The organism is Novosphingobium sp. HNCC26DJ243 (assembly GCF_057180545.1).
In genome coordinates this window covers 171,750-284,283 of sequence record NZ_JBXUGN010000004.1, presented here as the reverse complement: position 1 = coordinate 284,283, position 112,534 = coordinate 171,750, and the positions used below count along the sequence as shown (strand labels likewise).

At 65.3% G+C, this 112,534-nt stretch carries 107 protein-coding genes (2 of these 107 only partly in view); 55 read left to right on the top strand and 52 right to left on the bottom strand.

Annotation, left to right across the window (positions count from 1 at the left end):
• Nucleotides 1-278: the beginning of an enoyl-CoA hydratase-related protein gene (locus tag AC2A04_RS13865; RefSeq protein ID WP_484212941.1), read on the bottom strand. The gene continues 484 nt to the left of window position 1, outside the view; only the first 278 of its 762 coding nucleotides appear in the window; its start codon is at nt 276-278; its stop codon lies beyond the left edge, outside the window.
• 55 nt (nt 279-333) lie between these two features.
• Nucleotides 334-741, bottom strand: coding sequence for a nuclear transport factor 2 family protein (locus AC2A04_RS13860; protein ID WP_484212940.1), 408 nt, complete (start codon nt 739-741; stop codon nt 334-336).
• Between the two features lie 109 nt (nt 742-850).
• On the opposite strand from AC2A04_RS13860, the gene AC2A04_RS13855 reads away from it, so the two are divergent.
• The 5 genes from AC2A04_RS13855 (at nt 851) to AC2A04_RS13835 (ending at nt 4,048) form a co-directional block, all read left to right on the top strand.
• Nucleotides 851-1,858, top strand: coding sequence for an NADP-dependent oxidoreductase (locus AC2A04_RS13855; protein WP_484212939.1), 1,008 nt, complete (start codon nt 851-853; stop codon nt 1,856-1,858).
• Between the two features lie 13 nt (nt 1,859-1,871).
• Nucleotides 1,872-2,609: a glucose 1-dehydrogenase gene (locus tag AC2A04_RS13850; RefSeq protein WP_484212938.1), complete on the top strand. Its 738-nt coding sequence runs from the start codon at nt 1,872-1,874 to the stop codon at nt 2,607-2,609.
• Entirely contained in the window at nt 2,606-3,136 is a 531-nt protein-coding gene (locus AC2A04_RS13845) for a VOC family protein (protein WP_484212937.1), read from the top strand. The genes AC2A04_RS13850 and AC2A04_RS13845 overlap by 4 nt, the downstream gene beginning before the upstream one ends.
• Before the next feature lie 13 nt (nt 3,137-3,149).
• Complete coding sequence (locus AC2A04_RS13840; RefSeq protein ID WP_484212936.1) at nt 3,150-3,500, top strand: Rieske (2Fe-2S) protein; 351 nt, start codon at nt 3,150-3,152, stop codon at nt 3,498-3,500.
• A 119-nt stretch (nt 3,501-3,619) separates the two neighbouring features.
• On the top strand, nt 3,620-4,048 hold the full coding sequence (locus AC2A04_RS13835; protein WP_484212935.1) for a nuclear transport factor 2 family protein: 429 nt from the start codon (nt 3,620-3,622) through the stop codon (nt 4,046-4,048).
• An 11-nt stretch (nt 4,049-4,059) separates the two neighbouring features.
• On the opposite strand, the gene AC2A04_RS13830 is transcribed toward AC2A04_RS13835, so the two are convergent.
• The gene (locus tag AC2A04_RS13830) at nt 4,060-5,019 is read right to left on the bottom strand and encodes an NAD(P)/FAD-dependent oxidoreductase (protein ID WP_484212934.1); all 960 of its coding nucleotides are present in this window, start codon (nt 5,017-5,019) and stop codon (nt 4,060-4,062) included.
• Nucleotides 5,020-5,359: 340 nt separating this feature from the next.
• Between AC2A04_RS13830 and AC2A04_RS13825 the strand changes: the two genes are divergently transcribed.
• A complete protein-coding gene (locus AC2A04_RS13825; protein WP_484212933.1) occupies nt 5,360-7,663 on the top strand; it encodes a TonB-dependent receptor in 2,304 nt (767 codons plus the stop codon).
• A gap of 73 nt (nt 7,664-7,736) precedes the next feature.
• Here the strand turns inward: AC2A04_RS13825 and AC2A04_RS13820 are convergent, their stop codons facing one another.
• The 4 genes from AC2A04_RS13820 to AC2A04_RS13805 are packed head-to-tail and all read right to left on the bottom strand — an operon-like array spanning nt 7,737 to nt 10,564.
• Nucleotides 7,737-8,519 (bottom strand): enoyl-CoA hydratase/isomerase family protein, encoded by a 783-nt coding sequence (locus tag AC2A04_RS13820; protein ID WP_484212932.1) that lies wholly within the window; start codon nt 8,517-8,519, stop codon nt 7,737-7,739.
• Nucleotides 8,516-9,601, bottom strand: coding sequence for a phosphotransferase family protein (locus AC2A04_RS13815; RefSeq protein WP_484212931.1), 1,086 nt, complete (start codon nt 9,599-9,601; stop codon nt 8,516-8,518). The genes AC2A04_RS13820 and AC2A04_RS13815 overlap by 4 nt, the downstream gene beginning before the upstream one ends.
• A complete protein-coding gene (locus AC2A04_RS13810; protein ID WP_484212930.1) occupies nt 9,598-9,774 on the bottom strand; it encodes a hypothetical protein in 177 nt (58 codons plus the stop codon). The genes AC2A04_RS13815 and AC2A04_RS13810 overlap by 4 nt, the downstream gene beginning before the upstream one ends.
• A gap of 22 nt (nt 9,775-9,796) precedes the next feature.
• Nucleotides 9,797-10,564 (bottom strand): SDR family NAD(P)-dependent oxidoreductase, encoded by a 768-nt coding sequence (locus AC2A04_RS13805; protein ID WP_484213010.1) that lies wholly within the window; start codon nt 10,562-10,564, stop codon nt 9,797-9,799.
• 261 nt (nt 10,565-10,825) lie between these two features.
• Between AC2A04_RS13805 and AC2A04_RS13800 the strand changes: the two genes are divergently transcribed.
• Nucleotides 10,826-12,022 (top strand): acyl-CoA dehydrogenase family protein, encoded by a 1,197-nt coding sequence (locus tag AC2A04_RS13800; RefSeq protein WP_484212929.1) that lies wholly within the window; start codon nt 10,826-10,828, stop codon nt 12,020-12,022.
• A 2-nt stretch (nt 12,023-12,024) separates the two neighbouring features.
• Nucleotides 12,025-13,137 (top strand): acyl-CoA dehydrogenase family protein, encoded by a 1,113-nt coding sequence (locus AC2A04_RS13795; protein ID WP_484212928.1) that lies wholly within the window; start codon nt 12,025-12,027, stop codon nt 13,135-13,137.
• A 16-nt stretch (nt 13,138-13,153) separates the two neighbouring features.
• On the opposite strand, the gene AC2A04_RS13790 is transcribed toward AC2A04_RS13795, so the two are convergent.
• Together AC2A04_RS13790 and AC2A04_RS13785 are read right to left on the bottom strand one after the other, a co-directional pair.
• On the bottom strand, nt 13,154-14,176 hold the full coding sequence (locus tag AC2A04_RS13790) for a Rieske 2Fe-2S domain-containing protein (RefSeq protein ID WP_484212927.1): 1,023 nt from the start codon (nt 14,174-14,176) through the stop codon (nt 13,154-13,156).
• Nucleotides 14,177-14,187: 11 nt separating this feature from the next.
• Nucleotides 14,188-15,369 (bottom strand): cytochrome P450, encoded by a 1,182-nt coding sequence (locus AC2A04_RS13785; protein ID WP_484212926.1) that lies wholly within the window; start codon nt 15,367-15,369, stop codon nt 14,188-14,190.
• Between the two features lie 218 nt (nt 15,370-15,587).
• Between AC2A04_RS13785 and AC2A04_RS13780 the strand changes: the two genes are divergently transcribed.
• Together AC2A04_RS13780 and AC2A04_RS13775 are read left to right on the top strand one after the other, a co-directional pair.
• Nucleotides 15,588-16,598 (top strand): NADP-dependent oxidoreductase, encoded by a 1,011-nt coding sequence (locus tag AC2A04_RS13780; protein WP_484213009.1) that lies wholly within the window; start codon nt 15,588-15,590, stop codon nt 16,596-16,598.
• Nucleotides 16,598-17,389 (top strand): ThuA domain-containing protein, encoded by a 792-nt coding sequence (locus tag AC2A04_RS13775; RefSeq protein ID WP_484212925.1) that lies wholly within the window; start codon nt 16,598-16,600, stop codon nt 17,387-17,389. Before AC2A04_RS13780 ends, AC2A04_RS13775 begins: the two co-directional genes overlap by 1 nt.
• A gap of 100 nt (nt 17,390-17,489) precedes the next feature.
• Here the strand turns inward: AC2A04_RS13775 and AC2A04_RS13770 are convergent, their stop codons facing one another.
• Together AC2A04_RS13770 and AC2A04_RS13765 are read right to left on the bottom strand one after the other, a co-directional pair.
• Nucleotides 17,490-18,254, bottom strand: a complete 765-nt coding sequence (locus AC2A04_RS13770) for an SDR family NAD(P)-dependent oxidoreductase (RefSeq protein ID WP_484212924.1) — start codon at nt 18,252-18,254, stop codon at nt 17,490-17,492.
• A gap of 129 nt (nt 18,255-18,383) precedes the next feature.
• The gene (locus AC2A04_RS13765; RefSeq protein ID WP_484212923.1) at nt 18,384-20,720 is read right to left on the bottom strand and encodes a TonB-dependent receptor; all 2,337 of its coding nucleotides are present in this window, start codon (nt 20,718-20,720) and stop codon (nt 18,384-18,386) included.
• A gap of 156 nt (nt 20,721-20,876) precedes the next feature.
• Here AC2A04_RS13765 and AC2A04_RS13760 point away from each other — a divergent pair, with 156 nt between their 5' ends.
• Nucleotides 20,877-21,905 carry an NADP-dependent oxidoreductase gene (locus AC2A04_RS13760; RefSeq protein WP_484212922.1) on the top strand — a complete coding sequence of 343 codons (1,029 nt, stop codon included), beginning with the start codon at nt 20,877-20,879 and terminating at the stop codon, nt 21,903-21,905.
• Nucleotides 21,902-22,618, top strand: a complete 717-nt coding sequence (locus AC2A04_RS13755; RefSeq protein WP_484212921.1) for an SDR family NAD(P)-dependent oxidoreductase — start codon at nt 21,902-21,904, stop codon at nt 22,616-22,618. Before AC2A04_RS13760 ends, AC2A04_RS13755 begins: the two co-directional genes overlap by 4 nt.
• A 21-nt stretch (nt 22,619-22,639) precedes the next feature.
• Here the strand turns inward: AC2A04_RS13755 and AC2A04_RS13750 are convergent, their stop codons facing one another.
• Together AC2A04_RS13750 and AC2A04_RS13745 are read right to left on the bottom strand one after the other, a co-directional pair.
• A complete protein-coding gene (locus AC2A04_RS13750; RefSeq protein WP_484212920.1) occupies nt 22,640-23,611 on the bottom strand; it encodes an acyl-CoA dehydrogenase family protein in 972 nt (323 codons plus the stop codon).
• Nucleotides 23,608-24,759: an acyl-CoA dehydrogenase family protein gene (locus tag AC2A04_RS13745; protein ID WP_484212919.1), complete on the bottom strand. Its 1,152-nt coding sequence runs from the start codon at nt 24,757-24,759 to the stop codon at nt 23,608-23,610. Before AC2A04_RS13745 ends, AC2A04_RS13750 begins: the two co-directional genes overlap by 4 nt.
• A 161-nt stretch (nt 24,760-24,920) precedes the next feature.
• Between AC2A04_RS13745 and AC2A04_RS13740 the strand changes: the two genes are divergently transcribed.
• Entirely contained in the window at nt 24,921-25,835 is a 915-nt protein-coding gene (locus AC2A04_RS13740; RefSeq protein ID WP_484212918.1) for a helix-turn-helix domain-containing protein, read from the top strand.
• A gap of 9 nt (nt 25,836-25,844) precedes the next feature.
• Here the strand turns inward: AC2A04_RS13740 and AC2A04_RS13735 are convergent, their stop codons facing one another.
• The 5 genes from AC2A04_RS13735 to AC2A04_RS13715 form a co-directional block, all read right to left on the bottom strand.
• On the bottom strand, nt 25,845-27,041 hold the full coding sequence (locus AC2A04_RS13735) for an aromatic ring-hydroxylating oxygenase subunit alpha (protein ID WP_484212917.1): 1,197 nt from the start codon (nt 27,039-27,041) through the stop codon (nt 25,845-25,847).
• A gap of 11 nt (nt 27,042-27,052) precedes the next feature.
• Complete coding sequence (locus AC2A04_RS13730) at nt 27,053-28,474, bottom strand: aromatic ring-hydroxylating oxygenase subunit alpha (RefSeq protein ID WP_484212916.1); 1,422 nt, start codon at nt 28,472-28,474, stop codon at nt 27,053-27,055.
• Nucleotides 28,475-28,603: 129 nt separating this feature from the next.
• Nucleotides 28,604-28,948 (bottom strand): GFA family protein, encoded by a 345-nt coding sequence (locus tag AC2A04_RS13725; protein WP_484212915.1) that lies wholly within the window; start codon nt 28,946-28,948, stop codon nt 28,604-28,606.
• A 62-nt stretch (nt 28,949-29,010) separates the two neighbouring features.
• On the bottom strand, nt 29,011-29,538 hold the full coding sequence (locus AC2A04_RS13720; RefSeq protein ID WP_484212914.1) for a VOC family protein: 528 nt from the start codon (nt 29,536-29,538) through the stop codon (nt 29,011-29,013).
• Nucleotides 29,539-29,577: 39 nt separating this feature from the next.
• A complete protein-coding gene (locus AC2A04_RS13715) occupies nt 29,578-30,339 on the bottom strand; it encodes an SDR family NAD(P)-dependent oxidoreductase (protein WP_484212913.1) in 762 nt (253 codons plus the stop codon).
• 163 nt (nt 30,340-30,502) lie between these two features.
• Here AC2A04_RS13715 and AC2A04_RS13710 point away from each other — a divergent pair, with 163 nt between their 5' ends.
• A complete protein-coding gene (locus AC2A04_RS13710) occupies nt 30,503-31,309 on the top strand; it encodes an SDR family oxidoreductase (RefSeq protein WP_484212912.1) in 807 nt (268 codons plus the stop codon).
• A 16-nt stretch (nt 31,310-31,325) separates the two neighbouring features.
• Here the strand turns inward: AC2A04_RS13710 and AC2A04_RS13705 are convergent, their stop codons facing one another.
• Nucleotides 31,326-31,502, bottom strand: a complete 177-nt coding sequence (locus tag AC2A04_RS13705) for a hypothetical protein (RefSeq protein ID WP_484212911.1) — start codon at nt 31,500-31,502, stop codon at nt 31,326-31,328.
• Nucleotides 31,503-31,590: 88 nt separating this feature from the next.
• A complete protein-coding gene (locus tag AC2A04_RS13700) occupies nt 31,591-33,213 on the bottom strand; it encodes an AMP-binding protein (RefSeq protein WP_484212910.1) in 1,623 nt (540 codons plus the stop codon).
• A gap of 156 nt (nt 33,214-33,369) precedes the next feature.
• Here AC2A04_RS13700 and AC2A04_RS13695 point away from each other — a divergent pair, with 156 nt between their 5' ends.
• From AC2A04_RS13695 to AC2A04_RS13680, 4 genes are all read left to right on the top strand, one after another.
• Nucleotides 33,370-34,548 (top strand): aromatic ring-hydroxylating oxygenase subunit alpha, encoded by a 1,179-nt coding sequence (locus tag AC2A04_RS13695; RefSeq protein WP_484212909.1) that lies wholly within the window; start codon nt 33,370-33,372, stop codon nt 34,546-34,548.
• A gap of 28 nt (nt 34,549-34,576) precedes the next feature.
• The gene (locus AC2A04_RS13690; RefSeq protein WP_484212908.1) at nt 34,577-35,368 is read left to right on the top strand and encodes a sugar phosphate isomerase/epimerase family protein; all 792 of its coding nucleotides are present in this window, start codon (nt 34,577-34,579) and stop codon (nt 35,366-35,368) included.
• Nucleotides 35,365-35,727: an EthD domain-containing protein gene (locus AC2A04_RS13685; protein WP_484212907.1), complete on the top strand. Its 363-nt coding sequence runs from the start codon at nt 35,365-35,367 to the stop codon at nt 35,725-35,727. Before AC2A04_RS13690 ends, AC2A04_RS13685 begins: the two co-directional genes overlap by 4 nt.
• A gap of 286 nt (nt 35,728-36,013) precedes the next feature.
• Nucleotides 36,014-36,664 (top strand): tetratricopeptide repeat protein, encoded by a 651-nt coding sequence (locus AC2A04_RS13680; protein ID WP_484212906.1) that lies wholly within the window; start codon nt 36,014-36,016, stop codon nt 36,662-36,664.
• A 112-nt stretch (nt 36,665-36,776) separates the two neighbouring features.
• On the opposite strand, the gene AC2A04_RS13675 is transcribed toward AC2A04_RS13680, so the two are convergent.
• Entirely contained in the window at nt 36,777-37,211 is a 435-nt protein-coding gene (locus AC2A04_RS13675) for a nuclear transport factor 2 family protein (protein ID WP_484212905.1), read from the bottom strand.
• Nucleotides 37,212-37,225: 14 nt separating this feature from the next.
• Entirely contained in the window at nt 37,226-37,912 is a 687-nt protein-coding gene (locus tag AC2A04_RS13670; protein WP_484212904.1) for an SDR family NAD(P)-dependent oxidoreductase, read from the bottom strand.
• 216 nt (nt 37,913-38,128) lie between these two features.
• Between AC2A04_RS13670 and AC2A04_RS13665 the strand changes: the two genes are divergently transcribed.
• Nucleotides 38,129-38,470 carry a hypothetical protein gene (locus tag AC2A04_RS13665; RefSeq protein WP_484212903.1) on the top strand — a complete coding sequence of 114 codons (342 nt, stop codon included), beginning with the start codon at nt 38,129-38,131 and terminating at the stop codon, nt 38,468-38,470.
• 9 nt (nt 38,471-38,479) lie between these two features.
• Here AC2A04_RS13665 and AC2A04_RS13660 read toward each other — a convergent pair whose 3' ends face one another.
• The gene (locus AC2A04_RS13660) at nt 38,480-39,148 is read right to left on the bottom strand and encodes a TetR/AcrR family transcriptional regulator (protein ID WP_484212902.1); all 669 of its coding nucleotides are present in this window, start codon (nt 39,146-39,148) and stop codon (nt 38,480-38,482) included.
• A 187-nt stretch (nt 39,149-39,335) separates the two neighbouring features.
• Between AC2A04_RS13660 and AC2A04_RS13655 the strand changes: the two genes are divergently transcribed.
• The 10 genes from AC2A04_RS13655 (at nt 39,336) to AC2A04_RS13610 (ending at nt 50,085) form a co-directional block, all read left to right on the top strand.
• Nucleotides 39,336-41,660 carry a TonB-dependent receptor gene (locus tag AC2A04_RS13655; protein WP_484212901.1) on the top strand — a complete coding sequence of 775 codons (2,325 nt, stop codon included), beginning with the start codon at nt 39,336-39,338 and terminating at the stop codon, nt 41,658-41,660.
• 70 nt (nt 41,661-41,730) lie between these two features.
• Nucleotides 41,731-42,777, top strand: a complete 1,047-nt coding sequence (locus AC2A04_RS13650; RefSeq protein ID WP_484212900.1) for a nuclear transport factor 2 family protein — start codon at nt 41,731-41,733, stop codon at nt 42,775-42,777.
• Nucleotides 42,778-42,788: 11 nt separating this feature from the next.
• Nucleotides 42,789-43,550 carry an SDR family oxidoreductase gene (locus AC2A04_RS13645; RefSeq protein WP_484212899.1) on the top strand — a complete coding sequence of 254 codons (762 nt, stop codon included), beginning with the start codon at nt 42,789-42,791 and terminating at the stop codon, nt 43,548-43,550.
• Between the two features lie 112 nt (nt 43,551-43,662).
• Entirely contained in the window at nt 43,663-44,862 is a 1,200-nt protein-coding gene (locus tag AC2A04_RS13640) for a cytochrome P450 (protein WP_484212898.1), read from the top strand.
• An 85-nt stretch (nt 44,863-44,947) separates the two neighbouring features.
• A complete protein-coding gene (locus tag AC2A04_RS13635; RefSeq protein WP_484212897.1) occupies nt 44,948-46,369 on the top strand; it encodes an aromatic ring-hydroxylating oxygenase subunit alpha in 1,422 nt (473 codons plus the stop codon).
• A 2-nt stretch (nt 46,370-46,371) separates the two neighbouring features.
• Complete coding sequence (locus AC2A04_RS13630; RefSeq protein WP_484212896.1) at nt 46,372-46,890, top strand: nuclear transport factor 2 family protein; 519 nt, start codon at nt 46,372-46,374, stop codon at nt 46,888-46,890.
• Nucleotides 46,891-46,913: 23 nt separating this feature from the next.
• Nucleotides 46,914-48,227: an aromatic ring-hydroxylating oxygenase subunit alpha gene (locus AC2A04_RS13625; protein ID WP_484212895.1), complete on the top strand. Its 1,314-nt coding sequence runs from the start codon at nt 46,914-46,916 to the stop codon at nt 48,225-48,227.
• Nucleotides 48,224-48,775 (top strand): VOC family protein, encoded by a 552-nt coding sequence (locus AC2A04_RS13620; RefSeq protein WP_484212894.1) that lies wholly within the window; start codon nt 48,224-48,226, stop codon nt 48,773-48,775. The genes AC2A04_RS13625 and AC2A04_RS13620 overlap by 4 nt, the downstream gene beginning before the upstream one ends.
• Nucleotides 48,776-48,842: 67 nt before the next feature.
• A complete protein-coding gene (locus AC2A04_RS13615; RefSeq protein WP_484212893.1) occupies nt 48,843-49,277 on the top strand; it encodes a nuclear transport factor 2 family protein in 435 nt (144 codons plus the stop codon).
• 31 nt (nt 49,278-49,308) lie between these two features.
• Nucleotides 49,309-50,085 (top strand): SDR family NAD(P)-dependent oxidoreductase, encoded by a 777-nt coding sequence (locus AC2A04_RS13610; protein ID WP_484212892.1) that lies wholly within the window; start codon nt 49,309-49,311, stop codon nt 50,083-50,085.
• A gap of 112 nt (nt 50,086-50,197) precedes the next feature.
• On the opposite strand, the gene ybaK is transcribed toward AC2A04_RS13610, so the two are convergent.
• The 4 genes from ybaK to AC2A04_RS13590 form a co-directional block, all read right to left on the bottom strand.
• Nucleotides 50,198-50,671, bottom strand: coding sequence for a Cys-tRNA(Pro) deacylase (gene ybaK, locus AC2A04_RS13605; RefSeq protein WP_484212891.1), 474 nt, complete (start codon nt 50,669-50,671; stop codon nt 50,198-50,200).
• 84 nt (nt 50,672-50,755) lie between these two features.
• Nucleotides 50,756-51,535, bottom strand: coding sequence for an SDR family oxidoreductase (locus AC2A04_RS13600; RefSeq protein ID WP_484212890.1), 780 nt, complete (start codon nt 51,533-51,535; stop codon nt 50,756-50,758).
• Nucleotides 51,532-52,347, bottom strand: a complete 816-nt coding sequence (locus AC2A04_RS13595) for an SDR family NAD(P)-dependent oxidoreductase (protein ID WP_484212889.1) — start codon at nt 52,345-52,347, stop codon at nt 51,532-51,534. The genes AC2A04_RS13600 and AC2A04_RS13595 overlap by 4 nt, the downstream gene beginning before the upstream one ends.
• A 5-nt stretch (nt 52,348-52,352) precedes the next feature.
• Entirely contained in the window at nt 52,353-53,135 is a 783-nt protein-coding gene (locus AC2A04_RS13590) for an SDR family NAD(P)-dependent oxidoreductase (RefSeq protein ID WP_484212888.1), read from the bottom strand.
• Nucleotides 53,136-53,315: 180 nt separating this feature from the next.
• Here AC2A04_RS13590 and AC2A04_RS13585 point away from each other — a divergent pair, with 180 nt between their 5' ends.
• Together AC2A04_RS13585 and AC2A04_RS13580 are read left to right on the top strand one after the other, a co-directional pair.
• Nucleotides 53,316-54,716, top strand: a complete 1,401-nt coding sequence (locus tag AC2A04_RS13585; protein ID WP_484212887.1) for an aromatic ring-hydroxylating oxygenase subunit alpha — start codon at nt 53,316-53,318, stop codon at nt 54,714-54,716.
• On the top strand, nt 54,713-55,489 hold the full coding sequence (locus AC2A04_RS13580; protein ID WP_484212886.1) for a ThuA domain-containing protein: 777 nt from the start codon (nt 54,713-54,715) through the stop codon (nt 55,487-55,489). Before AC2A04_RS13585 ends, AC2A04_RS13580 begins: the two co-directional genes overlap by 4 nt.
• A gap of 761 nt (nt 55,490-56,250) precedes the next feature.
• On the opposite strand, the gene AC2A04_RS13575 is transcribed toward AC2A04_RS13580, so the two are convergent.
• A complete protein-coding gene (locus AC2A04_RS13575) occupies nt 56,251-57,522 on the bottom strand; it encodes a DUF3422 domain-containing protein (RefSeq protein WP_484212885.1) in 1,272 nt (423 codons plus the stop codon).
• 153 nt (nt 57,523-57,675) lie between these two features.
• Between AC2A04_RS13575 and AC2A04_RS13570 the strand changes: the two genes are divergently transcribed.
• The 3 genes from AC2A04_RS13570 (at nt 57,676) to AC2A04_RS13560 (ending at nt 61,282) form a co-directional block, all read left to right on the top strand.
• Entirely contained in the window at nt 57,676-58,278 is a 603-nt protein-coding gene (locus AC2A04_RS13570) for a c-type cytochrome (protein ID WP_484212884.1), read from the top strand.
• A gap of 188 nt (nt 58,279-58,466) precedes the next feature.
• Nucleotides 58,467-60,002, top strand: coding sequence for a malonate--CoA ligase (locus AC2A04_RS13565; RefSeq protein WP_484212883.1), 1,536 nt, complete (start codon nt 58,467-58,469; stop codon nt 60,000-60,002).
• 53 nt (nt 60,003-60,055) lie between these two features.
• Nucleotides 60,056-61,282, top strand: a complete 1,227-nt coding sequence (locus tag AC2A04_RS13560; protein ID WP_484212882.1) for an SLC13 family permease — start codon at nt 60,056-60,058, stop codon at nt 61,280-61,282.
• Here the strand turns inward: AC2A04_RS13560 and AC2A04_RS13555 are convergent.
• From AC2A04_RS13555 to AC2A04_RS13545, 3 genes are all read right to left on the bottom strand, one after another.
• Nucleotides 61,279-62,391, bottom strand: a complete 1,113-nt coding sequence (locus AC2A04_RS13555; RefSeq protein WP_484212881.1) for a helix-turn-helix transcriptional regulator — start codon at nt 62,389-62,391, stop codon at nt 61,279-61,281. The two genes, AC2A04_RS13560 and AC2A04_RS13555, sit on opposite strands and share 4 nt — an antisense overlap.
• A 63-nt stretch (nt 62,392-62,454) precedes the next feature.
• Complete coding sequence (locus tag AC2A04_RS13550; RefSeq protein ID WP_484212880.1) at nt 62,455-65,226, bottom strand: DUF3857 domain-containing protein; 2,772 nt, start codon at nt 65,224-65,226, stop codon at nt 62,455-62,457.
• A gap of 154 nt (nt 65,227-65,380) precedes the next feature.
• Complete coding sequence (locus AC2A04_RS13545) at nt 65,381-65,614, bottom strand: hypothetical protein (RefSeq protein ID WP_484212879.1); 234 nt, start codon at nt 65,612-65,614, stop codon at nt 65,381-65,383.
• Nucleotides 65,615-65,822: 208 nt separating this feature from the next.
• Here AC2A04_RS13545 and AC2A04_RS13540 point away from each other — a divergent pair, with 208 nt between their 5' ends.
• Nucleotides 65,823-67,520, top strand: a complete 1,698-nt coding sequence (locus tag AC2A04_RS13540; protein WP_484212878.1) for a putative bifunctional diguanylate cyclase/phosphodiesterase — start codon at nt 65,823-65,825, stop codon at nt 67,518-67,520.
• Nucleotides 67,521-67,529: 9 nt separating this feature from the next.
• On the opposite strand, the gene AC2A04_RS13535 is transcribed toward AC2A04_RS13540, so the two are convergent.
• Nucleotides 67,530-68,282, bottom strand: a complete 753-nt coding sequence (locus tag AC2A04_RS13535; RefSeq protein ID WP_484212877.1) for a 3'(2'),5'-bisphosphate nucleotidase CysQ — start codon at nt 68,280-68,282, stop codon at nt 67,530-67,532.
• Between the two features lie 111 nt (nt 68,283-68,393).
• Complete coding sequence (locus AC2A04_RS13530) at nt 68,394-69,074, bottom strand: SDR family NAD(P)-dependent oxidoreductase (protein WP_484212876.1); 681 nt, start codon at nt 69,072-69,074, stop codon at nt 68,394-68,396.
• Nucleotides 69,075-69,222: 148 nt separating this feature from the next.
• Between AC2A04_RS13530 and AC2A04_RS13525 the strand changes: the two genes are divergently transcribed.
• The 4 genes from AC2A04_RS13525 to AC2A04_RS13510 all read left to right on the top strand — a co-directional run bounded on the left by AC2A04_RS13525 (nt 69,223) and on the right by AC2A04_RS13510 (nt 73,978).
• Nucleotides 69,223-70,134, top strand: a complete 912-nt coding sequence (locus tag AC2A04_RS13525; RefSeq protein ID WP_484212875.1) for an SDR family NAD(P)-dependent oxidoreductase — start codon at nt 69,223-69,225, stop codon at nt 70,132-70,134.
• Nucleotides 70,135-70,237: 103 nt separating this feature from the next.
• Nucleotides 70,238-71,440 (top strand): AAA family ATPase, encoded by a 1,203-nt coding sequence (locus AC2A04_RS13520; RefSeq protein ID WP_484212874.1) that lies wholly within the window; start codon nt 70,238-70,240, stop codon nt 71,438-71,440.
• 62 nt (nt 71,441-71,502) lie between these two features.
• The gene (locus tag AC2A04_RS13515) at nt 71,503-72,579 is read left to right on the top strand and encodes a ParB/RepB/Spo0J family partition protein (RefSeq protein WP_484212873.1); all 1,077 of its coding nucleotides are present in this window, start codon (nt 71,503-71,505) and stop codon (nt 72,577-72,579) included.
• Nucleotides 72,580-72,751: 172 nt separating this feature from the next.
• Entirely contained in the window at nt 72,752-73,978 is a 1,227-nt protein-coding gene (locus tag AC2A04_RS13510) for a replication initiator protein A (protein WP_484212872.1), read from the top strand.
• 582 nt (nt 73,979-74,560) lie between these two features.
• Here AC2A04_RS13510 and AC2A04_RS13505 read toward each other — a convergent pair.
• Nucleotides 74,561-75,577 carry a hypothetical protein gene (locus AC2A04_RS13505; protein ID WP_484212871.1) on the bottom strand — a complete coding sequence of 339 codons (1,017 nt, stop codon included), beginning with the start codon at nt 75,575-75,577 and terminating at the stop codon, nt 74,561-74,563.
• A gap of 393 nt (nt 75,578-75,970) precedes the next feature.
• On the opposite strand from AC2A04_RS13505, the gene AC2A04_RS13500 reads away from it, so the two are divergent.
• Both AC2A04_RS13500 and AC2A04_RS13495 read left to right on the top strand, forming a co-directional pair.
• Nucleotides 75,971-78,217, top strand: a complete 2,247-nt coding sequence (locus AC2A04_RS13500; protein ID WP_484212870.1) for a TonB-dependent receptor — start codon at nt 75,971-75,973, stop codon at nt 78,215-78,217.
• 201 nt (nt 78,218-78,418) lie between these two features.
• Nucleotides 78,419-79,936 (top strand): sensor histidine kinase, encoded by a 1,518-nt coding sequence (locus AC2A04_RS13495; RefSeq protein WP_484212869.1) that lies wholly within the window; start codon nt 78,419-78,421, stop codon nt 79,934-79,936.
• Nucleotides 79,937-79,940: 4 nt separating this feature from the next.
• Here the strand turns inward: AC2A04_RS13495 and AC2A04_RS13490 are convergent, their stop codons facing one another.
• On the bottom strand, nt 79,941-80,816 hold the full coding sequence (locus tag AC2A04_RS13490; protein ID WP_484212868.1) for an MBL fold metallo-hydrolase: 876 nt from the start codon (nt 80,814-80,816) through the stop codon (nt 79,941-79,943).
• A gap of 91 nt (nt 80,817-80,907) precedes the next feature.
• On the opposite strand from AC2A04_RS13490, the gene AC2A04_RS13485 reads away from it, so the two are divergent.
• From AC2A04_RS13485 to AC2A04_RS13465, 5 genes are all read left to right on the top strand, one after another.
• Nucleotides 80,908-81,438, top strand: coding sequence for a rhodanese family protein (locus AC2A04_RS13485; RefSeq protein WP_484212867.1), 531 nt, complete (start codon nt 80,908-80,910; stop codon nt 81,436-81,438).
• A 3-nt stretch (nt 81,439-81,441) separates the two neighbouring features.
• Nucleotides 81,442-82,230 carry a sulfite exporter TauE/SafE family protein gene (locus AC2A04_RS13480; protein WP_484212866.1) on the top strand — a complete coding sequence of 263 codons (789 nt, stop codon included), beginning with the start codon at nt 81,442-81,444 and terminating at the stop codon, nt 82,228-82,230.
• Nucleotides 82,231-82,304: 74 nt separating this feature from the next.
• Nucleotides 82,305-82,472 carry a hypothetical protein gene (locus AC2A04_RS13475; protein WP_484212865.1) on the top strand — a complete coding sequence of 56 codons (168 nt, stop codon included), beginning with the start codon at nt 82,305-82,307 and terminating at the stop codon, nt 82,470-82,472.
• A 256-nt stretch (nt 82,473-82,728) separates the two neighbouring features.
• Complete coding sequence (locus tag AC2A04_RS13470; protein WP_484212864.1) at nt 82,729-84,945, top strand: TonB-dependent receptor; 2,217 nt, start codon at nt 82,729-82,731, stop codon at nt 84,943-84,945.
• 207 nt (nt 84,946-85,152) lie between these two features.
• Nucleotides 85,153-85,659 carry a hypothetical protein gene (locus AC2A04_RS13465; RefSeq protein ID WP_484212863.1) on the top strand — a complete coding sequence of 169 codons (507 nt, stop codon included), beginning with the start codon at nt 85,153-85,155 and terminating at the stop codon, nt 85,657-85,659.
• A gap of 132 nt (nt 85,660-85,791) precedes the next feature.
• Here the strand turns inward: AC2A04_RS13465 and AC2A04_RS13460 are convergent, their stop codons facing one another.
• From AC2A04_RS13460 to AC2A04_RS13430, 7 genes are read right to left on the bottom strand one after another with little or no spacing between them, the layout of a single operon-like run.
• A complete protein-coding gene (locus tag AC2A04_RS13460) occupies nt 85,792-86,322 on the bottom strand; it encodes a VOC family protein (RefSeq protein ID WP_484212862.1) in 531 nt (176 codons plus the stop codon).
• Nucleotides 86,319-87,761, bottom strand: a complete 1,443-nt coding sequence (locus AC2A04_RS13455; protein WP_484212861.1) for a dihydrolipoamide acetyltransferase family protein — start codon at nt 87,759-87,761, stop codon at nt 86,319-86,321. Before AC2A04_RS13455 ends, AC2A04_RS13460 begins: the two co-directional genes overlap by 4 nt.
• Nucleotides 87,762-87,772: 11 nt before the next feature.
• Nucleotides 87,773-88,786 (bottom strand): alpha-ketoacid dehydrogenase subunit beta, encoded by a 1,014-nt coding sequence (locus AC2A04_RS13450; protein ID WP_484212860.1) that lies wholly within the window; start codon nt 88,784-88,786, stop codon nt 87,773-87,775.
• Between the two features lie 16 nt (nt 88,787-88,802).
• Nucleotides 88,803-89,777, bottom strand: coding sequence for a thiamine pyrophosphate-dependent dehydrogenase E1 component subunit alpha (locus tag AC2A04_RS13445; RefSeq protein WP_484212859.1), 975 nt, complete (start codon nt 89,775-89,777; stop codon nt 88,803-88,805).
• Between the two features lie 13 nt (nt 89,778-89,790).
• Complete coding sequence (locus AC2A04_RS13440; RefSeq protein WP_484212858.1) at nt 89,791-91,005, bottom strand: acyl-CoA dehydrogenase family protein; 1,215 nt, start codon at nt 91,003-91,005, stop codon at nt 89,791-89,793.
• An 8-nt stretch (nt 91,006-91,013) separates the two neighbouring features.
• Nucleotides 91,014-92,168 carry a thiolase family protein gene (locus tag AC2A04_RS13435; protein WP_484212857.1) on the bottom strand — a complete coding sequence of 385 codons (1,155 nt, stop codon included), beginning with the start codon at nt 92,166-92,168 and terminating at the stop codon, nt 91,014-91,016.
• Nucleotides 92,165-92,584 carry a Zn-ribbon domain-containing OB-fold protein gene (locus tag AC2A04_RS13430; protein WP_484212856.1) on the bottom strand — a complete coding sequence of 140 codons (420 nt, stop codon included), beginning with the start codon at nt 92,582-92,584 and terminating at the stop codon, nt 92,165-92,167. Before AC2A04_RS13430 ends, AC2A04_RS13435 begins: the two co-directional genes overlap by 4 nt.
• Nucleotides 92,585-92,717: 133 nt before the next feature.
• On the opposite strand from AC2A04_RS13430, the gene AC2A04_RS13425 reads away from it, so the two are divergent.
• Nucleotides 92,718-93,494 carry an esterase/lipase family protein gene (locus tag AC2A04_RS13425; protein WP_484212855.1) on the top strand — a complete coding sequence of 259 codons (777 nt, stop codon included), beginning with the start codon at nt 92,718-92,720 and terminating at the stop codon, nt 93,492-93,494.
• Between the two features lie 130 nt (nt 93,495-93,624).
• On the opposite strand, the gene AC2A04_RS13420 is transcribed toward AC2A04_RS13425, so the two are convergent.
• The 5 genes from AC2A04_RS13420 to AC2A04_RS13400 all read right to left on the bottom strand — a co-directional run bounded on the left by AC2A04_RS13420 (nt 93,625) and on the right by AC2A04_RS13400 (nt 97,966).
• Nucleotides 93,625-94,971, bottom strand: a complete 1,347-nt coding sequence (locus AC2A04_RS13420; protein WP_484212854.1) for an aldehyde dehydrogenase family protein — start codon at nt 94,969-94,971, stop codon at nt 93,625-93,627.
• A gap of 151 nt (nt 94,972-95,122) precedes the next feature.
• The gene (locus AC2A04_RS13415) at nt 95,123-95,701 is read right to left on the bottom strand and encodes an N-acetyltransferase family protein (RefSeq protein WP_484212853.1); all 579 of its coding nucleotides are present in this window, start codon (nt 95,699-95,701) and stop codon (nt 95,123-95,125) included.
• Entirely contained in the window at nt 95,701-96,783 is a 1,083-nt protein-coding gene (locus AC2A04_RS13410; protein WP_484212852.1) for an alpha/beta fold hydrolase, read from the bottom strand. The genes AC2A04_RS13415 and AC2A04_RS13410 overlap by 1 nt, the downstream gene beginning before the upstream one ends.
• The gene (locus tag AC2A04_RS13405) at nt 96,780-97,145 is read right to left on the bottom strand and encodes a hypothetical protein (protein WP_484212851.1); all 366 of its coding nucleotides are present in this window, start codon (nt 97,143-97,145) and stop codon (nt 96,780-96,782) included. The genes AC2A04_RS13410 and AC2A04_RS13405 overlap by 4 nt, the downstream gene beginning before the upstream one ends.
• A 26-nt stretch (nt 97,146-97,171) precedes the next feature.
• The gene (locus AC2A04_RS13400; RefSeq protein ID WP_484212850.1) at nt 97,172-97,966 is read right to left on the bottom strand and encodes a helix-turn-helix transcriptional regulator; all 795 of its coding nucleotides are present in this window, start codon (nt 97,964-97,966) and stop codon (nt 97,172-97,174) included.
• A gap of 115 nt (nt 97,967-98,081) precedes the next feature.
• On the opposite strand from AC2A04_RS13400, the gene AC2A04_RS13395 reads away from it, so the two are divergent.
• On the top strand, nt 98,082-99,182 hold the full coding sequence (locus tag AC2A04_RS13395; protein WP_484212849.1) for an acyl-CoA dehydrogenase family protein: 1,101 nt from the start codon (nt 98,082-98,084) through the stop codon (nt 99,180-99,182).
• Between the two features lie 40 nt (nt 99,183-99,222).
• Here the strand turns inward: AC2A04_RS13395 and AC2A04_RS13390 are convergent, their stop codons facing one another.
• Nucleotides 99,223-100,662: a methyl-accepting chemotaxis protein gene (locus AC2A04_RS13390; RefSeq protein WP_484212848.1), complete on the bottom strand. Its 1,440-nt coding sequence runs from the start codon at nt 100,660-100,662 to the stop codon at nt 99,223-99,225.
• A gap of 290 nt (nt 100,663-100,952) precedes the next feature.
• Here AC2A04_RS13390 and adh point away from each other — a divergent pair, with 290 nt between their 5' ends.
• The 5 genes from adh to AC2A04_RS13365 all read left to right on the top strand — a co-directional run bounded on the left by adh (nt 100,953) and on the right by AC2A04_RS13365 (nt 106,784).
• The gene (gene adh / locus AC2A04_RS13385) at nt 100,953-102,473 is read left to right on the top strand and encodes an aldehyde dehydrogenase (protein ID WP_484212847.1); all 1,521 of its coding nucleotides are present in this window, start codon (nt 100,953-100,955) and stop codon (nt 102,471-102,473) included.
• A 145-nt stretch (nt 102,474-102,618) separates the two neighbouring features.
• A complete protein-coding gene (locus AC2A04_RS13380) occupies nt 102,619-102,927 on the top strand; it encodes an EthD family reductase (protein ID WP_484212846.1) in 309 nt (102 codons plus the stop codon).
• Nucleotides 102,924-103,349, top strand: coding sequence for a DUF779 domain-containing protein (locus tag AC2A04_RS13375; protein ID WP_484212845.1), 426 nt, complete (start codon nt 102,924-102,926; stop codon nt 103,347-103,349). The genes AC2A04_RS13380 and AC2A04_RS13375 overlap by 4 nt, the downstream gene beginning before the upstream one ends.
• Before the next feature lie 58 nt (nt 103,350-103,407).
• The gene (locus AC2A04_RS13370; protein WP_484212844.1) at nt 103,408-104,574 is read left to right on the top strand and encodes an FIST N-terminal domain-containing protein; all 1,167 of its coding nucleotides are present in this window, start codon (nt 103,408-103,410) and stop codon (nt 104,572-104,574) included.
• Nucleotides 104,571-106,784 carry a hybrid sensor histidine kinase/response regulator gene (locus AC2A04_RS13365; protein WP_484212843.1) on the top strand — a complete coding sequence of 738 codons (2,214 nt, stop codon included), beginning with the start codon at nt 104,571-104,573 and terminating at the stop codon, nt 106,782-106,784. Before AC2A04_RS13370 ends, AC2A04_RS13365 begins: the two co-directional genes overlap by 4 nt.
• On the opposite strand, the gene AC2A04_RS13360 is transcribed toward AC2A04_RS13365, so the two are convergent.
• The 4 genes from AC2A04_RS13360 to pedF form a co-directional block, all read right to left on the bottom strand.
• Nucleotides 106,781-107,431, bottom strand: a complete 651-nt coding sequence (locus tag AC2A04_RS13360; protein ID WP_484212842.1) for a response regulator — start codon at nt 107,429-107,431, stop codon at nt 106,781-106,783. The two genes, AC2A04_RS13365 and AC2A04_RS13360, sit on opposite strands and share 4 nt — an antisense overlap.
• Nucleotides 107,432-107,558: 127 nt before the next feature.
• Nucleotides 107,559-109,301, bottom strand: coding sequence for a methanol/ethanol family PQQ-dependent dehydrogenase (locus AC2A04_RS13355; protein WP_484212841.1), 1,743 nt, complete (start codon nt 109,299-109,301; stop codon nt 107,559-107,561).
• Nucleotides 109,302-109,572: 271 nt separating this feature from the next.
• Complete coding sequence (locus tag AC2A04_RS13350) at nt 109,573-110,448, bottom strand: substrate-binding periplasmic protein (RefSeq protein ID WP_484212840.1); 876 nt, start codon at nt 110,446-110,448, stop codon at nt 109,573-109,575.
• Complete coding sequence (gene pedF, locus AC2A04_RS13345) at nt 110,445-110,888, bottom strand: cytochrome c-550 PedF (protein ID WP_484212839.1); 444 nt, start codon at nt 110,886-110,888, stop codon at nt 110,445-110,447. Before pedF ends, AC2A04_RS13350 begins: the two co-directional genes overlap by 4 nt.
• A gap of 151 nt (nt 110,889-111,039) precedes the next feature.
• Here pedF and AC2A04_RS13340 point away from each other — a divergent pair, with 151 nt between their 5' ends.
• Both AC2A04_RS13340 and AC2A04_RS13335 read left to right on the top strand, forming a co-directional pair.
• The gene (locus tag AC2A04_RS13340) at nt 111,040-112,047 is read left to right on the top strand and encodes a PQQ-dependent catabolism-associated beta-propeller protein (RefSeq protein ID WP_484212838.1); all 1,008 of its coding nucleotides are present in this window, start codon (nt 111,040-111,042) and stop codon (nt 112,045-112,047) included.
• A 230-nt stretch (nt 112,048-112,277) separates the two neighbouring features.
• On the top strand, nt 112,278-112,534 hold the start of the coding sequence (locus AC2A04_RS13335; RefSeq protein WP_484212837.1) for a porin. It continues 1,144 nt past the right edge of the window; the window shows 257 of its 1,401 coding nt (coding positions 1-257); the start codon lies at nt 112,278-112,280; its stop codon lies beyond the right edge, outside the window.

Sequence of the window (112,534 nt, the reverse complement as noted above, 5' to 3'; positions counted from 1 at the left end):
TGCGCGCGGTTGATCGCCTGCTGGTTGGCCGCACGCCATGCGGCATCGTCCTTGTTTGCGAGCAGTTCGGCAATGTCGGCCCCGGCGCAGAATGCGCCGCCATGGGCCGAGCGCACCACGAGCAGCCGCAGCGAGGGGTCGGCGGCGGCTTGCTCCAGCAACGAGGGCACCGCCTGCCACATCGCGAGCGTGAAGGCGTTGCGCTTGTCGGCGCGGTCGATCAGCAGGTGCGCGATCTTCCCGTCGCCGGCACCGTCCTTTTCCAGTCGCAGGGTCATAGCCACGGCCTCCTGCCCCTCCCTTTGCGGGGGCAAGGGGCCGATGGCAAGCGGCTCAGGCGCTCTGCTTCGCCTTGGCCTGCGCAGCCGCGCAGAAGATCGCGGGATCATAGTAGAACGGCTTGATCTCGCAGCACTTGCCATCGCGGAAGCGGAACATCTCGCACAGTTCGGCGGGCGGCAGCGAAGGATCGGCGAAGCGGAATGAGAGGATCGTTACGGCATGGTCCTTGCCCGCGGTCGTCTCCACCCGGTCGAGCCCGACGACGTCCACCATGCCCATGACCTTGCTGTAGAGATCGCGCAGCGCGTGCCTGCCACGATAGACACCTTCCATCGGCAGTCCGGGCGCTTCGCTTACGAAGAAGTCGTCGGTCAGCATTTCGGCGGCCTTGTCCCAATCACCCATGCCGGTGGTGGCATAGAGATCGTCGACGAACTGGATCATCTGTTCGGGAGTCATCGCGTAAAGTCCTCTCGTGTTTGCGGCAGGATCACCCAAGCGGGGCGGATGCGGAACCTAGCGATATAACTAGCGCTTGTGCCGGCTCGCTGCGCGCTAAGAGTGCAGCATGGAAACCACCCGCCAGATCACGCTCGTCCGCCGCCCCGTCGGCATCCCCCAGCCCCAGGACTTCGAGCTGGTGGAAGTGCCGCGCCCCGTGCCCGGCCCCGGTGAAATCCTCGTGCGGATGCGCGTCGGGTCATGCGATCCGGCGATCCGCGGTTTTCTCGACGATCGGCCCAGCTACCTGCCGCCGGTGGCGCTCGGCGCGCCGATCAATGGCATGTCGCTGGGCGAAGTGGTCGAATCGAACAATCCCGATTGGCCGGTCGGCACGCTGCTGCGCACTTTCGCGGTCTGGTCGGAATATTACGTGGTGGGAGCCGATGCGCTGGGCATCGAGAAGGTGGAGCAGGCCCCCGGCGTGCCGCTGCAGCACTACATGGGCGCGCTGGGGCCGGTGGGCCTCACCGCATGGGTCGGCCTGTTCGAGATCGGCAAGGCAAAGGCGGGTGACACCGTGCTGGTCAGCGCGGCAGCCGGTGCAACGGGCAGCACCGTCGTGCAGCTCGCCAAGGCCGCGGGCTGCCGCGTGATCGGTCTTGCCGGCGGGCCGGACAAGGCGCGGATCGTGAAGGATCTCGGCGCGGACATCGCCATCGACTACAAGGCCGTGGGCGATCTGGGCGCGGCGATCTCTGCCGCCGCACCCGACGGCATCGACGTCTATTTCGACAATGTCGGCGGCGAGACGCTCGACGCGGTGTTGCCGCTGATGCGTCTCCATGGCCGCATCGCGGTCTGCGGCATGATCGCGCAGTACAACGATGCCGACAATCCGCACGGCAACCGCAACATCTGGCAACTGGTGGTCAACCGCCTGACCATGCGCGGCTTCATCACCTACGATCATCCCGAAGTTCTGGGCGAGGCGCAGGCCATGCTCGACCGGCTGTTTGCCGAAGGCAAGCTCAAGCCGCTGGAGAACGTGCGCGATGGGCTCGAACGCCTGCCCGAAGCCTTCATCGAACTGATGAGCGGCAAGACCACGGGAAAGACGCTGGTTCTGATCTGAGAAGGATACCGCAATGGGAGTGCTGCAAGGCAAGGTCGCATTCGTGACCGGAGGCGCCTCCGGTCTGGGCGAGGCCATCGCGCGCGCCTATGCCGCCGAGGGCGCAAGCGTCGTCATCGCCGATATCGATGAAACAGGCGGCGCGGCGCTGGCGGCCGAACTTGGCGCACGGTTCGTCACGCTCGACGTGACGCAGGAAGCCTCGTGGGCCGCAGCGCTCGCACCCTTCGAGCGCATCGACGTGCTCGTCAACAACGCCGGGATCACCACGCTGGGCTCGATCGAGGAGATCACGCTCGACCAGTTCCGCCACGAACTCGACATCGATGTGCTCGGCGTGTTCATGGGCACGCAGGCCGCGCTGCCGAAGATGAAGGCGCACGGCGGATCGATCATCAACATGTCCTCGCTCTCGGGCGTGAAGGCCTCGTCTAACCTCGTTGCCTACAACGCGGCCAAGGCGGCGGTGACGCTGATGACCAAGTCGTGCGCACTCCATTTTGCCGAGAAAGGCTATGGCATCCGCTGCAATTCGATCCACCCGGGCGCGATCCACACCCCGATCATCGACAAGGTGCTGGCCCAATCGGACGATCCGGACGCGCTCTACCAGAGCTTCGTCAACGTCCATCCGGTCAAGCGCCTCGGCCGGCCCGAGGAAATCGCAGCCATGGCGGTGTTCCTCGCAAGCGATGCCAGCGCCTTTGCCACCGGCGCCGAATTCCGCGTGGACGGCGGCGCCTCGGTATGACCGCGCTGCCGATCCGGCAGGTGGCGTTCTTCGTCGAAGACGTGCGTAATGCCGCGCGCGCCCATCACGCCGCTTTCGGATCGGGACCATTCTTCGTGGCAGATAACATTCCGCTTGCCCGCGCGGTCCATCGCGGTGTGGCGCGCGAACTCGATCACTCGTCCGCCTATGGCCAGTGGGGCGAGGTGATGATCGAATTCGTCCAGCAGAACAATCCAGGCCCCTCACCCTTTCGCGACATCTACCCCGAAGGATCGGGCCGCTGGGGCATGCACCACGCGGCCGTGTTCGTGGACGATGTCGATACCGAACTTGCGCGTCTGGCCACGCTGGGCGCGCCCTGTGCATTGCGCGCGGAAATGACCGACGGTTTCGTCTTTGCCTTTGCCGACACGACCGCGACGCTGGGGCTGATGACCGAACTCTATGCGCCGGTGCCCGTGCTGGTTGATTTCTACGCGATGGTGGCGCAGGCGGCGCAAGATTGGCGCGGCAGCGACCCGATCAACACGATCCGATTCTCTTGAGGACACGACGCACGTGAGCGAGACCTGGCATTCCCTGATCCCCGAATCCGAATTTCCCGCAGCGGGCAAGCTCGCCACGCGCATCGGTGGCTGGCACGTGCTGGTGGGACAAACCGACGAAGGCCTGTTCGCGGTCAACGATCGCTGCACGCACCAGGCCGCGCTGCTTTCGACCGGGCGCATCCGGCGCGGCGCGGTGATGTGCCCGCTGCACGGCGCGCGCTTCGAAATGGCCACGGGCCGCTGCATCGGCGGGGCCTACAAGGACCTGCGCCAGTTTCCGGTGCGGGTCGAGGGCGGCACGATCGAGGTCTGCATACCCGACGAACAGCCCGGCATGGATGAACTGCCCGTCGTGGTCTGAACGGGCAGGCGCAGGCGCGCGTCCAGTACAGACCCGCACCCTCACCTATCCCACAGGTTCGGGATGGATCGGGCCGGGTTAGTCTCGCTCCAAAGCAACGATAACCCGGAGAGACTCCCATGCCCTTCACCGGCCCTGCCGAAGATCGCCTCGCCATCCGCGAACTGCTCGAGACCTATGCCGACGCGGTGACCCGCGTCGATGCCGATGACTGGGCCGCGACCTGGGCCGAGGATGCCGAATGGTCGCTGCCCGATTATCCCGAGATCGGCACCACGCGCGGCCGCGCGGCGATCAAGGCGATGTGGGTCGAGGCGATGAAGCACTATCCCGGCATCATGTTCGAGGCCTGGCCCGGTTCGATCGAGGTGACCGGCGATAGCGCAACGATGCGCAGCTACACCGCCGAGGTCTACGACCAGAACGGCACGACCATGCGCGACCGCGGCGTCTACGAGGACACTTGCGTCAAGGTTGACGGCAAATGGCTGTTCAGCAGCCGCACCTTCCGCAACATTCACCGCCAGCACGCGCCCAAGGGCTGCTGAGGCTCCTGACCCTAGGCCGGGACGCGCGGCTTCTGCACCTCGCGCAGGTGCGGGCGGCGCGTGGCCAGGTCGTTGCGGATCGCAGTGGCGGCAACCGCTGCCTCCCCCATGGCGTGGCTGATCTGGTCTAGCCCACGCGTGACGTCGCCTGCTGCATAGAGGCCCGGCACGCTGGTGCGCTGGTGTGCATCGACCGCAAGGCAGCCTTCGTCGTTGCATTTGGCGCCGAGCGATAGCGCCAGTTCCGAACGGATGTCCGATCCGAGCGCGGGATAGACCGTCTCGAATTCAAGCTCGCCCTCGCCCGATGGCACGACGATGCGCTCTTCGCGCAGGCGCAGTGGCGCGCAGGGACCATCGACGATGGCAATCCCGGCAGCTTTCGCCTGTTCGCGCTGCCCCGCCGACAGATCGTGCGCCCCATCGCAGGCGATCAGCGTCACGTCGTCGCTGTAGGAGCGCAGGAACATCGCTTCGCCAAGGCCCCGTTCGCCCGTGCCGATCACCCCGATGCGCCTGTCGGTCACCTCGTACCCGTCGCAAACCGGGCAATATCGCAAGAGCCCCCGCTTGAGTGCCTCGTCGTGGAGGTCGGGTGCAATCGGCGGGCGATGGTTGACCACGCCGGTCGTCAACAGGACCGTGCGCGCGGTCCATGATTGCGTACCGGCACTGGCGAGAAACCAGCCTGCATCGGCTTCAAGCGTTTCGATCGTGGCATGATCCACGCTGATGCCGAACTCGCCCGCCTGCCGCCGCATCAGAGCGAGCAGTTCGGTGCCCGCAATGCCGCCTGGATATCCTGCATGGTTGTGGGTGCGCGGGATCATTGCTGCGCGGCTTTGCCCGGCGTCGACAACCGCCACGACAAGGTGGAAACGCGCGAGATATATCGCCGCTGTCAGCCCCGCAGGGCCAGCCCCGATCACGAGGCAATCGAGGGCCGAGTTGGCTGGCGCGTGATCATTCATGGCACCCCAAACGCCGGAGCGCCCGATGGTTCCACGCGCCGGGCCGATCGGCGCCCAACAATCGGGCATCTTCCTGTCACTTGTTGCAGTTCAATGCGACCCTACCAAATTATACAACCGGCAACGGGAGAGTAACGTCCGGGCAACAACTGGCCTGGATCGAAGCGAATCAGGATCATTCGATCGCAGTGAATGCCAGTTTTCTGGAACTCGTGCCGAAATCGATTGCGATTATCGGCATGCCTTTCTGTGTCTGATCTTGCCGAACTCCCGGATGTTGCACGTGCCGAGCCTGCTCCGCCTTGAGCAATTGCAGGCGTCATTGCTGAGAGGGGTAACCATGACGATCGTTCATCGCGCCAACCGGGCGCCTGCCGCCAGATCCGGGCGCTCCACACTGAAAGCCGCAGCCCTTGCCGCGACGATGCTCGCCAGCGGGCAGGCATTTGCCGCCGAAGCCGACGAGCAACCCGTCCCCTCGCAGGGCATCGAGGAAATCACCGTCACCGCGCGCAAGCGCGTCGAAGACGTGCAGAGCGTGCCGCTGGCGGTCTCGGCGATCAGCGGAACCGCGCTCGAAGCACGCTTCGTTCCCGATGTGCGCGCCGTCGCCAAGTACATCCCGAACGTCCAGTTGGGCCAGGTCCAGTATTCGGGCGCGACACTCTCGGCCTCGATCCGCGGCATCAGCTTTGCCGATATCGAACGCTCTTTCGAGCCCGCCGTCGCCACCTCGATCGACGGGATTTTCCTTGCCTCGAACACCGGTGCGCTGGTCGACATGTTCGACGTGGAATCGATCGAAGTGCTGCGCGGGCCGCAGGGCACGCTGTTCGGCCGCAATACCGTGGGCGGCATCATCAACGTCAAGCGCTCGCGCCCTACCGGCGAACTGGGCGCGAAGATGGCGGTCACGCTCGGCTCGTACAACCGCAACGACTATCGCGCGGTGTTCAATGCGCCGATCGTGCAGGACGTGCTTGCCGCCAAGATCGGCGTGTTTTCGATCAACAGCCACAGCTTCACCTACAACGCCGCCACCGGCGAGGATGAACCCGGCCTCGACCGCCTCGACATCCAGGCCACTGTGCTGTTCACGCCCAGCCCCGAATTCGAGGCGCTGGTCACTTACGAGCACCTGCGCGACCGTTCACACTATCCCAACCCTGTAAACCAATCGATTCCGGGCGAACTCGCTTGCGACGTGGGGCTTTGCTACAGCGCGCACAAGGCCGAATACGAAGGCAGCAACTTCCGCGCCTCGTTCGGCGGACTGCCGTTCTACGCGCCGCTCGATGCCGACAACGTGACTGCGAACCTGCAGTACAAGGCCGACAACTTCACGATCGCCTCGGTCACCGGCTACATGAAGAACAAGGACTCGCTCGACATCGACAACATCGGTGATGCGATCGCGCCCAATACGCCGTTCTTCCACCCCGTGCGCTATCTCCACGGCAACCAGTTCAGCCAGGAACTGCGCATCGATACCGATTTTGGCGGCATGTTCGACATGGTCGCAGGCCTCTACTACTTCAAGTCGAGCTACGAGCTTGACCGGCAGGACGTGTTCATCGCCGACGGCACGCGCAATCCGCTGGCTCTGGTCGATACGTTCAACGCCGGCCAGACGGTCAAATCCTATGCCGCCTTTGCCGAAACCTACTGGAAGGTGACGCCGACCACGCGCATCACCGTTGGCGGCCGCTATACGCACGAAACCAAGGACTTCCACGTTACCAAGCCGGCGCCCTACACGACGCCCGCCTATTCTTGCCCCGATCCGCAGGCGACCTACGCGCCTTGCGCCAATCCGCACCTGTCGTTCAACCGCTTCACCCCGCGCGTGTCGATCGACCAGACGCTGGCCGAAGACATCATGCTCTATGCCTCATGGTCGCGCGGGTTCCGCTCGGGCGGGTGGAACGGCCGTCCCGGCTCGCTCCCCCAGACGATCGGGCCGTACAATCCCGAAACCGTCGACAGCTATGAAGCGGGCCTGCGCACCAAGTTCTGGGACAATCGCGCGATCTTCAACGTGACCGTGTTCCAGACCGAGTACAAGGACAAGCAGGAAGACCAGATCCGCACCAACCCGCTGAACCCCGCATCGACGATCACCTTCGTCGAGAACGCAGGCAAGGCGCGGTTCCAGGGCGTGGAACTGGAAATGCAGCTGCGCCCCGTGCCCGAACTCAACCTGTTCGGCTCGGCCGGCTACCTCAAGGCCCGCTACCTCGAATTCCTCGACCAGGCCGGCAACGACATCAGCGCGACCAAGCAACTGCGCTACGCACCCGACTGGAACGCCAGCATCGGCGGTGACTACACCTTCGAAACGGGCGGCGGGAACAAGCTCGTGATCGGTTCGAACGTCAAGTACGTCGGCGATTACGCCACCGAATCCGCCAAGGACTACTCGGGCCTGCGCCGCGAAGTGATCCCGGCGCATACCTCGGTCGATGGTTCCATCACCTGGACCGGGCAGATGAGCGGGTTGAAGGAGTACAAGATCTCCGCCTTCATCAACGACGCGTTCCACGCCGGTGGCCGCATCGTCCGCTCGAGCTATGCAGGGCCGTTCTGGTTCAGCGACCGCATCCCCAACCGCACCTGGGGCGTGGAGCTGCAGGTCGAATTCTGATCCGAACCCGAAACCTGCAGGAATGCAAGCGCCCGCCCCTTTGCAAAAAGGGGGCGGGCGTTCGCGTTAACGATCACACCGACCGGAAATCCGGTTTGCGGCGTGCCATGAAAGCCGCAACGCCTTCGCGCCCCTCGGCGCTGTCGGCGCGTGCCGAAATCGATGCGGCCTCGCTGTCGAGTTGCGTGGCAAGCGGAGCCAGTTGCGCCTCGGCCAGCAGTCGGCGTGCCGCACCCAGCGCCGCGGCCGGCCCGGAGGCAAGCCGACCGGCAAGCTTTGCGCCTTCTTCCGCCAGTTGCTCGGCCGCGACCACGCGCGTGACCAGGCCGATCTCGCGCGCTTCGGCGGCTGCCACGCGGCGGTTGGTCAGGATCATGTCCTGCGCCACGCGCATGCCGACAAGGCGCGGCAACAGCCAGGTCATCCCGCCATCCGGGGTCAATCCGATTGCAGTATAGGCGGCCGTAAAGTGTGCGGCGTCGCTGGCAATGACGATATCGGCCGCAATCGCGAGACTGAGACCCACGCCAGCCGCCGGACCGTTGACCAGCGCCACCAGCGGCTTGTCCATCCGTGCAAGCACCAGGACCGACTCATGCGCCTTGTCGGCCAAGGTCCTGATGAAGGTTCCTGCTTCGTTGTCTGCGGCGGCGAAAGCGCCCACGTCACCACCCACGCAGAACATGCGCCCCGCTCCGGTCAACACCACGCAGCGCACCGCTTTGTCGCTGGCAGCGGCCTCCACGGCGGCGAACAGATCCTGCGCCATTGCCATATCGAGGGCATTGCCCTGCTCGGGCCGGTTCAGCGTAAGCGTCAGGACGCCGTTGTCGAGACTTGTAGCAACCGTGCTCATCGGGCCTTCTCCATGGCTTCGCGCGCCAGCGCGGCAAGACGCGGCAGCGCCTCGGCGCGTTCCCTGGCCTGGGCATTGCTTGCCGTCCCGCGCAGGACGCGGCCCTTGATGCCGTGGAAGATCGCGGCAAGGCGGAAGAAATTGAACGCGAGGTAGAAGTCCCAGTCCTCGATCAGCGTCCGCCCCGTCCGTGCGCAATAAGCCGCGATGTAGTCCGCCTCGGTCGGCAGGCCGAGCGGCACAGGGTCCGCCCCGCCCAGCCCCGCCACGATGTCGCCCGGCATGCGGTACATCATCGCGTGATAGGCAAAGTCGGCCAGCGGATGGCCGAGCGTCGATAGCTCCCAGTCTAGCACGGCCAGAACACGCGCCTCGGTGGGATGGAAGATCATGTTGTCGCAGCGGAAATCACCATGGACGATCGTCGTCTCGTCGCCCTCGGGGATGGCGGTCGGCAGCCATTCGACCAGCGCGTCCATGTCGGGGAGGCGACCGGCCAGCTCGTCTTCGAGATACTGCTTCGACCAGCGCCCGATCTGGCGGGCGAAATAGTTGCCGGGACGGCCATAGTCGCCAAGGCCTGCGGCTTCGTGATCGACTGAATGCAGCGCCGCGATCACGCGGTTCATCTCGTCGAAGTAGGCAGCGCGCTCGGCCTTTGGCACTTCGGAGAACGAAGCATCCCAGAAGATCCGGCCCTCGACCATGTCCATCACGTAGAACGCGCTACCGATCACGCTCTCGTCCTCGCACACGCCGAAGATTCGCGCCACGGGTACGCCCGTGCCGGAAAGCGCCTGCTGGACGCGCGCCTCGCGCAGCACGTCATGCGCACCCTTGAGCAGCGGCCCCGGCGGCTTGCGGCGCAGCACATAGCGCGCGTCCGGCGTGGTCAGCTTGTACGTCGGGTTGGACTGTCCGCCGTTGAACTGTTCGACCGTCAGCGGCCCGGCAAATCCTTCGACATTGGCGGCCAGCCAGCGCTCGAGCGCGGCCTCGTCGAATGCCACCCGGACCTTGCCTGCGCCCTTGTTCGCCTCGGCGTGGTTGCCCGCGGTGTTGCTCCCGGCTGTCGTGTTCACTTCGTCCTGCTCCAGTCGCGCTTTATCGTCCTGGCAATGCTCAACTTGCACAACGCGACCTTCCCTTTGATGCTGCGCTCGAAAGCGGTGAGGCCAGTCTCGTCGAGCACACTGGCGCAGCCGTCAATTAACAGTTGCGCCAGCTTGAGATCGATCAGGGGTTGGGTCGGCAAGACGCCATTGCCAACCTGCCCCCTACTTGGGCGCCATGCGGATCGCGCCGTCGAGGCGGATCACTTCGGCGTTGAGCATCGGGTTGGTGACGATCGCTTCGACCATCATGGCATATTCCGAAGGCTTGCCCAGACGGCTCGGGAACGGCACCTGCTTGCCCAGCGAATCCTGCGCCTCCTGCGGCAGTGAACCCAGCAGGGGGGTCCAGAAAATGCCCGGCGCGATCGTGTTCACGCGGATGCCGTAGCGGGCAAATTCGCGCGCGATGGGCAGCGCCATGCCGACGACGCCGCCCTTGGACGCGGCATAGGCGGGCTGGCCGATCTGGCCTTCGAACGCGGCCACGGACGCGGTGTTGACGATCACCCCGCGCTCGCCGTCCTCGTTCAGCGGCTCTGCATCATGGATGCGGCTGGCGAATTTCGAGAGCACGTTGAACGTGCCGAGAAGGTTGATGTTGATGATCTTCGCAAAGTCGGCCAGCGGCAGCGGGCTGCCATCGCGGTTCAGCACCTTGGCCGGCGGGCCGATCCCGGCGCAGTTCACCAGGATGCGCGCCTTGCCGTTGACCGCCTCAGCCTCGGCAATCGCGCCGGTCACCGCGTCCTCGTCGGTTACGTTCACGGCGGCAAAGCGCCCGCCGATTTCCGCCGCCTTGGCATGGCCAAGCTCGGCGTTGAGGTCGAACAGGGTCACTTTCGCGCCGCGCGCCGCCAGCATCTCTGCCGTTGCCGCGCCAAGGCCCGAAGCGCCGCCGGTCACGATTGCGGCAAGTCCGTTGATGTCCATATCTACTGTCTCCGTGGGAATGAGTTCAGGCCGTGAGCGCGCGGTTTCGCTGGTGGTCGAATTGCCCTTGTACATCCGGCAGGACCGCATGTCGCGTCCGGAAACACGCATCAGCAGCCGAGAAAAGATCTCCATGTGGAAATTGCAAGGGGTACGAAGGATGCCGCTGCCCAAGCCGGGTCGAGATATGTATGGAGAAGGCAGAGAGGTTGCCACCGAAACTACCAGGCGGTGGCGAACGAAGCTGGAAAGGCTCATGGGATGGATCTGAGTTTCTCGCCCGAGGAAGAGGGCTTTCGCCAGGAAGTGCGCGCATTCCTGAACAACCGCCTGCCTGCGCGGCTGTCCGAGAAAGTGCGCACCGGCAAGCGCCTGACCAAGGCCGACCACGAGGAATGGCACGCGATCCTCAATGAACGGGGCTGGTTCGCCAATCACTGGCCCGTCGAATATGGCGGCCCCGGCTGGAGCGTCGCGCAGAGTGCCATCTTCCAGGAAGAAATCGCCAAGGCCCATGCCCCGCGCATCATACCCTTCGGCGTGTCGATGCTCGGCCCCGTGCTGATCAAGTTCGGCTCGGACGAACAGAAACGGCACTGGCTGCCGCGCATCGTCGATGGCAGCGACTGGTGGTGCCAGGGCTATTCCGAACCCGGTGCAGGCTCGGATCTTGCCAGCCTGAAGTGCGCTGCGGTGCGCGACGGCGATCACTATGTCGTGAACGGCCAGAAGACCTGGACCACGCTCGGCCAGCACGCCAACATGATCTTCTGCCTCGTGCGCACCTCGACCGAGGGCAAGAAGCAGGACGGCATCTCGTTCCTGCTGATCGACATGAAGACCCCCGGCGTCGAGGTCCGCCCGATCACCCTGCTCGATGGCGAGAAGGAAGTGAACGAAGTGTTCTTCACCGACGTCCGCGTGCCCGTGGCCAACCTTGTCGGCGAGGAGAACAAGGGCTGGACTTATGCCAAGTACCTGCTGACCTACGAGCGCACCAACATCGCCGGCGTCGGCTCGGCGATGGAGGGCCTGCGCGAACTCAAGCAGATTGCGCAGGATCAGACCAAGGGCGGCCGGCCGCTGGCCGAGGACCCGCTGTTCGCCGCGCGCATCGCAAGGCTCGAAATCGATCTCGAAAACATGAAGACCACCAACCTGCGCGTGCTCGCCGCCGCCGGCAAGGGCGCGGCGCCGGTTGCCGAAAGCTCGATGCTCAAGATTCGCGGCACCGAAATCGCGCAGGAAATCTCCAGCCTCACCCGCCGCGCGCTTGGCCCCTATGCCCAGCCTTTCGTCAGTGAAGCGCTCGATGCGGCGTGGAATGGCGAGCCGGTCGGCCCCGACTACGCCGCGCCGGTTGCCGCGGAATATTTCAACCAGCGCAAGCTGACGATCTTCGGCGGATCCAACGAGGTCCAGCGCGAAATCATCACCAAGGCGATCCTGGAGCTCTGATCATGGACTTTACCCATCCCGAAGATCGCCAGATGCTGGCGGACACGCTTACGCGCTATCTCGCCCAGCGCTACCCGATCGACCAGCGCCACGCGGCCAGCGCCTCGGACGAAGGCTGGTCGGCGCAGCAGTGGCAGTCGCTGGCCGAACTCGGCATCATCGCGGCGCTGTTCACCGAGGAGCAGGGCGGCTTCGGCGGCACCGGCTTCGACATCGGCGTGGTCTTCGAACAGCTCGGCGGAGCGCTGGTTATCGAACCCTTCCTCGGCACGCTGATGGCTGGCGTGGCGCTGGCCGATGCGGGCAATCAGGAAGCCGTGATCGAGGAGGTCATCGCCGGCGCCCGGATCGTGGCCTTTGCCGCAGAGGAGGCGCACAGCCGCTACGATCCTCGCGCAATCGCCAGCACTGCCACCCCTGCTGGCGACGGCTGGGCGCTGACCGGCAGCAAGGCCGTCGTCCACCAGCTCGGCGCTGCGGACACCATCGTGGTGACGGCGCGCGTCGCCGGATCTGACGCCGTTTCGCTGTTCCTTGTCGATGCCCTTGCGCCCGGCGTTTCACGCCGCACTTATCCGCTGATCGACGGCGGGCACGGCGGCGAACTTGCGCTCGAATCGGCCCCGGCCACGCTGCTGGCCCGCGACGCTTCTGCCATCGTCGAACGCGCGAACGCGGCGGGCATCGTTGCGCTGTGCTGGGAAGCTGTCGGGATCATGGACCGGCTCAAGGCGCAGACGCTCGAATACTTGCGCACGCGCAAGCAGTTCGGCGTGCCCATCGGCAAGTTTCAGGCGCTGCAGCACCGCATGGCCACCGTCGCGCTCGAGATCGAACAGGCGCGTTCCTCGGCGATCAACGCTGCTGCCGCGCTCGAAAGCGATCGCCTGTCGCGCGAACGCGCTGTCTCGGCCGCCAAGTTCACGATCGGCCGCGTCGGGACGATCACCGCCGAGGAAGCAATCCAGATGCACGGCGGCATCGGCATGACCTGGGAACTGCCGCTCTCGCACTATGCCAAGCGGCTGACCATGATCGGCCACCAGCTTGGCGACGAGGATCACCACCTCGAACGCTTCATTGCGCTGGGCAAGGAGAGCGCCCTGACGGACTGAGGATCCTCGCGCGCCGTCAGCCCGCGGCTTCGGCCTTGAGCCGGGCCTCGAGCTTGCGGCGCACGCGGACGCCGCCAGCGTCGATGCCGAGCGACAGCGGCCGGGCGTCCCAGAAGTCCTGCCCCTCGAGATTCTCGTAAGCCGCCTTGATGATCGGCTTGTCCTCCTCGTCGAAGGCCTGGGCGAACAGACCGCGCAGGAAATTGTCGACCTCGGTCGATTCCAGTTCGTGATAGCGAGTCGTCGCCCAGAAATAGTGCGTCGTGGTCGGGCTGGCGGGCGTGAGGATATGGGCCTGGTGCGCGAGCAGACCGCCTGTGCGCTCTTCGCCGGCCGGGCAGGCCCCGATCTCGAGGTGCATCGATCCCGGCGCGTTCCAGCGCATGTCGAGCCAGTGGTCGGTCACCATCTCGGGCGGATAGATACCGACCGTGTGCGGCGGTGCCTTGACTCCCGGCATCCACCAGTTCGAACGCAGCGTCTCGCCCTCGTCCTTGATCGTGTGCTTGCCGGTGAAGATCACGCCGTTGCCGGCAAAGCTGCCCTTGTGGACGAACTCGATGTGGCTGAGGTCCATCAGGTTGTCGATGCCGAACTCGTAGGGCGCCTCAAGCAGCGTGTAGCCGCGAACCACCCGGGTGTAGGCATTGTCCTCGATCATCGAGAAATCGGGAATGGTGCCGGTATCGGCTTTGTCCGCCGCACCGCCCCACAGCCACATGATCCCGTGCCTCTCCTCGACGTGCCAGGCATCGACACGTGCGGCTGCGGGGATCGTCTCGGAAAAGGGATTGCGCACGCACTTGCCCGATCCGTCATAGGCAAGGCCGTGATAAGGGCACACGATCGCATCGCCGCTCTTCTCGCCGAGGCTGAGCGGGGCAAAGCGGTGGGGGCAGCGGTCCGCCAGCGCGGCGACGCCCGTCGCGGTGCGGTAGAGCACGATCTGGCGGTCGAACAGCCGGCGGCCCAGCAGGCCCTCGCCCAGCTCGTCCGACCAGCCGGCCATGTACCAGACGTTTTTCAGGAATCGTGCCATCGTGTAAGTCCTCAGCCTTCGAGAAGTTCGACCGGCAGCGATGCCAGTGCGTGCAAGGTATTGTTCAGTCGCTGCACCGGGGCGCCAGCCAGCCGGATCTCGCGCACGCGCGGGATCATCGCCATGAGCACCGCCTCGGCCTCCATGCGCGCCACCATCTGGCCCAGGCACTGGTGAATGCCGAAGCCAAAGCCGACGTGCCCGCTGGCCGAACGGGAGATGTCGAACTGCGTCGCGCGCTCCCAATGGCGCGGATCGCGGTTCGCGGCGGCGAGGAACAGGATCACTTTCGATCCTTCCGGAATCGTCCCGCCTTCCACCACAACCTCGCGCGAAGTCGTGCGGAAGAAGGTCTGCACCGTACCGCCCCAGCGCAGGCTTTCCTCGAAGGCCTTCTTCGCCAGCGCCGGGTCGGCGCGCAGCGTGGCCCATTGTTCGGGATGATCGGCAAAGGCGCGGACCATGTTGCCGATGCCGTTGACGGTCGTGTCGATGCCTGCCGTCAGGAACGAGCGCACCAGCCGCCCCGCCTCTTCGTGCGAGCATTCGCCCCGGTCGGCAGCCTCGAACACCTTTGCCCCCCAGCCGCCGGGAACGAGGTTCTCGCGGCGGCAGCTCTCCATCACCGCGGCCGTGGCCGTGGCGGCATTGGCCATGGCTTCCTCATAGAGGCGATTGCGCGGGCCGAAGCCGTTGAACGCGGTCGTGCCGTAGGCGATCAGGTGCTCGCGCCCCTCCGCACGAATGCCGATCAGGTCGGGAAACACCGAAAGCGGAAAGGCCTCGCCAAGGTCGGTCACCGCGTCGATCGTCCTGCCCACGAGCGATCCGACCAGCGCCTCGGCCTTCGCGCACCACTGCGGCATCACGGCCTTGAGGCTGGAAAGCGAGGCGACCTTGTTCATCAGCCCGCGCGTCCGGTCATGCAGCGGCGGATCGACCTCCAGCAGCAGCGAGCGCGGACGCCAGGGTTCCTCGGTGGCAAAGTCGGTCATGCCCACCCCGCGCCCCGAGACGAACGTCTCCCAGTCCCTGAGACTGGCCGAAACCTCGGCATAGCGCGCCATTCCATAGCATTGCAGCGGCTCGAGCCAGACCACTGGCCCCGCATCGCGCAGTGCATCGTGATGGGCGTAAGGGTCGGCCAGGAACGCCTCGTCGAACGGGTCGATCTCAAGTTGCGGGATCGTCACGACTGCGCACTCTTGCTGTTATGGGCGGTCAGGATCGGCATCATCAAATATCTCCCGGCCTGTCGCATAGGCGGCAGGGGGACGTGGGCAAAGTCGATTGAATCGATACCACGGTATCAGCCGCAGCCATCGGTCGGCGCGAAACCCGACCTCGGGCATTGACCAGTTGCCGCGCCTCCAGCGCTTTGCGACGCATGGGAAAAGAGGATGCACATGTGATGACGACCAACCGGTTCTGGCGGCTCGACAACCACCCGCAGGGCAACGCCTTCGCCTCGGCACTGTCGCTGCAAGTCGAAGATCTCGCCCCGCTGGCCGAGGGTGAGGTGCGCGTGGCAGTCGGCTGGCTGTCGATGGACGCGGGCACGCGCATGTGGATGAGCCCGCGCACCGATGGCTACCAGCCGCCCCTGCCGCTCGGCTCGAAAATGGCGGGGCTGGTGCTGGGCCGCGTCAGCGAAAGCCGCGATGCGGCCTTCCCCGTCGGCACTCTCGTGCGCGGCTTCGGGCAATGGGCCGATTACGCCACGCTCGTGCCCGCGCTGTCAGGGCTCGAAGCGCTCGACGAGGCAGTGCCCGACATTCGCCAGCACTACGGCGCGCTCGGCATGAACGCCTGGACAGCCTATGTCGGCGTCAGGGAAGTGGCGGCAATCAAGGCAGGCGAATGGCTGGCCGTCTCCGCCGCCGCCGGTGCAACCGGCTCAATGGCCTGCCAGGTCGGCCGCAATCTCGGCGCCAGGGTCATCGGCATCGCCGGCGGGCCTGACAAGTGCCGTTACCTGACCGAGACGCTCGGCGTCGACATGGCGATCGACTACAAGAACGAGGACGTCGCCGCGCGCCTCGCCTCGGTCGAAGGCGGGGTTCACGGCTATTTCGACAATGTCGGCGGCCCGTTGCTTGATGCGGTCCTGCCCAACATGGCGCACTACGGGCGCGTCGCGGTCTGCGGCATGGTCGCCGCCTACGACAACGACGCGCCGCTGCCCGGCCCTGCCCGTTTCGACCAGGTGCTGATGCGCCGCCTGCGGATCGAGGGCTTCTTCATCCCCGATTTCCTCCATCGCGGCGCGGAATTCCTGCCGACCTTGCGCGACTGGGTCGAAGCCGGAAAGCTCACCGTGAATCTCGATGAGACCATCGGCCTCGAAAACACGCTCGTTGCCTATGACCGGATGCTTTCGGGCAAGGCGATCGGCAAGGTCATCGTCAAGGTTGCCGCCTGATGCCGATCATCCGCCATCGCGCGCCGCTCCAGGCGCTTGTCGCCGTGCGCGGCCATCCGTTCGATCGCACCGCCTTCGATGCCATGTTCCAGGCCATGGACGGCATCGCGGCCACGATGGTCGACCAGCCCGCCGCCGCGCGACTGATGAACCCTGAAGGGATGTGCGGCTTCGACGTGCTTGTGCTCTACGACATGCCCGGCCTCGATTTCGAGGCACCTGAAGGTGCGCCGCTCTATCTGGAACCGGGCGCGAACCTGAAAGCCGGATTCCGCGCCTTGCTCGAACAGGGCAAGGGCGTGGTCGCGCTGCATCACGCGCTCGCCGGGTGGCCGACATGGGACGACTATCACGAATGGCTGGGTGGTCAGTTCCTTTACCATCCCGGAACGGTGCGGCAGCAAGCGGTGCCCGACAGCGGCTATTGCCACGATGTGCGCCACAAGATCGCGGTCGTCGCCGATCATCCGGTGACCGCAGGCCTGCCCGCCAGCTTCACCCTGACCGACGAACTCTATCTGGGTCAGGTGTTCGAGGCCGACGTGACGCCGCTGCTGCGCTCATCCGCCGCCTTCGACCGTGATCACTTCTGGTCGGCGGACCTTGCCGTGCGCGGCGAGATGTTCAGCCGCGAAGGCTGGGAACACTCGCCCGGCTCGAACCTTGTCGGCTGGGCGAAGCAGGCGCTCAACAGCCGGCTGGTCTATCTGCAGCCCGGCGACGGGCCCTCGGCCTACGAAAGCCCCGAATACTGCCGCCTCGTCGAAAACGCGATCCGCTGGGTGGCGTGATCCGCCATCCAGCCGGTCAAATGGATCAGGGCGGCTTGCACCAAATCAGACTCACGAACTATGATGTAGATGTGCGGCACGCCGCTCCAGTCACCTGACCCTACAGCGCGGTCATGCCGCCATCGACCACCAGTTCGGTGCCGGTAACGTAGCGCGATTCATCCGAGGCGAGGAACAGGTTCATGTTCGCGATGTCGAGCGGATCGCCCATGTAGCCCATCGGCACGAGTGCGAGCGTCGCGTCGTAGTTCGCGGCATTGTCTTCCATTGCCACGCCCTGGATATTGGTCAGGATCATGCCGGGGTGGACCGAATTGACGCGGATGCCATCCTTGGCGGTCTCTACCGCGATAGTCTTGGAGAACAGCCGCACCCCGCCCTTGGCGGCAGCATAGGCACCGCAGGCAGGCACGCCGATCAGGCCCGCCACCGACGAGATGTTGATGATCGAGCCCTTGGTCCCGGTCTTGCGCATGATCGCCACCGCGCGCTTGGTGCCCTGGAACACGCTGTCGAGATTGACCGCGTTCTGCAATGACCAGTCTGCCGTGGTCATGTCCTCGATCGGCCGCAGCACCGCGATACCGGCATTGTTGACGCAAACGTCGAGCTTGCCGTCCTCGGCCTCGATTGCGGCGAACACTTCGTCCCACTGCGCTTCATTGGTCACATCGTGGAGCATCGCGCGGGCCTGCCCGCCGCTGGCGTTGATTTCGTCGGCGACCTTCTGCGCGCCTGCAAGGTCGCGGTCGGTCAGCCACACCTTGGCGCCTTCCTCGGCAAAGCGCTTGGCGGTGGCGCTGCCAAGTCCCGGCACCGAAGCGCCACCGGTTATGAGTGCGATCTTGCCGGAAAGACGGGCCATATGCTGCAACTTTCAAAAATGGGTTGGGCAAAAATGGGTTGGGCAAAAAAGGGCGGGGGGAGAAGCAGGTGCGAAACTGCACAAGCTCCTCTCCCCCGGCAAGGTGGATCACGTCAGATCAGCAAGGCCTCAATACTTGAAGCCGATCGTCGCGCCGTAAGTGCGCGGCTCGAGCGCCATGCCGAACGACCACAGGCCAGCCACGGTGAACGCGTGGGTCGTGGTCTTCTCGTTGAGCAGGTTGCGACCGAACACGCGGACATAGGCCTTGGTGTTGTTGAGATCGAAGTTGAACGTCAGCGAGGCATCGACCAGGTCCTGAGTCGTGGTGCGCACGCGTGGATCGTTGCCATTGACGGTCACCTTGGTCACGTTGCCCGCACCGTCGAGCGTCGGCGTCAGCGATGCTGCCGAGAGCTGTTCGTCATAAGGTGCGATATGGCGCCAGCCGACATTGGTCGACACATCGCCGAACGAGGTCGGCATCGTGTATTCCGCAGCCAGCGAGGCCGTGAAGTCAGGGGCGTAGATCAGCCGGTTTGCCGAATAATCGAAGGGCACGATCGCAGTGCCGAACACGCCGTTCGCCACGAAATTGCGGAAGTGCGAGTCCATGATCGCAAGCGAACCGGTGAGCTTGAAGTTGTCGGTCACGCGGAAGGTGCCGTCGGCTTCAAAGCCCTTGATCAGCGCGCCGCCGGCGACATTGCCGGTGATCGTCTGATTGCCCGTAGGACCGCCCGGAACCGTCAGGTTCTGCTGCATATCCTTGTAGTCCGACACGAAGCCGGCAAGGTTCAGTTCGACCTTGCGGTCGAACGCCGCGACCTTGAGGCCCACTTCGTAGGCGTCGACCGTTTCAGGCTGGAACGGCGTACCGGCGGTGGCAGCGGTCGCGGCGCGCGGGCTGAAACCGCCCGAGCGATAGCCGCGCGACCACGATGCATAGACCATCAGGTCTTGCGTCGGGCGCCAGTCGAGGCCGATCTTCGGCGTGAACTTGCTGAAGTTCGCATTGCCGGTGCCGACCGGCACGAACTGCGTGCGCTGCACGTTGTCCGGATCGATCAGCTTGCCGCCGGCAAAGCCATTGAACAACTGCTTGTTGTCGTGGCTCCAGCGACCGCCGAACGAAAGGCGCACGGTATCGGCAAGCTGCCAGTTGAAGTCACCGAAGAACGCGTAGCTCTCGGTCTCGCCTTCGACATGCTGCGAGTTGAGATCGAACAGCGTCGGCGGCACGGCCGGGTTGAAACCGAACACGCGGCTCCACTGCGTCAGGTCGTACTTCGACTTGAAGTAGTAGGCGCCCACGACGTAGTCGAAACCATCGAACAGCTTGCCCGCTGCGCGCAGTTCCTGGCTCCACTGTTCGTAGTGCTGGCGGCGATCGACGTAGTAGAGGTCGGTCGACGAACCGTCGAAGTCCTGGGTCTGGGCTTCGGTGCTCTTGCGCCAGCCGGTGATCGAGGTCAGCTTCACCGCATCGAGATCGTAGTTCAGCTCGAGCGTGGCGTCAGGCGCGCTGTAGGTGCTTTGCGCCGGTGCGCTGAACACCGTGTAAAGGTCCGTGGTGTTGTTGCGATTGCACTCCACGGCAGGCTCGAACAGGCAGAATACTTCGCTGCTGTTGGCGATGTTGGCCACCACCGGATCGAACTTCTGCTTCACGTTCTCGATCGTGAACTGCGCCTCGAACCCGGTTCCGACAGGCGTGAACAGCAGGCTGCCGCCGTAGCTGTCACCCTTGCTCCAGCCGCCGTTCTTCTTCTGCACGACGTTGTTGTAAAAGCCGTCGGTCTCGTTGTGGAAGTAGAAGCCCTTGACGCCCCAGTTTTCGCCATCGCCGTAGTTGGCGATCGCCTTGACCGCGAGCGTGTTGAACCGGCCATAGCTGACTTCGGCCTTGAGACCGGGTTCCTTGGTCGGCTTCGAGCGGGTGATGTTGATGACGCCGCCGATCGTGTTCGCGCCGAACAGCGTGCCTTGTGGCCCGCGCAGCACTTCGATCTGGGCCACGTCGAACGCGTCCTGCAACTGACCGGTGTTGGTGCCGATGGTCACGCCATCGACGACCACGCCCACGGTCGGCGTCTGCGACTTTTCGATGTCGGCATAAGTCAGGCCGCGAATCGAGATGTTGGCTGCCTGCGCGCCGGAATTCTGCTGGGTGATCAGCAGGCCAGGTGCCGCGCCCTGCAGATCGCCGATGTTCACGGCGGCCTTGGCTTCGAGCATGGCGGTGTTGACCGCGGTAATGGCGACCGGGGTGCTCTGCAGCGTTTCCGAACGACGGCGTGCGGTCACGATGATCGCGCCGGTATCGCCGCTATCGGCAGCTTCGCTCGCCTGGGCGTCAGATTGGGATGCCTGCGGTTCATCTGCGGCAAATGCCGGCAACGATGCCCCGAGGGCAGTCGTGGTCAGGGCAGCGGCGACGAAACGCCGGATGGCTTGGGCCTTCATGGTAATCCTCCCTCCAAGGGCCGCACTGCCTCGGACGGGCAGCGACGATGCGCCTACATCTACGTGTGCGTATCGCCTACCAACTGCCACTTGTTACAGGTGCCCGCCTCCCGCCATGCTGCATCCTGGTGCCGTGCCCACAGGAGAGACCAACCGATGACCGCCAACCGCCGCTTCCTGCTAGTGCGCCGGCCCCATGGAACGCCGGTTCCCGAGGATTTTTCGCTTGTGGAACAGCCGATTCCGGTGCCTCCTGCGGGCGGCTTCGTGGTGCGCAACTGCTATGCTTCGCTCGATCCTGCGCAGCGCGGCTGGATGGACGACGCGCCCAGCTACATGCCGCCGATTTCACTGGGTGATCCGGTCAGGGCCACCACGGTCGGCCTTGTCGCGGCATCCGACACACCTGATTTTGCTGTGGGCGACTGGGTCATGGGGCTCAACGCGCTCGAGGATTACTCGGTCAACGCAGCCGGCGGATTCACCATGAAGGTTGATCCCTCTCTGGTTGAATCACCATCGCGGTTTCTCTCGGCAATGGGCGCGGTCGGCCTCACTGCCTATTTCGGGCTGGCCGACGTCGCCCGCCCGCAACCGGGCGAAACGCTGCTCGTGTCGGGCGCGGCAGGCGCGGTCGGATCAGCGGTTGGCCAGATCGGCAAGATCATGGGCGCGCGGGTGATCGGCATTGCCGGCGGCGTCGAAAAGTGCCGCCGCCTGATCGAGGACTACGGCTTCGACGTTGCCATCGACTACAAGAACAAGAGCGTCGACCAGTTGTCCGCCGAGATTCGCGCCGCCGCACCGCAAGGGGCGGATGTCGTGTTCGAGAACGTCGGCGGCGATGTGTTCGACGCCGAGCTGATGAACCTGGCCAAGAGGGCGCGCATCGTCCTGTGCGGCCTCATCAGCGAATACAATTCGCCCGAGAAGGTCGGCGTGCGCAATCTCTGGCAGGTCCTCGCGCAGCAAGCCACGATCCACGGCTACCTGATCATGGACTACGCGCCGCGCTTTGCCGAAGGCGGCGCAGTCATGGCCGAATGGATGGCGCAAGGCCGCCTGCGCATCGACGAGGACGTGCAGGAAGGCCTGGAAAACGCCTACGGTGCGTTCATGCGCCTGTTCACCGGGGCCAACACCGGCAAGCTCGTGCTGAAGATCGCGGATGGGTTGAACGGATGAGCGGTGACCGTCTCAAGAGCCGCAAGGCCATCGTCACGGGCGCCGGCTCGGGCATCGGCGCGGCGGTGGTCGCGCGGTTGCGGGCCGATGGCGCGCAGGTCTTCACCGCCGACTTGGCGGGCGATGTCGATTTCACCGGCGACCTGACCGGCGCGGGGACAAACGCCATGCTGGTCGAACAGGCGGTCAGCGCGATGGGCGGGCTCGATACCCTGGTGCCCTGCGCCGGGATCAGCGCGTTTCATCCGCTCGAAGGGCACGATGATGCCTATTTCGAACGCGTGATCGCGGTAAACCTGATCGCAGTGTTCCGCCTCGTGCGCGATGCGGTCCCGCATCTCAAGGCTGCGGGCAACGGGCGCGTGGTGACGATCGGCTCGACCACGTCCTCGCATGGCGACGAGGGCCTGTGCGCCTATTCCGCCTCGAAGCATGCCGTGCTCGGCTTCACCAAGTCGGCCGCGGCCGAGCTCGGGCCGTTCGGCGTCACCGTCAATTGCGTACAGCCCGGCGCCATCGCCACCCCGATGACCGCGCCTGCCTTCACCCAGATGCCGGAATTCCGCACGTTCTGGGAAAACAAGGCACCCTTGCGCCGCCTCGGCCAGCCCGAGGACATCGCCGACGTCATCGCCTTCCTGTGCAGCGACGATGCGCGCTTCATGTCGGGCCACGGCGTCTGGGTCGATGGCGGGGCGATGGTCCGCCACTGACCCGGAGCGGGCCGCGCCCGCTCAATCGGTGCGCGCGGTCAGGTTCGGCCAGAAGGCCTCGGCCCCGTCTGCCAGCACGCGCGCGCCGACGGCCCTTGCCCAATGGGAATCGCTGCCGAATTCGCTGCGCCAGGTCCACAGCCTGCGGGTGATCTGGTGCAGCGGATATTCCCGAGTGAAGCCGATCGCGCCATGCACCTGATGCGCGATGGCGGTGCCCACGCCCACTGCCTCGTTCGCACGCAGCTTGGCCGCCGCCACCTCGAAGCGCGCTTCGCCACGGTCCAGCGCCTGCGCCGCGCCGATCGCAGCGCAGTTAGCCGCCGCCGCCTCGCAGGCAAATGTCGCAAGGCTCTGCTGCACCGCCTGAAACCCGGCAAGCGGGCGACCAAACTGCCGGCGCTCGTTGGCATAGGCCACCGATTGCCCAAGCGCTGCATCGAGCGCGCCCGCAATCTGCGCCGCGCGGGCAAAGGCACAGAGCCCCAGCACGTCGGTCGGCACCGTCACGGCCCGCGCATCGTCGAACCCCCAGATGTCGCGCGTCTCGCCGCTTGCGGTCGTCCCCGCCTGGCGCAAGCCGTCCCCGGTGCTGACCACGATGCCGCCGCCACCGAACGGCGCGACGACATAGGCCGCGCCTTCGCTTGCGCAGGCCCCTGAAATCTCGCCCCGGAACAACCCGTCCGCCATTTCGCCCACACAGGCCGATGCCACCGTGCCGCGTCCGGCAAAGCCCAGCGGCGCAGCCACGTGCGCCGCCAGCACCGCCTCCACGACCGGCAGCGCAAGCGCATGGTATCCCGCCAGCCGGAACACCAGCCGCGCATCGTCCCAGCTCCCGCCAAAGCCGCCGTCCGCCTCGCCGACCAGCAACAGCGGCAGCCCCAGCTCCTCGATCCGCTGCCAGTCCGCCACAATGGTCGCGCGATGGCCCAGCCCCGCGAACAGTGCGTCCGCCATAGTGCCGAGCATGGCCTGTGCCTCGCTCATCGCAGACCCAGCCCCCGCGCAATGATGCCCTTCAGGATTTCGCGCGTGCCGCCGCGCAGCGAGAACGAAGGCGAGACCTGCAGCAGATAGCCCAGCACTTGCGACAGGGGCTCTGGGCTCGCGAGATCGAGATCCAGCGCGGCCTGCACCACGGCCGGCATCGCCTGCTCGAAGGCATTTCCGAGGTCCTTGACCATCGTCGCCTCGAGCGCCGGGTCTTGCCCTTGCGCCAGCTTTGCCGCCACCGAAGCGCTCATCTGGCGCAGCGTCCACATCTGCGCGGTCAGCCGCCCGACCAGCGCCGCAACCTCGTCCCCCGCATCCGGGCCGACCGCGCGGATCAGCTCGATGAACAGCGCGGTCGAGGACAGGTAGCGCTCGGGCCCCGACCGCTCGAGCGAAAGTTCCGCGGTCGCCTGCCGCCAGCCCTGCCCTTCCTCGCCCGCAAGCGCGCTCGCGGGCAATTCCACCCCGTCGAAGAACACTTCGTTGAATTCGTGCCCGCCATTGAGGTCGATGATCGGCTTCACGGTGACGCCCGGCGCATCCATCGGGATCACGAACTGCGAAAGGCCATCATGCCGTTCCGACCCCTCGCCGGTGCGGACCAGCGCGATCATCAGATGCGCCAGGTGGGCATTGGTCGTCCAGACCTTCTGGCCGTCGATCACCCAGCGATCCCCCTTTCGCCGTGCGGTCGTGCGCACGGCTGCAAGATCCGATCCCGCCCCCGGTTCGGACAGGCCGATGCAGGCATAAATCTCGCCCGCGACCATGCCGGGAAGCCAGCGCCGCCTGGCCTCCTCCGTGCCGAAGCGCAGCAACATACCCCCGGTCTGACGATCGGCGATCCAGTGCGCGCCGACCGGAGCGCCCAGCGCCAGCAGCTCCTCGAGCACCACGTAGCGCTCGAGGCTCGACCGCTCGTGCCCGCCATATGCCCTGGGCCAGACCATCCCGATCAGGCCCGCCTGCCCGAGCATGCGGCTGAAAGCGGGATCGGGGCGCGTCCAGCAGTTGGCGCGCGCCACGGCATCGGAGCGCACGCCGTCGCGCGCGAAATGCTCGGCCACCAGCCCACGCACCATTGCACGCAGTTGCGCGGCAGTCTCGGGCCAGGGGATCGGCTGCGCCTCGAACGTCTGCACTCTCTTTCAGGGCTCCCCCACGGAATGGCCTGTCCGGCCCGATCCTAGCACGCGTTGCGCAGGCGCACACGCCCAAGCTTCCGCAGACCTCCGGATCGCCAGACGCGATCGCGCGTTTATCCGTTGCTTACACAGAAGTGATTGATACTACGGCTAATCACATGACAACCACGGTCGCGACAGCTCCTCCGATTGCCGCTCCATCGGCCGATCCCGCGCCGGCGACGCGCATGGCCTACTGGAAACCCGCGCCTGCGCTCGAAGGTCTTGTCAGCGGCTATCACCTTTATGCCGTCGCTCCTCCCGAAGGCACACTCCACCGCGACGTGTTCCAGCCAGCGTGGTTCAACTTGCGCGTGTTGCTCGATAGCCGGACCTGCTGGACGGTTCACCAGTCGGCCGACGCGCCCCTGCGCGTGCCCGATGTCGCGCTGTTCGGGCCGACCAGCGCGGCGACATGGTCTGCCAGCGATGCCGGCGCGGTTGTCGGCGCGGGGATCACACCACTGGGCTGGACGCGTCTCGGACTCGGTCAGGCCTCGACGCTCGCCAATCGCATCGTACCTGCCGCAACCGTGTTCGGCACCCAGGTCGAATGCCTCGCTGCCCGACTGCGCGGCGCCGCCGACGAAGAATTGCCGGAAATTCTCGACCGTTGGCTGATCGATGCGATGCGCGAACCCTCGCGCAACGAATGGCGCGTCGCGCGCCTCGCCCAGGCGCTGCTCGATCCTGCGCATCGTTCGGTCGCAGGGCTTGCGACCGCCACCGGCATGTCGCAGCGCATGGTCGAACGGCTGTCGCTTTCCGCCTTTGGGTTCGCGCCCAAGCTGCTGCTGCGCCGCGCGCGCTTCCTGCGCTCGCTCCACCGCCTGATCCGCGGCGGGCGCGGGCGCAGGGCATTGGCCATCGATGCAGGCTATTCCGATTATTCGCACTTCGTCCGCGAAGCGCACGAATTCCTCGGCATGGCGCCCTCGCATTTCCTGTCGAAGTCCGCGCCGATGTTCGGCCAGTCGCTGCTGCTACGTCAGGCCGTTCTGGGCGCACCGGCGCAGGCGCTCGCCCGGCCTTGAGAGGGCCGGCTACTCCTTCATCACGGGCACCGGCGTGCTGCCACTCTCGTCGAGATAATAGGCCACCCACTTGTGGAAGAACTGGTTGCCCGGCTCGTTCCGGCCAAAGGTCTGGTGCGTCATCGCGCCTGATTCCAGCCCGTTCTGCACCTTCAGGCCCAGCAGGTAATCCTCCTCTTCGACCACGTCGAAGAAGAAGTCGCACATCTTGTCGAGTGCGGCGAGCGCTTCGGGCGTGTCGGGTTTCACCGGGAAGATATAGTTCATCACCGTGGTGTTCTGGTCTGCCTCTGGCCCCGGAAACAACTGCGCCAGCTGCCCCATTTCGGGCGCGAGGAAGAAGCTCATGTTCGGAAACAGCATGCGGATGAAGTCGTAGCCGTTGTTCTCCTGCCGCCCCCATTCCTCGCGCGGCAAGTCCTTCAACCGATGGATCGCATTCTGTGGAAAGCCGAGCCGGATGTGCGGACCAAAGCCCTCGTAGTTCGCACGGTTGGAAGGACTGCGCGTGGCGACCGTATTGGTATGCGCCGCCTGGAAGTGGTAGCCCTCGAGATAGCCGTCATAGGCAACTTTCCAGTTCGCGCCCTGCATCGCGCGGCTCTTGTGATAGTACCAGGTCTCCAGCTTCAGCGCGGCGAAGTCCTCGTACATGCCGCCCATCCACTCGACCGCGTCGAGCGGCAGGTCCCCCTCGCTCCTCGGCGTCAGGATAACGAAGATCAGCCCCGCCGCCTCGTCGCAGGGCAGTTCCGTCAGGTTGAGCGTGTGCCGGTCGACATCGCCGAACGTGCTCGCCTCGGCAATGCCCATCAGCTTGCCGTCGTTGGCATAAGTCCAGCCATGGTACTGGCAGGCAAAGGCCTTGCAATTGCCCTTGCCCTCGGCCGCCAGATGCATCGCGCGGTGCTTGCACACGTTGAGGAATGCGCGCGCCTTGCCATCCTTCCCGCGCGTGATCAGCACAGGGCGCCCCATCACGTCCATCGCCTTGTAGTCGTTCGCTTCCGGCAGCTCGATGGTCAGCGCCAGCATCAGCGGCAGCCGCCGGAAGATGCGCTCGATCTCGCGCTCGAACCGCCCCTGGTCGAGGTAATCGGCCACGGGCACGCGCATCGTGCCGCTGGCCTGGTCGGTCGTTCTGGTTTCGACGAAGTGCAGCATCCGCTCCGCTGCATCGGCATACTTGTCGTAGAGTTCGGTCATCGGATTGGCCCTCACGCGTTCAGATAGGTATCGAGCGTCTGGTGGAAGTGCCGGATGCGCACTTCCTGGTAGTCCGCCAGTTCAACCGCCTGGTTCTTCGAAACCTTGAGCCCCTCGTGGCACAGCGCCATGTTCTCGCTGTCCTGATCGAGCACCGCGCCCAGCACGCCCAGTTCGGGCGCATCGGCCCAGAGCTCGTCATCCCCGAGCAGGTGCATCGGCACGCCTGCGGGCCGCTGCCCGTCACCCCTTTGGCCTTCCGGCACGCGCGCGATCACGCGCACTTCCATCAGACACTTGTCCTGATCGGGCCATGGTCGCCAGCGATAGACGATGTTCGGCATGAACCCGCCCCACGGCGCGAAGTTGGGAAACACGTTGTAGACCAGCGCGTCGAGCAGTTCGCTTTCCGAAACCTGCGAATAATCGCCGCCGTACTGCTTTTCCGAGACCGCGCGCATCATCGTGCCCAGCGCCGCGCGCGCGGTTTGGCCTTCAGGCACGGTGATCGCGTAATTGTCCTTGTCCGCGTCGTAGTTGTCTGCGCTGCGGCCATTGTATTTGCGGAACTCGTCGATGATCCGCTGCTGCGACCAGTGCTCGGCCTCGGCCTGTGCCTCGATATGCGGGCTGATCACACCGAACGGCGTGTAGTTGACGTTCACGTGCGGCCCCAGCACGTGATAGGCGGCATTGGCATCGCCGGTGAACGGCATCAGCTGCGGGTGCGTCACGAAGGCATGGTAGCTTTCCATGAAAGCCTCCATCGTGATCTTCCAGTTTGCCGGAATGACCTTGGCGACCCAGGCCACCGTCACGCAGTCCTCATGCCGCCAGCGCCGGAAGAACTCGGGCAGCGGCGCGAGGAATTCCTCGATGGTCGGGCCCTCGTCCGCCTCGCGCACGAAGATGTATCCGCCCCATTGCGCAATGCTGCCCTCGGGCAGTTGCATCTTCGCGTCGGTCAGGTGGGCAAAATCCCAGCGGCACGGAATGTTGCGCAACGTGCCGTCGGGATTCCACGAAAAGCCGTGGAACGGGCAGAGGAACTGCTCGGCGCTGCCGCTGTCTGTCTTGAGCTTGCGACCCCGGTGGAGGCAGACGTTGTGGAACGCCTTCACGCGTCCGTCCTCCTGCCGCACGATCAGCCAGGACCGGCCCGCGTTGTCGTATGTTACATAGTCCCCCGGCTCGGGCAGGTCTTCCTCGCGCGCAGCAAACTGCCACACCCTGGGCCACATCCTGTCGCACTCGGCCTTGAAGAATTCCGGGCTGTAATAGCGCGCGGCATCGATCGCCGCCGATCCCAGATATTGCGAGCGGTCCTCGGCCATGAAGGCGGGCGGTTGCACCTCATCGCCGCGCAGGATGTCTTCCCAGCTGGTGCCGGGGCAGCGCGCTGCTTCAAGGTCGCCGGGATCGCGGTCAGCCATGATATTCCTCTCCGTTCAGGTCGGAGCGGGTTTTCTCATGCTGCGCGCGCCGCGCGTTTGATCAGGGTCAACAACCGGCCTCTCCCACCCCTCTGCTTTTGGCTAGGAAGCGGCAGATTGTGCGCGAAGTCAGCCGCGGTTGTCGAACTTGCGCACTTCGATAGTGCTTTCATCAAAGCCGTCGAGCGTGCGCGCGTTGACGCCCATCTTGCCGATGTCCTCGCCCAGCGTTTGCCCCAGTAATTTCCAGTGCGTGCCGCAGCCGCATATCGGGCAATGGTGGATGCCGATCATGCGATCGCCCCAGACATAGGCCGTGGTATCGCCGGTGATACGCACCGCATCGGGCGGGTAATAGGCGACGCGCCAGGCCAGCTTGGTGCACAGCGAGCAATTGCAGTCCGACACCCATTCGGGACTTGCCGGAACCTCGATCTGCACCGCGCCGCAATGGCATGATCCGTGAACGCTCATGCGCCTTGATATCGCGGATCGGACCGCTCGGCAAACCGGCGCGCCCGGCCAGCGACGGTGGATCAATGCGGCGCGATCACGCCCTCGCCCGCGCGCCACACCGGGCGGATCTGATCGTCATCATGAATTTCCATGATCTCGAACACGTTGCCGAAGAAGTCGCGGCAATAGGTCGCGGCATAACCGTGCTTGCGCCCCTCGGCGTCGACGGTGATCCCCTCTAGCGCAGGCGGAGTGTGGACGCGGATCCCGGCGGCAAGCAATCGTTCGTAGCAGGCGGCGATATCCTCCACCTGCACCGCGAAGTGGGTATAGCCAAAGCGGTTGACGCCCTCGTCCGGGTCCTGCGGGGCCGAACGCGGAGCGGCATATTCGAACACCTCGATGCAGGCATTGCCGAGAATGCACATGAACTGCCGCGCCGCGCTGCCTTCCAGCCCGACCACCGCATCGATGAACGGATTGTCCTGCCATTCGAGCGGCTTGCCCACCTCGGTGGCGCCCAGCAAACCGAGGTAGAACTCGCGCGCCTTGCCAAGATCGGGAACGGACACCCCGATGTGCTGGATGCCCCTGGCCCCGATGCTCACGCCCCGATCTCCTGGCCGCTGCTCATCGCCGATGGTCCTTCAGAACTGGACGCGCTTGGTAAAGCCGCCGTCGACCACCAGGTTGGTGCCAGTCGTGTAGGACGATGCCGGGCTGGCGAGGAAAACCACCGCCTTGGCAACGTCCTCGGGCGCGCCGAAGCGGCCAAGCGCAAAGCCGGCCTCGACCGACTGGTACAGCTCGGGCACCGCGCCTTCGATCATCTCCCAGTTGCCGCCGGCAAACTTGATCGGGCCGGGCGAGACCGCGTTCACGCGGATGCCCTTGGGGCCGAGCGCCTGCGAAAGCTGTCCGGCATAGACGATCAGCGCGCCCTTCAGCGCGTTGTAGCCCTGCGGCACGATGAAGGTTTCAAGCCCCGCCGTGGACGAGAGGATTACCACCGAGCCGTCGTCCGACTTCTCGAGGAACGGTTCGAGCACTTCGACGCCGATCACCGAACCCATGATGTCGTGATCGAGACCCTTCTGCCAGTCGCCCGTCTGGCCCGAGCCCGAGGTCGAGATCATCGGAATGAAGATGTCGCACCCGCCGAGCTTTTCTGCCGCATCTGAAAGCCACGCGCGATAGGCATCGGGGCCAGAATCCATGTCGAAGGCCGATCCGAAGACCTTGCCGCCATGCTTGCCGAGCGACGCCGCAGCCTCGGCCACCTGCTCGGCATTGCGCGAGCAGAACGCAACGTCCGCGCCTTCGGCGGCGAGAATCTCCAGAGTCGCACGGCCGATGCCGCGGCTGCCGCCGGTCAGGATGACCTTCTTGCCCTTGAGACCCAGATCCATGCGCTTGCTCCTCAAATCCCGAAAATACGTTGCCACCTTCCTTGAAGGGGCCACCCTTGCGCCACTACTCCCCTTTTGAACAGGAATTGCGAATGGCGCCATGGTGGTAGCCCACGAGCAGACCGCAGCAGAAACTGCATCAAGAGCAATTGGGAGCAGCAGGATGGGACGTCTCGCAGGCAGGAAAGCCGTCGTGCTCGGCGCAAGCAGCGAAGGCAACATGGGCCAGGTCATCGCGCAGCGCCTGCTGGCAGAAGGCGCGCAGGTGCTCGTCGCGGGCCGCAAGGAAGCCGTGCTCGAAGCGTTCGCCGCCCGCACCGGTTGCCACTGGACGTCGTGCGACATCACCGACGAAGCCAGCGTCAACGCACTTGCCGACACCGCCGCAGCCGCAATGGGCGGCATCGACATCGCGATCAACGCCACCGGCTGGGGCCTGCTCAAGCCCTTCCTCGACGTGACCCGCGCGGAGCTTGACGCGATGACAGCGCTGCAGCTGGTCGGCCCGCACCAGTTCTTCCAGGCGATGATCCGCAAGATGGCGCGCTCGCATGGCGGCAACGGCGGCGATCTGATCACGATCAGTTCGGCCACCGCCACGATCATGCTCAACGACCACGCGATCTACATGGGCACCAAGGCCGGGACCGATCACATCGTGCGCTGCATCGCGCACGAATTCGGGCACGAGGGCATCCGCGCCAACTCGATCTCGCCGGGCCTCACCGACACGCCCATGAACGAGGCTGCCAAGCAGGTCCCCGGCCTGTTCGAATCGTTCCGCAACTCCTACCCGCTGGGCCGGTGGGGAACCTCGGAAGACGTCGCCGCCGCTGTCGTGTTCCTCGCCAGCGAGGAATGCTTCATGACCGGCGAAAACCTGCAAGTGAACGGCGGCCTCACCCTTCGCCGCAACCCCACGCGCGAGGAAATGAATGCTGCGGTGGCCAGGGCAATGGGCGAGGGCTGATCCGCCAGAGTGGTCCTTAGCCGTCGAGCCATTTCAGGATCTGGCAAAGATCGTGGGTCGCCATCTTGAGCCCGAGTTCCTCGGACAGAGAAAGCGCCTGGCAAAGGTGATGGCGCAGCATGACGAGGCCATGGTCGGCCGAAGGCTGAACGATGTCTGCTGCAGCCGCCACCTCGTAGACCAATCCCGACACACACGCCTCCCAAATACCTCCGTGCCATTGCATCGGCAGGCATCGGGAAAATTCGCGATGTCGGATTAGGTTCCGCGTGGGTCCTGGCTCAGGCCTGCACCGTCTCTCGCACCATCGCGCGCAGCATGTCCTTGCGCACCTTGCCGCTCGCCGTGCGGGGGAAGTCGTCCACCAGTTCGAAGCGTTCGGGGATCTTCTGCTTGGCCATGCCCGATGCGCCCACGTGCGCGGCCAGCGCTGCAGCATCCGCCTCCCCTGCGAGGATCACATAGGCACAGACCCCCTCGCCCAGCCGTTCGTGAGGCATCGCGACTACGGCGGCTTCCTTTACCGCAGGGTGCGTGTGCAGCACGTCCTCGATCTCCTTGGCCGAGATATTCTCGCCGCCGCGAATGATCAGGTCCTTCTTGCGTCCGGTGATCGTGATCGCGCCCTCTGCCGACCACACGCCCAGATCGCCGGTACGGAAATAGCCGTCGGGCGTGATCGCCTCGGCGGTCTGCTGCGCATCGGCATAGCCCATCATCATCGCCGGCCCGCGCGCCAGGATCTCGCCCTCCACCCCACGCGGCAGGTCGTTGTCGTCATGATCGACGATGCGCACCGCGTAGTCCACAACCTCGCCATCGGTCGTTGCGGCAAGGCGTTCGTCCTGCGGCCAGCCGAAGGTCACCAGCGGCACTTCCGATGCGCCGAACACGCGGAAGGCGCGGGCGTTGTCGAAGGCCGCATTTGCCGCCGGAATCAGGTCTGCGGGCACTGCCGCGCCGCCACAGGCAAAGAAGCGGAAGCTCGGCAGGCCGGTGCCCGCGCCGCGCGCTGCCGCCGCCAGTTCCACCAGAAACGGCGTTGCCGCAACCGTGCCAACGCATTGGTGCGCCTCGATCAGCGCCAGCGCCTCGTCCGCATTCCACGCCTCCATCAGCACTGAACGGATGCCGCAGATGAACGGCGCTTCGAGGCCATTGGCATAGCCCGAAACGTGCGTGACCGGCGATGGCATCAGCGTCGTCTCGCCCGCCTGCATTCCCCAATGCTGCGCGCTTGCCGCAACGATGTGCGTCAGCGTGCAATGGCTGTGCAGCACGCCCTTGGGACGGCCCGTCGTGCCCGAGGTGTAGAGCACCATCTTGACGCCCATCGGATCAACCTGCGGCGCAGCAAATGCTGCACCACTGCCCCCTGCAACAAGCGCAGCAAAATCGTCCACCCCCTCGCCGCGCACGGTGAACACGTGGGCAAGATCGGGCAGCGCATCGCGGCAGCGCATCGCCATCGCGGCATAATCGACCTTGCGCCAGACCTGCGGCACGAAGATCGCACGTGCGCGGCAATCGCCCAGCATCATCAGCATTTCGGCATCGCGATAGATCGGCACGATCGGATTGACGATCATCCCCCCGATCACCGCCGCCAGATTGATCACCGCCGCCTCGCGCCAGTTGGGCACCTGGAAGGCGATCACGTCGCCCGCCCCCAGCCCGCGCGCCTGCAGCGACGTCGCCAGCGCCTCGGCCTGCTCCAGCACTTGGGCAAACGTGTACTGCCCTTCCCCATCGACGAAGCACACGAAATCGGGCGTCGCCGCCGCCCGCTCGCGCGCAAGGTCGGCCAGCGTCTTCATCGCCCAGACCCCGCTCGCGGCAAATTCGGCCTGATGGGGGGCGGGGATCGGGAGCCAGTCCCACGGCTTTGCAGTCATCGCGTTCATTCCCCGCTTGTCCCAACCGCAGCACCTTGCCCGCAATTGGCGAAAAGGCGAGGAAGTTTGCCTGACCTAACCCCTGTCACAGCTTCCCCCCATCCCCGGCACAAGGCATGGTCACCGCTTGACCCGACCCAGCGGGCACGGAGAGGCAAGAGTACCATGGACCGCATCGAGCAGATCGGAAACGTCGCCGCCATCATGCGCGATTACGTCGAGAACAAGCAGACTTTCCTCACCGATACAACCAAGCGCGTGCCCGCGCGCAGCTACACCGATCCCGACCAGTGGAAGGCGGAGATGGAGCTGGTGTTCAAGCGCGTGCCGCTGATGCTCGCCTTCACCGCCGAACTGCCCAATGCCGGCGATTACAAGGCGATGGACGCAGTCGGCATGCCCGTGCTGATCAATCGCGACAAGGCGGGCAAGGTTCGCGCCTTCCTAAACGTCTGTTCGCACCGCGCCGCGCCGGTTGCTTCCGAGGGCCACGGCAATTGCCCGCGCTTCACCTGCAAGTACCATGGCTGGACCTATGGCCCCGACGGCAAGCTGATCGGCATTTCAGAAGCCTCCAAGTTCGGCGAGGTCCACAAGTCCGAACTGGGCCTGCGCGAACTGCCATGCGAGGAAAAGGCGGGGATGATCTTCGTCGTCCTCACCCCCAATGCACCGATCGACGTCGAGACCTATTTCCGCGGCTTCCTCGACGATTTCGAAGCGCTCGATTTCGGCAAGTGGACTTACATGGGCAGCCGCGTGATCGAAGGCGCGAACTGGAAGGTCGCCTATGACGGCTACCTCGAAGGTTACCACTTCGCATCGCTTCACCCGGAGACGATCTTCCCGCGCACGCCCTCCAACTGCATGCATTACGAAGGCTTCGGCCCGCATCAGCGCATCGGCTTCCCGCACCACCGCATCGCCGAGGCGCTCAAGGACGTGCCGCGCGAGGAATGGGGCACGCAGGAGAACAACGGCTTCGACTTCGTGCGGATCATGTTCCCCAACGTCTCGGCCTTCATCGCGCCCGAAATCACCCAGGTCGCCCAGCTCTTTCCCGGACCCACGCCGGGCGAGAACCGCACCGTCCTCAATTACCTGCGCCGCGAACCGATCCGCGACGAGGAAGACCGCGCCAATGTCGAGGCCGCGATGAACTTCTTCCGCGACGTGACCTATACCGAGGACTACCTGATCGGCCTCGAAATCCAGAAGGGCCTCGAAAGCGGCGCGCACGACGAACTCGTGTTCGGACGCAACGAGCGCGGCAACCAGTACTTCCACGAATGGCTCGACTGGTATCTGCAGGACGACGCGGACCTCCCCGAACCGACGATGTGATCGGGCCGGAAAGCGCGGGAGCGACTTGATGAATCCGATCAGCCTCGCTTCGGGCGTGGTGCCCGAATTCGGCCCGGTCGAGACCATCGAGGCTGCCCGCGCCGGCGGCTTCGACATGGTCGGGCTGTGGGTCGATCCGGCGGAATGGACTGCGGCCCACACGCGCAATGCCCGCGCCGCGCTCGCCGCCACCGGCCTGCCGCTGCTCGACGTCGAGGTGATCTGGCTCAAGCCGGATTCGTCGATGGACGATCACCGCAAGGTCATCGACGTCGGCGCGGACCTTGGCGCGGCCAACGTGCTCTGCGTCTCGTCCGATCCCGACCACGCCCGCACCGCCGCGCGCCTTGCCGAACTGTGCGTCCATGCCGAAGGATCGGGCGTCCGTGTCGCGCTCGAATTCGGCATCTTCACCGAGGTGAAGGATCTGCGCACCGCGCTGGCCGTGCTCGATAAGGTCGCCCACCCCTTGCGCGCGCTGCTGATCGATCCGATCCACGTCGATCGCTCGGGGTCGTCGATTGCGGAGATCGCCAAGGTCGATCCCGCGCTGCTGCCCTATGCGCAGTTCTGCGATGCCCCCGCGCTGCGCCCCGATCCTGCCGATTTTGCCGCGGTGATCCACGATGCGATCAACTTGCGCGAACAGTGCGGTGAAGGCGCGCTGCCACTGGCCGCGCTTTATCAGGCGCTCCCGGCGAACATTCCGCTGGCCATCGAACTGCGTTCCGAGGCGTTGCGCGATGCCTTCCCGCACCCCGCCCTGCGCGCAGCCGCCGTGGCCGATGCCACGCGGCGCTGGCTTGAGGCCTATGCATGACCGTCACCGTCCTCACCCTGCTCAAGCGCCGCGAAGGCATGACCAAGGCCGATTTCATCGCATACTATGAATCGCGCCACCGCCTGATCGGCGAAAAGGTCCTGTCCGGTTGGGCCACGCGCTACGTCCGCAAACACCTCCACCCGCTCGACGGCACGGACATGGCGCACGATTTCGACGTCGTCCTCGAAATAGACTTCCCCGACCAAGCCACCTGCGACGCCTGCTTCGCCGCCATGGCCAACCCCGCCATCATGGACGAGATCGTGGCGGACGAGGAACGCCTGTTTGACCGGGCAAGGATGCGGACCTACCGGATGGAGGAATGCGCTTCGGTCTTGCGGGAGATTGGCGGGTAAACACTGTTCTCAGCCACCCCAAACCCTCAAAACCCCCGCACCAAATACCCCCACCCCCGTTCGTCCTGAGCCTGTCGAAGGACACGCGCCAAGGTTCGCCTTCAGCATGAATGACAGGTCAAAGGATAGGTCGCGCGCGTCCTTCGACAGGCTCAGGACGAACGGAATCTGGTGCCTGAACAAAGGGCAGCTTCCGACGGGACTATGGGCCAGCCGCTACGGCAGGAAGTGGGTGGGTTCGAGACATAGAATTGATTGATCAAATCCTTTGAGTTACGCTTTTGGAATGGTGTCGAAGCTCGGCGAAAACATGCAACGTGAATGGGCCGAAGAGGCGCATGGCGGCGAGCTCTGGGATGCCCTTCAGGTCCTGAAGCAAGACCACGAGCAAGGGATCGCAATGCTGACCGCCGTGGCGGTCCGGGGCTCAAAGCTGGCCATGATGTACCTTGGCCACGAATACATTTCTCGGGGTGAGCCAGATAATGCAGCGCTGGGCGAGGAATGGCTCGTTCGGTCAGCTGAAGGCGGGTCGATTGAAGGTGGTCTCCAATTGGCGTTGCATTATCAGCAGATGCAAGCTTGGGACCAAGCCTTGGCCAAATTTAAAGCTTTGGCTGGACGAGGTTATACACCCGCAATGTACTACGTTGGACGGTCACTCTATCGCGGCGATCTGGGCTATCGGTCCGTTCCTGAAGCACTAGTTTATCTTAAGACTGCGAAGGCAGCAGGGCATTTGCCATCAATAGGGTTGCTTTCGCATATCTACCGGAAAGAGAAGCTTGGGCTTTCTGCAAGAATTGCTTCGCATTGGCTTTGCTTGACAAAGATTCCAGCCCTGGTGCGCTGTATATGGAGTTACCCCAATAGCGACAGGCTGCGACCATTCGGTTTTCTCCAGCGCGTGAACGAGCGCGTCACTGCCACCTCGTAAACGTCCGCAAGGGCATCGTGTCTGGACCAGCAGCATTTCCCGCAGCCAGCCTGATAGCTGCCAACCAGCGAGCAGGGCGGACAGCCGGATCGCCGACCACCCCACCCATCAATTAATCCGCAAACACCGTCCGATACGCCCGCCGCGTGAACTTCCACGCGCCATCGATCCGGCGCAACTCGTCGTTGTAGCGCCCGGTCGTGTGGATGCGTTTGCCGGTGGCGGGGTCGTCGTAGATTTCGATGGTGTAGGCAACGGCGGTGGCGTTATCGCCGTCCACCTCGATCGATCCGGGCTGCATGAAGTAGATCATCGGCTTGGTGCAATTGTCGAGGCCATAGACCTTCATCGATTCCACCCAGCCATCGACGATCACCTTCTTGCCGACGAATGCGCCGAGGTCGGGGTAGTCGGGCAGTTCCCAATAGGCGTCCTCGGCCCAGATCGAGCCCCACAGTTCGGCGTCCTTCATCATCACGCCGTGGGCGTGGGTGTCCATCAGTTCGCGGATCGCGATGCGGTCTTCGATCGGGCCGGTGAATGGCATGGGTCAGGCGCTCCTTACCAGGCGTGGGGTTCGCCGTTCCACTTGAGGAAATCGCCCGAGGTTTCGAGCGTCCAGTCAGCCGCGATCTGGCGGATGCCCGCGGCGCTTTCGGTCGGGGTGATGTCAGCGCCATCGCCGCCCATGTCGGTCTGCACCCAGCCGGGATGGACCAGCCCGACAACCACGCCGCGCTCCTTGAGATCGGTCGCGACCGAGCGCATCACGCGGTTCAGTGCGGCCTTGGCGCCGGCGTAGGCATAATATCCGCCATAGGGCCAGGTCGATGCCGCCAGCTGGCTGGTGATGTTGATGACCTTCGCGCCCGAACCCATGCGTGGCAGGAAAGCCTGCAGCACGCGCAGCGGGCCTTGCACCATGATGCGGAACACGTCGTCCCATTCGTCCCAGTCAGAGCTTTCGAGTTCCGCCGGCAGAGGGCCCGAAACGCCCGCCACGTTGTAAAGCACGTCGATGCTGTCGCTGCCGCTGTCGGCCGCGCCCGCCTTGACCGAGGCGGTATCGCCCACGTCCATGCGGTGCACGCTCAGCTTGCCGCCCGATGCTGCCGCAAGATCGGCCAGTTCGGTCGCGCCTTCGGGACTGCGCACCAGCGCAATCACGCGGTCGCCTGCCGCCACGTGCTGCTTCGTCAGTTCCAGACCGATCCCGCGCCCTGCGCCGGTGATTGCCACGGTTGCCATTTCCTTGTCTCCCGATCAGTGCCGCCCGCGCGGCGTCGTTGCATGAAGTCTGCCCAGCAAGGGCCCTTGCGCATACTGGCCTTTCAGTGAGCGCGTGGCCACAACGCACGAAAGCGCCGCTCGGACTTTGGCCAGTTGTGCCCGCGAGCCTGCGCGCCCGATACCGGGCGCAGAGGTCGCCGCCATGAAGTGCGCGGACCGAGAGGGGAAAGCCAGATGTCCATCGCCGCCGGACTCACCGTACGCATCGTCGTGCTGTTTATCATCGGTGCTGCGGGCCAGGTCGGCGGAAGCCTGCTGCTCGGCCGCACCGAAGCCTTCCGCAATCCGGGCTGGAGTCTTGCCTGCCTCGGCATCTACATGATCTCGTTCTGGGCACTGGCAACGATGATCCGCGAGGGCGGACCGCTCAGCCTGATCATGCCAGCGCTGGCCGCGATCGTGCCGATCATCGTGATCGGCGTCGCGGTGTTCGTGATGGGCGAACCCGCCTCGTGGACACGGCTCGGCCTTTTGACCTTCGCCTGCCTCGTGATCGGCTATGCCGGCACGGTCTGAGCCTTTCGCCTACTCGCGGTAAAGCCCGCGGATCGCCTTCATCGTCAGCGCCAGCACGCGCTCGACCCGCTCCGGCCCGAACACCGGTCGCTGCACCAGCAGGCCCGAATGCACCGCAATGGCAAAGTCGTTGCCCAGCTTCATCGCGTCCCACTGGTCGCGCCATTGCGGGAAGGATTCGATCATCTCGGCGGTCCACACTTCGTCGAAGCGGCGGGCGGCAGGCTCAAACGCGGCGTTGAGTTCGGCATCGGTTCGCGCCGCCACCGCCAGTTCGAGGTAGGCGGCATATTCGCGCGTAAGCACGCTGCGCCAGTGCGCCTCTGTCGCCAGGTCGATCAGTGGCACATCGCGGTGCTGCCCCATGGTCGCCAGGTAATCGTCCAGAAACAGGCGCATCCGCTGGTAGAACACATGTTCGACCACCGCCGCCACCAGTTCAATGCGCGTGGCGAAATGGTGGTGCATCGCCCCGCGCGAGACTTGCGAACGTTCGGCCACTTGCGCCGTGGTCAGCCCCGCATAGCCACCTTCGACCAGTGCATCGACGCCCGCTTCCACCATTTTCAGACGCGTCTGCGCCGCCTTGCGCTGCTGCCAGCGCACCGGCTCACCCGCGCCCGCATCAATGGGGCGCAGCGCTGCAAGCATGCGCTTCTGCATCGTCGTACCGGCCATGTTCATCCCCCTGTCATGCCTTTCGCGCTCTGCCAAGACCTCCTGACAAAACGGCCAGTAGGCATTTCCGCACTGTCGGCGCGATAAAACCGGCAGTACCGCCGGTATTTGTGATTCGCCTGCGGCGAGGATCATCGTGAGCGACCCTTCGACCCAGAAGGGCGCCCGAGGAGGGGAGTCAGAAAAAATGAGGGCTTTGCACGCGATTCAACTGTTGAGCGGGCTTTCCGCGATCGCCCTTGCGGCCGTGCCCGGCGCTGCGCAGGCGCAATCCGCCTCGCCATCGGCGGCACCCGCCGCGCAGGCCGAGGATGCTGCAAGCGGCGGGATCAGCGAGATCATCGTCACCGCGCAGAAGAAGGCCGAGAACATCCAGTCGGTGCCAATCTCGATTGCCGCCGTCAGCGGCGAGACGCTGTCGGCCATGAACGTCACCACGCTCCAGGCGCTGCAGGGCTCGGTCCCCAACGTCCAGATCGACAACTTCGCCAACACCCCCAACAACGCGGTGTTCACCATTCGCGGCATCGGCGTGATCGAGCCCGATCCCTACGCCGGCAACACCGTGTCGATCGTGGTCGATGGCGTGCCGCAATTCTTCTCGATGGGTGCGTTGCTCGATACGTACGACACCGGCCGGGTCGAAATCCTGCGCGGTCCCCAGGGCACGCTGTTCGGCGCGAACACTACCGGCGGCGTCGTCAACGTGGTGACCAACCAGCCCACCGGCGACTTCGGCGGCAACATCAAGGCCACCTACGGCAACTGGAACCGCTTCGACGTCAGCGGCGCGATCGAGGCTCCCTTGGTCGAGGATACCGTCAGCCTGAAGGTCGCCGGCATCCATACCCAGCGCGATGGCTGGGTGACGAACGTCTGGAACGGCGAGGACATGGGCCGCAAGAACGTCGATGCGGTGCGCGGCCAGCTCTACATAACCCCCTATGCCGACCTGCGGATCACGCTTCAGGGCGAATATGTCGCTGCACGCAACGGTGCGCCGATCGTCGTCAACGGCGGCCTTCCGGGCGAGGCAAACTACGTGCCCGAAGGCACGTTCTGGAACGGCGCCAAGCTGCCGATGTACCGCAGTCCCTGCGCGGTGCCGAACAAGCCCTGCGTTGCGCCCGACAAGTACTTCTCGGGCAACAACGAAGTGCCCGACCAGTCGGACATGACCACCAAGTTCTTCATCGGCACGATCAACTACGACAACACGCCCATCGGCGACATCACCTCGATCACCGGCTACAAGACCTTCACGCTGTTCGAATATACCGACCAGGACGGCACCGCGAAGACCAACAACTCCACGCGCCGCCGCACCCACGGCTACCAGTTCAGCCAGGAACTGCGCACCTCGGTCTCGGCGGGCGACAGCTTCAACGCCACGGCCGGTCTGTTCTACCTCAAGACCGATTACCACCACTACCAGATGTACCATCTGGATTTCGCCCTGCCTGGCCTGATCCAGTTCAACGTGCAGGACCAGCAGACCGAAAGCTTCTCGGCCTTTCTCCAGACCTACACCCAGCTGACCGATGCGCTGAAGCTTTCGGCCGGCGTGCGCTACACGCATGACAGCGTCAACGCCCGCTCGACGCTCGACACCGGGCTTGGCAGCAAGGCGCTGACATCGGCCGACTGGGCACAGTTCGATGTGGTCTTCCCCGGCAGCCTCGACGTTGGCGGCACAAAAAGCTGGAACAATGTCGGCTGGAAGGTCGGCCTCGATTACGAACTGGGCCAGAACCAGCTGGTCTATGCCAGCTGGGCGCGCGGCTTCAAGTCGGGCGGCTTCACCGGCCGCATCGGCGTCGCGGCAGACGGTAATGCGCCCTACAACCCGGAAAAGGTCGATACCTTCGAAGTGGGCCTCAAGGCCGACTTCCTCGACCGTCACCTGCGCACCAACTTCTCGGCATTCTACACCAGCTACCGCGACATGCAGGTTGCACAGATCTACTTCGATCCGGCCACCAACGTGCAGGGCAACCGCATCCTCAATGCCGCAAAGTCGCAGATCAAGGGCTTCGAACTTGAAGTCCAGGCCGTCCCGGTCGAAGGCCTGACCCTGCGTGGCTCGCTTGCCTACCTCGACACCAAGTACAAGAACTTCCTCTATTTCGATCCGGTCGCCGGGACCACGATCAGCCTTGAGGGATATGCGTTGCAGAACGCCCCGCGCTGGGCCTCCACGCTGGGCGCGAACTTCACCACGCGTCTGCCCGGAGACGCCAGCATCGTGGCCGACGTCAGCTGGATGTATACCGCGTCCAAGTTCTACACCGCCGTGGTCAATACCCCGCGCTCGACCGTCCAGCCCACCTACTATGTCGATGCGCTGCTGACCTACTACGGCCCGGACAAGCGCTACTCGATCGGCCTGTGGGGCAAGAACCTGCTCGACAAGCGCTACATCTCCACGGTCTACGACAGCCCCGGATACATGGGCCTCGTGGGTTACGCCCCGCCGCGCCAGTTTGGCGTCTCGGTCGGCTACAACTTCTGATCTGACGAAATCCTCCCTGGCCCCGGTTACCTCACCGTAACCGGGGCACTTTTTTGCAGAGGACTGCCCCTTGATCGGAACGCAAGATTTCATTGCCCGCGCAGCCATCGCCAACACGCTCGCGCTGCACAGCCGGGGCGTCGATCGCGCCGACGCCAATCTGCTGAGCGCGGCCTATCATCCCGAAGCCACAGTCGATTACGGCTTCTTCGCGGGCCCTGCCGCAACACTGGTCGATATTCTTGCCAATGCACAGAAGGGCTCATTGCCCACGCTGCACCGCACCTCGAACTGCTGGATCAAGGTCGATGGCGATGCTGCAACCTCCGAATCCTATGTCATCGCCTATGTCGAGGAACCGGCCCTCCAGCGCTTTGTCTACGGGCGCTATCTCGACACCCACGCCTGCCGCGATGGGGAATGGCGGCTGACGCACCGCACCTATGTGCTTGATGGCAATACGAACCGTCCTTCCACCGTCGCGCGCGCCGATCCGCCCACGGGCTTTGAACACTACGTGCCCGCAGGCGCCAAAGGCGCTGCCGATCCGGGCCGCGCCCTGCTCGCCCTCCACGCCGCCGCTGCACGAGGAAACACCATGACCGCCACACCGAACCGCGAAGCCGCGCTTGATGCCGCTTTGGCCAAGGCCGAAATCCACGACCTGTGCATGGCCTATGCGCGCGGCGTCGACCGCGCCGACGAGGCCCTGCTTGCCTCGATCTTCACCGAGGATTCGACCGTCATTTCCGGCGTCGTCAACGGCTCGGGCAAAGCGTTTGCGCGCGACATCGCCGCGTTCGTGCGCGACAATCTGGAAATGTGCTTTCACTCGGTCGCCAACGAATGGGTGGACGTGCGCGGCGATGAAGCCGTGGGCGAGCATTACGCCATCGCACAAATGGTCCAAACCGGAACCGAAGTGCTGACCGGCGGGCGCTACATCGACCGCTACGTCAAGCGCGATGGCAAGTGGCTGATCCTCAGCCGCACGTTCGTGGCCGACTGGACCCATTCGCACCCCTCCACGATGGAGCGCGACGGCTTTTACGAAGCGCTGACCAACCGTGGCTGCTTCGGCGCCACCGATCCCGTTTACGCCCACTGGGCTGCTTGAAGGAATTTTCGATGGGTAAAATCGCCAGTGGAAAGATGGAAGGCAAGGTCGCGCTGATTACCGGCGGCGCGTCGGGGCTTGGCGCGGAAGATGCACGCGTGCTGGCGCGCGAAGGCGCCAAGGTCGTGATCACCGACATGCAGGAAGAGCTGGGGCAAAAGGTCGCCGCCGAGATACCCGGCTGCGTCTACATGTACCACGATGTTCGTGACGAAACGGGCTGGAAAAGCGTGGTTTCCGAAACGATCCGCCACTTCGGCCGGCTCGACACGCTGGTCAACAACGCAGGTCTCGTGCGCTTCGCCACGGTCGAGGACCTGTCCTATGACGATTTCCGCCTGCAGGTCGACGTCATGCTCAACGGCACTTTCCTCGGCTGCAAGACCGCCATCCCGCACATGACCAGGGACGGCGCGGGCTCGATCATCAACATGGCCTCGGTCGCCGGGCTGAAAGGTATCAGCGCCATTCCCGCGTATAGCGCGGCAAAGGCCGGGATCATCGGGATGACCCGCTCCATCGCGGTGCATTGCCGCGAACAGGCCTACAAGATCCGCGTCAACGCCATCGCACCCGGCGGGATCGTCACGCCCATGACCGCGCAGGCGCTGGCCGAACTGCCCGCGGGCAGCGCAGGGCTCGAGCAGAGCGCGAACCACGGCATGGGCCAGCCGATCGATATCGCCAACATGGTCCTGTACCTCGCCTGCGAGGACGGCCGCCACATCACCGGCACCACGATCACCATCGATAATGGTGAAACTATGGAGTGATGGCGGAGAGCGCGGTTCGTCCATGCCGCCTGCCCTATCCTAAACGCCAAACGCCAACGCTACGGCCCTGCCGCATGATCGTCTGCAAAATCACGAGAGAGGATCATCCGGCATGACCACCCCGCGCCCGGCCCACGTGCCCGAAGACCGCATCGTCGATATCGATATATACGTGCCGCCCGGCATCGAAGCGGTCGGCTTTCACAAGGCATGGAGCGCGCTCAGCGCCGATCATCCCCCGGTTGTCTGGACACCGCGCAACGAAGGCCACTGGATCGCACTGGGCGGTGAGGCGTTGCAGGAAGTCCAGTCCGATCCCGCACGCTTCTCCTCGCGCGTGATCGTCCTGCCCAAGTCGGTCGGCGAACTCCACGGCCTCATCCCCACCACGATCGACCCGCCCGAGCACCGGCCCTATCGCCGCCTGCTCAACGATAATCTCAATCCCGCCTCGATCCGCGACCTGACGGCGCGCATCCGCGCCACCGCAGTCGAACTGATCGAGGGCTTTGCCGCGCGGGGCCATTGCAATTTCACCGCCGAATATGCCGAACAGTTCCCGATCCGCGTGTTCATGTCGCTGGTCGATATCGACGCGGCCGAAGCCCCGCGCATCCGCCACTGGGCCGAATGCATGACCCGCCCGGGCATGGACCTCTCTTTCGACGAGGCGAAGAAGCTGTTCTTCGAATACGTCGGCCCGCTGGTCGACGACCGCAGCGCGCATCCCGGCGACGACATGATCAGCGCAATGCTGGCCGCCGACATGGGCGCCCGTCGCCTCACCCGTGACGAGGCGCTGTCGCTGGTCACGCAGGTGCTGATCGCCGGGCTCGATACCGTCGTCAACGTGCTCGGATTCATCCTGCGCGAAGTGGCCGACAACCCGGCACTGCGCCACCAGCTGACCACCATGGGCCACGAGATCACGCCCGCGGTCAACGAACTGTTCCGCCGCTTCGGCCTTGTCACCATCGCGCGCGAGGTGCGTCACGATACCGTGTTCCACGGCGTCACCCTCAAGGCGGGCGACATGATCGCGATCCCGACCCAGGTCCACGGCCTCGATCCGCGCGTCAACGACGATCCGCTGGCGATCGACCCGTCGCGCAAGCGCGGGCGCCATTCCACTTTCGGCAGCGGTCCGCACATGTGCCCGGGACAGGAGCTGGCGCGCAAGGAAGTGGCGATCACGCTGGAGGAATGGCTCAAGCGCATCCCGGACTTCTGCGTGGCCCAATCCAGCGACCTCTCGCCGGTGCCCGGAATCGTGGGCGCGCTGCGCCGTCTGGAACTTGAATGGCCGACCTAGCGCAACAAACAGCTTGAGGCGAATCGGGGCGCAGTCCATAAAACAGGCATAACTGCCGGTTTTAATGTGCAGCCCCGGAGAGGCCATGCTTGAAGCGATCGTCCCGCACGGATTGCCCGAACCTGTCGAAGGCGACGACCTGTCCGCGCTTCGCTGTCCCGGTGCGCCCACCATGCAGCAGATCGTCGCCAACGATGTGATGCCGCCGCCGCCGGTGCTGACGATGGAAGAGCCGGTATTTCTGGGCAGCGCGCCAGTCAGCGTGAACCGCTATTTCGACCAGCCCATCTTCGAGGCCGAGATCGAAAGGATCTGGAAGCGCACCTGGCAATGGGTCTGCCGCGAGGATCATATCCCCGAACCGGGCGATTTCTACACTTACGAGGTAGCACACCTGTCGTGGGTGGTAGTGCGGCAGGAGGACATGTCGGTCCGCGCTTTCGTCAATTCGTGCCTCCACCGCTCGACCAAGTTCAAGCGCGGCGAGGGCGTTGGCTCCGGCGACAACTTGCGCTGCCCCTATCATGGCTGGACCTGGCACAACGACGGTTCGCTCGCATCGGTCCCCTGCGCCTGGGACTTTGCCCATGTCGATCCCTCCAAGACCGGCCTGCCGCAAGTCCGCGTCGGCCACTGGGGTGGGTTCATCTTCATCAATCCCTCGCCCGAAGGCCCCGGTCTCGAGGAATATCTCGCCCCCCTGCCCGATCACTTCAGGGACTGGGACATCGCGGGCCGCCACGTTTCCGTCCACGTCGCCAAGGAACTACCCTGCAACTGGAAGACCGCGCAGGAGGCCTTCCTTGAATCCTATCACGTGCTCGAAACCCACCCGCAACTGCTCAAGGGCGTGGGCGATGCCAACGTCCAGTACGATTGCCATTCCGACCACGTGACCCGCTTCTACGCCGCCAGCGGCGTCAATTCTCCCCACCTCGCCAGACCTCTCGGCGAGGAAGAACTCCTCGCCACGATGATCCTTGGCGACAAGGATTCGCGCGGCGAGGGGCTTGCCATCGCTCCGGGCGAGACCGCCCGCACCGTCATGGCCCGCCATTTGCGCAAGGTCATGGGCGAGGCCTACGGCTGCGATCTCTCCGCCGTCTCTGACAGCGAGATGATCGACACGATCGAATATCATGTGTTCCCCAACATGGTGCTGTTCCCCGGCCTGTCGCTACCGATGGTCTACCGCTTCCGGCCGATCGGCAGCGACCCGGGCCGCACCCTGTTCGAGATCCTGTTCCTGCGCCCGAACCGCGAAGGGGGCCGCGCGCCCGAACCGCCCGAGCCCTGGCGCGTCGGCGAGCACGACAGCTATGCCTCGGCCCCCGGCTTCGATGCGGCAATGGGCCATGTCTACGATCAGGACACCGACAACCTGCGCGCCCAGCAGGCGGGTTTCCGCACCAGCGCCACCGGCGTCCAGCAGCTTGGCAACTATCAGGAATCGCGCATCCGCCACTTCCAGATGGTCGTCGACAAGTATCTGGACGGAGCGCTCTGACCATGGCCTTCGATCTCGAAGCCGAAGTGCGCGACCTGTGCGCCCGCCGCGACATCAACACCGCGCTGTGCAACTACATGCGCGGGCAGGACCGTCTCGACCCGCAACTTCATCGCAGTGCGTTCCACGACGATGCCTGGGTCGATTGCGGGTTGATGCAGGGCACGGCCGACGAATTCGTCGCGTTCGCGCAAGGCTTCCTTGCCGATCTCGGCGGAAGCCAGCACATCATCGGGCAGGTCCAGATCGACCTGCGCGGCGACTGCGCCTCAGGCGAGGTCTATTTCTACGCCTGGCACCGCACGTTCGAGGACGGCGAACCCAGGGATCTCGTCGTCGCAGGGCGCTATGTCGACGAATACACCTGCAAGAATGGGGAGTGGCGCATCAGCCGCCGCCGCGAAATAGTGGACTGGGCGCGTACCGACCCGGCAGCCGACGGTTTCCTTGAAGGGAATCCGCTGGTCCGCCCCGGAAGACGCGGAACGGATTTCAGCCAGACCCGCAACTGGCCGGTCTGATAACGATTCGAGAGGACGCCGAGATGACCGTCGAAGAAAAGATTTCCCGCTATTCCCCGGAGTTCGACGTGGCCGTACGCGGAGATACGATCACTGCCGACCGCTACATTACGCGTGAATGGATGGAGCTGGAGAACAAGCACCTCTGGCCCAAGGTCTGGCATCTGGGCGGCATGCTCGCCGACCTCGAGGAAGAGGGCGATTACATCCGCCACAACTTCGGCAAGGAATCGGTCGTCATGGTCCGGCAGGACGATGGCTCGGTGAAGGCGTTCTACAACACCTGCCCGCACCGCGGTAACCGCCTGGTGCTCGGCGATGTCGGCTCGGCCCCGCGCCTCACCTGCGGCTATCATGGCTGGCAGTTCGATCCCGATGGCACGCTCGCCCACGTGCAGGACCCGGACGATTTCGCCGGCGGCAACCCTTGCGGCAAGGTCAAGCTTGCCGAACTTCGCTGCGATACCTGGGGCCCGTTCGTGTTCTGGTGCATGGACGATGACGTGGCCCCCTTGCACGAATGGCTTGCGCCCTTCCCCGAACGCCTGAAGGGCTACAAGCTCGACAATTGGGTGCGCGTGCTGAACCTCTCGGCAGACTGCGAGTTCAACTGGAAGATCATCCGCGACAACTTCAACGAGAGCTATCACCTCCCCACGATCCACCCCGAGCTGGCCACTTTCATCAACGACGGCCTGCCGACCACGCTGTTCGAGATGTACGAGAGCGGCCACAACGCGATGTGGATGATCGGCCACCAGGCCACCAGCCGCAAGGACTACGTCAGCGGCGATGTGCCCCCCGGTCTTTATGAAGCCGCCGAAGCCTGGGGCATCGACCCCAAGGAATACCGTGGACGCACCGCCGACATCCGCGAGGCCGTGATCAAGGCCAAGCGCGAGCGTGGCGCGGACGCCGGCTACGACTACAGCGAAATGACCGACCAGCAACTGGTCGATTATTTCCACTGCACGCTGTTCCCCAACCTCACGATCACGATGTCGCCCGAACAGTGCCAGATCCTGCGCACCGAACCGCACCCGACCGACCCCGAAAAGTGCGTGTTCCAGCACTGGTGCCTCTATCCGCCCAATGCCAAGATGGCCGAGATCGAGACCCCGGTCGGGCGCGCCCCGTTCCGTCAGGACGCGATCCATCGCCACTCGGTCTATGGCGATGGCGTCTCGGTCGGCTTCGTCGCCGATCAGGACCTGTCGATCGGCACCACCCAGCAGCAGGGCCTCAATTCGCGCGGCTTCAAGGGCTGCATCCTGCCGGGACAGGAAAAGCGCGTGCAGCGCTTCCACGAACGCCTGAACGATTTCGTCGGCAAATGAACCCCATCGCTGTCGTTCCCGGTCAGACCGGCCCTCACCTGATGCAGGTGGCCTTCATCGTCGATGACGTCGAGGCCGCCGCCCGGGCGTGGATCGCCACCACCGGGATCGGCCCGTTCTACATGGTTCCGCACATCCAGTTGGCCGAGATGACCTATCGCGGCGCTCCGGGCGGAGGCCTCGATTTCTCGGTCGCACTGGCGCAATCGGGCGGGATGCAGGTGGAATTGATCCAGCAGCACTGCGACCGCCCGAGCGCCTATCGCGACACCATCGCCAAGGGCACGCAGGGTTTCCACCACTTCTGCATCTACACCGACGACTACGACGCCACCCGTCAGTCCTACGTCGATCAGGGCTTCATCGTCGCGGTCGACAGCAAGTTCGGCGCAATGCGCTTCTGCTATGTCGACACCGCGCCCGCGCTCGGCTGCATGATCGAGATCGTCGAGAAGAACGATGCGCAAGCCGAGGCCTTCACCAAAATCGCGCAGGGCGCCGCCGACTGGGACGGCGTGACCGACCCGATCCGGCCCTTGTTCTCCTGAGCATACCGGTTCGCCCGACAAGACGGCCGAACCAAGCACGACTTACCCGCGAGAGGACCCCACACCCATGAAATGCCCGATCGAAGACCGGCTGGAAATCCAGGATCTGATGATCGCCTACGCCCACGCCGTCGATACCGTCAGCGACATCGACGCGGTGCTGGACGTGTTCACCCCTGACGCCGTGTTCGATCTCTCGGGCATCGGCCTCACCCCGCAAGTGGGCCACGAAGGCATCCGCGCCTTCTTCACCAACGTCTTTGCCAACATGGCGCACCACGCCCACTACCTGACCAACTTCGCGGTCACCGCCTATGATGGCGATACGGCATCGATGCGCGCCTATGTGATCGGCATGGGGACCGGCAAGGACGGCAGCGGCGTGACCGTCCATGGCCGTTACTATTTCGACGTGCGCCGCACCACCGCGGGCTGGAAGGCCACGCGCTACACCATGGATTTCCTGATGCCGCTCAGCGGCTCGCTCGAGAATGCCAAGTAAGACCGCAACACTGCTCCCAGGAGAACGCACGGTGAACCCCAATCTCGTCAATCTTGAAGGCAAGGTCGCCATCGTCACCGGTGCAGGCGTGGGCATGGGCGCGGCGACGGCGCAGCTGCTCGCCGCACGCGGGGCAAGGGTCATCGTCTCCGACATCAATCCCGCAACCGCCGCCGCCACGGTCGATGCGATCCGCGCTGCCGGTGGCACTGCCCACGCGGTCGTCACCAACGTTGCCGAGGAACGCGAGGTCGAGGCCCTGATCGCCGAGACCGTCGCCACTTATGGCCGGCTCGACTGCGCGGTGAACAACGCCGCGATCACGCCCGACACCCACCCGATCCACGAGGCCGACATGGCCGAATTCGACAAGGTGCTGAACGTCGATCTGCGCTCGGTCATGCTCTGCATGAAGTACGAGATCCGCCAGATCCTGGCGCAAGGGTCGCAAGGTTCGATCGTCAACATCGGGTCGGTCAGCTCTTTCCGCCCGCAGCCGCACAACGCCGCCTATGTCGCCGCCAAGCACGGTGTGATCGGCCTGACCAAGGTCGGCAGCCTCGAATACGCCGGCAAGGGCATCCGCGTGAACGCCGTCCTGCCCGGCGCGATCGACACCCCGATGTTCCGCGCAGCGCTCGATGCCAATGGTTTCACCGAAGAGGAATTCGCCCCCGCGCTCAGCCTGTTCGGCCGCATCGGCAAGCCCGAGGAAGTCGCCGAAGCCAGCGCCTGGCTCTGCTCGGACGCCTCGAGCTATGTCACCGGCCACAGCCTCGCGGTCGAGGGCGGGTATCTCACGCGATAGAGCGACGTGCAGAATATCTGCACACTTCGTCGGGTGATTCTGATATACCGCACGCCGGTTTAGGTCCTGCGTCGCGGGCGCGCTTCGACAAGCTCAGCGTTGCCCGCGCGCCTCAGGCCGCGATATCGGCCACCACGGCCCCAAGAACGCGCGCCGCGTCTTCGCCGCTTACCAGCACCTGCAGTCCGCGCTGTCCGCCGTTGATGAAGACCGCATCCCACAGCAGCGCGGTCTCGTCGATCACGGCGGGCACGCGGCGCATCTGGCCGAACGGGCTGATCCCGCCGACCTTGTATCCGGTCACCCTCTCGGCATCGGCTGGGCGCATCATCACCGCGCCCTTGGCGCCCAGCGCCGCCGCCACGCGTTTGAGCGAAACCTCGCCATCGCTGGGGGCAATCGCGCAGGCCGGCTTGCCGTCGGCCAGCACCATCAGCGTCTTGAACACTTGCGCCGGTTCCACGCCCAGCGCATCGGCCGCCGCGCGCCCGATGCTGTCCGCGCCGGGATCGTAGTCATAGCTGCGCAGCAAAAAGGCGACGCCTGCCTCTTCGAGCTGCCGGGTTGCGCGCGTCACCTGGGCCATGGCCCCGCCTCATGCAGAACCTGCCCGCTTCGCGCCAGAGGCAAAATGCCCCCGCGCGCCTCCCTTGTTCAGACCTTGCCGATATCAGACCTGGCTGAAGCCGCCGTCCATCACGAACTCTGTGCAGGTCACGAAGCTTGCCGCGTCCGAACACAGATAGACCACGCCGCCGCCCATTTCATCGGGCCGCCCCATCCGGCCGATCGGGTGGCGCGCTTCCATCGCCGCCTGGGCCACCGCGCGCGATGGTGCCGCGCCCAGTTCCACGTACTTGTCCATGATCGAACCGAGCATCGGCGTGTCGATCCCGCCGGGATGCACCGAATTGACGCGCACGTTGTAGCCCAGCGCCGCAAATTCGGCGCCAAGGCACTTGCTCAACATCTTCACCGCAGCCTTGCTGGTGCAATAGGCCGCGTTGAAGGCTGCGCCGCGCAGGCCCCCCACGCTCGAGAAGTTGACCACCGAGGCCCCGCCTGCCCGCGCCTTGCCGCCTTCGCGCAGCAGCGGCAGCATCACTTGCGTGCCGATGATGATCGAATCCACGTTGATGGCGTTGACCCGGTGGAACTCGCTCAGGGGCGTCTCGTCGAACTTCGTCACGATCGAATAGCCGGCGTTGTTCACCAGCGCGTCGAGCCGCCCGTAGTTTTCCTGAACCAGCGCGGCGACCGCGCGCCAGTCGGCCTCGCTCGTCACGTCATGTTTCAGGTAATGGTCCGCGCCCTCGATCTGCGCATCGGCGGCAAGGTCGGTGGCGATCACGATTGCATTGGCAGCCTTCATCGCCTTGACCAGCGCGCGGCCGATGCCGCCCGCCGCGCCGGTGACGACCGCGACGACATTGTCCAGAGCTATCGTCATTGCGCGGTATATCCCCCGTCGATGACCAGCTCGCCGCCGGTCATGTAGCTTGAATCCTCGCTGGCAAGGAAGAACGCGGCGCTGGCCAGCTCGCTCGGCTGCGCCAGACGCCCGATCGGCGTCATGCCGACCACGCCTGCCACCAGATCGTCGGGCTTCTCGGCAAAGCCCTGGTCGACCCAGCGCTGGAACCCGGCCTTGAGCAGCGGCGTCTCGACAAAGCCGGGGTGCAGCGAATTGGCGCGGATCGGCATCTTCTTTTGCGCGAACTCGATCGCGATGCCCTTGGTGAACAGCCGCACCGCGCCCTTGCTGGCGTTGTAGGCCGAAACCTCGTTCATGCCCACCAGCCCCATGATCGAGCTGACGTTGATGATCGAGGCGCCACCATGGAAATCGCTGCCGCTGGCCGCCATCAGCGGCACGAAGTGCTTGGTGCCCAGGAACACGCCATCGACGTTGACCGACATGATCCGCCGCCAGCCTTCCATGGAAAGCTCCTCGACCGGCCCGGTCAGGTCGATGCCCGCGTTGTTCACAAGGATGTGGCACTTGCCGTGGCGTTCCCTGACCAGCGCCACCGCGCGCTCCCAGTCCTCTTCCCTGGCCACGTTCGCGCTGATGTAGCTGGCCGCCTGCCCCAGCCGGCCCATGACCTCGCGCGCGGTATCGCTATCCTCGGCATCGAGGTCGGACAGGACCACTTCGGCCCCCTCGGCAAGAAAGCGTGTCGCACAGGCAAGGCCGATGCCGCGCAGGCCACCCGATACGAAAGCGACGCGGCCTTTCAGCCGCTGTGCGGAAAGTTCCATTTGTCTCAGACCCCCATCATGCCGGCGGTCGTCGCGCCGTCGATCGCGTATTCCCCGCCCGAGATGAAGGCGGCCTCGTCGCTGGCCAGATAGGCGACCAGGCCTGCGACCTCGGTCAACTGTGCCATGCGCTTCAAGGGAGCCATGCCCTCGTACATCGCGCGCGCGGCGGCAGGATCGGGCTGGCTGTTCATGATCTGCTGGATCAGCGGCGTTTCCACCACGCCCGGCAGGATCGCGTTGACGCGGATCGCATAGCCCTGTTGCCCGCAGTGCACCGCGGCAGACTTGGCCAGCGCGCAGACCGCCGCCTTGGTCACCGAATAGGTCACGTAGTTGCCCAAGGGGCGCGTCGCGTTCATCGAGGAATTGATGATGATCGAGCCCTTGGGCCCGTCGGGATTGCGCTTCATGCCGCGGATCGCGTGCTGCACGGTCAGCATCACGCCGGTCTGGTTGACCGCCACGACGTTGTCCCAGCCTTCGATCCCCACATCCTCGATGCTGCCATCGCCGCTCTCGGTCCCGGCATTGGCAAAGGCGATGTCGAGCCGGCCCTCGACGGCAATGATCTCGTCGATCAGCGGGGCCCATGCGGCTGCGTCCTGCACGCGGTGCTTGCGGAACACGGCGCCGGTCTGCGCCACCAGCGCGGCGGCGGCTTCCTCCTTCGATCCGGTGAACCACACCTTCGCGCCCTCTGCGCTCAACCGCGCGACCGTGGCCGCGCCGATCCCCGTGGTGCCGCCGGTCACCAGCGCAACCTTGCCTTCAAGCCTGTTGGACACACTTCTCTCCCCAGAATCCGCCTGTGCTGAACTCGCCTCAGCTGAATCCGCACGAATTTATGGAAAGAGTGGTTACGACGCCCACGCCCTTGTGCAACCTATGCTTTCAGCAAGGTGACGCGCGCGCGTAGGCAGAGCAAAACCGGCAGCAATGACCGAAATGTGGGTGAGGAATCGATAATGGCTGACAGCGACCCGAACATGGGCGGCGGCAAGGCTCGTTGCGACGCAATCAGCTGGCAGGAACTGCTGGCGCAGGATTCGCGCCCCGCGCCCGACATGCTCACCCAGGAAAGCTACGAATATCGTGGATCCGAACCGCTGGCGGCCGAGCGCTACACCTCGGAGGACTTCGCCCGTCTCGAACGCGAGAAGATGTGGCCCCACGTCTGGCAGTTCGCCGCGCGCGAGGAGGACATTCCCGAGCCGGGCGATTACACCGTGTTCGAGAACGCAGGCCGGTCATGGCTGGTCAGCCGCCAGGAAGACGGCAGCGTCAAGGCGATGCACAACGTCTGCCTGCACCGCGGCCGCAAGCTGCGCACCGAGGATGGCACCGCCGACAAGTTCACCTGCCCCTTCCACGGCTTTGCCTGGAACAAGGACGGCAGCTTCGACGGCATGCCCTGCTCGTGGGACTTCGGGCACCTGACGGCAGACAAGATGCAGCTTCCGCAAGCCGAAGTCGGACGCTGGGGCGGCTACATCTTCCTGCGCGAGGAACCAGGCGGCCCGAGCCTTGAGGAATACCTCGCCCCGCTGCCTGAATTCTTCAAGCGCTGGCGGCACGAGGATTGCACCACGGTAATCTGGGTGGCCAAGGAAGTCCCGGCCAACTGGAAGGTCACCGCCGAAGCCTTCATGGAAGCCTGGCACACCGTCGTCACCCACCCGCAACTGCTGCCGTTCACCGGCGATGCCAACGGGGCCTACTGGACTTATGGCGATAACGTGAACGTCAATCACGTGCCGTTCGGCGTGATGTCCCCGCACGTCGATCCCGAAGGCAAGACCCAGCAGTGGATCGTCGACGAATTCTGCAAGTACAACGGGCGCAGCGCGGACAATTACGACGCAGCGGGCGATCCCTTTGCCGTGACCGTGCCCGAAGGCATGACCGCACGCGCCGCGCTGGGCGCTGCCATGCGCGCGGGCTACACCGCGCAGACCGGCTACGACCACGATCACGCAACCGACGCCGAACTGCTCGACGGCCTCGTCTACAACGTCTTTCCCAACTTCGCGCCGTGGGGCGGGTTCATGCCCAACATCGTCTATCGCTGGCGCCCCGGAAAGACGCCGGACACCTGCCTGATGGAAGTGCGCATCCTCGCCCGCGTGAAGAAGGGCGATCCGATGCCGCACGGCGTGCCGATGAAGTTGCTGGGCAAGGACCAGAAATGGACCGACGCGCCCGAGATCGGCGTGCTGGGCCATGTGTTCGAACAGGACATGGAAAACCTGCCCTACGTGCAGGACGGTCTCCACGCCTCGAAGACCGGCGAGGTGAACCTTGGCGATTATCAGGAAATCCGCATCCGCCAGTTCCACCAGACGCTCGACAAGTACCTGAACGCATGAGCGAGGAAGCGCATCCCCCCCGCATAAATTGCGTGCTGATCTGCGGCGGCGTGTGGCACGATATGGACTTCGCCCGGCTCGAACTGCTGAAGTTGCTGGCCGAAGACCCCGCCGTGCGCACCCGCGTGTTCGAGGACTACGAGAACACCGCCGCGATTGCCGAGGCCGACATCCTCATCACCTACACCTGCGACGTCACGCCCTCGCTCAAGGCGCAGGAAGCCTTGCGCGACTGGCTGCAGGCAGGCGGGCGCTGGTATGCGCTCCACGGCACCAATTCGGTACTGCGGCTCCTGTCCGAAGGGCCGAACGCCGGGCTGTGGGACGCGCCGCGCTGGGCCCCGCTGATGATGGACCTGCTCGGCAGCCAGTTCATCAGCCACCCGCCCATCGCGCCCTATACGGTGACCGTCGCCGACCCGGACCACCCGCTCACGCAAGGCATCGAACCGTTCGAAACGACGGACGAACTCTACCACATGGAATGCCACGGCCACCTGCACGTCCTGCTCGAGACCGAATGCACCGAGGAAGGGACCGGCTTCGTCGAAGCAGCCGCCGCCCCCGGCACCCACCCGGTCATGTATCTCAAGGACCACGGTGCAGGCGCCGTCCTCTACAACACCCTCGGCCACTGCCGCGGCCACTACGACCTGCAACCCATGCTCGACTGGTGGCCCACCGTCGACCGCTGCGCCTGGGACCTACCGGTCTTCTACGACCTCCTGCGGCGCGGGATCGGCTGGCTGAAGGAACGCCCGGCGAAGGGGTGAGTGGACGAGCCAACCCCAAACCCCGTTCGTCCTGAGCCTGTCGAAGGACACGCGCAAGGGCAGAAACAGGTTGGTCGGCTGCAATAGCCCTCTCCCCTTCAGGGGAGAGGGTTGGGAGAGGGGGATCAGCGCACTGCCCCTCTCAACTCCGACTAGTCAGCAAGCTGACAAGCCTGCGTATCTCTCCCCTGAAGGGGAGAGAGCAACGTCCGCAAAATTGTCGCGTCCTATCTTAAGAAACCGCAGCTTTTAGAGCGGTGCTGCGGGATGCGAGACGGTAGAAATAGGTCGGATAACTGCCGTTCGCCAAACCTCAAAGATTTGGCGATTGCGTATTTTACGCACCCGGTGGAGTGCGGCTCGCCTTACGCCACATTGCAAGGTCAACGCCTGCGCTCATCAGGAAAACCACAGTAAGGCCTAACCCCCAACCGCCCCGTTGATACCAATCAAACAAATTGAGACATGCACACGCAAGCGAGAGGATAGCTATCGCCAGATATTTGATAGATCGATTCACTCCGGCTTCTCCACCATCTTATGATTCACAATATTGCGCAGGCGCTCAACAGAACTCGCTTTGTCATCAGCAATCGTGATGCAGCTATCGGACATGAGAGGAGTTAGCCACGATGCGGGAATTACTGCAATGGGGCGTAAGCCGCCTCACGGTAACGGTACACAATGGCGTCGTATCCGGAACGGCAGCATTTCGGCTGGAAAAGCCGCATACCTGCCACCCCCAAACCGTCCCCACCCCCTCAATGCCCCAGAATTCGCCGCTTCTGCCGCCGGATCGCGCTCCACACGCCAAGCACGACAACCGGCGCGGCTAGGCCCGTCCACAGGTGGACGTGCAGTCCCGGCACCACTTCGCCCGCGCCTTCCAGCACTTTGCCCACGATCCCCAGCGCGTAGTAGCTGACCGCGACCACCGACAGCCCCTCGACCAGTTGCTGCAGCCGTAGCTGGCGCGAGGCGCTGCTTTCCATCGAGGCGAGCACGCGCGCGTTCTGGTTCTCGATCCGCGTCTCGATCCGCGTCCGCAGCAGCGCGACGACCTGTCCGGTGCGCTGCACCAGCGCATCGGCGCGGCGCGCGTGGGCGGCGCAGGTGCGCACCGCCGGAAGGAAGCGGCGCTGCGTGAAATCGGCGAGCGAGAGGTGGCCGGTGCAGGGGCCGATGCGCAAATCGGACAGCCGCTCCTCGACGATCGCGGCATAGGCCTGCGTCGCGTCCATCCGCCAGGTCGAGGCCGAGACTTGCGCGATCAGCGCGCTCCACAATTCGAACACTTGCGCCAGCAGGGCGTCGTCGGTCGCCTCGGGCCGGGTCAGCGCGGCGTTGATCGCGTCGAGCCGCCGCTCGATCCCGTCGAGCGCCAGCCAACCCGCGCGCGCCATCGGCAGGCCGAGCAGCGCGAGATTGCGGTAGTTGCCCAGCTCCTGCAGCCGCTGCAACGTGCGCGAGAGCGTGGGCGCTGCCATCGCGCCTGCCGCCACCACGATCAGCCCGAAGCCATCGCCGCGCAGGGTGAAGTCCGACCAGATCCGCGCCGCGCTGCCCTCGCCTTCGGGGCATAGGCGGCAGGTGACGAGATCGCCCGCGACGAAGCCGAACGCGGGCAGTGCAGCTTCCGCCTCCGCCTCATCGGCCAGCACCACCAGCCGCGTCGCGCGGATCACCTTGCCCGGCATCGCGCCGGCCCAGTTCATCGCCGTCGCCAGTGCATCCGAGGTGGCATCATCGCTGACGAACAGCGTCAGCGTCGAGGCCTCGCTGTGCCGCTCCCAGGTGACGCCGATCCCCGGGCCCAGCGTCCCTTCGCAATGGCGGGGCTGCGCCCTGCTCCCCGTGTCCCCACCGTTGAGCGCGCCGAGCGTGCCGTGCAACAGCGCCAGTTCCGAAGCGCGGTCCTCATCGGCCACCACGCGCACGAATTGCACGATCCGGCAGGGCGCGCCGATCACCGGCCAGCGCCGCAAGTGCATCTCGGCCACGATCTCGCGCCGCAGCTCGTGTTCGCCCGTCATCGCCGCGCCCCTTCCAGCCCGCGCCAGTCTCCCCGATCCGGCGCTTGCGCGACATTGGCCCTTGGTCGGGGACCGAAAGTCCAATTCCCGAGTTGTGCCGTGGAATGCCAAGCTGGTGACAACACCTGCGAAAAGCCGAAGGGAGAGACCGACGTGAACCACCCGATCCTGCGCAGCAGCCTTGTTCTCGGCCTCGCCACCGCGATGCTCGCCGCTTGCTCTGGCGGAGGCGACACAGTGCCCGAACCCTCGGCGAGCGCCAGCGAGACCGCAATGCCGGACGCAAGCGCCAGCATGGAGCCTGCCGCGTCGGAAGCGGCCCCTGCCCCCAGCGCAACGCCGTCGGCCACGCCGAGCGCAAGCCCGAGCCCAAGCCCGACACCCGGCGCAACGCCCACGCCCAAGGCAAGCGCGCCCGCACCCGCGCCTTCCCCCACGCCCCAGAAGGTCGCCGCTGCCGCCGCGCCGCCGCCTGCAAGCTGGTCGCGCTGCTCGGTCTGCCACGCTGCGGAAAAAGGCGCGCCCGCAAAGCTCGGCCCCAATCTCTTTGGCGTCTACGGCCACAAGATGGGTCAGGGCTCCTATGCCTTCTCCGATGCACTGAAGAATTCGGGCCTCACGCTCGACGAGGCGACGCTCGACAAGTGGATCGAGAACCCCCGCGCGCTGGTTCCCGGCAACCGCATGAGCTTCCCCGGCCTCAAGGACGCGGCCAAGCGCGCCGAGATTATCGCCTACCTCAAGCAGCAGCGCTGATCGCCACAGCTCCCGGCCGGCGGCCACCTCTCACCTGACCGGCTATCCTGACGCCCCTGACCGGCCCCCCGGCGGGGGCGTCATTCTTTCGGAGCCACGGCCTGACAAAAGCCGCATTTGCGGTCGGCGTTGCGAGGCGCTACGCGGATTTCTCCTGCAAATCCGCCAGCAAATCCCGAAGGTGCCGCTTGTCCGATCAGTCCGCCGACATGTTCTCGCTGTTCCTTGGCCAGTGTACGGCCCATCCGCAGGCCCCGTTCCTGATCGCACCCGATGGCAGCGTGCTCAGCTATGACGCCGCGCGCCGCCGCGCCGCGCAGATCGCCCACGCCTTTCGCGCGCAAGGCGTGCGCCCCGGCGACCGCATCGCCATCCAGGTCGAAAAGTCGCAGACCGCGCTCCTGACCTGGCTTGCCGCGCTGCAGGCAGGCGCCGTCTACCTCCCGCTCAACACCGGCTACACCACCGGCGAGCTGCGCTATTTCCTCGGCGATGCGCAGCCCGCCCTGCTGCTCTGCCGTCCCGAGGACGAAGCGGCGCTTGGCTCCCTGTGCGCAGAGATCGGCGTCCCTGCCCTGCTCACGCTCGATGCCGAAGGCACCGGCGGCACGCTGGTTGCGGCGGCCGACAGCCAGAGCGAGAGTTTTGCGCCCGAACCGCTCAGCCCCGACGGCCTTGCCGCCATCCTCTACACTTCGGGCACCACCGGCCGCTCCAAGGGCGCGATGCTCACGCACGCCAACCTTGCGTCCAACGCGCTGACCTTGCGCGAACACTGGCGCTTCACCGCAGCGGACCGGCTGCTCCATGCTCTGCCGATCTTCCACACCCACGGGCTGTTCGTCGCCACCAACGTGACCATCGCGGCGGGCTCTGCCATGATCTTCCTGCCAAGGTTCGATGCCGATGAGCTTGTCCGCCTGATGCCGCAGGCCAGCGTGCTGATGGGCGTGCCCACGTTCTACACGCGCCTGCTCGCCCACCCCGGATTCACCCGCGAACTGGCCGCGCCGATGCGCCTGTTCGTCTCGGGCTCGGCCCCGCTTTCGGCTGAAACGCACAAGGATTTCAGCGCGCTCACCGGTCAGGCGATCCTCGAGCGCTACGGCATGACCGAGACCAACATGAACACCTCCAACCCCTACGATGGCTTGCGCAAGCCCGGCAGCGTCGGCTTCCCGCTGCCCGGCGTGGACTTGCGTATCGCCGATCCCGAGACCGGCACCGTGCTGGCCCATGGCGAGATCGGCGGCATCGAGGTGCGCGGGCCCAATGTCTTTGCCGGTTACTGGCAGATGCCCGAAAAGACCGCGCAGGAATTCCGCGCCGACGGCTTCTTCATCACCGGCGACATGGGGCTGATCGACGCTGCTGGCTATGTCCACATCGTCGGTCGTGCCAAGGACCTCATCATCGCCGGCGGCTTCAACATCTATCCCGCCGAAGTCGAGGCGGCACTCGACGAGATCCCCGGCATTGCCGAATCCGCGGTCATCGGCGTGGCCCACCCCGATCTTGGCGAAGCCGTCGTCGCCGTGGTCAAGGCGACCGACCCGGCGCTCGATCAGACTGCAATCCTTGCCTCGCTCAAGGACCGCCTCGCCCGCTTCAAGTGCCCCCGCGCGGTGATCTTCACCCCGGAACTGCCGCGCAACACCATGGGCAAGGTCCAGAAGACCGTCCTGCGCGCCGAACACTCCGCGCTGTTCTCCGGGCAAAACTGATCTAGAAGCAAAAGCGATCGGCAAGGGACGGCCGGGAGAGGGGAACTGTACCGATGATCATCGCGTCGATCGTGATCCTGATCGCGATCTTTGCCGCCGCGGTCTGGCTGCCGGTCAACATGGGGCTGATCGGCCTTGCCGCAGCGCTCGCGCTCGGCGTGTTCGGCGGAGGCCTTGCGGTCAAGGACGTGCTCGGAGGCTTTCCCGCCGACCTGTTCCTGACCCTGCTCGGCATCACCTACCTGTTCGGCATCGCCAGCCGTAACGGCGCGATCGACTGGCTGGTCGGCCGCGCCGCCCATGCGCTCGGACGACACACCGCGCTGTTGCCGGTGCTGGTGTTCCTCGTGGCGGGCGTGCTGACGGCGCTCGGGGCGGTCGGCCCGGCGGCAGTCGCGATCGTCGCACCGATCGCGCTGCGCCTTGCCCGTGCCCACGGCCTTTCGGCGCTGATGATGGGCCTGCTCGTCGTGCATGGTGCGCAGGCGGGCGGCTTTTCGCCGATCTCGATCTATGGCGGCATCACCAACAAGGTGCTCGAAGGCAGCGGCATCGCCCCCGATCCCGATTTCCTCTTCCTGGCCAGCGCCGCGTTCAATTCGGCCATCGCCGTGCTTATCTGGGCGTTCTACGCCCGTCGCACCGCCGCCGCACTGGCACAGCCGCACGACGTGCCCGAGCCGCCCGCGCTCAACCGCGATCAGGCGTGGACGCTTGCCGGCCTCGCCGCGCTCGCCATCGGCGCGCTGCTGTTCAAGGTCGATATCGGCTTCATGGCGCTGATGGTCATCCTCGTGCTGGCCATGGTCGCCCCGCGGACGCAGGACGGCGCGCTCAAGCAGGTGGACTGGTCCACGATCCTGCTGATCTCGGGCATCGTCATCTACGTCTCGCTGCTCGACAAGCTCGGCACGATCGACGCGGTCAGCGCCATGATCGCCACGGTCGGCTCGGCGGCGCTGGCGGTGCTGCTGCTGTGCTATCTGGCGGGCGCGGTCTCGGCCTTCGCCTCGTCCACCGCGCTGCTCGGCGTGATCATCCCGCTGGCGATCCCGGTGCTGGCAGGTTCGACACTCTCGCCCATCGCGGTCGTCTCGGCCATCGCGATCGCCAACACGATCGTCGATACCTCGCCCTTCTCGACCAACGGCGCGCTGATCGTGGCCAATACCCCCGAGGAAGAGCGGCCTGCGATGCTGCGCAAGCTGATGATCTATGCGGTCATCATCGTCGGCATCGGCCCCCTTGCCGCATGGGCCGCCTTCGTCCCGTTCGGTTAGGCGAGCGGCGCCAGCCCGGTGAGCACCATCCGCACGAGATCGGCCTGCCCCGCAGCGCCGGTCTTGCCGTAGATGCGCTTGGAATAGTTGCGCGCCGTCTCGACCGTCAGCCCCAGCGCCTGACCCGCCTCGACCAGCGGCACCCCGCACGACATCGCCTGCGCCAGTGCCGCCTCGCGCGCTGACAAGCCGTGGAGCGCCTGCAGCGCCGCCGCGCCGTTTGCCGCGTCCTCGCGCTGCGCAATCCGTACCACGCCGATCACCTGCGGCCGCGCCACCGGCTCGGGCAGGGTCAGGTCGGCGCGGCGCAGCAGCAGGTCCAAGCCGCGCCGCGCATCGATCCGCACCACGCGCACAGTCTCGCCCTCCCCTCGCGCAAGCTCGGCGCAAGCCCGCTCCAGCGCGCGCGCCACATCGGGCAGGACCTGCAGCCGCCGGCCGGCGCGCTCGCCGGCGTCGGGCAGGAAGCCCAGCAACGCCTCGGCCTGGGGATCGGCAGCCATCACGCGGGCCCCGGCATCCATCGCGATCTGGCCCACGCCCAGCCGTTCGAGCGCCGATTGCGCCAGCGCCGTCTGCATCCGCTGTCCTGCCAGTGCCACCAGCGTGCGCAGCGCCGATGCCATCTGCGGCGCGATGGTCGCCATCGTCGCCACCGCACTGGCCGAGAAATCCTCGCGCAGGCGCACCAGCACCAGCAGCGCATCGGCCGCGCCGCCCGCGTTCACCCGCAGCCACCGTGCGTGGCGAATGCCCATCTGCGCCAGCGCCTCGCGTTGCCGCGCAAGCTGCGCCGGGTCGTCGTAGTCGAGCATTTCGTCGAGCGCATAGACCCGTTCGGGCCGCAACGCGCCCAGCGGATGGAGCCGCAACTCCGCCAGCCGCCGGTAGTCGAGCGGCGGCTCCTGCGCCGCGCGCGGGGCTGAGACGTGGATCACCGCCGATTGCTGGTCGGGTGCGGCGTTGGCCAGTTGCACCGCAAGGAACGCCCGCCGCGCGCCGGTCCGCGCCACAAGGTTGCGCAGGAACTGGCCGAACGGCGGCGTTTCGTGAATCCCCTCGATCAGGGGCAGGTACAGCTCGCGCTGGTCGGCCGAAGTGATCGCCATGCGCTCTGCTCCCATATGGGACAGAACGCGTCAACCGGCCTTCTCATGTGGCGGTCTAGTCCGTCACGGCTTGATCCCGTAGCGCGCATATTCCTGCACCATGCCCGGTGCGATCTTGCGCAGATAGGCAATGTCGGCAACCGCGCCCGGTCGTCCGAGCGCGGCGGCGGCCACCGCCCGCAGGTATTGCGTCGGCACCTGTCCCGGTCGCAGCTTGATCGCCGCTTCGGCATCGGCCAGCGCGTTGGCCATGTTGCCCGCCGCGATCCACGCCATCGCCCGGCTGTCAAGCACCGCGCCCGCATTCGACGAGCGTTCGACCGCCTGGTTGCAGATCTCGATCATCCCCTCCATCCCCACGCGGAACCGCGCGCGGTACCAGCATGAAGCGTTGAGCAGCGAGACGTCGCCCGGCTTCTCCTCGATCAGCGCCTCGATTTCCTTGAGGCCCTGCTCGCGCTTGCCCGAATGCGCCAGCACGTCTGACCGCACCATGACCACGCCGACATGTTCGTCGCCCATGTCGTCGTATTCGGTCAGCAACCCCAGTGCTTCCTCGCTCTTGCCGGCAAGGCCCAGCGCATCGGCCAGCGGCGCTGCGGTGTTGACCCCCGGCGCCAGCGCCAGCGCCTCGCGGAAATCGGCAATCGCGGCGTCGAGCCGGCCCAGCTCCTTCTTGGCCGCACCGCGCCGGAAATAGGTTTCGGCATCGGGCGATAGTGCGATGGCCCGGTCATAATCGGCAATCGCGCCTTCGAAATCGTAGGTTCCGGCGCGGAACGCCGCGCGGGCCAGGATCGCGGTGGTCTGCTCGGCAGCCGGTTCGCGCGCGATCGCCCTGGCATAGGCTGCCTCGACCGGTGCCAGCCGCGCCTTCATCTGCGGCGTGCCATATTGCCACGCCCGCGCGGCATCCACCGGCGATGTCAGGAACGGCACGGTGTTGCGCAAGCGCGTGGCCTTGGCCTTCTCTGCGGGAAGCTCGGCGGCAGGAAGCTCGCCACCCGGAGAGGTCTGCACTTCGCTTACCGTGAAGCGGCTACCCTCCAGCACTCCCTTGCGGGTGATCGTCGTGCCGGCAAAAGTCGCCTCGTACTCGGGCTTGCCGCCCAGCTTGAACCCTGGCTCATTGTCGGGCAGCAGCACGGTGATTTCCTCGCGCAGCCGCCGTGCCGCGCCCAGATCCAGCGGCACCGCCTTCCACGCTGCGCGCGAGCGGTCGTGATCGAAGGCGATGTTCGCGCTCGAAAGCGCGCCCATGTCCATCCGCTTGGCCCCGTCGCGACTGGTGAACTGCGTGGTGACGATGCCGCTGACCTGAATCTTCGCCAGACCGGTTTCGGGATCGAAGGACATGTCGCCCTCGGTCACCAGCCCGCCGTTCGAGGACAGGTGCTCGAACACCGATCCCGAAAAGGACTCGAGCATCTGCTTCTTCTGCTCGGCGCTCGCCTGCTTCATCGCCGCGCCGATGTTGCTCGCCAGCATTCCCGAAATCGTCGAGGTCGAACGGACCAGCGCCGGAATGTCCACCCCGGCGCGCTGGTCGATCTCCATCCTGACATCGACCATTGCGATATCGGGCACGCGCGGCGCGATCGGCACCAGCGCCGCGCCGCCCTCGCGGATCGGCAGGCCGAAGCGGAACGGTGGCGTCTCCGCGATGTTGGACAGCCGCGTGCCGGTGGCCGTGCCGTCGAGCCAGTAGGGCATGCCCCCGATCATCGCGCGCACGATCACGTGGTCGAACGCGGCGGGCATCGGCAGCGATTCCGGCACGGCATCGCTCGTCCGGCTGTTCACCGCCACGACCTCTGCCTCGATCCCCAGCGCGCGCAGCAGCGTCAGCAGCAGCAACGACTTGGCCTTGCAATCGCCAAAGCGCGCCTCCCAGGTCTCACCCGGCTTCTGCGGCACGTAGTTTCCGCCCGACATGCCGTTCATCAGGTAGCTCACCTGATCCTGCACCAGCCGCGTCGCCAGCGCGGCGCGCGTCAGCGGGTCGGCACTCGCGCTTGCAATGCGCTCCACCTCGCCCGCCAGCGAACTGCCCTTGGGCAGCGCATCGCTCGTGGCATAGAGCGGCGCGAACACGCGCGAAACTTCCTCCCACCCGCTGAAGTTCGTGGCTTCCAGCGTCTGCGGCCTTACGAAGCGCGATGGCGCAGCCGTCGGCATGTCCTCGCGCTTTGGCAGCGGCATGGCCAGAGTCACCACGTGCCAGCCCTGTTTCACGGTCTCGGTCGCACCCGTCACCGCCGGGCCCGCCTGCCACTTCACGGACGAACCTTCGGGCCAGGACACCATCGTCCGCGCAAAGCCCGCCTCGACCGGCAGCGCCAGCAGCGGCGTATCGATCTGGACCTTGCCCTGCAGCGCCTGATCGCGCGTGGTCTGGCTATAGGCAATGCGCACCACGTCGCCCAGTTGCAGCCCCGGGATCGCCAGCGTCGCGGTCAGCTGTCCGTCAAGCTGGCGCCGTTCGAGCCCGGTCTCGCGCCGCAGCACCTGATAGCGCGCCCCGCCCTTGAGCACATCGATCACCTTTCCGCCACGCAGGATCTCGACGCGGTGGACGGTCAGGTCGCCCTTGTCGGGCATCCATGCCGCCGTGCTGGTGCCGCCCTGGGTCAGCGCTTCGGGGCTCGAAAACTTGATCGCCTGATCGACATAGGCCGTCAGCGTCTCACCCTCGATCCGCTGCTGCACGTCGAGCAGCGCCAGCGGCGTGGTGCCACCCGTTTCGATCGCCGCCGCCGCGCGCTGCTCCACCCATCTGGGTGCCGGCCCGTAAAGCACGGCCTCCCCGGCGAGGGCCGGCGTGCAAGTGGTCACCAGTAGAATCGCCGAAAACTGCAAAGCGCCGCGCAAACCAGATCCCCCTGAAACCGGGGCTCGGCCCGGCAGTAGGTGCCAACCTGCCCGCGATCGCCGCACAGTGCAATCGCCGGTATTACGCTTGTCAGGGATATCTATGTGCCGGTAATTCCTAGCGATCGTTGGCTGCATGGCGAGAAAGCAACCGCTCGAGCCGCGCAAGCTCGTCCTCGCGCAGCGATTGCATCTCGAGCAGAATGGCCCGCAGCTCGGGGCTGTCGAGCGCAACCATAAGATCCTCGATCGTGGGATCAGGCGCTTCGGGCACGGCATAGGCCTCCCGCAGCCGCGCCGCGATCTCGCGCAAGTGCGCGCCGGTCCTCGCCAGATCCGCCAGATTCGCCATATCTGCACCATAGCGGATTAAACCTGCGAAATCCCGTCAATCCGTCGCACCGCGCGCGCGCCCTGCCGATGGAGCCTGCAACCGATTGCTCGTCGCAGACTGCGTGAACGCATCGGGCCCACCGCAAGACGGTGTTAACGATCCCACCGTTAGAGAGGCTCCAAGGTTTTGAAGGCAAATGAGAATCAGGCTTTCCAGGAAGGACGCCATGGGTCGCGACAAGCCTGTGCAGGAGCGGTATGGCCTGATGCTGGAGCATTCGGCCACGGCGGCCATCTGCGCCGGGCCGGATAACCTGATCCTGTCGTGGAACGCGGCGGCCGAAGAGCTGTTCGGCCATACCAAGGCCGAAGCGCTGGGCCAGCCGCTCACCATCATCATCCCGCCCCAGCAACGCGCCGCGCACGAGGCCGGCCTCGCTCGCGCGGTCCGGTCAGGCAAGGCCCGTCTTGCCGGAAGCGCGGTCGAGATCATCGCGCTTCACGCTCAGGGCCATGAGATCGCCGTCGACCTTTCGCTCTCGATGTGGTTCGAAGATGGCAAACCGATGTTCGGCGCGCTGGTCCGCGACATTTCCGACCGCCAGGCCGCGCGCCGCCGCCTCGAACACCTCGCCCATTGCGACACGCTCACGTCGCTGCCAAACCGCAACGCGCTCAACGTACGGCTCGACGACGCGCTGTCGAATGGCGCAACCGCGCTGCTGCTGCTCGATCTCGACGGGTTCAAGCTGGTCAACGACACCCTCGGCCATTCGGTCGGCGACCAGTTGCTCGCACTGGCTGCGGCCCGGCTCGAACAGGCCGTGGGCGACGACGGCTTCGTCGCTCGGCTCGGCGGCGACGAATTCGCCGTGCTCATGGCCGACTGCGCCGATCCGCTCAGGATCGACGACCTTGCCGACCGGATATTCGATGCGCTGCGCCAGCCTTTCGAAGTTGCGGGTCAGACGATCTTCATCGGGACCAGCATCGGTATCGTCATGTCCGCCAGGGACGAGGTTGCCTCCGAGCAGATGCTGAGCCGCGCCGATCTGGCGCTTTACAGCGCCAAGAGTGACGGCGGGGGCGTGCGCCGCTTCTTCGTGCGGGCAATGCAGAACCAGTCCGAACAGCGCCACCGCCTCGGCACCGAACTGCGCACCGCGCTCAGCCGTGGCGAATTCAGCCTGCTCTACCAGCCGCAGGTCTCGCTGACGCGCGACACGCTTTCGGGCGCGGAAGCGCTGCTGCGCTGGAACCACCCGGAACATGGGGTGCTTGCGCCGCAGACCTTCCTCGGCGTGCTCGAGGACAGTGCCGTGGCCGAGGACGTCGGCGACTGGATTATCGATCAGGCCTGCGCTGCGGCGGCCCGCTGGCAGCGTGAAGGGCTTGGGTCCATCTGCGTCGGCGTGAACCTGTTCCCGGTCCAGCTGCGCTCGGGCCGCCTGTTCGATGTCGTCGCGCACGCGCTCGAACGCCACGCCCTGCCCGCAGACCAGCTCGAGATCGAGATCACCGAGAACACCGTTCTGCGCCACAACGACGAGGTCAGCACCACGCTGCGCCGCCTCAAGGCGCTCGGCGTGCGCGTCGCTTTCGACGATTTCGGCACCGGGTTTGCCTCGCTCAGCCTGCTCCAGAAGTATCCACTGGATCGGCTCAAGATCGACCGCAGCTTCGTCAGGCAGATCGACCGCAGCGCCAGCGATGCCGCGATCGTGCAGGCGGTGATCGGCATGGCCCGCACGCTGGGCCTCACCGTCATTGCCGAAGGGGTGGAGACACTGGCGCAGGAAGCCGCCCTGCTTGCACTCGGCTGTGACGAGGCGCAGGGCTATCGCTACGGCCAGCCGATGCCTGCCGACGTCGTTGCCAACGTGTTCCTGCGCCGTTCAGACCTGCAGCGGGTGAACCAGCGCTAGCGCGCGCCGTCAGCCAGCGGCCTGCACTGCCGCGATGTGGTCGAGCACCATCTGCGCATGTTCGGTCCGGCAGATCAGCAGGTCGGGCATGTAGGTATCGGCCTGGTTGTAGACCAGCGGACTGCCATCGATGCGCGAACAGTGCAGCCCGTGCGCCAGCGCCACGGCCACCGGCGCACACGAATCCCATTCGAACTGGCCGCCCGAATGGAGGTAGATGTCGGCATCGCCCAGGATCACCGCCATCGCCTTGGCACCTGCGCTGCCCATCGGCACCAGCTCCGCGCCGATCCTTGCCGCCACGGCCACCGCCTCGTGCGCGGGGCGCGTGCGGCTGACGACCATGCGCAGCGTTTCAGGCGCAGGCGGCACTTCGCGCGGGGCATCGGTGCGCAGCACCAGCCCGCGGCCCTCGTCGGCTCCGGGGAGCGCCACCGCGCCGATGCTTGCCACGCCATCGACCGCAAGCCCGACATGCACCGCCCAGTCGCTGCGCGCCTCGCCATATTCGCGTGTGCCGTCCACCGGATCGACGATCCACGTGCGCGAATAGTTAAGGCGGTCGAGGTTGTCCTTTTCCTCTTCCGAAAGCAGCCCGTCCTCGGGCCGCTGCGCGCGCAGCGCATGGACGAGGAACTGGTTGGCGGTCGCATCGCCCGCCTTGCCCAGGGCCTTGGCCTCGAACATCCCGGCCTCGCGCACGGTTACGAGCAGGCGTCCGGCATAGTCGGCAAGATGGGCGGCAAGGTCCGCGTCGGTCATTCGTGATCCTTCGTCTGGTCGCGCGCGGGCGACGATCGCAGCCGCTGTCTGCACTGCGCACAGGGGCTGCAAATCACCCATATGGGAGCAACGGCGAAAAGTCTCGGCTTCTCATCCTCCGCGCGAAACCGGGATCAGCGCGCCCGAAAGGCTGCGCGCATCGGGCCCTGCAAGAAACCGGATGACCCGCGCCAGCGCTTCGGGCCTGACCCATTGCGCAAAGTCGGCATCGGGCATGTCCGCGCGATTGACGGGCGTATCGATGATGCTGGGCAACACCGCGTTCACCGTGCAGTCGGTTCCGGCTAGCTCGGCCGCAAGGCTCTCGGTCAGCTTGTGAACCGCCTGCTTGGACGCGGCATAGGCCCCCATCCCCGCGCCTGCCACCAGCGCCGATCCCGCGCCGATGTTGACGATCGCCGCGCCCGCCGTCTCGCGCAGCACCGGCAGCGCGGCCTGCGTCATCGTCACGCAGGTGACTGCATTCATCGCGTGCATCCGCGCCCAGGTCTGCGCCGCACCTTGCCCGAACGGTTCCCACACGAACCCGCCCGCGACATTGACCAGCACGTCGATCCCGCCAAAGGCGGCCACGACGCGATCGACCGCGCCGGCTGCGGCCTCCGCGTCTGTCAGGTCCACTCCGCCAAGATCCAGTCCGGCGGGGTTTTCGTCAGGCGCGCTTGCCGCAAAATCGATCCGCGCCACGCGGTCGCCATTTTCCCGGAATGCCTGTGCCACGGCGCGGCCCAGCACGCCGAACCCTCCGGTCACGATGATCGAACGCATCATATTGCTCCTTCAGCGCCGGGTATAGCCACTTGAAAGTGCAAGGCGAGAGGTCAATCGACTTGCTCGGCGCCGCGCGAGATTGTAAGTGTCCCTAACAAATTCGCCGCAAAGGCCAGCGCAAAGACCAGCAGGGCTGAGGAGCCAGATCATGCAAGCTTTCGACAATGAACTCGCCTTCATCACCGGCGGCGCCTCGGGCGCGGGGCTCGGTCAGGCGCAGGTCTTCGGCCGCGCCGGGGCGCGCATAGCCATTGCCGACATTCGCGCCGAAGCGGTCGATGCCGCCGTCGAATCCCTGCGCGCAGAAGGCATCGACGCACGCGGCTTTGTCCTCGATATCATGGACCGCGCGGCCTATGCCCGCGTGGCAGATGAAGTCGAGGCGGCATTCGGCTGCCCGCCCACGCTCCTGTTCAACACCGCCGGGGTCAACAGCTTCGGCCCGGTGGAGCTGACCTCCTACGACGACTTCGACTGGATCATGGGCGTCAACCTTGGCGGCGTGGTCAACGGCATGGTCACGTTCGTGCCGCGCATGATCGCCAGCGGCAAGCCCGGCCATATCGTCACCACGTCCTCATTGGGCGGCCTGATGGGCAGCGCGCTCGCCGCGCCCTATTCCGCCGCCAAGGCTGCCGTGATCAACCTGATGGAATCCTATCGCCAGGGACTTGAAAAGCATCGGATCGGCGTATCGGTGCTGTGCCCTGCCAATATCAGGTCGAACATTGCCGAAGCCAGCCGGTTGCGGCCTGCCCAGTTCGGGCAGAGCGGCTATGTCGAGAACGAGGATTCGATCGCCTCGCTCCATTCGATCCACCAGCACGGCATGGACCCGGTCGAGCTGGCCGAACACGTCAAGGCCGGGATCGTCGCCAACCAGCTCTACATCATCCCCTACCCCGAGGCGAAAGACGGCCTGCGCCAGCATTTCGACCTCATCGTTGATTCGGTCCTGCCGCTCGAAGCTGATCCGGAAGGCGCGCGCCTGCGCACCGAGGCATTGATGAACTGGGCAAGTCAGCGCACCAAGGTCTTCACCGAGCGCGACAAAACCTGACAATCGCAGGGCTCGCCGCCGATTGCGTGCATTCAGCACTCTGATTGCGTGACTGAAGGTAATCCGCTAATAGTTGCGGGGAATACCTTCAAGAAGGCGCAGCATGGCCGAATCCAATTCAATCGTGAGCCAGATCGGCGATCTTGCTGCGGCAGGCGAACGCATGATCGAGCGTCTGCGCCGCAAGGCCTTCCTGCCCGAAAGCCGCAAGGAGCTTAGCGTCCGCTACGGCATTGCGGAAGCCGCGCAATTGCTTGGCTGCTCGACCAATCGCATCCGCATGGCCGAAGACGATGGCCGCCTGCCCCCGCCCCCTGCGGGTGAGAACGGCCGCCGTCTCGGCTATTCGATGGAGGATATGCTGCGCATGCGCGAGGTGCTCGGCGCCTCCCCTGCCCGCGCAGCCGTTGATGTGCCCGCGATCATCGCGGTGCAGAACTTCAAGGGCGGCGTGGGCAAGTCCACCGTCACCACCCACCTCGCCCACTATTTCGGCGTTCAGGGCTATCGCGTTCTGGTCGTCGATTGCGACAGCCAGGCCACCACCACCACGCTGTTCGGCTTCAACCCGCACTTCAACATCACGCGCGACGAAACGCTCTACCCCTATCTCTCGATCGACCCGACGCAGACCGACCTGCTCTATGCGGTCAAGCGCACGCCCTGGCCCAATGTCGACCTGATCCCCTCGAATCTCGAACTGTTCGACGTCGAATACGAACTCGCCGCCGCCGGTGCCGATGGCCAGTCGGTGCTCGCCGCGCGCTTCCGCAAGCTCAAGGCCGGGCTGATGGACATGGCGCGCGATTATGACGTCGTCATCCTCGATCCGCCGCCGGCGCTGGGCACGATCTCGCTCGCGGTCATGCAGGCGGCCAACGCGCTGCTCGTGCCGCTGGCTGCCACCACGCCCGACTTCTGCTCCACGGTGCAGTTCCTCTCGATGATGGACCAGGTCATCGCCCAGTTGATCGAGGCGGGCATCGCGGTCGATTACAGCTTCGTCCGCCTGATCTGCTCCAAGTTCGATGGTGGCGATCCCAGCCACGAAATGGTCCGCACGATCATGGAGCAGACCTTCGGCCCTGCCCTGCTCCCCGTGCCGATCCTCGAAAGCGCCGAGATCAGCCATGCCGCTCTGCGCATGATGACGATCTACGAACTCGAGAGGCCCATCGGCACCCCGCGCACGCACAAGCGCTGCAAGGCCAATCTCGACGAGGCGCTGGGCCAGATCGAACAGCTCGTCCGCGCGGGCTGGGGTCGCGTCGCCCCCGCGCGCGAGGAGGACGTGATCCATGCGTGATGGCGCTTTCCTACACGGCAATGTTGCCAATATGTTCCGCTCTTCCCGATTCGAGGTGAGCCATGGCGCGTAAGCAATCCGATTATCTCGCCGCCCTGCTGGCGGACGAAGCCGTTGAGAAGAAGTCAGAACCCGACACCGTCGCCGTGGTCGAGGACACCCCTCCCTCCGCCGCCCCGCCGCGGCCCGACCGGATGCGTGGCACGACGCTGCTCGGGCGAGAATCCGCTCTCGCGCGCGTCGCCAGCGGCGAGGTTCGCCAGGTCACGCAGCTGCTGCTCGATCCCGCCCGCGTCCGCGTGTGGAAGGGCAATGCCCGCAGCTACCAGCACCTTTCCGAGGAATCGTGCGGCGAACTGATCGATTCCATTGTTGCGGAGGGCGGCCAGAAGGTCCCGGCCGTGGTCCGCCGGATCGAAGGCGATCCCGATCACGAATTCGAAGTTATCGCCGGCACGCGCCGCCACTGGTCGATCTCGTGGCTGCGCGCCAATTCCTATCCCGAGATGCAATTCGTCGCGCAGGTCGTGACGCTCGACGATGAAGCCGCTTTCCGCCTCGCCGATCTGGAAAACCGCGCGCGCAAGGACGTCTCGGACCTTGAACGCGCGCGCAACTATGCGACGGCGCTTTACGATCACTATGGCAATCACATGAGCCGCATGGCCGAGCGGCTGAAGCTGTCCAAGGGCTGGCTTTCAAAGATGCTCAAGGTCGCGAGCATCCCCGACGCTGTCCTTGCCGCCTTTGCCAGCCCTGCCGACGTTCAGCTCAAGCCCGCCTATCCGCTGGCCCAGGCGCTCGACGATCGCGCCGCCGCGCCCGCCATCCTGCGCGAGGCCCGCGCCATCGCGCGCCAACAGGAAGAGCGCCGGGCCAAGGGTTTGCCCACGCTCAGCGCCAACGAAGTGATCGCCCGCCTGCTCGCCTCGCCCAAGGCATCGGGCGAAGTGCAGAAGACAGCGCGCAGCTACGAAGGCGCGTTCGGCCGACCGGCCATCACGGTCCAGTCGGTCAACCGTCAGGGGGTGACGCTGCGCCTCCATGCCGGTTCCGGGGTCGACACCAAGCGTCTGCTCGAGATTGTGCACGATGCGTTGATCGATCTTGAGGAAGAAGGTCGCGGATTGCAGCGCTGATGGATAATTACACGCTATATCAGCTATTTAAGTCCGAAAGTTTCCCCGGGGAAACTTTATTGGCCGCTGATTTGCGGGAAGTTGCCGCTCCGGCTTGCTCGGCCAGTAGGCCTGTACGATCGCAAATGTTTCCCCGGGGAAACACCTTTTCCAGCCCCCTCCCCCGCCCCGCATGAAGACATCTCAGAAGCATCCAGGCCGCAGGCATCCGGGCAACGACCAGTTCGACCTGTTCCTGCCCTATGTGGCCGACATGCCCCTGCGCGATCAGCGGGAGATGATGGAGCGCCCCTTCTTCAGCCTAGCCAAGTCGAAGCGGGTCAAGCCGATCGACTACACCTCCCCCGACGGCAAGCTGTGGGTCCACGTCTCGGCCAGCCCGGAATATGGCATGGCCACGATCTGGGACGCCGACATCCTCATCTACTGCGCGAGCGTGCTGGCCGACATGGCGCGTCGCGGGGCCAACGATGTGCCGCGCACGCTCCACCTGATGCCCTACGACCTGCTCCGCGCCATCGGCCGCCCGACCACGGGCCGCGCCTATGAACTGCTCGGACAATCGCTCGACCGGCTCGTCGCCACCACGATCAAGACAAACATCCGCGCCGAGAACCGGCGCGAGGCGACCTTCTCCTGGCTCGATGGCTGGACGCAACTGGTCGATGAGAAGACCGAGCGATCGCGCGGCATGACCATCGAACTTTCCAACTGGTTCTGGGAAGGCGTGATGATGAAGGGCGGCGTGCTTTCGATCGACCGCGCCTACTTCGACATCACCGGCGGGCGCGAGCGCTGGCTCTACAAGGTGGCACGCAAGCATGCGGGCGGCGCAGGCGAGGACGGCTTTGCCATCTCGATGCCGGTACTGTTCGAGAAATCGGGCGCGGAAGGTGAGTATCGGCGGTTCAAGTTCGAAATCCTCAAGCTCGCCGAAAAGGACGCGCTTCCAGGATACGGCCTGTCAGTCGAAGCTGGAAAAGCAGGCGAGCCGCTGCTGAGGATGCGGCGGATCGACGGCAAGGACGGCGCCGACCGGCGTCTGCCGGACGCGATGCGCCAGGCACAAGGTGAGGGCAGGGCAGTCTCGGACGCGCCGGGGCCTGCGCCGAAGAAAGTTTCCCCGGGGAAACATTTGCCGGACACGGTCGACGTTTCGGCGCTGGTCCGCCGTTCCGTCGCCGGAATCAGCGATGCCGCGACCCGCGGCTACCTGACCGACGAGACGATCGAGCATTTGCGCGAGACGTGCCCGGGCTGGGACCTCCACACTCTCCACGCCGAGTTCGAGCGCTGGGTCAATGCCGACCGGGAACGCCTGCCAGCCAACTGGCAGAAGGCCTTCATCGGCTGGGTCAAGCGCCACCACGAAAAGCACGGGCACACCTTGCGCCGCTGAGGCAAATTGCGCCAAAATGTTTCCCTGGGGAAACAACTGCCGCCAGACCCTGTAAATGCACGCCTTTCGGGCCGATCATTCTTGAAGCAGCTTGGGTCGAAGCGCCCTTACTGACCGCCATGGGCGTCCATCAAGGATATGGCCGTTCGTGATGTGACGGCAAGCGCCGCGCTGGTGTTCCCGAAGTGTCGGGCCATGCTCCTGCGACTTTGCAATCCACCATCGAACAAGCCGGCCACCTTCCCGAATTGAACCTCTATTGTTGGACTTTGTTGGAAAGTGATTCAATCGTCCGTCACCACACACGCGCAATCGGGTACCGTCGATCTATCGGGAACAGGATTACCGGCACTTTCGACCCATCAGGAACGCCGGGTCGATCCATCGGGAACAATCAGCCGATCCATCGGGAACGGTCTGACGACATTCCGGGAACAGGGCGCTTGCCGCGACTCGCGCAAAATCGGTCGCTCGGAGCCAAGTTTCCGGCCCTTAACTTGATCTAACTCTCCATAAACCCCTCTAACCCTCGTCGAAGCCTTTGGCTTTGGCTGAAAGGGGGGAGGGTGCGAAGTCGGCAGGTCAGTTCGCAGCGTCGATGCCCAGCCTTGCGAGGCGTGCGTCGATCTCTGCCATCTCCGCATCGAACGAGCGCAGGATCAAATCAATCTCGCGCGGCGGGTTTGCGAGGAGGGGAGGGCGGCCGCGCTCGGCAGGCCGCAGTCCGAGCGTGGTGGCAAGATCCGGGGTGACGTAAGTCCGCCAGGATTCCCGGCCGGATATCTCGACCATGAGCCCGAGCGCGGTCGCGCGCTCGAGCAGCTTGCCTGCGCCGGAAATCGTGATGCCGAGCAGTGGCGCGAGCGATCGGGCCGCAAGACAGGGTCGGGTCAACGCTAGCCGCGCAAGCTCGGTGAGTTTCCCGGGGCGATGCTCTCCGGCGATCGCGACAGCGGCGCGTCGGGTGGCGTTCTCGAGACGGTCAAGACGTTCAAGGCCGTCCTCCGAAGCGCGGGTGACCTGCTTGAGCAGGCGCTTGAGCATGACCGGGCGAGGGTCGCGCAGTGTGCGCTGTGCAGCGTCTCCGGGCACGACACAGGGCAGGGCGGTGCGCGTGAGCCCCAGACGCCGTACAATGACCGGGAAGGCGAGCCATGGGGCAATCGTGCGGTCGGCTCTGGCGGCCATGTCGAACACGGTCAGCGCACGGACGAGGGCAGGGGCCTCGCGCCAGCCTTCGGGCGCGTCGAAGGTAAAGGGCAGGCCCTGCGACCAGTGCCGCCCTTCGGGCTCTGCAAGATCGGCAAGCCAGGGCTCATACGGAGCGAAGGGTTCGTCTTCGGTCCGAGGCACCGGGCGAGCGGGCAGCCGCAGCCCGCAGCGCTCGGCAATAATGTCGATTTCCTCGATCGGCGACTGTTGCAGCCGCAGCGCAGCAGCAAAGCCCGACCAACTGGCGCGAAGCTTCCAGCCCGGTGCCAGCGAACTTGCGCAGACGCGGGCGTCGAGGCGTGACAGGGCCGCGCTGGCGTCAGCGAGGGTATCGGCCAGAGGAGCGGTCCAGGAAACGGCGGTGAAAGGTGGGGGCGGAGGCGTCACGCCAAAATTGTAGACGCAAACAGGCCTTTGCGTCCATGTGCATTTACCAGTCCCGCGAAAGGCTGACATGTGGACTTCGGGCGACGCTTGTCAGGTGGGACTTTCCCTTGGTCAGGAACCGGGATGGCTTCGCTATGCTTTGGCTCTTTACGAATTTGGCAAGTGATGCGGTGTGACAAAAATTCAACATTGTAAAAATTTCGACCTGGCAGGGAACTGGAAGGGCCCCGACTTCGACGCGAAAATGACCGAAAAGCGCGAAAACCTGCGCCTGCACCTGACACTACCGCCAGCCCTGGTAGCCAGCGCCCCGCCTTGACAGCGATATCATGAGCAATACTCTGACAATTGGAGCAACATGGCGGAAGCAATCCGCCTGTCAGGGAGAGGGACATGAGAAGATCTATCGGGCTTTGCGTCGCGTCGGTCATTGCACTGACGTCGAGCCAGGCGTGGGCGCAGTCCACCGACGACCAGAGCGGCGATGACATCATCGTGACGGCAACCCGCAGCGAGACGCTGCTTTCGAAGACGCCGGTTACGATGACTGCGGTTTCGGCCGACACGCTGCGCAACGCAGGCATTACCGACGCCCGTTCGCTCGCCACGGCCGTGCCAGGCCTGCAGATCAGCGAGAACGGCGATGCCGCGCGCATCTCGATCCGCGGCGTGACCAGTACCGACAACACCGAGAAGGGCGATCCTTCGGCCTCGTTCCTTGTCGACGGGATCTATATCGCGCGTCCGGCTGACGTGCTCGGCAGCTTCTACGACCTGCAGCGCATCGAAGTGCTGCGCGGGCCCCAGGGCACGCTCTATGGCCGCAACACCACGGCCGGCGTGATCAACGTGATTTCGGCCCGCCCGACCGACAAGCTATCGGCTTCGGTCGAAGGCACTTACGGCAATCTCAATACCGCCGAAGTGACCGGCATGGTCAACGTGCCGATGGGCGACAGCCTGGCGATGCGCGCAGCAGTCAACTACCAGCGCCAGGATTCTTACTTCACGGTCAAAAACTCGCCGGTCGCGACCAATCCCTATCGCGATGCCATATCGGCGCGCCTGTCGTTCGCCGGCAAGATCGGTGACAACTTCACCTACTACATCAAGGGCGATTACCAGAACACCAAGGGCACCGGCGTCAACGGCAACCTTGTCACGCTTGATCGCTTCTATGCGAACACGGGCATTCCGGGAGTCGATCCGACCTACGTTTCGCATGACGCGGACTTCCAGCGCACGCTCACCGTAGCGCCGACGTTCCCGAACCGCCGCAACAACAAGAACTACGGCATCACCGGGGAATTCACCTACGATTTCGGCCCGGTGCAGATGACCTATCTGGGTGCCTACCGCAAGACCGACCGCCAGGACGTGCGCAACTTCCTCCTGTTCGGTTCACTGAATAACCCGGCGTACTTCTTCGGCAATTTCAAGCAGGACAGCCACGAACTGCGCCTCGCCTTCGGACAGGGTTCGAAGCTGCACGGGCAGATCGGCGGATATTACTTCCACGAGCAGTCGTTCCTCGAGCTGAACCTCGGCGCGCCGCTTTCGGGCTTCGTGGTTCCCGGCGCGACCGGCTTTGCCTTCCCGCAGGGCCCGACGGTTGCCCGTTCGAAGGCCGCCTTCGGCCAACTGACGTATGACGTGACGCCCGACCTGCACATCACGGCCGGCATCCGCTACACGCACGACTTCAAGTCGCGCGATGGCCAGACGGTCGTCGACTTCCCGAACCTTGCAGCCCAGAACGCATCGGGGCTGCCCGCAGTGCTCTGCAACGCGGCGTTCCGGTGCACGCTCAACCAGAACATCGCTGCGCGCAATTACCACAAGACGATCTACAAGGGCGGCATCGACTATGACGTGCCCGGCCTTGGCCTGATCTATGCGTCGGTCTCGACCGGCTACAAGGCAGGCGGCTTCAACGACGGTTGCGTTGCCGGTGGTGGCATCGGCTGCACGCTCAATGACGCGGCGCTCTACTTCAACCCGGAAACGCTGACCAACTACGAAGCCGGCGTGAAATTCCGCATCAGCAGCGCGGTGCGCTTCAATGCTGCGGCGTTCCACTATGACTACGGCAACCTGCAGGTCAGCCAGATCGTGACCGTGCCGGTTCCCGCGACGCTGATCCGCAACGCCGCTTCGGCAAAGGTGGACGGGGTCGAACTGGAAGCCGTCCTCCAGCCTGGCCCGAACACCCGCGTGGATCTGGGCTATACCTACACCGATGCCCGCTACACCACCTTCCTGGTTTCGGCCGGAGGCGTCTCGCGCGATTTCGCCGGCCTGCCGCTCGACCATGCTCCCAAGCATGTCGTGTCTGCCGGGATGAGCCAGTCGATCCCGCTGGGCAACGGCGGTTCGTTCGAACTGGCCGCGCGAACCAAGCTGAGCTCTGCCTACTACATGCAGGATCTCAACAACGCTTCGCTGTTCCGCCAGCCTTCGCACACCAAGACTGACCTTACGGCGACGTTCACCGCGCCCGAAGAGCGCTTCTTCGTGCAGGGCTTCGTCAAGAACATCGAGAACCGCATCACGATCGCTGCGGCGGCGACCGGCCTTGTCGGTGGCGTCACGATCGAACAGCCCCGCACCTTCGGTGTCCGGGCTGGCGTGAAGTACTGACCGGACGCAACCCGCAAGGGCCGGGAAGGCCCTTGCGGGTTGCAGCCAGATGATCAGGCCATCGCTTCCGGCGGCCCGCGCCGGCCCCGGCAAATAGGGGTTTAGCGCCCGCAAGCAGACATGCTAGGCTGCTGTCTGGCGAACCGATGAGGACCACCTTGAGTGACGCCGCCGGTTTGAGGGTGTGGTGGCAAAATCGCAATGGATTCAACGGATCAAGGCGTCGAGAGTGAGCTGGTCCGCTTGCGGGACGAACTCGCACACCTGAAGCAGGTGGTTGCGCGCTCGGCCGAGTCGGGGCTGCCGGTCGTCGACATGCTGCTCAGGGACAACCAGCGGCGGGTCGAGGCGGAAAAGGCGCTGCTCGATGCGCGCAAGTGGATGGAACTGGCGCAGGAAGCCGGCGGCATCGCATCATACCACATGGACATTCCCGGCAATCGCCTGTGGTGGTCCGGGTCGGTCTATCGGCTCTACGGGCTCGACCCGGCCAATGGCGAGCCGACCGTGGATCTGTGGCTCTCGACCATCCATCCCGAGGACGTTGCTGCGGTCACGGAAGTGGCGCACTCGGCGATCGAGAGGGGCACTGCGATCGACCATGCCTTCCGCGTTATCCTGCCGGGCGGGGAAGTCCGCTGGATCCATGACCGGGGCAGCGTGGATGCGGGTGCGGACGGGCGGCCTTCGCGCCTGCACGGCGTGAACATCGACGTGACCGATATCCGCAGGGCGCAGGACGCCCTGCGCGAGAGCGAAGAACAGTTCCGCAGCACGTTCGAACATGCCAACGTGGGCGTCGCGCATGTTTCCACCGAAGGGCGGTTCATCCGCCTCAATGAATATTTCTGCCAGATGCTTGGGCGCGGAGCCGACGAATTGGCGGATCTCACCTTCCAGGACCTGACGCATCCCGACGATCTGGGGGCCGATCTTCACCTGCTCGAGCAACTGCTGCGTGGCGAGATAGATTCCTACACGATGGAGAAGCGCTACATTCGGCCCGATGGTGCGGTGATCTGGGGCGACTTGAGCGTGTCCCTGCTGCGCCGCGCCGATGGAACGCCGGTGAACTTCATATCGGTGGTGACCGACATCCAGGAGCGCAAGGCCGCGCAGGACCAGATCGATCTGGTTCTGGGCGAGGCCAATCATCGCATCAAGAACCTGCTGGCGGTGATCGGCGCGGTGGTGCGCAACAGTGCGCGCACGGCGAGTTCGGTGCAGGAGATGGAGCAGGCCCTTTCGGGCAAGATCATGGGAATTGCCGCATCGCACGACCTGCTGATCGGCAAGTACGAGGCTGGTGCCAGGCTCGATCGGCTGATCCGCCGCCAACTCGAGGTTTTCACTGACTGCGATACGGCGCGGATCCTGCTGGACGGACCGGACGTGGATCTCAATCCCAAGGCGGTGCACGCTTTCGGCATGGTGCTGCACGAACTGGCGACCAATGCCTGCAAGCACGGCGCGCTATCGGAAGACAGCGGAATTGTGCGGATATCCTGGACGGTCGATGAAGAAGCGGGCGCGCTGTCGTTCGTCTGGCGCGAGGAGGGCGGCCCCGTGATGGCGGAGTCGGGCCACCACCAGGGCTTCGGCACCCGCACGCTCGAGCGCATGCTGGGCGGAGGGCTGGGCGGCACCGCGCGCCATAGTCTCCTGCCCGAAGGCGCGTGCTTCGAGGCCTCGCTGCCGCTAGGGGCCGTACAGGCCTGATCGCCTACCCGGCCAAGCCCGGTCCCAGCTTCACCGGGATGCGCAAATAGTGGACGCCGTTGGCTTCGGCTGGCGGGAAGCGGCCGGCGCGGATGTTGACCTGGATCGAGGGGAGCAGCAGGCGCGGGGGGGCGAGCGTGGCGTCACGCGCAGTGCGCATGGCAACGAATGCGTCCTCGGTCACGCCGTCGTGGACGTGGACCGAGCGATCACGCTCCTCGCCGACGGTGGTCTCCCAGGCATAGACGTCGCGGCCGGGCGACTTGTAATCGTGGCACATGAACAGACGCGTTTCGCGCGGGTATGAGAGCAGGCGGCGGATCGAGCGGTAGAGCGCGCGGGCATCGCCGCCGGGGAAGTCTGCGCGGGCGGTGCCATAATCGGGCATGAACAGCGTGTCGCCGACGAAGATCGCATCGCCCACCTTGTAGGCCATGTCGGCAGGCGTGTGGCCGGGCGTGGCGAGAGCCTCGAATTCGAGCGACCCCACAGCGAAGCGTTCGCCGTCCTCGAGCAGGCGATCGAAATCGCCGCCGGCGGGCTTGAGATCGGCAATGTCGAACATCGGGCGGAAAACCTGCTGCACAGCGCGGATCTGCGCGCCGATGGCGATGATCGCGCCGGTGCGTGCCTTGATGTATGGTGCGGCGGTAAGGTGATCGGCGTGGGCATGGGTTTCGAGCACCATGACGATCTGCCAGTGGCCGGCTTGAGCGGCGGCAAGGACGGCATCGGCCGAGCGCACATCGGCGCGGCCCGAGGCGGGGTCGAAATCGAGCACGGGATCGATGACCACGGCCTGATGCGTTGCCGGATCGCCGACGAGGTAGCTGACGGTGAAAGTCGGTTCGTCGAAGAAAGCCTGAATATGGGGTTGCATGAACTGGGGTCCGCTTCCTGTCTGGTCTTGACAATATATGCGCGGTATCTAAATTAGCAACATATAATATGCTTCAGCAAGGACATGCTCCATGACCACGACCATCACGCCCCAGGAGGCGCAGGCACGCATTGCGGCAGGCGCGGTGCTTGTCGATATACGCGCACCCGACGAATATGCGCGCGCCCACATTCCCTGCGCGCGCAACATGCCGCTGGCGCAGCTCGAGCGGATCGAGGGCGCGCCCGAGGTGATCTTTCACTGCAAGTCGGGCATGCGCACGCAGGCCAATGCCGATGCGCTGCGCGCGGCGACCGATGCGCCGGTCTACCTGATGGAAGGCGGGATCGAGGGTTGGCGGAAGGCGGGCCTCGAATGCGCGATGGATCGCAGTCAGCCGCTCGAGATCATGCGGCAGGTGCAGATCGCGGCGGGATCGCTGGTCCTGCTCGGCGTCCTGCTCGCGTTCCTGGTATCACAGGCCGGATTGCTGATCGCCGGGTTTGTCGGGGCAGGGCTGGTGTTCGCCGGGGTCAGCGGCTGGTGCGGCATGGCCAAGCTGCTGGGCGCAATGCCGTGGAATCGCCGGACCCATGATGCGCGGGCCGCGGGAGCGCGCTGAGCCATGGACGCCCAGATCGTTGCGGCAGCGCTGTGGTCGGGCGCGGCGATCGGGCTGATCCTCGGCCTTGTCGGCGGGGGTGGGTCGATCGTCGCGGTGCCGCTGCTGGTCTATGCGGTGGGGGTGGAATCGCCCCACGCCGCGATCGGGACCGCCGCAGTGGCGGTCGCGCTCAATGCGCTGGCGGGGCTGGGCGTGCACGCGCGGGCCGGCACGGTGAAATGGCCCTGCGCGCTGACCTTCTCGCTGGCCGGGATCGCCGGTGCGACGCTTGGCGCCCACGCCGGAAAGGCGATGGACGGCGAGCGTCTGCTCGCGCTGTTCGGGGCGATGATGGTGGTGGTGGGCCTTGCGATGCTGCGCCCGCGCCGCTCGCCCGAGGACCCGAATGTCCGGCTGACCCGCACGAGCGCGGGGCACCTCCTGCCGCGACTGGTTCCGGCAGGGCTGGGCGTGGGGTTGCTCGCCGGTTTCTTCGGAATCGGCGGGGGCTTCCTGATCGTGCCGGCGCTGATCCTTGCGACCGGCATGCCGCTGCGCACGGCGGTCGGCACCTCGCTGGTCGCGGTGGCGGCGCTCGGCCTGACCACGGCGGCGTCCTATGCGATCTCGGGCTACGTCGACTGGAGCCTTGTCGCGCAGCTGGTCGCAGGCGGGATCGGCGGAGCGATCGCGGGCATGCTGATCGGTCGCCAGCTTGGGCAGGGCAAGCGCGCGGCTGAGCGCGGCTTTGCGCTGCTGGTCATCACGATGGGGTGCTATGTCGTGGCGCGTGGGGCAGGGCTGGCCTGACCGACCATGCGTCGGTAAGCACGGGGCCTAACCAAAGTTTTTGCGGTATGTGAAGTTACGCACTTTCTGCGCCGATGCCTGCTGCTATTGCGGCCTTGCGACCCGAAGGGCTCTGCAGCGCAGAGTTCTTTAACTTCAAGGGGACGGCGCTTTCTGCAGCGCCGTCCCCCTTTTTCGCTCCGGTGCTGCCGGAATGGCGGAAATCCAAAGCCGGTGTGCCCGAAAAACAACAGTTTCCCTAAAGGAATCGACACAGCTGCACTAATGACAGCGCAATCTTGACAGCGTTGACAATCCTCGGCACGAGCATAGTCAGCGAGCTTCGAATCGCAGGTTGGAGAGGAGTGCAAAGGTTTTTGACGGCGCCACGCGCCGTAGCCGCAACGCCATGCGGGGCGTTTGCGCGATCCAATCCAGCCGACCAGTTCAATACCGGATGCCCGGGGCAGGGGAAATTGCCGCAGGTGTTCGTCTTCGTTTCCAAGAGGGAGGAACTACATGAGGAAAATCCAGCTTGCTTGCCTGGTTTCGGCGTTCGCGCTGACCCAGCCTGCATTTGCCCAGGACGCGGCACAGGACGCTGCCGATACGGTGGACAACGGCGATATCGTCGTGACCGCGAACCGCACGTCTTCGCTGCTGTCGAAGACCCCGATCGCGATGACCGCGGTTGGCGGCGATGACCTGATCCAGTCGGGCATCTCGAACCCGACGCAGCTTGAAGAAACCGTTCCGAACCTGTCGATCGTGCGCGGCAACGGCCTGCAGATCACGATCCGCGGCGTGACCTCGACCGACGGCACCGAGAAGGGTGACCCTTCGGCCGCCTTCATGCAAAACGGCGTCTACCTTGCCCGTCCGCAGGCGCAGGAAGTTTCCTTCTTCGACATCGAGCGCGTTGAAGTTCTGCGCGGCCCACAGGGCACGCTCTATGGCCGCAACTCGACCGCTGGCGTGATCAACGTCCTTTCGGTGCAGCCCAAGTTCGAGTTCGGCGCGCGCGCCGACGTTTCCTATGGCAACTACGATGCGATCAACGGCACTGCCGTGATCAACCTGCCCGCCAGCGACACGATCGCGTTCCGCGTGGCCGCCAACATCGACCAGCGCGACACCTACCTCAAGGACGGCAACGCAGCTGACGGCATCGGCCTGAAGAAGTTCAAGAACAACAAGTCGATCCGTCTTTCGGCCTTGTTCAAGCCTTCGCCGGACCTCAGCCTGCTGCTCGTCGGCGACTACAGCTGGGTCAAGGGTGCACCGTCCAACACGGTCGAGAACACCAACTTCTACAGCAACATCAAGACCGGTGCGCGTCCGACCTTCGAACGCCCGACCTACAGCGAACCGTCGTCTGACGCCGGTCGCACGCTGCATGGCCGCCAGGGCCAGTCGACCTTCCGCGACAACATCGAGCGCGGCGTGATGGGCGAACTGAACTACACGATGGGCAACGTCACGATGACCTACCTTGGGTCGTATCGTGAGTCCGATCGTACGGAATTCAGCAACATCGGCGTGACGCCCTTCACCGGCGACTTCACCGGCACGTACTGGCAGACCTCGCACGAACTGCGCCTCGCCTATGGCGGCGACGGTCCGCTGCAGGCCCAGGTCGGCGGCTACTACTTCAAGGAAAAGTCGGGCATCGCCTTCTTCATCAACAACCTGCTGGCGCCCAACACCCGTTTCGGCTTCCCGCAGGATCCGACGATCGCCGAGAACAAGTCGGTCTTCGGTCAGTTTACCTATGAACTGGTGCCGGACGTCAAGGTCACCGGCGGCGTGCGCTACTCCAGCGATCTCAAGTCGCGCGTCGGCGCGACCGTGCTCGATGCCTTCAGCTTCGTAGGTGATTCGGCAAATCGTGGCGCGTTCCTCGGCCGCACGAAGTTCCAGGACAACAACGCCAAGCGCACCTTCAGCAAGGTCACCTGGCGTGCAGGCATCGACTACGACAGCCCGCTCGGCCTCGTGTTCGCCTCGGTTTCGACCGGCTACAAGGCTGGTGGCTTCAACGACGGCTGCGAAATCGGCAAGGGCCCGAGCTGTGGACTTCCCGCCAAGGCGCTCTACTACGATCCTGAAACGCTTACCGCCTACGAAGCAGGCTTCAAGTTCAAGATCAGCCCCGAGTTTCGCCTGAACGGCACCGTGTTCCACTACGATTATTCGGGCCTGCAGCTTTCGCAGGTTTCGAATGCCTGTGGCGGCCCTTGCCAGATCACGACCAACGCCGCCAAGGCCAAGGTCGATGGTGTGGAACTCGACGCAACGCTGCAGCCGATCGACAACTTCTCGGTCCGTTTGGCGCTCAACTACCTCGACGCGCGCTATGACCAGTTCAACCCGCAGCCCGCGATCAGCTTCGCAGGCCGCCCGCTGAACCGCAGCCCCAAGTGGAGCTGGGTTGCCGGCGTGAACTACGTGATCCCGGTTGGCGAAGGCAAGGTCGTGCTCGATGCGCAGACTGCAGCCCGCAGCCAGTACGAGCTGACCGATCTGGCGAACTTCGCCTACTTCGCGCAGCCCGGCTACTCGAAGACCGACGCTTCGATCACCTACAACGCGCCTGAAGACCGCTTCTACATCGCGGGCTTTGTGGAAAACATCGAAGACAACCTCGTGCTGACCTCGGCCACCACTGGCCTGCTCGGCGGCGTGAGCTTCTCCGATCCGCGCACCTACGGTGTCCGCGCCGGCTTCAAGTTCTGATAGCCGACGGCGATATCGCCTGAACAAGGGGCGGTCCTGCATTGCGCAGGGCCGCCCTTTTTCAATGGCCTTCACTGCGGCGAGGCGAGCGCCGCCATTCCGAAAGTATCAGGCGTTTCCCTTTTCTGCAGGCGGCGTAATACTGCGCGCTTCGGAGGGATCATGGACAAATCGCCTTTACTGGTGCCTTTTCTGGCAACCTTTGCAGTGGCCGCTGCCGGTGCGGAGCCGAAAGCGCGGCCGTCGGACCAAGGTGGCGGGCCGAGTGCGGCCACAAGCGAATTTCAGGCGATCGCTGTGCAGTACATCGCCGAATCTGCCGGACGCGATGCCACTCTCTCCATCACCATTCAGCGCAACCCGTCTGCAGGACGGAACCTTGGAAGTATTACGGCAACCTACATTACCCAGAGCATCGGGTTCCGCAAAGGTCCGGAGATTCTGCCATTGGATGTTCCGGGTTACTACGGCGACTGGCGCGTGAGCTGTGCGACCGGATCGAGCGAGCAGGCGTGCGCCAGCGCGCCGGGAGCCTTCGCGATATCTGCGCGACAGGTCCCGTTGTGCGGGGCCGAATATCCTGCGGAATCCGGCTGGACGATCCCTTGCAGCCGCAGGCCGATGGCCAAGGGGCTGGTCTGGGTCCACTTGAAATGGGTATTCACGGACGGCAGCAACGGTGAGAGCGACGCCGTCCTGCGCGCCGCCAATTGATCGGTATCGTGGCAAGACGGTGGAAGTTGGCCCATCGGAAACGGGTCAAAGCGCGCGTCGCTCAGCGCGTACGGGTCTTGTTCAAGGGTTGGTCGTCTGTCCATCCGTCGGTGATGGACATTTGCTATCAGGTCACCAGAGTTTGCGTAATGGGTCCGATCCGTCCCAGTTCTTGCCGGCATCCTTGATCGACTGGAAGATGGCGTCGGCGCCGGTCATGTTCTGGAGGAGTTCGATCACGCCGCCTGGACCCTGTCCCGCATCGACGTAGATAACTTCTCCGTCCTCGCCGACCTTGCCCTCGACGAGGATTTCGGCGCCCGCTTCCGCACAGGCAGCGCGGGCTTCGGCGATGGAATTAACGAAGATGCAGATGTGGTGAAGCTGATCCGTCACCGCATATTCGCCGGTGTAGATCGAGGGTTCGCGGTTTTCGGGCCGGATCAGTTCGATCTGGACATCGCCCCAATAGGCGATGGCGATGGAGAAGACCGCGCCGCTGGGCTGACCCTTGTACTTGCACTCGCCGAGCGCGACGTTCTCCATCAGGAAGAACGGGCCGACGCCCATCGTTTCGGTCCAGTATCTCACCGCCGCGTCGAAATCCTGCGGCAGGTAGGCGAGCTGGCCGACGGGGCCGAGCTGGGTGATCTTGCGAGTCATGCGAAAAGGCCCTCGGGAGCTTCGAGCAGGCCTTTCAGGGTCTGCAGGAACTGCGCGCCGGCTGCACCATCGATGGCGCGGTGATCGACCGAAAGCGTGAACGAGATGCGGCTTTCGAAGGCGATGTCGCCATTGCCGGCTTCTACCGCGACGCGGTTTACGCCGCCCACGGCAAGGATTGCGCCCTGCGGCGGGTTGATGATCGCATCGAAGTTCTCGATCCCGAACATGCCGAGGTTGGAGACCGAGAAGGTGCCGCCGTCCATATCCTCGTAGCCGAGCCTGCCTGCCTGCGCCTTGTCGATCAGCGCGCGGGTGGTGGCCGCGATCTGGGCGATGTGCATGCGGTCTGCCTGCCGCACGATCGGTGTGACCAGGCCCTTGGGGCTGGCGACCGCGATGGCGACGTCGGCGTGGGGGAAGCTGTGGACCTCGTCGCCATGAACCTGGACGTTGACGTCCGGGTGGCGGGCGAGGGCAAGGGCCACGGCCTTGACGATGTAGTCATTGATCGAGGCCTTGGTGCCGAGCACGAGGTTGGCGGTCTTGCGCAGGGCCATCAGTTCGTCGACCGATGCGGACATGCGCAGGTAGAAGTGCGGGATGGTCTGCTTGGCCTCGGTCAGGCGGCGGGCGACGACCTTGCGGATCTTGTCGAAGGGCTGGACCGCAGGCTGGTTGGCGACGAGTTCGAACGGTGCGCCGAACGATACCGCGCCGGAGGCCGTGGTCGGCTTGACCAGCGCCAGCACGTCGGCTTTCGAAATGCGGCCGCGCGGGCCAGTGCCGGTGATCGCGGCCAGAGCGATGCCGTGCTGCGCGGCAATGCGCCGGGCGAGCGGCGAGGCGAAGGCCTCGGGGCTGTCCTCGACGAGTTGCGCGCTGCCCTTGAACGAGGCCGCGCGTTCGGGACGCAGGGCCTGGACGATATCCTGATAGGTTATGCGGCCATTGCGACCCGAGCCGGCGATGGGCTCGATGTCCACGCCTTCGGCCTCGGCCAGCTTCAGCGCCTCGGGGCTGATCGCCCGGTTGGTGACGATCTTCCTGGGCGCGCGTGCCGGGGCTGGTGCCGGGGCAGGGGCGGCTGCTGCGGGGGCAGGGGCGCTGCCGCCGCCGGACTTGGCCGCGACCGAGGTTTCGGCGGGCTTGAAGCCTGCGATGAAGGCGTCGATCTCGGCATCGGGGGTGTCGGCATCGGCAAACACGCCGAGAAGCGCGCCAACGGGATAGGCTTCGTCCCCTGCGGGCGTGAGCAGGCGCTTGAGCACGGCGTCGTACTCGGCCTCGACCTCGTTGGTGATCTTGGCGGTCTCGATCAGGCACAGGACCTGGCCCTTGGCAAAGGCGTCACCCTCCTTGACCATCCATTCGGCGATCGTGCCCTCGGTCATTTCGATGCCCCATTTGGGCATGCAGAACGGGCGGATGTTAGCCATTTCCCGACTCCTCAGCGGTAATTCAGAACCTTGCGAACCGCCGCTTCGATCTTGTCGACCGAGGGGAGGTAGGCAGATTCAAGCTCGCGTGCGAACGGGATCGGGGTGTGCGGCGGGTTGACGGCCAGCGGCGGAGCCTTGAGCGCGGCGAAGGCCTTTTCGGCCACGGTCGCGCAGATGTCGGAGGCAAGGCTGCAGCGCGGCGGGGCTTCGTCGACGACGACGAGGCGCCCCGTCACTTCAACGGAATCCAGAATGGTTTCCTCGTCGATCGGGCTGGTGGTGCGCAGGTCGATGACGTCGCAGCCGATGCCTTCGGCGGCGAGCTTGTCGGCCACCGCCTCGCAGAAGCCGAGCAACAGGCCGGTCGAGACGATGGTGACGTCCTGACCGGCGCGGCTGAGGCGCGCATGGCCGAACGGGATCATGTAGTCCCTGTCGTCGGGCACTTCGCCCGAGACGCCGTAGAGCGCCTTGTGTTCGAGGAAGATCACCGGATCATCGTCGCGGATCGCGGTGCGCAGCAAACCCTTCACGTCGCCGGGCGTGGTGGGCATGACGACCTTGAGGCCGGGCATTCCGGTGAGGATCTGGTGGACGGCCTGGCTGTGCTGCGCAGCGGCGTTGTAGCCCGCGCCATAGGCCATGCGGATGACGGCGGGGCACCTGGTCTTGCCGCCGAACATGTAGCGGAACTTGGCCAGCTGGTTCCAGATCTGATCGAGCGACACGCCGATGAAATCGGCGAACATCAGCTCGGCGATCGGACGCTTGCCGGACAGGGCGAGGCCGGCGGCCGCGCCCATGATCGCGCTTTCCGAGATCGGCGTGTCGATCACGCGATCGGCGCCAAACTTTCCGAACAGCCCGGTCGAGGTCGACCAGATGCCGCCGATGGCTTCGGGCCCGCCGGGCGTGCCCATGCCGCCGACCACGTCCTCGCCGAGCACGACGACGTTCTCGTCGCGCTCCATTTCCTCGGCGATCGTCGTCAGGACGGCGTCCCGATACATCATGTTTGCCATGGGTCCGTTCCCCCGCTCAGTACGAAATGTAGACGTCGGCAAGGACGTCCTCGGCGGTGGGCCGTTCGGCGGCCTTGGCCTGGGCGACCGATTCCTCGATCTCGGCGAGGACTTCGGCGTCGAGCGCGTCGAGATCGGCGTCGGTCAGCAGCTTGGCGTCGGTCACGCTGGCGCGGAACTTCTTGAGGCAATCACGGGTCTCGCGGATGCGATCGAGTTCGCCGGGGCCGCGATAGCGCTGCGGATCGCCTTCGAAGTGGCCGAAGAAGCGCTCGGTATCGAATTCGACCGCCGCCGGGCCGTTGCCGGGGACGCGGACGTATTCGAGCACTTCGCGCATGGTTTCGAACACCGAGAAGAAATCGGTGCCATCGCCGCGCCAGACCTTCATGCCGAAGGCTTCGGCGCGGCTGGCGATGTCGCGCTGGGTGCCGACCGCGTATTCGAAGCCGGTGTGTTCGGAATAGTGGTTGTTCTCGAACACGAAGATCGTGGCGGCCTTGGTGACCACGGCCATGTTCATGGCTTCGAACGTGGTGCCCTGGTTGCACGCGCCGTCGCCCGAGAAGGTGATGGCGACATGGCCCTTGCCGTCGATCTTGCACGAGATCCCCGCACCCACCGCGATGGGAGCGCCCGCGCCGACGATGCCGTTGGCGCCGAGCATGCCCTTTTCGATATCGGCGATGTGCATCGACCCGCCCTTGCCCTTGCACAGGCCTTCGCGGCTGCCCCAGATTTCCTTCATCATGCCGTTCACGTCACAGCCCTTGGCAAGGCAGTGGCCGTGGCCGCGATGCGTGGAGACGATCTTGTCCTCGACCGAAAGGTGCTCGCACACGCCGACCGCGACGGCTTCCTGCCCGCAGTAGAGGTGAGTGAACCCGGCGATCTCGCCGGTCTGGATATCGACGTGAAGGCGTTCCTCGAATTCGCGGATCACCTTCATCTGGCGATAGGCGCGCAATAGCGCCTCGCGGCTCAGCTGCATCCTTCAAGTTCCCTTATAGGCCGAGCACAGTGCGGGCGATGATGCCCGCCTGCACTTCGTTGGTTCCGCCAAAGATCGTCCATGCGCGGCTGTTGAGATAGCGGGCTGCGGCAACTTGCGCACCCTTCGAATGGATCGGCGCAGGCGCGTTGTCGCCATAAAACGGCCTTGCGAAATCGAGCTGGAGGCCGGCCGCGCCATAAAGATCGACGCCGAGCAGATCGACGTCCTGGCGCAGGTTCGAGGCGAGCAGCTTGGTCAGCGAGGTCTGCGGACCGGGCGCGCGGCCCTTGGCGATCTCCGAGAGGATGCGCAGTTCGATCATCTCGAGCGACTGGATGCCGAGGCGGACGCGCGCAACGCGGCGCTTCCAGTCGGCATCGTCGGCAAGACGGCCGCCGCGCCCGTCGGGCTCGCTTGCGGCATCGGCCTCGATCTGGGCGAGATCGTATTCGAGCTTGGGCGAATGGCACGAGCCGCCGCGTTCGTTCTCGAGCAGGAACTTGGCAAGCTTCCAGCCGTCGCCCTCTTCACCGACGCGGTCCTCGACCGGCACGATCGCGTCTTCGAGGAAGACCTGGTTGACTTCGTGATCGCCGGCCAGCGTGAGCAGCGGGCGGACCGAGACGCCGGGCTGGTTCATGTCGACCAGCACGAACGAGATGCCCGCCTGCTTCTTGCCGTTGGTATCGGTGCGGACCAGCGCGAACATGCGGTTGGCCCAGTGCGCGTGGGTGGTCCAGATTTTCGAGCCGTTGAGCTTGTAATGCGTGCCGTCAGCCGAGAGCGTGGCGCGGCACTGCAGCGAGGCAAGGTCCGAGCCCGAGCCGGGTTCCGAAAAGCCCTGGCACCAGTAATCCTCGCCCGAGAGGATGCGCGGCAGATACTTTGCCTTCTGCTCGGGCGTGCCGAAGGCGTAAATCACCGGGGCGACAAGCTTGAGTCCGAGCACGGTGAGATTGGGCGCGCCGGCAAGCGCGCATTCCTTCTCGAAGATGTAGCGCTGCACCGGGGTCCAGCCCGTGCCGCCCGCATCGGTGGGCCATTGGTAGCCGAGCCAGCCCTGCTCGTTGAGGATCGCGTTCCAGCGCTGGCCGATGTCGGGTTCGACGAAGACCGTGGGCGAGGCGGCGGCGCCGTCCTTGACGTCCTGCGGCAGGTTGGCGGCCAGGAAGGCGCGCACCTCGTCGCGGAAAGCCAGCTCCTGGGGGGAAAGATCGATGTCCATCTGTTCTGTCAGCGCTCGAGAATCGTGACGGCCGAGACGCCGGGCGCGCCATAGACGTGACTGTAGGCGGTCTTGGGATTGCCGGGAACCTGCCGCCCGCCGCCGTCTCCCCGCAGCTGCACCACGTTTTCATAGACCTGGCGCAGGCCCGAGGCACCGATCGGCTCGCCGCAGGCAAGGCAGCCGCCATCGGTGTTGACCGGCAGCGTGCCGCCGATCTCGGTGCGGCCATCGGCAAGCCAGGCTTCCTGATCGCCGTCGGCGCAGAAGCCGTTTTCGGCCATGTGCATGATCTCGGCGCCGCATTCGGTATCCTGCAGCTGGGCGACCGCAATGTCCTGCGGGCCGATCCCCGCCATGCGGAAGGCATCGGCGCTGGCGATCTGCGTGGCGGTGGCCGTGCCGCCGCCGATGTCGATCGAAGGGGCAAAGACCTCGAAGCTGCCGGGCGGGCGGGTGCGCATGGTCGCGGCCTTGAGGCGGATCAGCGGTTTGCCCAGTTCGCGTGCCTTCTTCTCGCTGGCAAGGATCAGCGCGACGCCGCCCTCGGCGGGCGAGCAGAACATGTACTTGGTGTAGGGGTCGGACACGAGCGGAGCATCGAGGATGGTCTGGAGATCGACCGGATCGCGCCGCCAGGCATGATCGGCATGCACCGCATTGCGGAAGGCCTTGTTGGCGACGCGCGCCAGCGTGGTCTGGCTGATGCCGTGTTCGTGCATGTAGCGCGTGATCTTGTTGGCGAAGAACTGCGTGGTGATCATGTAGCCGGCATCGCCGTACCACTCGGGCAGGTTGTATTCAGAGGGCAGGGCATTGAACGCGCCGCGCGGATGCTTGTCGAAGCCGACCGCCATGCCGATCTCGAATTCGCCCGACTTGATTGCCATCTGCGCCGAGAACAGCGCCGAGCCGCCCGCCGCGCAGCCGTTGCGCACGTTGATGAACTGGACGCCGGTCAGGCCCAGGCGTTCGACCATCGTATCGGGATTGCCGGCCGAGTCCGAACCGCCATAGGCGAACTGGACATCAGGCCATGCGATTCCGGCGTCGGCCAGCGCCGCGCGCACCGCGTTGACACCCTGGTCGAGGCCCGAGACACCATCGGTGCGCCCGAACGGGTGGATGCCGATGCCGACGATGCAGACGTCGCCGCTGCTCATGCTTCGGCTCCGGTCGGTTGGCCAGAGGGCTGGAACGCGTGGATCAGCACGGGCTCTGCCGCATCGGGATCGAGCGGGATAAGGGTCAGCTCAACCGGCATGCCGATATGGATGGCGTCGAATGCGACATTGGCGAGTCGCGTCTCGACGATGACCTCTCCGGGCAGTTCGACATAGCCGACCGGCCACGGGCGAAAGGCCTCGGGACCGACATAGGGCGGGGACTTGGGACGATAGCGCTGGATCGTCCACGACCACAGCGTGCCAGTGCGCGAAAGCGGCACGGGTTCGAAACGGTCACCGGGAGGGCACGGGAACACGACGCGGCCGCTCTCGCGGTCACGCCCGCCAATCAGGCGGGGCGGGGTTTCCGCGGTAAACAGCCCCTCGGCAATGGGGTGACCGACGCCGTGCATTTCTCTCCGATCGAACGCGAATCTTCGTGGTGTCCCTTAAGCCACTGTGCGCGCCCATTTGCCGACTCTGCAAAACGCTAGGGTTGTCCCTTTTACCAGTATGCCGGATGAAGGCGGCGAAGGGGAATTCGGGATGCTGCCGACGGGGGCGACGAGCGATATCAAGCGGCCGCAACTGGGCTGGACCATGCTGGAGAGCCCGCGCTTCATGGCCGAGGCGGCGATGCTGGCGCTGGCCTGGCCGACGCTGGTGCGCGCGCCGGTGGGCGACGGGCATCCGGTGATGGTCCTGCCGGGCTTCGCCACGAGCGATGCGATGACCGTGCTGTTGCGCAGCTACCTTGGCAAGCTGGGCTACCAGGTGTTCCCGTGGGACCTGGGGTGGAACCTCGACCAGCACTCGGCTGGCGAGAACGGCGAGCATCTGGCCGCGCGGATCGAGGCCATCGCGCAATCGACCGGGCGCAAGGTCAGCCTGGTCGGGTGGAGCCTTGGCGGGGTGATCGCGCGCGAGGCGGCGCGGCGCGATCATGGCGCGCTGCGCCAGATCGTGACGCTGGGCAGCCCGTTCACCGGCAATCCGCACGCGACGAACCTGACCGCGCTTTATGAACTGCTGACCGGCAACAAGGCGGCCTCGGACAAGTCGGCCGCGCGCTATGGCAAGGGGCACCATGTGCTGCCGGTGCCATCGAGCGCGATCTTCTCGCGATCGGACGGGATCACCGCCTGGGAAAACTGCGTGAGTGAGACCGATACGCGGACCGAGAACATCGAGGTCCATTCGAGCCACTTCGGCTTCGTTTCGAACCCCGGCGTGTTCTGGGCGGTGGCCGACCGGCTGGCGCTGCCCGAAGACGGCTGGCGCAAGTTCGAACGCGGCGGCCCGTTCGCCAGCTTCTATCCCTGAGGCGTCAGGCTGGTCGTGTAGGTTCCGGGCGGGCCGTGGTGTCGCGCGCGTGCTTCGACAGGCTCGGCCCGAACCGAGCTTTGCGTGATCCGGGCGATGGGGAGGGGACTTGTGCCCCCTCCCACACCTATCACTGGTGGATATAGACCGCGCGTTCGTGGCTGAAGGCCTTGAAGCCGAAGTAGCCGTGGTAGCTGCCGGTGCCCGAGTGGTTGACGCCGCCGAAGGGCAGGTTGTTTTCCAGATAGTGCGAGAACACGCCGTTCACGGTGACGCCGCCCGATGAGGTTTCATTGAGCACGCGGGCGACGTGGGTCTCGTCGGGGCTGTAGACATAGAGCGCGAGCGGCTTGTCGCGCGACTGGATGTAGCCGATCGCCTGGTCAAGACTGTCGTAGGTCATCACCGGGATCACGGGGGCGAAGATCTCTTCCTGCATGATCTTCATCTGCGGGGTGACGTCGGTCAGCATCGTCGGGTGGATGGTGAGATCGGCTTCCTCGAGCACGCCGCCCGCCGCCACGGTCGCGCCCTTTTCGACCGCATCGTCGAACAGCGCCTTCACGCGGGCGAAGTTGGCCGGATTGACGACCTGCGCGATCGATTCCTTCCTGATCGCGCCGTCGGCATAGAGATTGGCGGCGACATTGGTCTTGAAGCCTTCGACCAGCCTTGCCTTCTGGTCCTCGCGGATGAAGACATAGTCCGGGCTGATGCAGGCCTGCCCGCCGTTGAACTGCTTGGCACCGGCCAGCTGTGCCGCGATCTTGTCGATATCGGCGCCTTCATCGACGATGACCGGCGACTTGCCGCCGAGTTCGAGCGTGACGCTGGCAAGGTGCTTGGCCGCAGCGGCCATGACGATCTTGCCGACGCGCGTGCTGCCGGTGAAGAAGATGTGGGAAAACGGCAGGTCGAGCAGCGCGGTGGCGACCGAGACGTCGCCTTCGAACAGCGCGACGTCGGCCTCGTCGAAGGCTTCCGAGATAATGACCCTGGCGATGCGCGCGGTGGCGGGGCAGAGGTCGGTCAGCTTGACGATGCAGGTGTTGCCCGCAGCCACCGCAGCGGCGACCGGGCCGAGCGCGAGGCCGAGCGGGAAGTTCCAGGGCCCGAGGATCAGGCAGACGCCACGCGCTTCGTAGATGATCTGCGCGCGGTCGGCCGGGTTGCTGGATGAGGCAACCTCGGTGGGCTTCATCCAGTCATCGAGATTGTCGATGTTGCGCTGGATATTGCCGGTGACGTTGAGCACTTCGGTGACGCGGATTTCGCCCACCGGCTTGCGCGTGTCTTCGAGCACGGCGGCGACGATATCGTCGGCATGAGCTTCGACGGCGGCCTTGAGTCGGGCAAGCTTGGCCTTGCGCTGCGCGGCGGTGGAGGCCTTGGCCTTCCACTGATGGTCCTGCTGGAGCGCGAAGATGCGGGCGATTTCTTCCGAAAGATCGGTGGCGGTAGGCTGGGGCTGGGTCATCGGGTCACGGGCCTTGGGTTACATGAAAGTGCAGCGACCATGACGCGCGCTCGGGCGCGCGCCAAGGATCGGCATGCAGGATTGCCAGTGTGTGAAACGTTAGGCAACCGAACTTTTTGCCATGGGCGCGACCCGGCCCGCAGGCCGCCGCTCAACCCATCCCGTAGGCCGACTTCATCCCGCCCTGGCGGTCGATGTCGAGCGCCATGATCGCGATGTCGTGGAGTTCGCCCGCCGCATCGCGGACATGATCGCGCAGCAGCGCCTCGGGCAGAAAGCCCAGGTCTTCGAACACCTTGAGCGCGGCTCCCTGATCGGGGGTGAGGCGCACGGTAAGCTTGGAGACGCCGTCGGCCATGGCCATGGCGAGGCATTCCTGCGCGAGCACCCGGCCAAAGCCCGTGCCGCGCATCTCGGGCGCGATCATCATGCGGATGTCTGCCACATGGGGCGACCAGCTCAGCTCGTCGCGCGCGAGCGCGGTGCAGCCGACGATGCGGTCGCTCTCCAGCGCAACGAGGCTGCGAATCTGGCCGCGTTCGACCTGGTCGATCCATGCCGCGACAACCTTGGGATTGCGGATGTCGCGCAGCAGGAACAGCAGATCGTGGGGTGGCAATCCTTGCGCGAAGGCCAGCAGGGCATCGGCATCGGCACGTTCGAGCAGACGCAGGGTGATGGTGCGCGTGCCTGCGGCAACGCTGCGGGGATAGGCGGGGGTATCGGACATCAGACTGACCTCTTGCCGAGCCATTCGTCGATCAGCGGCCACAGGCGGCGCAGCGCTGCAGGACCGGCCACGAGGCTCACGTGGCCGCCCTTCGAGATGATTTCGTGATAGTCGGGCGTCGCCGTCAGTTCCTTGAGCGGCTGGGTGGCCTCGTGGCTGACGATGTGATCGTGCTGGGCGACGATGTTGAGGATGGGCACCGCGATATTGCCGAGATCGGCGCGGCGGCCGGCGATCTCGAGCGTGCCCGTGGCGAGCGCGTTTTCCCACATCAGGTGCTTGATCTGCTGGCGGAAGTATTCGCCGGGGACGGGCAGGGTCTCGGCGGCCCAGCGATCGAACATGCGGTAGGAGCGGACGAATTCGTCGTTCCACATGTTGGTCCACAGCGTCATCCTTCCGGCGGTGCGGTTGGCCGGGCGAGCAAGATCGAAGGCGCCGAGCATGATCTCGGGCGGGATCACGCCGAGCCGGTCGACCACCTCGTCGACATCGAAGTGGCGCTTGTCGGCCCACTTCTGGAAGAGGTGCATGTGGGTGAAATCGACGGGCGTGGCAAAGAGGATGAGGTTGGCAACGCCGTTGCCGGCATGGAGCGCGGCGTGAATCGTGGCGAGCGTGCCGCCCATGCAATAGCCGGCAAGGCTCGCCTCGCGCTCTCCGGTGATCTCCGCGATCTTCGCCAGCGCATCGGGAATGAAACGGTCGACATAGTCGGTGATGGCAAGGTGCGCTTCGTCGCGGCGGGGCGGGGCCCAATCGAGATTGAACACATCGTACCCGCGCCCGAGCAGATATTCGACCATCGACTGGCCCGGCGCGAGATCGAAGATGTAGCCCTTGTTCGACGGCGGCGAGACGATCAGCAGCGGCAGGCGGTAGATCTCGTCGACCAGCGGGCGGTAGCGATAGAGCAGCGCGGTGCCTTCGCGGTGGACCAGGTCCTTGGCCATCGCGCCCACTTCGGCGCGGCCAGCCGCAAGGAATTCGAGACCCTTGATGTTGCGCTTTATCGCGCGGTCGACATCGCGGCGGACGCGCTCGGCAATGGCTTCGGGAGAAAGCGGATCGGCCTCGCTCATCCCTTCGCGGCATCCGGCTTGCGCGTGCGGCGCGGCTCTGGCGGCGGCGGGGCGGCAGCGGTCTTTCCGGCCAGCGACTCGATCGCGAGGCGCACCCGGTCGATCGAATCCTCCAGCCCATCAAGCCGTTCGGACAGGGCCTCGACCTGGCTCTTGCTTGGCAGGTTGAGGTTCTTGAGCAGGTTTTCCATCTGTTCGGCAAAGGCGCGCTGCGCGACGAGCTGGACCTTGGTTGCCTGTCCCATCATCGCGCTGAACTGCTCGCTCTCGGTCAGCTTGCCGGACCAGCTGTTGATCTCCTGCTCCCATTTCTGGACCATCTGCTGCCACTGGGCGACGGGATCGAACGGGGTCTGGCTCATGCGCGGGGCTCCGATGGGAGAGTGGTTCAGGTGGCGAGCGAGATGTAGCCGAGCTGGGCGGCCTTGAAGACGGTCTGGCTGCGGTTGACCGCGTTGAGCTTCATCGAGGCATTGTGAATGTGGAAGCGCACGGTGGCGCGGCTGCGGCTCATGATCATCGAGATTTCGAGGTCGGTCTTGCCGATCGCGGCCCAGCGCAGGCATTCGACTTCGCGCTTGGACAGGCGCGAGGCGGATGGCAGGGCCTGGGCCGACCCCATCGCGTGAACGTAGCTGGCGATGAAGGTGCGCGCATAGATGCCCAGCGCATCGCCGTTTTCGAGGAAGACGTCGTCAAGCTCTGTCAGGTCCTGATCGAGCGGGTTGAAGCTCACCGCGCCAATCTGGCCGAAGGGCAGGTGCACCGGCACGACGATGGCGGCGCGGGTCATCGCGCGCGTCTCGAAATTGGTGAGGTCGATTGCGGTAAGGTAGTGATTGGGCTGGCGGGTGTGGAACCCGTTGGCGTTGACCCAGAACGGCTCGCTCTCGAACCGGCAGGCCGAGGTCAGCGGCGAATCGAGCGCGATGCGCGAATTGCGCCACCACACCTTTTCATCGTTCCACCCGAAAACGTCGCGTGCGAGGATGTTGCCGTCGGCATCGACCGGGGTGCGTTTGTCGGCAATATCGTGCGCAGGCGCGGCGCGCATGCCCGCCGCCATGGCGATCTGGTGAAGCTCCTCGGCCGCGCGGCGCACGTCCTGCGGACCGATGATCCGGACGGCGTCGATGGATTCGACCGAAAGCAGCACGAAGACCTCTCCTGTTCTTATGGGCATGTCATACCGGTCGCGCGGTTGGTAAACAACGACGGTATTGGCAAAATCGCCTAGTCTTTTGCCCAGCGTGGCGGCACGTGGGACGGTGATAGAGGTCGCGTTCAAGGAGAGGGGCGTGAATTTCGACCTGAACGAAGACGAAGAGATGCTGAAGGCGCTGGCCGAGCGCTTCGTCGACGATCACTATCAGGACCTGGAGCGCCGCCGGAGCTATCTGGCTGGCGCAGACGGCTATTCCGTGCAGATGTGGGCGCTTCTCTCCGAGCTCGGGCTGGTTGCCGCGCCGCTCGGACTCGAGAGCGGCGGGATGGCGCTGGACGCGACCGCGATTGCCACGGTGTTCGAGGCGCTGGGCCGCGGGCTGGTGGTCGAGCCGCTGATCGAGAACGTGCTGGTCGCCGCCCGCCTGCTCGAGCGCGTGGGCGACGAGGCTGTGCGCGGGCAATGGATGGAAGCGTTGGCAATGGGGCGCAGCCGGCTTGCGCTGGCCCATGCCGAACATGGTGCGCGGGGCGGGCGCACGTTCGTGGACACGCGCGTCGGCGGGCAAGGGTCGCTGACCGGCACCAAGTCCTGCGTGCCGGCAGGCGCGGGCGTGGCGGGCTATATCGTCAGCGCGCGCGAAAGCGGCGCGCCGACCGATGCCAGCGGCGTTGCCCTCTATCTCGTCGCGGCCGATGCGCCGGGGCTGGCGCTCAATCCGTGGCGGATGGCCGACGGCAGCGTTGCGGTATCGCTGACGCTGGACGCCACGCCGGCGATGCGGCTTGGCGGCACGCTCGACGACATCGCCGCCAACGAAGTGCTGGCCTCGCTGGCGCGCTCTGCCGAGACGCTGGGGATCATGGAGCGGCTGTTCGAGGCCACGCTCGACTACTTGCGCACGCGCGAGCAGTTCGGGGTGCGGCTGGGCAGCTTCCAGGCGATCCAGCATCGCATGGCCGCGCAATATGCGGTGATCGAACAGAGCCGCGCGCTGCTGGACCTGGCTATTGTTCGGCAGGGTTCGGACGATTTTGCCCAGGCCGTGCAGGGCCTGCGCGCATTCATCGCGCCTGCCAGCGTGGAGTTGGGCCACGAGATGATCCAGTTCCACGGCGGGATGGGCGTGACCGACGAACTGTTCATCGGCCACGGCCACAAGCGCCTGCTGGTACTGTCGCGCTGGCCCGACGATCCGCAGGTGGCACTCGACAGGTTCGCCGGGGTGGCCTGAGCGCACCCCGGCTTGGCATTATCGACCCTGGCCGGGCGTATCAGAAGTCCGACCAGTCCTGCGCCACTGCGAGGTTGCCTGCGCGGGCGACCGGTGCGGACCCGCGCAGCTTGAGCACTCCACTGCCGGTTGGGGCGCCCTGAGCATGGCGGGTCGGGACGGTCATCGGTGCGGGCACCCAAGCCTGTCCCTGATCCGGGGCGTTCGCGGTGCGGAAGGCCGCAACGCTGGCCGATAGAGTATTGGCCTGTTCGGCAAGACTGCGCGCGGCGGCGGCGGACTCTTCGACCATCGCGGCGTTCTGCTGCGTCAACTGGTCCATCTCGGCAACATTGGCGTTGACCTCACGCAGGCTGGCCACCTGATTGCCGGTCTTGCTTGCGACATCGGTGATGAACGTATCGATCTCGGTCATGCGCGCGCAGAGTTCCACCAGCACCTCGCGGGTGTTCTCGACCGTGGTAACACCTTGCGAGACTGCGTTGGAGCTGGTCTCGACAAGCATCTTGATGTCGCGCGCGGCATCGGCGCAGCGCTGGGCCAGCGCGCGGACCTCGGTGGCGACGACGGCAAAGCCGCGCCCGGCCTCTCCCGCGCGGGCCGCTTCGACCCCTGCATTGAGCGCGAGCAGGTTGGTCTGGAAGGCGATGCCGTCGATCAGCCCGACAATGCGCGATATTTCCGCGGATGACCGCTCGATTTCCTGCATCGAGCTGGTGGCCGAGGCGGCGATGGACTGGCCTTCGAGCGTCCGGCTGACCACGCTCGCAATCGACAGATTGGCCTCGCGGGCACGGTCGGCCGTGGTCGAGAGGGCGGCGGTCACCTCGTTCATGGAACTGGCGGCACGTTGCAGATTGGCGGCCTGGCGTTCGTTGCGCTGGGCAAGGTCTGCGGAGGCCTCGTTGATCTCGCCGCCGCCGCGAAGGACGTGAACCGACATCGAGCGGATCGAATCGAGCGTAAGCGAAATGCTGGCGATGCTCTTGTTGTAGCTGAGGCGGAGGGCTTCATAGTCGCCGGGAAAGGGCTCGACGATCGTCGCGGTCAAGTCGTTCTCGGAAAGACGGAGGAGCGCATCGTTCATCATGTGGATCACCTGCTTTTGTGCGTGATCGAGTTGTTCGATGGCAATGGCGTTGTCGCGGAAGGTGCTCATGGCCTTGGTCATCCGGCCCACGCAATCGGAATGGTGCGTGTAAGCGATCGGGCTGCTTGTATCCCCGTCGGCAAGCGCTTCCATGCGGAGCACGGTATCAACGTAGGGGCGGCAGATGCGTTCGGCGGCCAGCCTCATGATGATTGCGACAAGCACCATGCCGATGCAGGCGGCACTTGCCGCGATCGGGACCGCGGACGATGGCATCGACCACGCCAGCACCGCACCGCCAAGATTGACCGATGCGGCAAGCAGCAGTGCGATAGAGAGCGTGCGGATCTTTACGCGGATGGGGGCTTCAGCTTCGAACCATTGCAGCACGGGACCCTCCCAGGTTTTATTGCAACCTGTACATTCGACCGTGCAGTCATAAGAATGAGTCGCGGTCGTGGTAGTCGCGACACCTTAACCCCGAACCCTTCGGGATTAACCAGTTCCGGTAGCGCGACGTAAAGCATGTCGGGGAAGCTTGAGAGTCACGCGGTCCGCCGTGCGTCGGCGTGTTTCGACATGTCCAACGCCCCATCGTCCCAAGGTACAATTGGCGAGCGCACTGGCGGGGAGCAAGGTGCCTCACGATCTCGTCAAATAAACAATCTGGAGGACCGGGGATGTTGGAACAGGCCATGGGCAAATTTGCCGGCAGCTCGCTCATTCGCGACAAGTTTGAAAACTACATCGGCGGCCAGTGGGTCGCGCCGGTGCGCGGGGAATACTTCGACAATATCTCGCCGGTAACCGGGCAGGTGGTGTGCCAGGTGGCGCGTGGCACCGCCGAGGACATCGAACTGGCGCTCGACGCCGCCCATGCCGCCAAGGAGGCGTGGGGGCGGGCATCGACCACCGAGCGCTCGAACGTGCTGCTCAGGATCGCGGACCGGATGGAGGCAAACCTCGATCTGATCGCGATGGTCGAGACGATCGACAACGGCAAGCCGATCCGCGAGACGACTGCCGCCGACATTCCGCTGGCAATCGACCACTTCCGCTACTTCGCCGCCTGCGTGCGGGCGCAGGAAGGCTCGATCGCCGAGATCGACCACGACACCGTGGCCTATCACTTCCACGAACCGCTGGGCGTGGTCGGCCAGATCATCCCGTGGAACTTCCCGATCCTGATGGCGGCGTGGAAGCTGGCGCCGGCAATCGCGGCGGGCAACTGCGTGGTCCTGAAGCCGGCCGAGCAGACCCCGATGTCGATCCTGGTGGTGATGGACCTGATCGGCGATCTGCTGCCGCCGGGCGTGCTCAATGTCGTCAACGGCTTCGGCATCGAGGCGGGCAAGCCGCTCGCGACCAACAAGCGCATCTCGAAGATCGCGTTTACGGGCGAGACCACGACCGGCCGCCTGATCATGCAGTACGCCAGCGAAAACCTGATCCCGTGCACGCTGGAACTCGGCGGCAAGAGCCCGAACATCTTCTTTGCCGACGTGATGGACCAGGACGACGACTTCCTCGACAAGGCGCTCGAAGGGTTCACCATGTTCGCGCTCAACCAGGGCGAGGTCTGCACCTGCCCGAGCCGCGCGCTCGTGCATGAATCGATCTACGACCGCTTCATCGAGAAGGCGATTGCCCGCGTCGAGGCGATCAAGCTGGGCAGCCCGCTCGATGCATCGACGATGATCGGGGCGCAGGCATCGAACGACCAGATGGAGAAGATCCTCAGCTACATCCAGATCGGCCGTGACGAAGGCGCCAAGGTGCTGACCGGCGGCGAACGCGCGATGCACGAGGGCGAACTGGCGAGCGGCTATTACGTGCAGCCGACCGTGCTCGAAGGCCACAACAAGATGCGCGTGTTCCAGGAGGAAATCTTCGGTCCGGTGCTGGCCGTGACCAAGTTCTCGTCCGACGAGGAAGCGCTGAGCATTGCCAATGACACGCTCTATGGCCTTGGCGCCGGCGTGTGGACCCGCGACGGGACGCGGGCCTATCGTTTCGGGCGCGGCATCCAGGCCGGGCGCGTGTGGACCAACTGCTATCACGCCTATCCCGCGCACGCGGCATTCGGCGGCTACAAGCAGTCGGGCATCGGGCGCGAGACGCACAAGATGATGCTCGACCACTACCAGCAGACCAAGAACCTGCTGGTCAGCTACAGCCCGAAGAAGCTCGGGTTCTTCTGATCCTTCCCGTTTCGGGAAGGGCAATGGTGTGGAGCCAGGAAGGCGCGGCGCGGGGGCACAGGCCCCGCCCGCGCCAATGGCCGTTGTATTGCCAAGGCGCCGCAAGAGCGCGAGACTGACCCGGCAACCGTGAGAGGATCAAGCCATGTCGCAGATCGTAGTCAATGTCCTGTATCACGCGCCGACCGACCCGGCGGCGTTCGAGGACTATTACCTTGGAACGCACATGCCGATCGCGGGCAAGATCCCTTCGGTCGACAAGGTCGTGCTGCTCAAGGGCCTGCCAGGGCCCGATGGCAGCGCGCCACCCTATTACCGCCTGACCCAGATCTGGTTTGCCGATGCCGCGACAATGGCGGCGTCGATGGCCTCGCCCGAGGCGCAGGCGGCGACCGCCGACATCGCCAACTTCGCGACGGGCGGTGCGACCATCATGGTATCGCAGGCGGAATGAGCAACATTCCGGCCCGCGTGCTGACGAGCCCTGCCGCCGATGCGTGGATCGCGCGGTTGAAGGCGCGCCACGGGCCGCTGATGTTCCACCAGTCCGGCGGGTGCTGCGACGGGTCTGCGCCGATGTGCTTCGTGGCGGGCGAATTTCGCGTGGGCGGGCAGGACGTATTGCTCGGTCTGGTCCACGCCGACGTTCCGGTGTGGATCGGCGCGGCGCAGTTCGAATACTGGCGGCACACCCAGGTGACGATCGACGTTGTGCCTGGGCGCGGCGCGGGGATGAGCCTCGAGGCGCCCGAGGGGGTGCGCTTCGTGGTGCGCAGCCGCGTGTTCACCGACGACGAGGCCACCGCACTGGCACAGGCAGGCGAGCCGGTTCGCGGCGACACATATGTCCTTGGCGGCAGCCTGACCGCGGCATAGAGTTGAAGTACAAGGACAAGGTGCCCGCACAAGAGGTGCCGTCCTCCGGGAGACAATGATGACCTTGCAGGTTGATCTCGACGACCAGCGGCTGGTGGCGTGCACATCGCGCAGCCCCGATCCTGCGCGCGCGGTGGCCGAGCTGGCCGCAGCGGTGGGCCGGGTGCGGCTGGCCGGTGCGCTGCTGTTCTGTTCGAACGCCTATCCGCGCGACGCACTGGCGCGCGAACTGGCCGCGCAATTGCCCGACGTGCCGCTGTTCGGCTGCACCAGCGCGGGCGAACTGGCCGAGCGCGGATACGATACCAACGCGATCGTGCTGATCGGCTTTCCGCAGGAGGTGTTCTCGGTCGCCTCGCTCCATTTCGACGATCTCGACAATTTCGATGCGCAGGCGGCGCAGGGCGCGATCCGCCAATTGGTGGCGACCGAGCGGCGCGAGAGGCAGGGTGACGGGGGGCGGGGGGAGGACAGGCTGCATCAGGTGGCGCTGTTCTTCGTCGACGGCCTTTCGCACCGCGAGGAGCTGCTGACGATGACCGCGCAGCACGCGCTGGGCGACATCCAGCTCATCGGCGGATCGGGCGGCGATGGCCTGTCGTTCAAGGACACTGCGGTGCTGCACGACGGCGCGTTCCATGCCGATGCGGCAGTGATCGTGCTGCTGACGAGCCGGCGCCCGCTCCACGTGTTCTGCACCAACTTCTACCGCCCCGGCCCGTCGAAGATGGTCATAACCGAGGCAGATCCTGAATCGCGCACGGTCTATGAAATCAATGCAGCGCCCGCGGCGGAGGAATACCGGCGGCTGTCGGGCAATCCGTCCTCGGTGCTGGACGCGCATTTCTTCGCCGCCCATCCGCCGATCGTGCGAACGGGGGGCCAGGTTCATGTGCGCTCGATCCAGTCGGCCAATCCCGACGGCTCGCTGACGTTCTACTGCGCGATCGACAACGGCGTGGTGCTTTCGCTGGGCGAGCCGGTGGACCGCATCGCGGCGATGGAGGAGCTGTTTGCCGAGATCGAGCGCAAGGTGGGCGCGATCGATCATGTCATCGGCTTTGACTGCGTGCTCAACCGTTTGGACGCCGAGGACCGCCAGCAGGCGCGCGCGGTATCGCAGATGTACGTTGCCAACCGCGTCTTCGGGTTCAACACATATGGCGAGCAGTTCCGTGCGGCGCACATGAACCAGACCTTCACCGGGCTTGCGGTCGGGCGATGAGCGGCGGCATCGCACTGCCGGCCACGCGCCAGGGCGAGAGCGAAGTCGAGCGGCTGCAGGCGCGCGTGCGCCAGCTCGAAAAGATCAACGCCGCGCTGATGGACCGGGTCGAGCGGTCGATCGACATGGAGGGCGGGGCGTTCTCGATGTTCGAGACCGCGATCGCGCTGGAATCGGTGGTGCGCGACCGCACCAGCGCGCTCGAGACGGCGATGAGCGAACTGAACCGCGTGATCGCCGAACTGGCCGCCGCCAACGAGGACGCGACCGCGGCAAGGGTGCTGCTGCGCGACGCCATCGAATCGCTGAACGACGGGTTCGCGCTGTTCGATGCCGACGACCGGATGATCCTGTGCAACCGCGCGTTCATCCGCATCTTTCCCTCGTTCGAGGAAATCTCCGAAGCTTCGCCCGAGTTTTCGGAACTGGCGATCCGCCTGGCCAATACCGGCGCGACCGTGGGATCGAAGATCGCGCCCGAGCGCTGGCTGCGCGACCGCGTGGACCGCCACCGCCGTGCCGAAGGCGCGCATGTCCAGGCGCTGAGCGACGGGCGCTGGATCCAGATCAACGAGATCCGCACCAGCGACGGCGGCATCGTCGGCATCTATACCGACATCACCCAGGTCAAGGCCGAGGACGCACGGCAGCGCGCCCTCGAACTGGCCGAGCGCAATCTTGCCCTGCAGGCGACGCTCGACACACTGTCCGAAGGCGTCTGCCTGTTCGATGCGCAGCGGCGGATGCAGGCCTCGAACGAGGGCCTGGTGCGCGTGCTGGCTCTGGGCGAGGGCGCGACGCGGGTCGACGACCATGCGGCGCTGGTGGCGTGGTGCGTCGAGGGGCTGGGGCTCGATTGCCCGCAGGCGCTCGACTGGCGGCATGGCACGACCCAGCGGCTGTCGGCCGATTGCCTGATCGGCAGCCGCAATTTCGTGATCCGCTCGGTGCCGCTGATCAATGGCGGGATGGTGTTCACTTTTGACGACGTGACCGACCACGTGCGGTTGCAGCGCTCGCTGACCGAGACCGCGGAGACTCTGGAAAAGCGGGTGAGCGAGCGCACCGCCGAACTGATCGAGGTAAACCGCCAACTGGTCGAGGCCAAGAACGAGGCCGAGAGCGCCAACCGTTCGAAGACGAGCTTCCTTGCCGCCGCAAGCCATGACCTGCTGCAGCCGCTCAATGCCGCGCGCCTGTTCGTCTCGGCGATGGACGGCCATGCCCTGCCGGAACGACCGCGCGCGCTGGTGCAGCAGACTTCGACCGCGCTGGATTCGGTCGAAGACCTGCTCGAGGCGCTGTTCGAGATTTCGCGGCTTGATGCAGGCGCGATCCAGCCGGAGTTCGTCGGGCTCTCGCTGGGATCGATCTTCAACGCGCTGCGCGTGGAGTTTACGCCGCTCGCGGCGGCCGGGAGCCTTGCCTTCGACGTGCCCGAGACGGCGCTTTGGGTGCGTTCGGACGCGCGACTGCTGCGCCGCGTGCTGCAGAACTTCGTCTCCAACGCGATCCGCTATACCGAGGCGGGCGCAGTGGCGGTCGAGGTGCTGGAACGCGATGATGCGGTGGTGGTGACGGTGCGCGACACCGGGCCGGGCATCGCAATGGAGGATCGCGAGGAGATCTTCGAGGAATTCCGCCGGGTCGGCCGTACGCAGAAGATTCCGGGCAAGGGGCTCGGCCTTGCCATTGTCCGCCGCGTATCGACCATGTTGGGCCACGCCATAGATCTTCAATCCGAGCCGGGCCGGGGCTCTGCTTTCTCGATCACGCTGCCGCGCGTGGCGCCGGCGCCCGTGGTGACCGTCGACGAACCTGCTGCCCTGCCGTCCTCGGGCTCAGGCGGTCTGGTGCTGGTGATCGACAACGATCCGGCGATCCTTTCCGGCATGGAAGCCCTGCTGGAAAACTGGGGGCTGGAAGTGATCACCACACCCGATCCGGCCGATGCCGTGGCGACTGCCGCGCTGGCGCAGGGGCCCGCCATGCTGATCGTCGACTACCAGCTCGACGACGGCCTGACCGGCGACGCTGCCATCGCCATGCTGCGGGAAAAGGCCGGGCGCGACATCCCCGCAATGGTCATCACCGCCGACCGCGCCGAGGAAACCAAAGCCCTCTTCGCCGACCTCTCGCTGCCGGTGCTGAACAAGCCGGTGAAGCCGGCGCAACTTCGGGCGCTATTGCGACAGCTCGAGGTGCTCTAGCCCTTGAAGCCGATCTTGCTGGCCATGATGACGGCCTGGGTGCGGGAGAAGACGTTCATCTTTTGCAGGATGGCCGAGACGTGGGCTTTGACCGTGGTCATCGATACGTCGAGTTCGTAGGCGATCTGCTTGTTGAGGCGGCCGGCGACGAGATGGCCGAGGACGACGCGTTGTTGCGGGGTCAGGCTGTCGATGCGGGTGCGGATCATGTCCTCTTCGGCGGCGGCGGAATCATCGCCTTCGAGTTCGGGCATGTAGATTTCGCCCGAGAGGACCTGGACCAGCGCATCGACGATGGCGGCGCGCTTCAATGACTTGGGCACGAAGCCTGCGGCACCTGCCGCCAGCGCATCGCGCACGGTCTTGCGGTCGGTGACGCCCGAGACCATCACGACCGGGGTGGCGGGGAAGCGGTCGCGCAGCGCTTCGAGCCCGGAAAGGTGCGAGACATCGGGGATGTTGAGATCGAGCAGGACGAGATCGACGTCGCCCTCTTCGGCCAGTGTGCGCAGCGCGGCTTCGAGACTGTCGGCCTCGAGGATCGTGCAGGCCGGGAAGGCATCGTCGAAGACCGAGCGCAGGCCATCGCGCACCAGCGAGTGATCGTCGACTATCAGCACCCGGTCGGGGCTGGCGATCTGTGCCATCAAGCTGTCCCCAAAGGCTAATGTCGGTGCGGCGGAGTGCGGCAGTGCGGCCACGTCGGTCTTGCTTTCTACCCGGGGAGGGAGGGGAGCGCCAGAGCCGTGAGGCCCCGGCGCTCCGATTTGTGCGTTACTTCGGCAGCTTGAACACCCAGAGCGAACCGCCCTGGCTGATTTCCTTGAAGGTCTTGGCGACTTCGCCACCCCACAGCGGAACCGCGCCGCCCCAGCCCGACATGACCGCGACGTACTGTTCGCCGTCCTGTTCCCAGGTCACGGGCGAGCCGACCACGCCCGAACCGGTCTGGAACTTCCACAGTTCCTGTCCGGTCTTGGCGTCGAAGGCCTTGAGGTAGCCTTCGGGCGTGCCGGTGAACACCAGGTTGCCACGCGTGGCCAGAACGCCACCCCACAGCGGGGCCTTGTTCTTGTATTCCCACACGATCTTGCCGGTGGTCGGGTCCATGGCGCGCAGCGCGCCGATGTGGTCTTCGGCAATCGGCTTGATGGTGAAGCCGGCACCGAGGTAGGCCGCGCCCTTCTTGTAGGCGATCGGTTCGTTCCAGATGTCCATGCCCCAGTCGTTGCTGGGCACGTAGAACAGGCCGGTATCCTGCGAGAAGGCCATCGGCATCCAGTTCTTGCCGCCGAGGAACGACGGGCTGGCGAAGACCGACTTGCCCTTTTCCGCGCCGTTGGGAGCGCCGGGGCGGTTCTCGGGCACGAAGTTCGGGCGTCCAGTCTTGAGGTCGATGCCGTTGGCCCAGGTCGTCTGCATGACGAACTTGTGCGCGCCCATCAGCTTGCCGTTGGTACGGTCGAGCACGTAGAAGTAGCCGTTGCGATCGGCCTTGGCGCCGAGCTTCATCGGCTTGCCCTTGAGCGTTGCGTCGAACGGAATGAACTCGTTCACGCCGTCGAAATCCCAGCCATCGTGCGGTGTGGTCTGGTAGTGCCACTTGATCTCGCCGCTGTCGGCGTCGATCGCCAGCGTCGAGGCGGTGTAGAGGTTGTCGCCGGGGCGCAGGTTGCTGTTCCATGGCCCCGGGTTGCCGGTGCCGAAGTAGAGCAGGTTGGTGGATGGATCGTAGGTGCCGCCAAGCCAGGTGGCGCCGCCGCCGGTCTTCCACAGGTCGCCGGTCCACGAGGCATTGAGCTTGCCGGTCATCGTGCCGGGCTGGCCGTTGCGGGTGCCCATGTGGCCTTCGATGGTCGGGCGCGTCCAGATCAGCTCGCCGGTTTCGACGTTGCGCGCCGAGACTTCGCCGATGATGCCGAATTCACCGCCCGAATTGCCGGTGATGACCATGTCCTTGACGATCAGCGGCGCGGCGGTAGCTGAATAGCCGGCCTGGTAATCGGCCAGCTTTTTGTTCCAGATGACCTTGCCGGTGTGGCGATCGAGCGCGACGAGGTGCGCATCGAGCGTGGCGAAGATGACCTTGTCGCCGTGGATCGCGGCGCCGCGGTTGACCACGTCGCAGCAGGGCATGATGCCGTCGGGCAGACGGGCGTTGTATTCCCACTTCTTCTCGCCGGTGCGCGCATCGAACGCGAAGAGGCGCGAGTACGAGCCGGTGACGTAGATTGTCCCGTCATAGACGAGCGGCTGCGATTCCTGGCCGCGCTGCTTTTCGCCGCCCAGCGATGCCGCGAACACGGGGACGAGGCCCTTGACGTTCTGCGCGTTGAGCTTGTCGAGCGTGCTGAAGCGCTGCTGCCACGGACCCATGCCGTAGCTGATGACGTCGCCGGGGGTGTTGGCATCGGCCGCGATGTCCGCGCTGGTCGGGCCTGCTGCCACGACCGGCACCGAGACGAGGCTGGTTGCTGCTGCAAGCCCCGCGATGAGATATGAAAAACGCCGCTTCATCCTGTCCCTCCTCTTATGGGGTTCTTGTGGCTACGGGCCTTTGCGCATTGCGGGGCATATCCCCTGACGCGCCGCAAACTTTCCCGTCGTCGAATGGCAACCTATCTGCTGGGCAGGGGCGCACAATTGCACCTTGGGATGAGGCCTTTTGTGCAGGGGTGCGATCTCGATGCTGCGCAGCATCGCGCCTGCACCTGGCAGACGGTTCGGGGGGACACCGGTCGCAGACGGTGCCCCCGCTCCCCCTCCCGCCCGGGGGCGTGAAGCGTGGTCAGGCCTGCGCGGCCAGTGCCGGGCGCCAGGCGACGCCGTGCGTGGCGAAGATGTCCTTCATCCGGCCATCGGTGATCATTGTCTCGATCAACTCGTCCAGCGCAAAGCCGAGATTGCGCGAGTTTTCCTTGACCGCGATGCCGATGTCCCAACCGGGCGACATCATCAGCGGCAGGGGCCCCTTGCGCACCTTGATCCCGGCATCGGGATGATCGGCGACGACGGCCTGAATCTGCGCGGTGGTGGCAACGCTGAAATCAGCCTTGCCCTCGACCAGCATGGCCGCGGCAGCATAGCCGTTGGGCAGGTGGACGAGGTCCTTGGCGAGCGCGCCGCCGGCATGGCCGAGAAGGTAGAAATCGGGGATCGATGCCAGCTCTGCCGCGATGGGGCGGCCCTTGAAGCTGGCCGGATTGGCCTCGCAATTGCCGCCATCGGCTGAACAGGCCGCGCCGAAGGTTTCGCGGTAATAGGGCGCGAGGAACACGCAATTGTCCTCGGCCTGCATGATCTGGCGATCAAACGGCACGTGCAGCATCACGTCGCAGGGCTGGAAGCCGAGCAACCCGCCGCGCCACACGACATTGCGCAAATCACCCGATAGATCGTCATCGGCGGTGAAAAGCTGCAGGTCGGCGCGCAGGCCGAGCCCCGTGGCAAGGGCGCGGGCGATGTCGGCATCGATCCCGGCGACCTTGCCCGAAGCGTCCCACGACCAGGGCCGGTTGTCCGCATAGAGTCCGACCCGAAGGACTCCGAGGTCCTTGACCTTCTCCAGTGGAGCAGCCCTGATCGTGGCGGGCAAGGACAAGGCGGCCGTGGCTGCCGCCGCCCCTGCCAGGAATTGCCTGCGGCTGGCGGCCCTTGCGCTCATTCGTCGGTGTGCTTGGTTTCGATCCATGTGCGGATCGCCCAACCGGCCTTCTGGCCGAGCACCTCGCCGAATGGCGGCATGTAGACCTTGCCATCGTGGCTCGAGCCGTGGCGAAAGCGTTCGATGAACCATTCATCGCCCGCATCGCCGATCTCGAGGTAGCGCAGGTCGGGCGCGATGCCGCCCGAGATGGCATCGAGGCCGTGGCAGCGCGCGCAGTTCTGGCCATAGGCCGACTGGCCGATTTCCATGGCCTTGGCGTTTCCGCGATAGGGATTGACCGCGACCCAGGTATCGTTGCCGCCGGTCAGATCGGGCAGGGCGGTAGTATCGACCGCCTGCGGGGTGACGTTGCCGTGGGCCGAAAGGCTCGACGCGATGGCTCCGGTTGCAAGGGCAGCCGCCGCCAGCAGGGCAGCGCGGCCGAGGGGGATCGTCATCACTCAGGTATCCTCTGCGACATGGGTGCGAAGGCATGTCCGCCCCAAGATTGCCCCGGTGTAACAAAGCCATGGGGGACGGCCCAATAGGACCATGGTACAAGACTTAGGTGTCATTTCATTCAGGCGGGGTTCGGCATATCCTGTTTGCATGGAGAGAAAACTGAAAGCGTTCACAGTGGCATTGCTGGCCGCGTCGGCCACGATTGCTGCAGGCCCGATTGCTGCAGGCGATGCTGCAGCACAGACAGCGTGGATCAGCAACGAGCGGTCCTCGACCGTGAGCGTGGTCGACGTCGGCGCGGGCAAGGTGATTGGCGAATGGCCGGTGGGCAAGCGTCCGCGCGGGATCACCTTGACGCGCGATGGCAAGCACCTGCTGGTAGCGGCAAGCGCCGACAACGCGGTCGAAGTGCGCGATCCGGCCAGTGGCGCGCTGATTGCCACGCTGCCATCGGGCGCAGATCCCGAGCAGTTCTTCGCAAGTTATGCAGGCGACTTGCTGTTCGTGGCAAACGAGGACAATGCTGCGGTGACGGCGGTTGATCTCAACACGCGCACGGTGGCCTGGCAGGTGGCGGTGGGCGATGAGCCCGAGGGTGTGGCGCAGAGCCCGGACGGCAAGTGGCTGCTGGTCACGAGCGAGGAGGACAATGCGGTCAGCTGGATCGACATCGCCACGCGCACGGTGACCGGGGAGATGGAGACGGACGCGAGGCCGCGCCATATCGAGTTCGCCCCGGGCGGGGCCCCCGGTGGCGACAAAGTCTGGATCGCGGCCGAGATGGGCGGCACGGTCCACGTGGTCGACGTGGCCACGCGCAAGGTCGAAAAGACGATTACTTTCGCGCCGCCGGGCGTGCAGGCCTACAAGGTCATGCCTTGCGGTATCCGCTTCACGCCCGACGGCGCGACCGCAGTTGTGGCACTGGGCCGCGCCGATGCGATCGCGGTGGTGGACGTCAAGACCGCCACGGTGCGCGGCTATGTGAAAGTGGGCGAGCGGCCCTGGCACCTGGCGATCACCCCCGATGGCGCGCGGGCCATCGTCGCCAATGGGGCGAGCGATACGGTCTCGGTGGTGGACCTTGCCGCGATGGCGGTGACCGCCACGATCCCTGCGGGCGGCGGGCCCTGGGGGGTTGCGCTGGGGCGATAATGCGCATCCGTTTGCACGCGTCCTTCGACAGGCTCAGCCCGAACGGAAGTCGTATGGATATCCAGCCCTGATCCGTTCGTCCTGAGCCTGAGAAGGCACGCGCGCCGAGCGTGCATCTCATCCCAAAGTCCAAGGTCCTAAGTCCAATATCGCTGCGCTCTTGTGCGCAGCATTGTCCCCCTCAGTCGCAGAGATAGTCGACGCTTAGACCTTCACGAAGGGGGATGGATATGAACACGAGGAAGGCGCTTTGCGCCTCGGTCGCCATGGGGATTCTCGCCATGGCCGCAACGCCCGCACAGGCCGGCACGCCCGAACTGCTCAAGCGGTTGCACGAGAAGGGCATCCTCACCGATGAGGAATACAACGAGCTGATGGCCGAGGAAGCCAGGCCTTCGCCGGCGGCCGCTTCGGGCGACACGATGACCAAGGCTTCGGAATCGGTCGATTCGAGCCGCATGGTGCGCATGGCTGCCAGCGGCATCGG

Excerpts from the sequence above, each read along its gene's own strand:
- AC2A04_RS13535 (WP_484212877.1), bottom strand. The coding sequence starts at position 68,282 with ATGACCGACGCGGACCTTGCCGCCCATCTTGCCGACTATGCCGGACGC.
- AC2A04_RS13555 (WP_484212881.1), bottom strand. The coding sequence starts at position 62,391 with ATGGCGATCACTTCGGCCGACCAGCGCGAGCTGTACCTGCCCCTGATC.
- AC2A04_RS13675 (WP_484212905.1), bottom strand. The coding sequence starts at position 37,211 with ATGCCATTCACCGGCCCGATCGAAGACCGCATCGCGATCCGCGAACTG.
- AC2A04_RS13835 (WP_484212935.1), top strand. The coding sequence starts at position 3,620 with ATGCCCTTCACCGGCCCTGCCGAAGATCGCCTCGCCATCCGCGAACTG.
- AC2A04_RS13635 (WP_484212897.1), top strand. The coding sequence starts at position 44,948 with ATGCTTGAAGCGATCGTCCCGCACGGATTGCCCGAACCTGTCGAAGGC.
- AC2A04_RS13375 (WP_484212845.1), top strand. The coding sequence starts at position 102,924 with ATGAGCAACATTCCGGCCCGCGTGCTGACGAGCCCTGCCGCCGATGCG.
- AC2A04_RS13620 (WP_484212894.1), top strand. The coding sequence starts at position 48,224 with ATGAACCCCATCGCTGTCGTTCCCGGTCAGACCGGCCCTCACCTGATG.
- AC2A04_RS13595 (WP_484212889.1), bottom strand. The coding sequence starts at position 52,347 with ATGGAACTTTCCGCACAGCGGCTGAAAGGCCGCGTCGCTTTCGTATCG.
- AC2A04_RS13370 (WP_484212844.1), top strand. The coding sequence starts at position 103,408 with ATGACCTTGCAGGTTGATCTCGACGACCAGCGGCTGGTGGCGTGCACA.
- AC2A04_RS13710 (WP_484212912.1), top strand. The coding sequence starts at position 30,503 with ATGGGACGTCTCGCAGGCAGGAAAGCCGTCGTGCTCGGCGCAAGCAGC.
- AC2A04_RS13470 (WP_484212864.1), top strand. The coding sequence starts at position 82,729 with ATGAGGAAAATCCAGCTTGCTTGCCTGGTTTCGGCGTTCGCGCTGACC.
- AC2A04_RS13365 (WP_484212843.1), top strand. The coding sequence starts at position 104,571 with ATGAGCGGCGGCATCGCACTGCCGGCCACGCGCCAGGGCGAGAGCGAA.
- AC2A04_RS13860 (WP_484212940.1), bottom strand. The coding sequence starts at position 741 with ATGACTCCCGAACAGATGATCCAGTTCGTCGACGATCTCTATGCCACC.
- AC2A04_RS13455 (WP_484212861.1), bottom strand. The coding sequence starts at position 87,761 with ATGGCTAACATCCGCCCGTTCTGCATGCCCAAATGGGGCATCGAAATG.
- AC2A04_RS13630 (WP_484212896.1), top strand. The coding sequence starts at position 46,372 with ATGGCCTTCGATCTCGAAGCCGAAGTGCGCGACCTGTGCGCCCGCCGC.
- AC2A04_RS13420 (WP_484212854.1), bottom strand. The coding sequence starts at position 94,971 with ATGACCCAGCCCCAGCCTACCGCCACCGATCTTTCGGAAGAAATCGCC.
- AC2A04_RS13790 (WP_484212927.1), bottom strand. The coding sequence starts at position 14,176 with ATGGCACGATTCCTGAAAAACGTCTGGTACATGGCCGGCTGGTCGGAC.
- AC2A04_RS13700 (WP_484212910.1), bottom strand. The coding sequence starts at position 33,213 with ATGAACGCGATGACTGCAAAGCCGTGGGACTGGCTCCCGATCCCCGCC.
- AC2A04_RS13380 (WP_484212846.1), top strand. The coding sequence starts at position 102,619 with ATGTCGCAGATCGTAGTCAATGTCCTGTATCACGCGCCGACCGACCCG.
- AC2A04_RS13435 (WP_484212857.1), bottom strand. The coding sequence starts at position 92,168 with ATGAGCAGCGGCGACGTCTGCATCGTCGGCATCGGCATCCACCCGTTC.
- AC2A04_RS13530 (WP_484212876.1), bottom strand. The coding sequence starts at position 69,074 with ATGATGCGTTCGATCATCGTGACCGGAGGGTTCGGCGTGCTGGGCCGC.
- AC2A04_RS13625 (WP_484212895.1), top strand. The coding sequence starts at position 46,914 with ATGACCGTCGAAGAAAAGATTTCCCGCTATTCCCCGGAGTTCGACGTG.
- AC2A04_RS13355 (WP_484212841.1), bottom strand. The coding sequence starts at position 109,301 with ATGAAGCGGCGTTTTTCATATCTCATCGCGGGGCTTGCAGCAGCAACC.
- AC2A04_RS13545 (WP_484212879.1), bottom strand. The coding sequence starts at position 65,614 with ATGGCGAATCTGGCGGATCTGGCGAGGACCGGCGCGCACTTGCGCGAG.
- AC2A04_RS13520 (WP_484212874.1), top strand. The coding sequence starts at position 70,238 with ATGGCCGAATCCAATTCAATCGTGAGCCAGATCGGCGATCTTGCTGCG.
- AC2A04_RS13445 (WP_484212859.1), bottom strand. The coding sequence starts at position 89,777 with ATGCAGCTGAGCCGCGAGGCGCTATTGCGCGCCTATCGCCAGATGAAG.
- AC2A04_RS13510 (WP_484212872.1), top strand. The coding sequence starts at position 72,752 with ATGAAGACATCTCAGAAGCATCCAGGCCGCAGGCATCCGGGCAACGAC.
- ybaK (WP_484212891.1), bottom strand. The coding sequence starts at position 50,671 with ATGGCCCAGGTGACGCGCGCAACCCGGCAGCTCGAAGAGGCAGGCGTC.
- AC2A04_RS13685 (WP_484212907.1), top strand. The coding sequence starts at position 35,365 with ATGACCGTCACCGTCCTCACCCTGCTCAAGCGCCGCGAAGGCATGACC.
- AC2A04_RS13855 (WP_484212939.1), top strand. The coding sequence starts at position 851 with ATGGAAACCACCCGCCAGATCACGCTCGTCCGCCGCCCCGTCGGCATC.
- AC2A04_RS13425 (WP_484212855.1), top strand. The coding sequence starts at position 92,718 with ATGCTGCCGACGGGGGCGACGAGCGATATCAAGCGGCCGCAACTGGGC.
- AC2A04_RS13485 (WP_484212867.1), top strand. The coding sequence starts at position 80,908 with ATGACCACGACCATCACGCCCCAGGAGGCGCAGGCACGCATTGCGGCA.
- AC2A04_RS13525 (WP_484212875.1), top strand. The coding sequence starts at position 69,223 with ATGCAAGCTTTCGACAATGAACTCGCCTTCATCACCGGCGGCGCCTCG.
- AC2A04_RS13500 (WP_484212870.1), top strand. The coding sequence starts at position 75,971 with ATGAGAAGATCTATCGGGCTTTGCGTCGCGTCGGTCATTGCACTGACG.
- AC2A04_RS13480 (WP_484212866.1), top strand. The coding sequence starts at position 81,442 with ATGGACGCCCAGATCGTTGCGGCAGCGCTGTGGTCGGGCGCGGCGATC.
- AC2A04_RS13665 (WP_484212903.1), top strand. The coding sequence starts at position 38,129 with ATGTCCATCGCCGCCGGACTCACCGTACGCATCGTCGTGCTGTTTATC.
- AC2A04_RS13695 (WP_484212909.1), top strand. The coding sequence starts at position 33,370 with ATGGACCGCATCGAGCAGATCGGAAACGTCGCCGCCATCATGCGCGAT.
- AC2A04_RS13770 (WP_484212924.1), bottom strand. The coding sequence starts at position 18,254 with ATGGCCCGTCTTTCCGGCAAGATCGCACTCATAACCGGTGGCGCTTCG.
- AC2A04_RS13715 (WP_484212913.1), bottom strand. The coding sequence starts at position 30,339 with ATGGATCTGGGTCTCAAGGGCAAGAAGGTCATCCTGACCGGCGGCAGC.
- AC2A04_RS13795 (WP_484212928.1), top strand. The coding sequence starts at position 12,025 with ATGGACTTTACCCATCCCGAAGATCGCCAGATGCTGGCGGACACGCTT.
- AC2A04_RS13515 (WP_484212873.1), top strand. The coding sequence starts at position 71,503 with ATGGCGCGTAAGCAATCCGATTATCTCGCCGCCCTGCTGGCGGACGAA.
- AC2A04_RS13850 (WP_484212938.1), top strand. The coding sequence starts at position 1,872 with ATGGGAGTGCTGCAAGGCAAGGTCGCATTCGTGACCGGAGGCGCCTCC.
- AC2A04_RS13735 (WP_484212917.1), bottom strand. The coding sequence starts at position 27,041 with ATGACCGAACTCTACGACAAGTATGCCGATGCAGCGGAGCGGATGCTG.
- AC2A04_RS13400 (WP_484212850.1), bottom strand. The coding sequence starts at position 97,966 with ATGCCCATAAGAACAGGAGAGGTCTTCGTGCTGCTTTCGGTCGAATCC.
- AC2A04_RS13690 (WP_484212908.1), top strand. The coding sequence starts at position 34,577 with ATGAATCCGATCAGCCTCGCTTCGGGCGTGGTGCCCGAATTCGGCCCG.
- AC2A04_RS13490 (WP_484212868.1), bottom strand. The coding sequence starts at position 80,816 with ATGCAACCCCATATTCAGGCTTTCTTCGACGAACCGACTTTCACCGTC.
- AC2A04_RS13820 (WP_484212932.1), bottom strand. The coding sequence starts at position 8,519 with ATGAGCACGGTTGCTACAAGTCTCGACAACGGCGTCCTGACGCTTACG.
- AC2A04_RS13670 (WP_484212904.1), bottom strand. The coding sequence starts at position 37,912 with ATGGCAACCGTGGCAATCACCGGCGCAGGGCGCGGGATCGGTCTGGAA.
- AC2A04_RS13430 (WP_484212856.1), bottom strand. The coding sequence starts at position 92,584 with ATGCACGGCGTCGGTCACCCCATTGCCGAGGGGCTGTTTACCGCGGAA.
- AC2A04_RS13680 (WP_484212906.1), top strand. The coding sequence starts at position 36,014 with ATGGTGTCGAAGCTCGGCGAAAACATGCAACGTGAATGGGCCGAAGAG.
- AC2A04_RS13560 (WP_484212882.1), top strand. The coding sequence starts at position 60,056 with ATGATCATCGCGTCGATCGTGATCCTGATCGCGATCTTTGCCGCCGCG.
- AC2A04_RS13655 (WP_484212901.1), top strand. The coding sequence starts at position 39,336 with ATGAGGGCTTTGCACGCGATTCAACTGTTGAGCGGGCTTTCCGCGATC.
- AC2A04_RS13805 (WP_484213010.1), bottom strand. The coding sequence starts at position 10,564 with ATGGACATCAACGGACTTGCCGCAATCGTGACCGGCGGCGCTTCGGGC.
- AC2A04_RS13410 (WP_484212852.1), bottom strand. The coding sequence starts at position 96,783 with ATGAGCGAGGCCGATCCGCTTTCTCCCGAAGCCATTGCCGAGCGCGTC.
- AC2A04_RS13730 (WP_484212916.1), bottom strand. The coding sequence starts at position 28,474 with ATGGCTGACCGCGATCCCGGCGACCTTGAAGCAGCGCGCTGCCCCGGC.
- AC2A04_RS13440 (WP_484212858.1), bottom strand. The coding sequence starts at position 91,005 with ATGGACATCGATCTTTCCCCCCAGGAGCTGGCTTTCCGCGACGAGGTG.
- AC2A04_RS13760 (WP_484212922.1), top strand. The coding sequence starts at position 20,877 with ATGACCGCCAACCGCCGCTTCCTGCTAGTGCGCCGGCCCCATGGAACG.
- AC2A04_RS13460 (WP_484212862.1), bottom strand. The coding sequence starts at position 86,322 with ATGACTCGCAAGATCACCCAGCTCGGCCCCGTCGGCCAGCTCGCCTAC.
- AC2A04_RS13350 (WP_484212840.1), bottom strand. The coding sequence starts at position 110,448 with ATGAGCGCAAGGGCCGCCAGCCGCAGGCAATTCCTGGCAGGGGCGGCG.
- AC2A04_RS13800 (WP_484212929.1), top strand. The coding sequence starts at position 10,826 with ATGGATCTGAGTTTCTCGCCCGAGGAAGAGGGCTTTCGCCAGGAAGTG.
- AC2A04_RS13645 (WP_484212899.1), top strand. The coding sequence starts at position 42,789 with ATGGGTAAAATCGCCAGTGGAAAGATGGAAGGCAAGGTCGCGCTGATT.
- adh (WP_484212847.1), top strand. The coding sequence starts at position 100,953 with ATGTTGGAACAGGCCATGGGCAAATTTGCCGGCAGCTCGCTCATTCGC.
- AC2A04_RS13640 (WP_484212898.1), top strand. The coding sequence starts at position 43,663 with ATGACCACCCCGCGCCCGGCCCACGTGCCCGAAGACCGCATCGTCGAT.
- AC2A04_RS13415 (WP_484212853.1), bottom strand. The coding sequence starts at position 95,701 with ATGTCCGATACCCCCGCCTATCCCCGCAGCGTTGCCGCAGGCACGCGC.
- AC2A04_RS13775 (WP_484212925.1), top strand. The coding sequence starts at position 16,598 with ATGCCGATCATCCGCCATCGCGCGCCGCTCCAGGCGCTTGTCGCCGTG.
- AC2A04_RS13575 (WP_484212885.1), bottom strand. The coding sequence starts at position 57,522 with ATGACGGGCGAACACGAGCTGCGGCGCGAGATCGTGGCCGAGATGCAC.
- AC2A04_RS13600 (WP_484212890.1), bottom strand. The coding sequence starts at position 51,535 with ATGACGATAGCTCTGGACAATGTCGTCGCGGTCGTCACCGGCGCGGCG.
- AC2A04_RS13540 (WP_484212878.1), top strand. The coding sequence starts at position 65,823 with ATGGGTCGCGACAAGCCTGTGCAGGAGCGGTATGGCCTGATGCTGGAG.
- AC2A04_RS13450 (WP_484212860.1), bottom strand. The coding sequence starts at position 88,786 with ATGGCAAACATGATGTATCGGGACGCCGTCCTGACGACGATCGCCGAG.
- AC2A04_RS13340 (WP_484212838.1), top strand. The coding sequence starts at position 111,040 with ATGGAGAGAAAACTGAAAGCGTTCACAGTGGCATTGCTGGCCGCGTCG.
- AC2A04_RS13495 (WP_484212869.1), top strand. The coding sequence starts at position 78,419 with ATGGATTCAACGGATCAAGGCGTCGAGAGTGAGCTGGTCCGCTTGCGG.
- AC2A04_RS13360 (WP_484212842.1), bottom strand. The coding sequence starts at position 107,431 with ATGGCACAGATCGCCAGCCCCGACCGGGTGCTGATAGTCGACGATCAC.
- pedF (WP_484212839.1), bottom strand. The coding sequence starts at position 110,888 with ATGACGATCCCCCTCGGCCGCGCTGCCCTGCTGGCGGCGGCTGCCCTT.
- AC2A04_RS13580 (WP_484212886.1), top strand. The coding sequence starts at position 54,713 with ATGAGCGAGGAAGCGCATCCCCCCCGCATAAATTGCGTGCTGATCTGC.
- AC2A04_RS13780 (WP_484213009.1), top strand. The coding sequence starts at position 15,588 with ATGACGACCAACCGGTTCTGGCGGCTCGACAACCACCCGCAGGGCAAC.
- AC2A04_RS13585 (WP_484212887.1), top strand. The coding sequence starts at position 53,316 with ATGGCTGACAGCGACCCGAACATGGGCGGCGGCAAGGCTCGTTGCGAC.
- AC2A04_RS13845 (WP_484212937.1), top strand. The coding sequence starts at position 2,606 with ATGACCGCGCTGCCGATCCGGCAGGTGGCGTTCTTCGTCGAAGACGTG.
- AC2A04_RS13750 (WP_484212920.1), bottom strand. The coding sequence starts at position 23,611 with ATGAGCGAGGCACAGGCCATGCTCGGCACTATGGCGGACGCACTGTTC.
- AC2A04_RS13475 (WP_484212865.1), top strand. The coding sequence starts at position 82,305 with ATGCCTGCTGCTATTGCGGCCTTGCGACCCGAAGGGCTCTGCAGCGCA.
- AC2A04_RS13765 (WP_484212923.1), bottom strand. The coding sequence starts at position 20,720 with ATGAAGGCCCAAGCCATCCGGCGTTTCGTCGCCGCTGCCCTGACCACG.
- AC2A04_RS13660 (WP_484212902.1), bottom strand. The coding sequence starts at position 39,148 with ATGGCCGGTACGACGATGCAGAAGCGCATGCTTGCAGCGCTGCGCCCC.
- AC2A04_RS13830 (WP_484212934.1), bottom strand. The coding sequence starts at position 5,019 with ATGAATGATCACGCGCCAGCCAACTCGGCCCTCGATTGCCTCGTGATC.
- AC2A04_RS13740 (WP_484212918.1), top strand. The coding sequence starts at position 24,921 with ATGACAACCACGGTCGCGACAGCTCCTCCGATTGCCGCTCCATCGGCC.
- AC2A04_RS13615 (WP_484212893.1), top strand. The coding sequence starts at position 48,843 with ATGAAATGCCCGATCGAAGACCGGCTGGAAATCCAGGATCTGATGATC.
- AC2A04_RS13405 (WP_484212851.1), bottom strand. The coding sequence starts at position 97,145 with ATGAGCCAGACCCCGTTCGATCCCGTCGCCCAGTGGCAGCAGATGGTC.
- AC2A04_RS13825 (WP_484212933.1), top strand. The coding sequence starts at position 5,360 with ATGACGATCGTTCATCGCGCCAACCGGGCGCCTGCCGCCAGATCCGGG.
- AC2A04_RS13725 (WP_484212915.1), bottom strand. The coding sequence starts at position 28,948 with ATGAGCGTTCACGGATCATGCCATTGCGGCGCGGTGCAGATCGAGGTT.
- AC2A04_RS13755 (WP_484212921.1), top strand. The coding sequence starts at position 21,902 with ATGAGCGGTGACCGTCTCAAGAGCCGCAAGGCCATCGTCACGGGCGCC.